The sequence below is a fragment of the Zhihengliuella flava genome (assembly GCF_015751895.1).
GTDB lineage: Bacteria > Actinomycetota > Actinomycetes > Actinomycetales > Micrococcaceae > Zhihengliuella > Zhihengliuella flava.
In genome coordinates, this window is record NZ_JADOTZ010000001.1 from 1 (window position 1) to 113,875 (window position 113,875).

Consider the following 113,875-nt stretch of genomic DNA (forward strand, 5'->3'; position numbering starts at 1 on the left):
GTCGAGAACCATTCCCATGCCGGTCCGGCCTGCGACGGCATTCCAGCCGATCTTGCGTACAACGCCGTTGAGCATGGCCCGGACCATGGTGCCGACAGGAACAGCAAAATCGATGCCTGCGTGCGGGTACCGGCCTCGGGAAGCTCCGAAACCGGAGGTGATGACACCACCAGCCGGACGTGCAAAGGAACCCAGCGGCCCGTCGTACGTCATCGGCCCGCCGTCGGCCTGCTCGTCCTTACCGCGAATCCAGTCAAGAGCCTTCTCGATGGCCCCTGACGTCGCACGCTTGGCAAGGTCACCAATTCCTGAATCCGGCAGCATTGCCGCCAGCCCGTCTTTCAATGGGTTCAGGATCAGGCCGGCAGCCTTCGCGAGACCTCCACGGATCCACGAGACAGCACTGGAGAACGCCTTGGACACGCCGCCTGTGAAGTCCGACCAGAACCCGCCGACGCCTGCATGGGACTGCATGCCACCAGCGAGGGCATCTTTCGGCATCTGCTGTTTCCCAGCCAGCATGGCCTCGGTTTGCGTTGCCGTGTACACGCGGCCTGGACGGCCAAAGTCCACGAGCTCAGGCCCTTCCTCACCGACGAGTGCCCAGCCGCCCTTGTGCAGACCACCCTTCGCGAACTTGGGGATGGTGGCTAGCTCGGGGAGTGGATCGCCTCCGACGATGGAACGCACTTTGTTCAGAGCCTTGCGTAGCCCGTCGTTGTAGACAGTCCCGATGACGAAGTTGATTGGCGCTGCCGCGATGTTGCGGATGGTGTTCCAGATTTCTTTGATGCCCTCGACGCCGCGTTCGAACGCCGGCTTCACCTTGTCCTCAATGAATCCACCAAGAGCCGTGAAGACCGGCTGAATATGGTTCTCCCACACGTCCTTGATCGTCGACGAGATTCCGTCCCAGACCGGCTTGATGATGTTCTTCCACAGCCACGTGAAGATCGGTGCCACCACGTTCTGGATGACCCACTTGATGGTGTGGAAGATGGTCGAGATGATGCCCCAAGCGATCTGAATGGCTCCGGAGATCGCAATCCAGACTGGTCGGAGTACGTTCTCCCATAGCCACTGGAAAGCAGGGGCTAGGACGTTGTTGACGAAGCCGACGAGTGCGTCGAACGTGGGTTTGATGATGCTTTCCCACGCGAACTTCACCGCGTTCTGGATCGCTTCCCAGGCCGCGTTCATGATGTTGCGGGCAGTTTCGTTGTTGTTGTACAGCCAGACCAGTGCGCCCACCAGAGCGCCAATGACGGTGATGATGAGCCCGATCGGGTTAGCGGCAACTGCGGCGTTGAAGAGCAGCATCGCTGCACGGGCGGCGTGAATCCATCCGGTTACCGTGGTGATGATCTTCATTGCGATGAGCCCTACAACGAGGCCAGCCACCACGGACGCAACGAGCTGAACGGCTTCCTTGTTCTGCTGGAACCAATCGAAAGCGCTCTTCAACGCCGGGATCAGGGTGTCGCGCAGGAACGAGCCAACCGCTTCACCGACTACTTTGGCCTTCTCCTCCAGAGGACCGAGCCACTCGATGGCCTTCGAAAAGAAATCGCGTACCAGCGGGTACACATCGGACATCAGGTTCGCGCCAACACGGCCCAGGGCGGCCATCGTGTTTTTGAACGCGCCCGTCATCGTTTCGCCGGACTTTTGCGCGGCGCCGCCCATTCCGCCTTCCATGGCGTTCTGGAATGTCGCGAAATCGATCTCGCCCCGGGATGCAAGCTCCCGGACCTCCTCGGCCGAGGCACCCAGCTCCTCACCGAGGAGTTGCAGGATGGGAATGCCACGCTCGCCCAGCTGGGCGAGCTCCTCGCCCTGAATCTTCCCCTGGGCAGAGATCTTGTTGAAGATGGCGCCCATCTCGTCAAAACCGATTCCAGCGATCGTCGCCGAGTCACCGATAAGGGTGAGGGTCCGCTCGAGTTCTTGACCGGGCTTCACACCGGATGCGACAGCGCCAGCTGCGGCCGTCGCTGCTTCACCCAGACCGAAGCTCGTGCCCTTCACGGACTCGTTGGCGTTCTGCATGATGGTCTCGACGGTCTCGATGTCGTGTCCGAGGCCCGTCAACTTCGCCCGAGCGTCCTCGATGGCCTTGAGGCGGCCGAACCCCTTGGTAAGCGCTGCGGCAAGGCCCGCCCCGATTCCGGCGATGCCCACCGCTGCACCAGCCTTAAGCGCACCCCCAATGCGGCCGCCTGCTTTTTCAGCAGGGCCGGTTGGAAGCTTGTCGGTTTCTTTGCCCACCTCACGCTGGAAGTCTTTGAAGGAGGGGCGGATGAGCACTTCTGCGACGCCAATTGTGGGCATTCCGAGCCTCCCTAGGTACGCGAAAGGGCCGCCTCTGTTGCGTGAGAGGCGGCCCTTCTTGTGGGGTGCGATTTAGATGTCAGTTGCGTCGAATCCGAACTGTTGAATGAAGTCCTGTGTCCAGGTGCGCTCGGCACGCTCAATCGCCTTGTCGATCTCGGTGCGTGGAGCGGGGAACGGGGATTCTGCCGGAGGTTTTCCGCCGGCGGCCGCGATGGTGGCCTGCCTGTTCTGCTTCAGCTCGTGGACGATCTCGCGGAGAATCTTCGCGTGGAGATCGAACTCGGACGTGCGCGGCGCCCACTCTTCTTCCAACTGTGGCATGGCCGCGATAGCTTCCGCGGCTTCAGGGTCATTGGCTATAGCCTCGTTGAGCCGGCAAGCGGCGGGCAGCATGTCGATTAGGTCGAGCAGGCCAACCCACCGCCCTGCCGCATACCACTCCGCGAGGTCCACACCGTACTCGGAGAGTAGGTCGGCGCGAACCTCGCGGCGGTAGCGGGTGATTAGCTCTCGGAGGCGTTGCCGTTTCCCTCGTCACCGTACGATTCCTCGTAGTAGGCAATCGCCGCCTGAACGACGGCGGAGAGCTCGCGCACGGACAGCTTTTCCGCCTTCAGCTTGTCGGCGTCGGCCGTGGAGAGCCACTTGCTCAGGACGCCCCAGCTCGTGGAGTTCCGGTTGAGACCGGAGAAGATTTCCTCAGCCTCGACCGATTCCATCGCGTACACGTCAGGGAACGTGACGATCTTGGAACCTGACAGAGAGACCCGGAACGGGTCAATCTTCTTGATTTCCTTGCGGAGCTTGGACAGGGACAGGTTGACTGCTGGACGCGTGGTCATTGGGAAAACCTCCGGGTGTGAGGGTTGGCTACTTGGCTGGCTTGGGCTTGGGCGTCTGCTCCGGTGCCGGGTTCAGCGGCTTGTCGTCGGCGGACTTCTTGTCGGTCTCTACTTCGACAAACCCTTCGGCGCGGAGCTGTGCGGCCTCGCGCGGCAGGTCGGTTTCGATGGTGAGATCACCCTTCTTGAAACGGGCCATGATGTGCTCCTAAAAGATTCGGGCGTGAACGTAAAGCTGGGCGCACCGCACACCCGGAGACGGTGCGCCCAGCAGTCTGTGGGTGGGGTTAGGCGGCGGCCTGAGTGAACCCGAGCACGTCAGTGGAGGCCGCGGCACCGGTGCCGCCGAGGTAGTGGCGAACCGGGACGCCGACCTCGTCGTCGGTGAAGACGTTGAGGGTCAGCTGTCGCGATGCTGCGCCTTCGCGGCCCCAGACTTCTTCGCCTGTGGCGTTGAGCTTCACGGCGCCGTATCCCTTGCCGAGGATCCACTGATTCGCGGCGGGACCGTCAGCACCGATGATTAGCAACCGCCATTCGGCGTCGACGGGCAGGTCTGGTTCGTCGATGACGATTTCACCGTTGGTGGCCTGCTCCACGGCGGAGAGGTCCGTGCCGTAGATCAGTTCGTACATGTGGCGGCGGCCGGTTTCCAGGGCCGTGAACGACACGGACCGGGGGACACGCGTCACGTCGGAACGCACAGGGGAGGCGTACCCGAGTGCGTCGATGTCTTCGGACTCGATCTCGCGCGAGAAGTTGTATCCGTCCGGGGTGACAAGTCCAATCGGAAGGAATCCGAGAGCCTTGATGTCGATGGGCTGGGAATCCGGGCCAGTGATGGCGGCCGGCAATTCTACGGTCTTGGGTGCGATGAAGGCCACGGCCTTCTTGATCTTGCGGACAAGCTTCCGCTCGTCTGCTTCATCCTGAATGGTCGAGAACGTGGGCATAACAGTTTTCCCCTTCCAAGGGCGTCAGTCAGGTTGGTGTGGTTCCCCGGCGTGTTTGTGGGGTCTAAGTGATCGGCCTTGAGGTGACGAGGAAGCGTGCCTCGGCCTTGTTGAGCTTGTCCGAGATGTAGGGCACCTCGGTTGGTACTGACTCGACGGCGATTTCGTCGAGGTACCCGGACGGGGTTTCGATGGAGTCACCGACGATGGACGCCCGGATTGACTCCAGCGTGTTGACGGCCTGCTCGCCCGGGGCATAGACCTCAATCGTCACCCGGTCGACTCGGTCGACGTACCCTTCAGTGCCGCCCATCGTGTAGATCAGAGCGATCGGGAAGGGCTCCTCGAGCGCGCCGCGCGAGTCGGTGGGGAGACGATAGACAGCGCGCACTGGATTACCGAGGTGCTCGGCCTCATCGATTAGGTCGAAAAGGCAGGCGCGAGTGTCGGGGAAGACAAGCGCTTCGATCATCCGCGCACCTCCATGGATCGTGCGACACGGAGCAACACCCCGTCGCGCCAGTCCCGCCAATGCTTCGTCGTCTCACGGACTGCGGCGCCCGCGCGCCTATCGTTCGCCCAACCGCCCGTGACGATCGCGGGAGCGGACGCGTAGGTGCTGTCGCCGACGGAGTTTGCGTTACCGGCCAGATCCATCGCGGCGTCATTGCACGCCCGGCCCGCGACCTTCGGGTCCGCAGCCAGCTGCTTGATGCCGCCAGGCAGCGCCCGATAGTGACGCGACCCAGGGACTCGCTTCATCGCCACCATCAGCCCATCACCAACCCCACCTCAGATCCGGCCGGCCACTCACCAGGCCGCCCGTCGACCTGCCACGTCCCTGCCATCCGGTTGGGCGCGTCGATGCGGATTCGGTCCGTCGAGTAGTACCGGAACGTCGTGTCCTCGTCGTACAGAACCGCCGTCACGTCGGCCACGTCGGAACGGTCCACGGGGTCATTCGTTGCTCGCGGCGCGACCAAGAGCCGGCCGCGCGGGATTTCCTGATCCTCTAACGGGTTGCCCTTGTCGTCACGGCCGCCAGAGCGCAGCACGGTCACCGGGCTCTTCCACGCGTCGGGGAGTCGTCCAGCGGGAGAGAACATGGCCAATCACCAGCCCAAGTATTCGCGTTCGGACATGACCGCCGGCCCAGGGCGACGTGCGGGCGCCGGGTGCGTCGTGAACGCTTTCCGATTCCGTGCGGAGCCGCCGAGGATTCGCCGGTCATTCTTAGTCAGGTACAGGACCGCGTCGGCGTCCCGGTACTGGAACGTCTGACTGAATGGGCCCGTCGTGTCGGTCCGTTGAGTGACGCCCGGGTCCCGGTCGTCGGGCCGCTCGAGGGCACGGCGAACCATCCCGCAGACGATGATCTTCACCGCCTCGTCGTCGAGCGTCCCGGCCGCGATCCGCGCGTCGACGTCCGGGTACCAGGCCCGGAGCAGCGTGGAGGCATCCTCGAGGAACAGCGTCACCGTGTCCTGGTCGAGGTCGGCGGGCATGCTCGACCACCGCTTCTGCAGGTCTTGGTAGGTTGCGTATGCCGCCATCGGTGCCTCCTAGCGGTCAGCGGCGCCGGGTGCGCGCCGTGCGGGTCTTCGGCGCGGCCTTGACCGAGGACGTCAGCGGGGCTTCATCAGTCTGCTCTTCGGCCTCGTCCGCCTCTTCAGCAGCGCCGTGGGCCTCAGCCTCGCCGTTCTCGGAAGCGTCGTCTTCGGTCGACTCGTTGTCGGCCGTCGATTCTTCCTCCTCCGGGGCTGGCGTCTGCTCTTCGGCCTCGTCCGTGCGGAGCACGTGCGCACCTACTTTGGCCCAAGACGGGACGGCGTCGCCGGGCGCGAAGTGATGCACGCGCCGATGCTTATCAGTCACCACCGTGTGGGCTGCGAAAACCTTCTTGCTCATGGGTGTTTCCTTCCTGGGAAAGCAGTGGCGGCCGGCCCGAACGGAGACCGACCGCCACTAGCGGGGTTCCCTGTCGCAGGGTCGCTCTACTAGGAGAGGACCGTGCCCTGCAGGGTCAGGTTCGGGTTGACGAGCACCGGCAGCGAGATCGCGTCGGCAACCGCCGTCGCAATGTGTGGAGGCAGGTCTCCCTTGTGCACGGACGCAACGATGCCGGGAAGCTCAGCTTCCTCGATCTCGTAGTCCGCGTCCGTCGCAGCCAACGTCAGACCCCACAGGGTGGCGCCGAGATCCGTAGGCTCTTCAGCCTCCGTGGACAGGAACGGATCCGGCAGGAAGAGAAGGCCGGTGTCCGGGATGATGCGCCCCTGCGAGGTGCGGGCGTCGTTGACGACGAGGCGCGGCAGGTTGTGCGCGGCGAGAATTGCGTTGATCTCGTCGATCGGTGCCGGGCGGGTCGCACCGTTGGCACCGGTCACCGCGAACGTGTCGTGGTTGGCGATGACGCGCAGCACGCGAGAGGACACGAGGATGACACCAGCGGACTGGCCGTTGGTCTCACCGTAGATGTCGTTCCAGGCGGTCATGTCGGACAGGGGGTTCGCCCCGGCACCGTCCCACAGGTTCGCGGCGGTCTGCGAGTGGTTCGCTGCACGACCAAAGTCGTCGTCCGACTTGAAGTTCGGCTGGTTGATCGTGGCCTTACCCGTGTAGAGGGTCTGGCCGCGCAGCCGGTTCGCACGGTCGATGGTCGCCTTGACGGCCTTGCGGACCTCACGCTCGACGGCGCGGCGGACCGCGTCATCGGAGGCGTTGCGGATGCGCAGCTGCTTGTACTCCGACACGGGCCGGATCTGGCCAAGAGCAGGGAGTTCGACGAGGAACGACTCCGCGGTTTCGCCGCCGTCGAATTCGAGCTCTGCGTCGTACGCGCGGTACTTCGCCTCGCTAACCTGCAGCGAACCCTCACCCTTGGTGATGCGGACGCTGATGTCGTCGTGCGGGACGTTCGGGAGCCAAGCCGCCAGCGAGTTCGCGTCGGCGTCGATGTCTGCCGCAGCAGCGCGGGCGAACCCGGTCAGCTCGGCAGGGGAAATGAGATCGGTCCAAAGAGCCATTTTGTGTAGCCCCCCTTTCTTAGACGAAGACGATCGTGGTTGCGGACGACTTCTCGGCTGCTGCCGGGGCCGTGAAGTCGCCCGGGACATTGGCCGTCACGACGCGACCGTGGTCGTACAGGGCGGCCGGCACGTCGGTGGTGCCGGAGACCGGAGTGTCCGTGAGGACGAAGCCAGCGAGGATGCCAGCACCGGTGACCGTGGCCTCCGCCGAGTCGTAGGGGACGAGCACTCCGGACACCTTGGCCACCGGGGTGCCAGACGGGATGTAGCCGTCGGGGTAGTGGGTGGACTCCGTGAACGCGGAGACATCGATCATTTCGGTGCGAGCGTTACGCAGCGCGTGGGCAGCGCCCACCCACGAGTAATCGCCGCCACCGTAGGTCTCAGTCGTGAGACGAGGCATGGCTTAGTTCCCTTCTGTTAGTCAGCCTGTTTTTTGTTGCGCGAGTAGCGCGAGGTGTAGCGGTCACGGCCGCTGTCCATCAGCGAGCCGCTGCCTGGCTTGTCGCCGTTGCGGCGAGTTCCCGAACCCGGTACCGGGTCCGAGCCACCCTTCTGCGTCTTGACCAGCTTCGAGATCCGCTCAGCCGATGACAGGAAGGACTCCGCGTCCTGACCAACCACGAGGTCTTGGTAGTCCTCCGGGACTGGGTGCTTCGCCAGGGCGGCTAGGCGCCAGTTCTCGCGCTCGAGCTGTTCCGCGCGCTCGGACGCTTCCTTCGCGCGCTTCTCAGCCTTCTCTTTCTCGGAGAGGTCCTTCTCGGTGAGCTGGTCGTACCTGTCCTGCAGTGCCTTGAGGTCGGCCTCGGCCTTCTTCTTCGCCGCACGTTCGGCCTTGAGCGCCTTCTGCCCGGCCTCGCCGAGCTTCTCGTTGCCGTCCCCGTCGCCCTCGTTCGGCTTCGGCTCTCCCTCACCCTTCGATGCGGGATCATCACCGTTTCCGCCCTCATTGGACTTTGGGGCCGGATCGGGTGCGCCGCCCGGGTTGCCCTCGACGAATCGGGCGCCCTGCATGCCAATCGCTGACATGTAGTAGGGGACCGGCTCGCAGAGAGGGTGCGTGCGCGCGGGGGTGCTGTGGCTGGTCATAGTGTGCTCCTTCGGGTGGTTGCCCCGTCGCGGGGCGACAAAACCCAAGCCCGTCGCAGGCAAGGGAAAACTAGGGGACCGGCGCTCACAGGAGGAGCGGGTCGTAGACGCCGTCGCGTAGCAGGTCCGGGTGCTGGCGGCGCATCACCGCGGCAATCGTCTTGATGTCAGAACGGGTACCTGCTTCGTTCGCGGCCTCGTTGTAGATCTCGTACATGCCCTCCGGGTCGTAGCCCTCGGGGTAGTCATCCCACGAATCCAGTGGGGTCGGGACGCAGTCACATTCGCCGTGGTACTTCTCGCCGTCGGACCCGTACTTCGCGGACTTTTCTGACAGGTAGACGGCGTCACGGGAGGCAAGGACCATGCAGAACGCACAGGTCTTCTTACCGGTCGGCACGCGCGCCCACATCCGGCCGTCACGGTCCGCATTCCAGGCGACCGTGTCGCGGCCCGGCTGCTTCACCCACTTGTCCGTGGCCACACGCAGCAGCCCGAGGGTCGCCGACGGGTTCTCATGGAACAGGCCGTCGGCGGCGTACCGGATACCAGCCTGCACACGCTCGGCGGTTACCGAAGCCGCGAGCGTCGTACCGCGTGCGGTGCCCGTGGTCTTCTCGTACCAGTCCGCGGCGATCGCCGCCGACGACTGCCCGTACACCTCCACCAGCAACGGCAGGAACTCGAGCAGCGCATTGCGGGCCGCTTCCGGCCGCGCCACGTCGAGGGTCGCAAAGAATCCCTCGAGCTCGCGGACCACGAGCGTGGACAAGTCCTGGTTAGACGTCCGGTACTGCTCGAGGTCCGCGCGCTGCACCATGGCTAGTCACCTGTCCTGATCGTGATCGGATCGCCCTCAATGAACTCGACGCCTTCAAGACCGGCGAGGCGCGCCGCGGAGTCCGCGGTGACGCCGGCGCGGCGAAGAACGCCGAGCGCGTCAGCCCGGTCACGCAAGCTCGTCTGCTCGCCCTGACCGGCACTAGTGTCGGTACCGCGCGCGGCCGCAGAGAGCAGCTCGAGCCGCTGGGCCCCGAGCACGCGCTGACGCTCCTGCTTCAACCGGTCGATCTGGTCGATATCGAGGCCGAACATCTCCAACGCCGTATCCGACTCGGCAGCCCAGGGGAACGCGGCCACGAACTTCTGGGCCGTGTCCGCCTGCACCGACTTCGTCAACGTGGCCGGCGACAGGAAGTCCGGGCGCAAACTCTTCAATGTCGACCGCGCCGTGTCCGAGAACTCGCCGTAGGTCAGCCGAATCACGGCCTCGGCGAGCATGCGCCGGGCCGCACCGATCGGCTTCAACTGGTCCTCGACCCGGGAGACGAGCTCGGCCTCAGCGGCGCGGATCGCATCGGCCGAAGCCGGATTGTCTTGGATGATGCCGAAGTAGGAGACCGGGATGCCAGTGTCCGCAGCGATCATCATGCTGATCGCGCGCAGCTGATCGTTGTGGGGTTGCTGGGACGCCTGCGGCAGGAACTTCAGATCGGCCCGCTGCAGCTCGCCGACCTCCTCGTCGTACGTGTCGGGGACGCCCCACACGCCGCCGATCATCGCATCCAGCGGCGAGACCCGGTTACCCTTCGCATCCTGGAAGTGTGCTTCATCGGCGCCCATCAGGGCCGCACGCGGCGCTGAGTAGAACTCTGCGTTGACCTCGCCGCGCAGCAAGGTGCGTGTCGCCGCGTCGGTGTGACCCATGACCGCATTCGTCATCAGCGACGTCCCGAACGGCTTCTCCAACGAGAATCCCCACCGGTACGGCACGCACGGAACGAAGCCAGCCTCGCCCTTGTACTCGTGCGTCACTTGCCATGCGTCCCGGCCGGAGCCGACCCGCTCAAGCTGCAACGTCCAGCCCGGAAGGAACAGGTACATCTCCGACTTCGATACGATTTCAAGCGCAGCCGTCACACGGCCCGTGCGCATGTCTGTCTCCGCCGTCGCCTCAATGGCCGAACGGGCCGCGAAGACCAGCTCCGGCTCGTCCTGCGACTGGTCGCCCTTGGTGACGAACATAAACGCGCACGAATGTAGGCCCGCTGACTCAATCGCCGCGCGCTCCAGCATCTGAACGTACGGATCCTGCAGGGTCTCATTGATCTTGTCCAGCAGCTCCGACCGCGTCTTCAGGCGGTACCCGTCAGGGCGGACACGCTGCACCGGCACCCGGACCGCCTTAGCCGGCCACCCAATCGCCGTCTGAAAGCTCTGCATGTGCGGCGGGATGGAGAACCCAAGCTTGTCGAGCTTGCGCTCCATCTCCATATAGTCCGTGCGCAGCTGGTTCCGGCGCCGCTTGGACCGGATCGTCCGGAGCATCCGGTTGAAGATGGTGCGCTCATCATCGGTCAAGACACGGGCCACAACCGCACCTCCTCACTGCTAAGCGGCTATCGCGCCGCGCGTCTTCTTCCGTGCCGCCGGGCGGCGGCCAAACTTCTTCGCACCAAACAAGGCGCACGTCGTCGCCATCGTCGGGGTCAAATCCACGCTGAAATCGGTTCGGTTGAACTTGAAAGCGCCAGCCTTGCCGAACTTCTCTTTCGTCGTGCCCTCGATCGAATCGTCCAGTTGCTCCTGGCCAAAGTGACTGATCGACCTGAACCGGTGCACACTGTCGTCGAGCATTCCGCAGGCCTGCGAAAACTCCGCCGCGCCGAGCACGTAGACCCGCATGCCCTTACGCTTCAACGACGCCTCGAGCGACCGGATCGGCGAGAACGCGTCCATCACAATCGGGACGCGCTTCTTACACCGTCTCCACAGCCAGTCCGCGATCTGCCTCTCAGACATCGTCGACAGGTCAACCGGCTGATCATCCGTGGACACGTCATCAATCAGCTCAAGGTGGAAGCAGTCGTCCGGGGCGAACACAGCCGCGGCCATCGTCACGCGGGTGCGTTCCGGGTTCATGTCCAAACCGATCGCAGCGAGCGGCCAGTCGACCGGCACCTCCTCCAGGAGGAGCTCGTTCCACGACTCCATGGAGAATGCCTTCGACCCGTCGCGGGACTGCGGCCACATGTTCAACCGCTCACGAAGGAACGACGCCGCCGAGAAACTCGTCAGCTCATCATCGATCGTGTCCTCGAACATGCGGATGCCCAGGGCTGGGTTTGCTTCCGCCCAGTTCGCCTTGTCCGCGGCGAACCGGGCCATCTCGTCCGGCTTCATCTTGTCGATGTCACCCGCCGGAGACCACTCAAGGTACGCAGTGCGCTTACTCTTCCCCTTCAGCGCGCTACTGCGGATACGGACGAACGGCTCGCCCTTCTCCTCCAACCCCTCCGGAGGGGTACCCATGTAGATCGTCACCGGCTGGCCTGACGGCGCGGACGAAATCGCAGGCTTCAGCGCCTGAAGCTCTGCCTCCTGCAGATCCTGGGCCTCGTCGAGGACCAGAACGTCCGAGGTGTAGCCACGCCCGGACCCTTTAGACCGGGCCACGAACTCCACGAGTCCGCCGTTGTGCAGCTCGATCGCTTCCTGCCCGTTGGTGTTCCGGATTTCCTTCACCAAGGCGTTCAGCTCAGGGTAAGTCGCGTTCTTGTCGTTTTTCGTCTCGCCGAAGAACTGCTTCAGCCGGCGGAAAGCCTTACGCGCGGTCTTGACCTCGTGCGCCGTGTGAAGGATCTTCAACCCGAGGATTGCCATCGCGAACAGCTCGAATACCTCGAGTGCGCCGTTCTTGCCGTTCTGGCGAGGAACTGAGAGTCCCCAGATGGTGGCCGCCCACTTGTCATGGCAGGTGCGACGCATCCACGACTTCAGGACCGTCTGCTGCCACGGATCAGCTTCCAACCCATAGCCAGCGGCAAGCTCGATCGCATCAACAGCATCCGAGAGAGACGACTTCGCAGGCCTCGGGGCGATGCACACGCGCGGGATCTGGCTTCCCTTGAGCACGAGTCATCACCACCTCAACGGTTACCTACGCTGCTTCACCCTTTCGAACGGAGTCACGTTCTCCGGCAGTTCAGTTTCCGGGCGCGTATTCACCTCGGCTGCCTTTGAATCAAGGCCAAGGGACTTGAGTAGCTGAGCGAACGCAAGCGACTGCTGCCGGGCCTCGCCAAGGACGCTCTGAAACTTCACCTCGACCGTGAGACGGTCATCGCCGAGGTCGTCCTCCTTGGGCACGACGGACCGGAACTGCATCAGCTCTAGAACACCCTTGCCGCGGATGACTGAGTCGAGCTCATCCAGACGGTCAGCCGTCCGGGCCGCCTCCAGCACCACGGAATTTCTAACGGGGTCCTCGGTGGCCAACTCCTGCCAAATCTTCGCCCCACGCTTACCCAGACCGGGTGGCCGGCGCAGCTCGCCGGACTTCGTAGGCCGTGGCCGCTTCGACGTCGTCGTGGTCTTCTTCGTGGCCACGAGGCACCTCCTCAGTAGACGAGGAGCATGGACTCCCGCCTGGTAGCGAAGTTCGGGGCAAACAGCCGGGACGTGTCAGGGCGCCACCGTGTCGACGGCAAGTACACCCGATCAAGGATCAGCCCTTGTAGCGCCTTGTGTCTCATGTTCGCCAGGACGCGTATCTGGCCAGCGCCCTGCGCTTTGATGATCGCGAAAGCTCCGTCGCCTTCACCGCCGTCACGTGCAATCGTTACGGGCGCGTCATGGGTTTCATCGAGAGCCTGCGCCAAGGCACGGGATGCCGTGCGCAGCTGCTGATCATTACCCACGATCACTACGACGTCGCGGCCGCGCCGGCAATCGAGAATCGCCATGACCGCACGCCCCAACAGCGGGTGCGCCATCTCCAAAGCCGTCGGCATGTCAGCCTCCTACCGGGGGAGGCTGAACGGCTCCCCAGTGACTGCGATGTATCGATCCTTGCTGTAGAACTCGATGTTCCGGCCGTCTCGGATCTTCGCGCCGGGACCCTCTGGGGCCTCTACGAAGACGTGCACGCCGGTCCCAGACTGGGAGACTTCGGCGAAGAGGATCGGCTGCTGGATCTCGGCGAGGACATCGGCGGCCCATGGTTCGAGCCGACCGTCGGTGAGGCAGTGGTCGAGGTCGAAGCAGCCAATTCCGTCGCCGAGGACGAAGCCGAGGCCGACGCCGGCCGTGGAGGCTGCAGCGTCGTCGAAGGTCGCCCAGGTGGCGGCGTTTGTCGATGAGGCCGACCGGCCAGACGTTGTGACGGGGCGCTTGTTCGTTTCGCGCCGGACCCAGCGGCGGCGGCTGGTCATGGCCGCGGGAAACCGCGGTGCGCGCTTGGCTGCACGGTGCGCGGCGACTCGGCAGCGCACGGAGCAGAAGCGCGCGTGCTGGTTCTTGAATCCCAGCCCCGCGCCGCAGCGTTCACACGTCCGATTGGCCATGTCTCAAGTCTACCGGAAGCGCGACCACGTGTAACGCTTTTTACCCCGGAATCGTAAGGAACTTTGACGCCCGGGCAGCACGCCGCAACCCGGTTGAAAATAAGCCAAATCAGTGGCCCGAAAAACGCCTAGTCAAGCCGCCCTGCGCCGGAATTACGACCTCGGGGGGATATTGGCCCTATACCTTGTGGCGGGCCTGCCCGTGGGAGGGGGAGGGGTGGGTCCCCGGGTCACTTTCGACCCGGAGTAACTAAATCGACGGGGCTTATTACCATCGGCGTGATGTGCGCAGCCGCCGCGACGCCGCTGGCGCCCGTTGCCGTACCGCGTCAGGATCCTTGTTGCCGCGACGCTGATTGCAGATGCGATGCGCCAGGCGAACGTTGTCTCGCTCGAGCGGTGAGCCACCCTTGCTGACCGGAACGATCTCATCGACCTCTGGCGAGCCGGGAAGGCCGTGTGGCAGGGACTTGTCTACGGGCTTGCCGCAGAGCCAGCAGATGGACTCTTCGCGGATGACGCGTTTGCGGAGTTTAGTGCGGGCTGATCCGTTGGCGCGCCTGATGTTCGGGCCGCTCATGTGCCGCTCATGACCTGACCGGAGACATACTCCGGCGTCACTTTTGAGGGTATCACTTTTGACCTTCTCGTGGGGGTGTTTTCTAGGCGGCTTTGCTGAGGCGGGGGTGGCGCTTTTCGAAGTAGGCCCGGTAGACGTCTCCGGGGTAGTACAGCCGGAGGGTCTTCTTGGTGGTGGTGACGCGTTCGAGGACGTAGGGGAGCGCCCCGCGGATGGCCCAGTTCTCGATGTCTTTACCGGTGACGTGGGCGCCGGTGAGGTTGTGGACTTCTTGGCGGACTTCGCGCATGGGCATGGGGTTGCCGCGGGTGCGTTCGCGGGTGCGTTGGTTGAGGTCGCGGGTGGCGTGAAGGGCTTGGCAGCCTCGGCAGATGATGGCGGGTGCGTGGGTGTCGCCGGTGAGGAGCCATTGGCAGTGTTCGCCGGTGTGGAGTGGTTGATCGCAGGTGCCGTAGATGCGGGTGTCTGCTGGGTTGTCGACGAGTCGCCAGGCGCGGGCGAGGAGGTCTTTGAGCATGTGTTCGAAGTTGCCGGCGTGCTGGTCGCGTGCGAGCTCGTTGGCGTCGCGATGCTCCCAGATGGCGAGCGCGCGGCGCATGCTCATGGCCTCGTCGTCGAGCGGCATGGGTGAGCCTGTGGTTCTGCTGCCCTTGGTGGGCTGGTTGGCGGGGGAGGTTTGGTCTTGCCGGCACATGGTGGTGTAGAGCGTCTGCCGGGTTTCGGTGACTTGGTCGAGGAGCTGTTGGAGGTGGGTGGTGCAGTCTCGGCAGAGGTAGGTGCCGGTGGTGGGGTTTTCGCAGTCTGGGTGGGTGCAGGGCTGGGTGGTCATGGTGTGGTCAGTCTCCGATCTGGTGGACGGTGACGGTGGCGCCGGGTTTGTCGGCTGCCCATTCTTTGCGGGCGCTCCACCGGATGATTCGGGCGTCGTCGGTGATTGCTCCGGCTTGGGTGAGGCCGTCGCCGAGGGCGCGGAGGAGTTTGTCGAGGTCGGGTAGGCCGGCGGGGTGTGTTCCGAACCGGGATTTCTTGGGTTCGGGTAGGTGGAAGGTGGCGATGACGTGGAGGGGCCCGTCGTAGGGGTCCCAGTCGGGGCCGAGGGTGGTTTTGGTTTGGGCGATGATGGCTTGCCGCCAGGCGGGGAGCTTTTTGCTCATTTCGATGAGGCGGCCGTGGCCGACATGTCGTTTGCTGCCTTGTGGTGCGGGGGTGCCGTTGATGGTGAGGGTGAAGGTCATGGCGGGAGTTTCTCTTATCAGAAGGGTGGGGTGGCGTTGGGGTCGTGGTTTGTCGGCAGGTGGGGTGGTTTGAGGAAGCCGGGGAAGCGGGCGCCGCATTTGTGGGTGGGTAGGACGAGGTGTTTGTCGCTGGGTGGGGTGGTCATGCGTAGGTGGTCGCGGTAGTGGAGGTGCCAGCGGTTGTTGCCTTCGTGGGTGGCGTGGATGGTGGGGCGGTTGGTGAGGGTGCAGGCGTATTCGTCGGTGGGTGTGAGTGGGGTGGGGTCGGCGGTGATGGTTTGTGCGAGTTGGTCGGCGTTGAGGCCGGTGAGGGTGATGGCGCCGCATTGTGGGCAGCGGCTGAATTTGGCGGTGCGGAAGCCTCCGGTTTTGGTTTCGAGGGCGGCGCGGAGCCATTCGGGGAGTGGTTCTTTGGTGGCGGGTTTTTTCGTGGGTTGGGTGGTGTTGGGGGTGGTGAAGAGGGCGGGTTGGTTGGTCATGGTTTGTGGGTTAGGGGCACAAGGGGCACGTGTTTTGTTTGTTGTTCTTGCGCGGGTGTGTGTGCGGGTGGTATCGCGCGCGGGTGCGCACCTGCGCAAGGGTGTTTAACAGATGTTGTGCCCCTTGTGTCCCTGCTTGACCTCTCCCGTTTCTGTTTGCGTCTGGGAGCGTCTGCCTGATGTTGTGCCCCTGATCTGCCTGCATCTGGGAGCGTCTGCCCGATGTTGTGTCCCTGTGTGCCCCTGCGTGTTGGTGGTGGCTCATGTGACTGGTCCGTCTGGTTCGTGGTGTTCGCGGCCGTCGAGGCTGTAGTGCACCAGGACGCCTTCTTTGAGGATGGGGCCGCAGGCGCATTCGAATCCGAACTCGTGGGGGACGACGTCGTTGATGGGGATGACTTCGGGGTGTGGGTACTCGCCGTTGGGGTGGTAGCACGCCCAGGCGGCGCCGTCGGATGGAGTGGTCATATCCGGCAGTCGAGCTCGTCGCTGATCGCGCTGACGGTCGGGCAGGGGTAGGGCTCTTCGTCGATAACGCACCAGTCGTCGTTCGGGTCGACGCCGGCCGGCTTGTGCAGCTCCAGCACGGCCCGGATGGCGTTGGCCATCTTTTCCCCGGCGTCGACGTCGTCGTAGGTGTTCAGCCAGTCGCGGATGACCTTACTCATCGCTGTGCACCTCCAAGTTGATGTAGACGCCGCACTCCCGGAGGCGCTGTTCTGCGACGGGGAAGTTCTCGCGTCGCAGGGCGTCGATTGCTTGGTCTACGCGCCCGTGGCCTTCGTCGGAGGTCATGTCGCTTCGGAGCGGACCATCGACGTAGGGGATCATTTCGGTCAGTGTCGGGACGGAGAATTCGAAGGGGGCGCCGTTCTCGTCGCGGTTGTCGAGGTCTCGGAGCCGGTATAGTTCAGTGCTCATCGCGCACCTCCAGCTTTTCGGTGATCGTGCGGCGGATGCGGCGCGCGGCGTCGTCGTGGACTTGTGCGGCTTTCTCCATGGCTGCCGGGGCATCCGCGCCGGGGTAGAGCCGCGCTTTCTCGGCTTTGGTCTCGTGCCACTCAGCGAGGTCGAGCATGGCCCGGAGCGCGGCGGTCATGCGCGGCACGTCGGCGCGTGAGTGGGCGATGAACTCGGCGTTGCGCCGCATCTGGTCGTCTTGGGCGTCTTCGCCTTCGTCCCACGACTCGACCTCGTACTCAAGGATTCGGTCATCTACGCGCCAAGAGCTGGCACTCCTGCCTACACCGTTCTTCCACTCAGTGCGGGCGGTCCCAGCATTGACCTGAATATCCCCTTCGCAGTCCTCGCAGTCCCACGGCCCGTCGGTTGCGGCGTCGGCGCGTGCCTCGACCTCGGTCAGGTAGTCGTGGGCGTCATTCATGGTCGGCCTCCAGCTTGTCGGCGCGCTCTCGGAGCACGCGGGCCATAGTGTCCATGCGCTGCGCAATGAGCTGAGCACCGGGGAGTGGGACGGCACCCGCATCCTGCCGCCATTGCTCGGCGGCTTCGGATTCGATCACCTTCGCCGCTTCCCGCAAGGCGTCGGCCTTGACCTTGGCAAGCCAGTGGTCGAACATTTCGCGGGCCTCGCCTATGCTCGGCGCGTCCAGGTTTGCCAGCGCCCATACCTCCGGGTTGGCCTCATTCGCAGCCCACCCCTCGCGCACATCGTCTGTAGTCAGCGCGTACTTCTCAGGCATCGTCGGCTCCCAGGTGCTGGACGGTCGCGGGGAGGGGGCGGGGTATGGGGTGGTTGTGTCGGGTAGTGCTTGCTCGGTTTGTTGGGCGTGGAGCTTTTCGACGCCGGCCCAGAGTTCGTCGCCGTGGGTGGTGGGTGGTGTCCAGCCGGCTGCGGTCATGGCGGGGACGGCGTCGTTGAGGAATGCGAGGACGATTTTCTGGAGCCCGTGTTTGGTGGCGTCGGGGATGACGTCCCAGGGCACGCTTGCTTTGCCGGTGTCGTACGGTCGGCGGGCGATTGTTTCGACGAGTTCGGGAGTGATGTGTCGGTGGGTCATGGTTTTCTCCGGAGGTCGGCGGTTTCGATGAGGTCTGCTATCCAGCGGGGCAGGTGGCGGAGTTGGTAGAGCAGGAAGAGCAGGAAGAGCGGCCAGAAGGGCGCGAGGAGGATGGCTCTGGCGCCTCCTGTGCGTGTGTCGTCGTAGACCTCGCTGAGCCAGTAGAAGAGGAATCCTCCGAGCAGTATGTAAGTGGCGACAACGCCGTAGACGATGAGCGCGACGATGATCCATTCAGGCACGGTGCTCCTCCTTGCGGGGGTCGGGTTGGTTGTTGAGGAGTCGGTGGGCGATGAGGAGGCCGGTGGCTGCGGTGCGGAGGAGGTCGTGGATTTCGAGCAGCTGCTCGGTGTGGCCGTTGGTGCGGGTGGCGTGGATGATTTGTTGTTCGGATTCTTTGACGGTGAGGAGGGTGGCTTCGAGGCATCCGGTGACGGCGGCTTCGAGCTCGCGGCCGGGTGGTAGCCGTGCCGGCTTAGGTGTTGTGCGGGCGGGGTGGCCTTGTTTGGGTTTGCGGTGGCGGTTGTTAGGCATGGTTGCCGGTCCTGTGGTCGTGTCCGGTGATGTTGATTTGGGTTTGTGGGTAGAGGTTGATGGGTGAGTAGGTGCGGTCTTCGACGATGAGGACGGTGGTGGAGCGGCCGTGGAGGATTTCTTCGATGACTTGGTTGCGGGCTTCGCGGGCGGTGATGTCGTCGGTGCAGGTGATGGTGCGGCCGATGTCGCGTCCGGTGAGGTCTCGGGCTTGACGGGTGATCACTGCTGTTCGCCACCCTTCAGCGATTGGAAGGCTTCGCGAGCGGAGTGCCATTCGGATGCGAGGATTTCCGTCCACCCGAATTCGGCCGCGCTGGCCTGCTCCTTGTCGGTCATTGGGTCGAGGCCGAAATTGATGTGTGAGTAGACGACTTCGTTGTGGAGGAAGATCTGACCGGTTCCCATGTAGCCGTCGCCCATGAATACGTTTCCGCGGCCTGGGATTTCCTTGGCCTTGTACTGGATTGCGGCCATTCGCTCGGCGATGGGGTTGTTCTTGAAGGGCTTCAGGACGCCACGGGTGGGCTTCTTCCACTGTCCGGGGAGAGCGTGACCCTCTGCTGCTTGGGTGCTGATCCCGGTCATTCGGCAATCGGCGAAGTACCAGCCGTGGTAGTAGCCGGCTGACGGGTCGCTGACGAGCTCCTCGCACAGCTGTCGGGCTTTATCGAGGAAAGTTTTGTGCCGGTGGTAGGTCTCTTCCACTGCTTCGACGACGTCGGGGTGGGCGGATTTGGCGTAGGCGGGGAACGGCTGGTTAGTCATGACGGGGTCCTTTCGGGTGGGTTTAGACGAGTGTTTGTTGGGGTTCGGTGCGGGCGTCGGGGTCGTCTTCGAGGGAGCGGAGTCCGACGTGCCCGTAGTAGCGTTGCCCGTTGATTTTTGGGGCGTTGCGGCCGACTTGGACGCCGTGGTGGGCGAGTTTGGTGGTGAACGCGCGGCCTTCGACGGCGTGCTCGCCGTTGCCCTGACACCAGGCTTGGTAGGCCTTGAGGAGGGCGGTGGTGCGGGTTTTCAGGTGGGGGTTGTCGGTGATGCATTCTTCGTCGAGGAACCGGCCGACGGTGTCGACGTCTTCGGCGTAGTTCTGGGTGGCTTCTTTGACTTGTGCGGGCTCGTTGAGGCCGTCGCGGTGGTATTCGGCGGCGCCTTGGGCGGCCCAGGCGAGGACTGCTGGCCCGTAGGTGGTGGAGAGGATCGTTTGGAGGTCCTCGACGCGGTCTTCGTCGTCGACCTTGTGGGTGAACGGGATGAGGCGTAGGCGCCGCCAGAAGCTGTCCCCGCCGGACTCAACGGAGGGCTGGTGGTTGCCCATGATCCAGAGGTGGTGGGACGGCTTGAACGTGAAGAAGTCTTGGCGCATGCGTCGGGCTTTGATGGTGTCGCCGCCGGTGAGCTGCTTGACTTTTGCTTCGTCCCAGCGGTCGCCTTCGTTGAGCTCTGACGAGACGACGAAGCGCATGCCTTTGAGGTCGGCGACGTCGGTGGGGACGGATGCTTGGAACCTGTTGGCCATGAGGAATCCGGCGGGGACGACGTCGGCGTAGTCGCCGAGGATCGCGACGAGGGTCTCGAGGAAGACGCCTTTGCCGTTGCCGCCGTGCCCGTACGCGAACGGGAGGAGGTGCTCGCGGACTTCGCCGACCATGCTGTACCCGACGAGGCGCTGCATGTAGGAGATCAGCTCCGGGTTGCTGGGGAACGTGGTGGTGAGGAAGGTGTCCCACACGCTGGTGTCGGCGTCCGGGTCGGGTGTGGTGGCGGTCATTTTGGTGTGGAGGTGTTCGGGGTTGGCGGGGCCGAGATGCCCGGTGGTGAGGTCGAGGATCCCGCCGGGGGTGTTGAGTTCCCATGGCCGGTTGTCGAGGTCGTCGATGCTGACGGTGATGGTCGGGTCGGTGTGGGCGAGGGTGAGCATGTTGGTGATGCCGACGGCGGACTGGGAGTACTTCTTGTGCTTGATGTCGTCCTTGTCGGTGTCCGGCATTTGCCGGGCGATGTGTTTGGCGAATTCGCGGACTCGGCCGCCGCCGCGGGGTTCGGTGATCCAACGGTGTCCGTCCCACGTAAGCCAGCGGCCCCATTCGATGGCGTACCGGATGCGGTGCCCGTAGACCTGTACGAGTCGTTGGGCGTTGGCGTCGTCGGAGTGCAGCAGTGACTTGTCTTCGCCGGCGCGCGCCTGGTCGAGGCTGACGACGGGTGCGAGGGCCGGCCCGTCGGTCCCGGTGCCTTTTGCCGTGTCTGTGCTCGTGGGTGCGGTCGGCGTGGTTGGGGTGCTGGCCTGGTCGGGGGTGAAGGGGCTGATGCCTTCGACGACGGTGACGCCGGGCGGGGTGGTGGCGAGTCGTTTGGGTTCGCCGAAGTTGCGGCCGCCGAAATGTTTGCCGTCGGCGAGCGCTCGGGCGCATTTTTGGTGGTCTCCGCCGTGGTGGATGAGGGCGAGGGCCCCGAACTTGGTGTAAGGGGTTTCGGGTTCGAAGTCGGTGCTGGTGGTGAACACGAAGAGGCGGTCGCGGTCGTCGGCGTGGCCGGTGGTCGCGGAGAATCCGGGGTCGGTTTTGCCGGGGCGCCGCCAGTAGCGGGTGTTGCCGCGGGTGAAGACGTGTTCCCATCCTTCGGGGGTGAGGATGTCTGACCAGTCGATTTTGGTTTCGAAGTCGTCGCCGGGGCGGAGCCCGTCTTCGGGCTTCCAAGCGGGTGTGTTGGTGGGTTGGGTTGGGGTGGCTGGTTCGTGTTGGTTGAGTGATTGGAAGAGCGCTTCGACGGCTTCGCGCTCACTGCTGGTGAGGGTGGGTGCGTTGGTGGGGCCGCCGAGGGCGCGGACCCATGGGCGGCCGGTGGGGTGGACGTTCCCGGCTGAGGGGGCGAGGACGACGAAGCCGCCTTCGCCGCGGGATTCGGCGAGGACTACGCCTTGTTTGTCTTTGGCGTATTTGGTGTTGGGTGGGACGTCGTGGTCGAGGTAGACGAGCCAGTGGAGTCCGCCGGAGGGGCTGATTTCGAGCCACCCGTTGTTGATGAGCTGCCAGAGGTCGCCGAGTCCGGAGGCGTGGGCTAGGTCGCGGAGTTCGGGGACGTGGTGGGCTGCGCGGCCTTCGATTTCGAAGAGGTGGAGGCGGTTGGAGACGTTCCCGGTGATGACGCCGACGCCGGCGGCGGGTTGCTGTTGCCACCAGATGTCGATCTGGGTGCGGGTGGCCGGGGCGGACGTGTATTGCTTCCAGGCGACGGCTGGCCTTTTGGTTCCGTCGGTGGCGACGGGGACGACGGACAACCCTGCGGCGGCGAGCTCGTGTGCCGTCTCAAGCGCTGATGCTGCTGCTGGGGTTGTCATGTGTTGGTGCTCTCCTTGATGGGGGTGAGGTTGTTGGGGGCGGCGTGCATGGTGGTGTAGATGTTCACTGGTCGTCCGACTTTGTGGATGCGGTAGGAGCCGCCGGGGACTGGGGTGAGGATTTCCCATACCTGTTTGGTTCGGGTCGGCCGTGGATCGCCTTTGAGGTGGACGCGGTCGCCTGGCGTGAAGGTCGGTTGTCGGCTCATGCTGCGATCCCTTGGGCGTGGCTGTTAGCCGCGAGCCGCTGGTAAATGTCGACTCGGCCATGACGGGTCAACTGGGTGTACAGGTAACCCGCCTTCTTGAGGCCGAGGCGTTCTGCGGCGCCGTTAGCGGTTTCGCCGTGGATTGCGAGGAACTCGGCATCTTCAATGAGTGCGGCGACCTTGTAGTCGCGGTGGTTGTTAAACCCGGCCTGGTAGATCTCGAAGTACAGGTCAGCTTCGGCTTGCACAATCTCCTCGGTGACAGGTTGGCCGCGCTTGACGAGTTTTTGGCGTGCGGACGTGCAGGCCCGGCAGTTCGGGATTGGCCCGTTGGGACGTGCATTGCGGCCAGTGATTTCGTGGCCTCGTTTGCAGGTGCTCATCGGTTCACTGGTCCGTTCTTCTTGGTGAGGCGGGCGCGCCGGGCGGCGAGGAATGCTTCGAGGCCGCGGACGTTGTACTTGTGCTGCTCTTCGGGGTTGGGCCGGTACACGGCACCGGTGTCTTTCTTCTTGACCGGGTAGTAAACGGTCATGTAGCAGCGGCTGCAGAGCCCGTGCCCGCCGACCCGGCGGAACCCTTCTCGGAGCGGGTGCTTCTGCGGCAGCATGGGGATCCCGCATTCTTTGCAGGGACGGTGCTGGTCCTTGGTCATCGTGTGCTCCTTCAGCGGAGGTCCAACTTGTTTTGTGGCCGGTCGCGGATTCGAACCGCGCGCCGCCGTCAGGGGCTCGTTGGGGGACAGGGTTCTGACGGTTGTGACTTGCCTATGCCGGCCCGGGGCGGCCCCACCCAAGTGTTTTCGGGTGTCGTGGGTGGGGCCGCGGTCGAAGGGTTGGGGTTACTTGCGGAGGAAGAGGAGCACGTTCTCGTCGGCGAACTCTTCGACCTGCTCGGCGATATCGTTGAACGCCGCCTCGATGACCTTGTCGATCCGGTCGAGCTTGAAACCGAGCAGGAGCCGGGACTCACGGAGGCGGTACCGGAACCGGGCCGTCACCTTGTACGGTTCGCCACCCTCGTACGGGGTGATCGCGAGCTGCAGCTCAGACGGGATTTCGAGGTTCCCCGACTGGCCGGCCCGAGCCGCCTGCGTCTCCACGTACTGGAACGTCGTGTTCCCGTCGGCGAGCCGAGACCCGGATTTGAAATCGACGCTCTTGGCGACCTGCAGGGACTGTGCGAGCTCGAGCATGTCTGCGCTGGACGGGTTGATGATCGTCGCCGCCTGGTCCTCGATGAACTCGGCGAACTCTTCCTGCCCGTTCAGCCGCCCGTCGAAGGTCTTCCACGCACGCAGTTCCTTCGTCTGCTTTAGATCGAGGATGACGCCGTGGGCGCCGCGGCCCGGAGCGATCTTGTCGTCGGTGCGGCCGTCGCGGGTGTGGCCAGCGTCGATGATCGCTTCAATGGTGCCGTCAGCGGGGCGAGCGAAGATCTCCGTCTCACCGCGGCGACCCCACTTTTCTAGGTAGGCGATGAAAGAGACCACGTTGGAGACCCTGTGGTTCGTCTCCTGCCGGCGTGGCCGGGCACTGTACTGGTCGGTGTCCACGGTGAAGATGCCCCGCTCGTGGTCCGAGAACGCGTAGATCTTCCCGGCTTCGAGTTCCTTCGGGAACACGGCCGCCTGGGCGAGGTCGGCGTATGCCCCGGTCTCAGTGCTGCTGTTGGTGTTGGTCATGGTTACTTGGCCTCTCGTAGCTGGCTGGGTTCGGCGGGCGAATCGACGACGCGGAGGCCGTCGAGCTCCTCCTGATCGGGGTTGTTGCGAGTCAGGTTGCCGGTCTTGTCGGCGTAGTAGATGCGCGACGGGGCATCGTGGACGGGCGCCTTGACGGCGACCTTGTTCGTGATCCGGTAGATCCCGTCAGCGGCCTTCTTGTCGGGTTCGACCTTCACGGTGAGGGTGACGGTGCCGGACTTTCCGGTGTCAGCGACGGCTGCGAGCAGGTCGTGAAGGCCGTCGGACAGGTCGCGGTGGGTGGCCTGCTCGCCGGTGAGGAACTCGTTGAACGGGCGGACGTGCCGGTCCTGGCCCTTCTCGTTGCGGGTCATGATTGGTTCTCCTTGGGTGTCGGGTGTTGCTGAGGTGTGCGGGGGAGTCTTCCGCGGGTTGGGGTGGCGGTGTACCGGGTGAGCTCACCGCCCGGATGCAGGCGGGCGAGCTCGCTCTCTCGGAAGGCGGTGCGCTTGTGCACGAATGCGAAGGCTTGCCCGAACTGCCGGAAAGCGGCCTCGTACGCTTCCTGGATGGAGTCGGCGATGATGGTGATGTACACGTCCGGGCTGATGCGGGAGTCCGCCGGGTGGGTGAGTCGCCGGTACTTCTGCCCGAAGGTGACGATGTATTCGCGGTCCATCAGGCGAGGTTGCGGATCGCCTGGATCGTCTCCGGGGTTGCCCCGGTCGTCGCGGAGATCTGCTGGTCTGTCATCCCAGCGGACAGGAGCGCTTTCACCTGTGCGGCGGTATCAACCTGCCCCGCCTGCGGAGCCGCGGCCGGCGCTTGCTGCTGCGGGGCCTGCTGGCCGCCACCGAACCCGCCACCTGTGATCTCGCCTGTCTGCTGGTTCACCTGCTGCGGAGCCGGTGCCTGCTGACCAGTCGGCGCCGCGGCCTGCTGGGATTGCTGCTGCGGCCAGCCGCCCTGCATCGGCGCAGCCTGCTGGGCCGGGGTCTGCTGCTGCGCGGACTGGAAGCCCTGCGGCGCTGCGCCTTGCGCCTTCTGCTGTTGCGGGGCCGCCTGCTGCTCGCCAAACACGCCGCCACCGGACGCCGGCGGCTGATAGCGCGCCTCGTACAACTTCTTCGGGTTCTGCGGGTTCTGCGAGTTCGGGTCGTGCTTTGTGAACATGACCGCGAGATACCCGCCAACCGCGAGGTCCTTCAGACCCTGGGCCCGCAACGCCTGGCGGATAGCCCACAACTGCCCGCCCTCAGTACCGGAGACGACCACCCACAAGTTGCGCACGCCCTCGTCATCAGGCTCTTGAGGATCCCGCTCGTTCGTCTGCAGCTTGATTGCGACCTGCATCTTCGGGTCACCCGACGGCCAGAAATCCGGCTCCTCCGAGTTGAACTTCCGGGCATGCACCGGCTCACCGATAGACACGATTTCGCCCTGGACAACGGCGCCCGGTTGCGGGAACTTCGCCGAAAGGACCTTGGTGGGGGAGAAAATACTCAATGCTCTTCCTAACTACTTGATGGGGTGGATTGGGGTTAGCTGTGGAACGGGGACCGGCCCGTGCGGGCGACCTCGTAGGCGTGATCGTCGCGGCACCAGGTGCACCACTTCGCGTCCTTGTTGTAGGGCCGGCCTGTCTGCTGCGACACCCGCTCCTGATCAGTGCAGGCCGCGAACACGGGCAGTTGCAGTGCTGCGTCGAGGCCGACCGTCTGCAGCACCGTCCAGTACGTCTCCGCACGCTGCAGGGCGGTGAGGGCGATGTGCTCGTCGTACTCCATGAAGTGGAAGTAGATGTCGCGAATCTGCCCGCCGCGGGGGATGAACGCGATCGCGGAACCTTTGACCGCGTACCCGTCCATCGCCCACCCGCGGGCGTACAACATCGCTTGGGCCGTGTACTGGGGCCCTGCCCCTTTGGCGCGGTACTGCTTCAACCGCTGCGGGCTGACGACCTTATGGTCGATGACGATGCCGTTCGACGTGTCGAAGAGGTCCGTGCTGCCGGTGATTGGCTGCCCACCGATGCTGCCGACTTCGACACGCTCCTCGACCAACCACCGCTCACCCGGAGCGAACCGGTGATTGTCGGCACCGAACCACTCCTCGAGCTGCGCGTGGAAAGCCGTCCCCAGGGGGGCCTCAAGCCGGACGTCCATGTCGGGGTCCGGTGGCTCGGGCACCTGCGCCAGCTTGTACAGCAGCGCCCGGTTGCAGGGGACACCGACCTCGCTGGGCCCGATCATCCGCTGCTGGGAACGAGGGTGGTTCTTGATCCCGTCAACGATGATTCGCCCGTACGCGTGCTCAGCGGCCGCGGCGAGCTCCATCGGTGGATCCTTGGTCAGATCAATCACGAGACGCGCCTACTTGATCTTCACGGTGCCGCTGGCTGCCCCGACCTCGGAGAAGTCCTTCTTGAGCTTCGGCGGGATCGCGGACGTGTCGAGGACCTGCTTGTACATGTGCGGGTTCACTTCGGCGGGGTAGTTCGCCTCGAACGCGGCCGCGTTGAACCGTGCCGGCGGCTTCGTCACGGTCACCGTGAGGTTGCCGATCTGGTGGGAGCCAAGCTCGAGGAGTTCGTAGAGGCGCGCCTTGGCCTCCTTCGCCTGGGCGGCGTATTCCTTGGACTGGGTCTCGGCGTCAGCGGCTTTCACGGCGAGCTGGTGGAGTTCGTCGGCGCGAGCCTGCTCCTCGTCGATCTCTTCGACGTCGTTGGTCCCGGCAGTGCTCTGGTTCGTGGCGAGAACCTCGTCGACTTCCTCGAGGATGTCCGTGCTCTGGCCGGTGGTGCTGGTGTGCTTCTGCATGATGGTGGGTCTTCTTTCCGGGCTTAGGGGTGGCCGGCGAGCGCGTTGGCGAGCCCGTCGGCGAGGAACATGGGGGAGTAGAGGAGGACGATGACGGCGAGGCCGCGGGCCGCCCATTGGACGGGTGCCGGCGCCGTGCGCGGTTCGTGGGGACGCTGGGTCATGACGGGGTGATCCCGTAGGCGTCGAGCAGGTCGGCGTGGTGCTGCTGGACGATGAGCGAGTACCGGCTGGCGGTCTGCTCGGCGTCTCGGATGACCTGGTGCAGTGGTTCCGGGTTGGGGAGTGCGAACCGGAGCCGGTCCTGCAGCCAGCGAGCCGTCTTGGTTGCATGGGCACGGGCTTCGAGGACTTGCCCGAGGGTGACTTCCAGTTCGGTCTGCTCGATCTTCGTTAGTTCGTCGAGTTGTGCGGTGCGGTTCGAGTAGCCGCCCTTGCCGAGCGCGGACAGGTTCACCATGTGTTCGCCTTGGAAGCTGATGACTTCCCAGAGGGTCTTGCCCTTGCCGAGGTGGCAGGTCATCCCCACCTCGAGCAGTGGCGTCTGCGTGATCATGTCCGCGCTCACCTGCCCGTCACCTCCGCCCGTGCAGCAGGGACAAGGGCGTAGTCCGACTTCCGACCGAGCTTCGGTGGGTTCGTGGCGAGCAGGTCAGCCCACTCGCGGAGCATGCCGCCCAGGGCCTCGAAAATGTCGCAGACAGCCTCAGCGAACTTTTCGAAGGCGCGTGCCTGGCGCTGCCGGCGCTCCTCGGTGATCTGGTCGCTTGCGGCCTGCATGTACGTCATCGCCAGTTGCGGTTGCCCGGTGCGCAACGCGTGCTCTGCGCGTTCGATGCGGCCGCGGACCGTCGTCAGCGCAGGCAACGGCTTCGGCGTGTGGGTGTTGGTGGTCATGCGAGGTTCCCGCTTTCACGTTCCTGGGTGTGGTCATCGATCCAGCTGAGGAGGTCGTCTCGACGGACCCGCCACTTCGGGCGGCCCCTGGTACCGATGTCGACGATTCGGAGGTCTCCGTCGTGGACGAGCTGGTAGATGATTTCCTTGTTGCAGCCGAGCAGCTTCCCTGCCTCCGTCAGGCTGTACAGCAGGCGAGCTTCAAGGACGTTCGCCCGATCGCGTGCTTCCTCAAGGCCCGTCGGGTCTACTTCTCCGAGGGGCTTGCCCCGGCCGTTGAGGCTGACGACTTCTGTGAGGTGTGGCCCCGGTTCAGTTTTCGCGCTCATGAGGTGCCTACCTTCCCTGGCGCTTGATGTATGCGAGGAGGTCCTGGACTGTGGCCGGAGAGCTGAAGATCCCGAGCCGGACGTTTCGGCGGGCTTTGGCCAGAAGTGCATCGTCGGCGTCGCCGATGGCCTCGCTATTGGCGGGTGAGCTGATCTTGAGTCGCAAGCTCGGCGCGACAGGACTGTCGGCGGCGTGGACGACGCTGACGGGCGCCTTGGCGGTCGGGTGTTGTAAAGTAGTCATCGTCTAGATGCCTTTCTTCTGAATGGCAGCCCTCACCTGTTGGCGCAGGTGGGGGCATTTTTTATGCGGCTGGTCGATGTTCCAGCTGGACCTCTGTCCGGTGTCGCTCGAAGGCTGGCGGCGTGAATGTCGACGGTTCGACGTTCAGTGCTTCGGCCAGAAGGAGCAGCTCGCGGAACGAAAATTCGGTCTTCGCGGCAAGCTTTCGGTTCAGGGTCGGATAAGGGATTCCGGTTTCATCCGAGACCGCGACCTTGGTCATGCCGGACCGATCGATCTCGGCCTGAACTGCATGGGCGGTCCACTCGGTGATCGCAGCGATCAGTTCGTCTCGATTGCTCATATGAACAATTTAGGTGTCGCGATGAGCAACTGTCAACCGGGGCTGGTTATCAATATGGGCATTGCAATTGTTCAATCTGATCATTAGGCTGTTCTTATGAACACACGCGAGAGATCTGAGGCATTCACTCGATACGTCGGGTTGGAGCTCAAGGGGCGCATCACGGCACACGGATTCACGGCAAAGACCGTCGCGGAATCCATGGGGCGTTCCGTGGCGGCGTTCAACCGCTGGCTCAACGGGAAAGTAGAGATTCCGCTCTCAGTTGTTTGCGAGGCCTGCGAGCTCATCGACATAGACCCGCGCGAAATCGTCGAGCGCGCTTACGACCGGATGGCGATGACTCTCGGGGAACGTGACGGGCGCACTTACGAAGAGGAGGACGTAAGTATCGCGCTGGCCGAAGCACGTGCCCTGGAGAAGCAGGATGCGAATGATCCGACGCCCGATTACTCAAAGTTTGATTCCAAGCAGGCAGAAGACTATGGCCTGGCCGCGTATCGAGGGGACGCAAATATTGGACCTGACGAACTACCGCACGAGCCCTGAGCACATCGCCGACTACCTCGGCATCAAAGTCATCACAGCCGACGTCCCGACAGGATGGTGGGGTCTCTACGACCACCCGCGACGAACCGTCGTCATCGCGCCAGGGCTGGCACCAGTGCAACGAAGGTGCACGCTCATGCATGAGCTCGGACACGCCTACTTCGAACACCAGGGGGTCACCGGCAAATACGAGCTCCAGGCCAACCGGTGGGCAGCCCGCCAGCTGCTCAGCGTCGACGACGTCGTCCACGCCGCCCGAGCAGAGCCTCGCCACAATGCCCTAGCCTGCAGCCTCGGGGTCCTACCCGACTTCCTGACACACTTCGTTGGAAGCCTTAGCCACCACGAGTACCGGCGCCTCTCGATGGCGCTCCATCCAGCAGGCGACACGGTCTGCGCCTAGCCCAAACACAACGCTCACAAAACAACATTCATGAAGGGGAAACCATGAGCACCAACAATCAGACGCCGGGAACGGGAGAATCGAAGTCGAAGGGGAAAAAGCTGCTGCTGTGGATTGGCGGTGGCATCGTCGGCCTCTTCGCGGTGATCATGATCATTGGGGCGATCGGCCTTTCGAACGAGCCGGGTGGCTTCGATGCTGCCGTCGAATCCATGCAAGCCGAAGAGTCCGCCCAAGCTGAAGAAGAAGCCGAAGCGGCCGAGGCCACACCATCCAGCGACAATGCATCCACGGAACCCACTGCCGCGCCCACAACCCCGGCCGACGAGACCGAAGGATCCGCGCCCGCTGACACAAACAGCAGCGAATCGAAGGAAGAGTTCGCCGACCGCATCTCCGAGGCATACCTAGACGGTGCAGGAGAGGCAAGCTACGCCGCCATCCTCAACCGCGACTCCACACTCATCCTCGGCTACACCAACGGCGTCGAATCACCTAGCGCCGGGACAGTTATCCTGACCGTCCAGCTCACCGAAACGGAGGTAGTCGAAGAAGAGCTCGACAAGGCAGCCACAGCTTTCATGAACATAGCTGGCTACGCCGAGGACGACCTCGACCGCGTCGAAATCGTCACATCCGACAGCTCCGTCCGAGGCGTCGCCAACCGCCACGACAACGCCCTGCTCAACCAGTAACCCGAACAGGGGCACAAGGGGCACAAGATTCGTTTACCGCCCTTGCGCGGGTGCGCGCGCGTATACACGCGCATGCGGGCGCACGCAAGGCAACGTAAGCAGCAACGTGACCCTATGTGCCCCGTGAATCGACCCAACCCAGATTTCTTGGCCAACCTTGGAGGCCGACCATGAGCAATCAAAAGTCCCGGCGCCCTAACGGGCTCGGCAGCGCACCGCGCCAACTCAAAGATGGCCGATGGCGTGCCGAGCTCATGGTCGGCAGCGAAGCCACCGGCGCACGTGTCCGCAAGTACGTGTACGGGCGTACCCGCCAAGAATGCGCCAACAAGCTCAAGCAGACCCTCGCTGACCAGCAAGCAGGCACGCTGACCACAGGGCGTGCACCACGTTTCATCGACTGGGTCGACTACTGGCTGAAGAACACTCCAGATTCACGGATCCGTCCTCGCACACGCCGCGAGTACGCCTCCAAGATCGACAACCACGTCCGGCACACCAGCGTCGCCCGTGTGCGCCTGGACAAGCTTGGGCCACAGCACCTGGAGAAGATCTACCAGGGCATGCGCGACAAGGGGCTTTCCGAGTCGACGGTGACCGGCTGCCACAGGATCCTCGCCCGGGCGCTCAAGGTCGCCGTCCAGCGCAAGCTCATCGGTGTGTCGCCGGCGACCCAGATGGACGCCCCACAGCAGGCCCCCTATAGGCCGCAGACCATCAGTGTCGCTGACGCGAAGCGGCTCATCGCTGCAGCCCAGGCGGACGAGGAGTATGGGGCGAGCTGGCTGGTCGCCCTCGTGGTGGGCCTCAGGCAGGGCGAACGCCTCGGCTTGGACGAGGATGACTTCGATCCAACGACTGGGCGTCTCGAGGTGAATCGGGCGCTCTTCACGATGCCGTGGCAGCACGGATGCGAGCTGGGGGAGGATGGTGGGCCTTCGTGTGGCCGGAAGAAGGGGGACCGGTGCCCTGAGCGGCGTGATGGCGGGACGTTCACGGGGCCACCGAAGTCTGAGGCCGGCCGGCGCGCCAACTTCCTACCCAGCCCCGTCGCCAAGGCGCTCTCAGCGCACATTGAACGGCAGCGGGCGGCGCGGGAGGCCGCGGGCGCGAAGTGGAAGGGATACACGGACCAGAGCGGCCGGAAGTACAACCTGATCTTCTCGCGCGCCAATGGCGCCCCGCTGAGCGGCAAACAGGACTGGGTGCTCTGGCGCGCATTCTTGGACAAGGCAGGTGTCCCCGCGGTGCGAGTGCACGACGCCAGGCACACTGCCGCGACCACGCTGCTCGCGCTCGGCGTGGACCCGCGGATCGTCATGGAAATGATGGGCTGGTCCCAGCAAGCCATGCTGCAGCGATACCAGCACGTCCTGGACGAGATGAAGCAAGACGTCGCGACACGTATTGAGGGCGCGCTTTTCGCGCCCGAGGAGCCGGCCCCGGACCCCGAGCCTTCAGTCGTGAGTTTGGATGCATTTAGAGCAAGGAAGCAAGCATGATGGATGCGACCCTGTGGCAGGTGGTCGTAGCGGCTCTAGGTGTCGTGGTCTCGGTCTTGGTCGCTGCCTGGGTGGCTAGCTATCAGTATCGGACGACCGTTCTGCATCAGGTGAGGCGCGACGTAGCGGATGCGCTGCAGCAGATTGCCGCGTTCCAGCTCACGGCATTCAAGCTGATTCATGAGCCCGACAAAAGAACTCTACAGATGACGCTGGACGAGCTCGCGGAAGTTGATTCCGACATAGTGGGACTGCTCGAGCGTCTACGGTTTGAGGCCGAAGCGGTAGGGCGGTCGCTTACCACCATCGAATTGTCTGCACCAGCAATCGTCGTTGCGCAGGCTGCTGCCATGAGGTCAACTGTCAACGTAATTGAGGGGCGCATAGCAGACTGGTTGAGGCTTTATCGTGACGGACTCTATTCATACAAGCTTGTAGAAGTCGATGGCAGTCTGACGCGCGAAGTTTTGGAAATGGGAGACGCTCGAACCCGACTCTTTGTGTCAGCTCTCGAAGCGAAGCCGCGGGGGATCGGATGGAGTCAGAACCGTCGCCGTAAGGCGTCCTCTCCGGAACAGTAATTCCGGTCAAACTCCGGTCAGAATTGAGAAGCCGCCCCAGTCGGGTCCACGAATTAGTGGTCTGACTGGGGCTTTCTTGTGCCCCCGGCGCGACTCGAACGCGCGACCGGCAGATTAGAAGGCTGCTGCTCTATCCAACTGAGCTACGGAGGCCAGCGCTTGTGGCAAGCGCGAGCAACAGTCTAGCGATCCGAGCACGGCAGAAGCGAAACGTCGACTATCCGTGCACAGCTGGGTAACCCGCGGCCGTTCTCCACAGCGTGGGCCGAGCGGTCAGCGGCTCAGTCAGACATCTCGCAGACTGAGGGCACAGGCCGGCCGCGCGAGACGAGTGCGGCGGGCGCAGCATCCACCGAAAGGAAACGCCTCATGACTGACTACGTCACGATCCGCGGAAACCTCGGCGCCTCGCCGCGATACGTGAGCTCCGGCAGCGTCGCTGTGGTCCGGTTCAACGTTGGATCTACCGAGCGTCGCTTTAACCGCCAGTCCAATGAGTGGGAGGACGGGCATACGAATTGGCACCGTGTCGTCGTCTTTCGCGAGCAGGCTCACAACGTGATGGTGTCATTGCACAAGGGCATGTCCGTGGTGATCCATGGTCGGATTCGCAATCGCCGCTACAACGCCGGAAGCGAGGAGGCCCCTGAATGGAGGTACACGTCTGAAATCGAGGCTGACCACGTTGGAGTGGATCTCGTCCGCGGCCACGTGAAGTTCTTTCCTTTCACGGCCCATTCTCCGGCCGTCGACGGCGACGACGACGCACCGGGGGGAGAGGGCACTGTGGCGCCGGGCGGGCTCGAGGAAGTGGGTATCGCGGGGGAGGGGAACAGTGCCGAATCGCCAGCAGACGCAGCCACCGCAGCGGCAGACTGGGGGACCGCGTTCCACGGAGAGGACGCAGCGGTCAGCAGTCCGCTAGCGGCGTCACGTTCCGCGGAGGCGGAACAGGACGACGCCCCGCGCGCAGCGTGAAGCACGGCCACGACCGACTCGGTGCGCGGGCATTGTGAACTCTGCTCGCGCACCGACTAGCCTTAGACGCATGGCGGAATTCATTTACACCATGTCCAAGGCCCGAAAGGCCGTTGGCGACAAAGTCATTCTTGACGACGTCAGTATGTCCTTCTTCCCCGGAGCCAAGATTGGCGTCGTGGGACCAAACGGCGCTGGAAAGTCAACGATCCTGAAGATCATGGCTGGCCTGGACACGCCGTCCAATGGCGAAGCGCGGCTGTCACCCGGCTATTCGGTGGGGATTCTCCTGCAGGAACCGCCGCTGAACGAGGAGAAGACAGTTCTGGGCAACGTCCAGGAGGGCGTCGGCGAGATCTATGAGAAGATCCAGCGCTACAACAAGATCTCCGAGGAGATGGCCGACCCTGACGCGGACTTTGATGCGCTGATGGAAGAAATGGGCAAGCTGCAGGAAGAGATCGACGCGGCGGACGCGTGGGATCTCGATAACCAGCTGGAGCAGGCGATGGACGCCCTGCGTTGCCCCCCGGGTGACGCGGAGGTGACCCACCTCTCGGGCGGTGAGCGGCGTCGTGTGGCGCTCTGCAAGCTGCTGCTGTCCAAGCCGGATCTGTTGCTGCTCGACGAGCCGACCAACCACCTTGATGCCGAGTCGGTCCTGTGGCTCGAGCAGCACCTCGCCTCGTACCCGGGTGCCGTGCTGGCTGTGACTCACGATCGGTACTTCCTCGATCACGTGGCCGAGTGGATCTGCGAGGTCGACCGAGGCCGACTGCATCCATACGAGGGCAACTACTCCACCTACTTGGAGAAGAAGAAAGAACGCATGGCCGTCCAAGGCAAGAAGGACGCCAAACTGGCCAAGCGGTTGGCCGAGGAACTCGAGTGGGTTCGTTCTAACTCCAAGGGGCGCCAGACGAAGTCCAAGGCCCGCCTGAACCGGTATGAGGAGATGGCAGCCGAGGCGGAGCGCACCCGGAAGCTGGACTTCGAAGAGATCCAGATCCCGCCGGGTCCGCGGCTCGGCAACATTGTTATCGAGGCTGACGAGATTAAGAAGGGCTTCGGCGACCGCGTGCTCATCGAAGACCTGTCCTTCACTCTGCCGCGCAACGGAATCGTCGGTGTCATCGGGCCCAACGGCGTTGGTAAATCAACGCTCTTTAAGACCATCGTGGGGATGGAAGATCTCGACGGGGGAGATCTGAAGGTTGGCGACACCGTCAAGATCTCCTACGTTGACCAGAACCGCACGGGCATTGATCCCGACAAGTCCCTCTGGGAGGTCGTGTCCGACGGCCTCGACTACATCAAGGTGGGCAACGTTGAAATGCCGTCTCGGGCCTACGTTTCGGCCTTTGGTTTCAAGGGCCCTGATCAGCAGAAGCGTGCGGGGATCCTCTCCGGAGGCGAGCGCAACCGCCTCAACCTGGCCTTGACGCTCAAGCAGGGCGGAAACCTCCTGCTTCTCGATGAGCCGACGAACGACCTCGACGTCGAGACCTTGGGCTCGCTCGAGAATGCGCTGCTCGACTTCCCGGGTTGCGCGGTCGTGGTGTCACACGACCGGTGGTTCCTTGACCGCGTCGCAACGCACATCTTGGCCTACGAGGGCACGGAAGAAAACCCGGCCAACTGGTACTGGTTCGAGGGCAACTTCGAGTCATACGAACAGAACAAGGTCGAGCGGCTTGGCCCGGAGGCGGCGAAGCCGCATCGCGTCACGCACCGCCGTCTGACGCGCGACTAAGCGCACAGACCGAACCTGCCTCCAGGGGTGGCCTCACCGTCCGCGGTGGGGCCACCCCTGAGCATTGTCCCGAGGTCGCTGGTGGAGCGCCGGGGTTAGATCTCGGGCAGACGCAGCATGCCTTCCTGCGCCACGGAAGCGACCAGAATCCCGTCGCGGGCAAAGATCTTCCCGACCCCCAAGCCACGGGCACCAGAGGCGCTCGGGCTTTCTTGCACGTAGAGAAGCCAATCGTCGGTCCGGACGTCACGATGCCACCACATCGCGTGATCCAAGCTGGCCACGCTCATCCCGCGCCTCGTCCAGGCCACCCCGTGCCGCCGCAGCACTGGCTCAAGAATGGTGTAATCCGACGCATAGGCCAGCGCAGCCCGGTGGGTGGCTTGATCCTGAGGCATCTCACCGAACGTTTTGAACCAGACGGCATTGCTCGGCGTGCGTTCACTCGCGTCAGGGGCCCGCAAGTACAGCGGCGCCGTGACATGGCGGACGTCAAAGGGGCGATTGAACGCCCAATCTTGAGCGGCCGGATGCTCGACCTTTCCGAGCAGGTCAGCCGTCGTCGGCAAGGATTCCGGCTCGGGTACGTCGTCGAGGGCAATCTCGGCTTGGTGTTCCAGACCTTGCGAGGGCACTTGAAATGAAGCAACCATCGACAGGATGGGCACTCCGTTTTGGTACGCGTGAACTCGACGCGCTGAGAAAGAGCGGCCGTCCCGCAGGCGTTGGACCCCGAACGTAATGGGTTGATGCGCATCGCCCGGCCGCAAGAAGTACGCGTGCATCGAGTGAATTCCGCGATCCGGCTCGACAGTCCGTGAGGCCCCGACGACGGCTTGGGCGAGTACTTGACCGCCAAAAACCCGTGCGTGCGGTGACTCCGGGGTCGCGCCGAGGAAAATGTCCTCGTCGGTCCGTGCGCCCTCGCCTTCGAGATCCAGGAGTCGAAGCAGGCCATCGGAGTCTGAGATTCGCACGTCAATTCTCCTCGTTGGTTGCGGCGCCATCGCCGAGGCGCCGGGACAGTCTCTTGTCTGAGATTAGTCCCGGACGGGTACGTGCTCAAACGTTCACCCAGAACAATGGTGCGTTGCCCCGGTGACGCCCGGCGTCGGTGACGAACCGTGGCACGATGGATGCATGAGCGATGCCGAGAACTTCACCCTGACATTGGCTGATGCCGACACGATGGCCGACCTGCGCACGTTTCTCGCCCGGGCGCGCAGCATTCTTGACGGAGACATTGCCCTCGTGGCTCGGGGAGCGGCGATCGCGGTGTATGTCCCCGTTCTTCAACCGCAGGGTCTGGGCGAGGGAACACCGACCGTGCTGGGGATGCGTGCCTTTGGCCTCGGCCAGTCAGCCGAGCTGACGGGCGTGTTTGGACTCGGCGCTCTCACGGATCGGCTCGCGCGAATGAATCCGGTGGATACTGCCCTCCAGCTACCGCCAGCCGAGTCGCGTGCGGCCTGGGCGGGGGTTCTCCCGCCGGTCGCCGGCTGGGAACCCGTGGGCGAGTACGACGGCGCCACCCTCGTGGCCATCGCTGATGCGGGGACGCGCGCGGTCGTCGAGGCCCTGCCGCCGAACGCTGGCCAGCCAGTCTTAGCGACGGTCCGATCGCGAATCTGGGCGGAACCGCTGGCGGACGGGCCCGCTCCGGACGTTCCACAAGCCGTGGCGTTTGGCGCCCAAGCGCTGGGATTCTTACCGGACTCCGGCAGTGTGCGAGTGCTCGGCAACGGAACCTGGCGGCGCTTCTCGACCCCCGCCGGCCATATCGTGACTCGTCCTGGAGCTCGGCTCTAGCCGGCAGCGAGCTGGGGGCGGAGCCCCGTCGGTTAGAGCAACCTCAGGCCGGCGGAGTGGGGCTGGTCCGGCGTGTTGACTAACGAGTGCGCTGCCCGCTCCAGATAGTCCCACAGCACCTCGTGTTGCAGCGGGGGCAAGTCGAGCGAGTCGACAGCCACCTTCATGTGCTTGAGCCACGTGTCTCGGGCGTGGGAGTTGATGCGATACGGCATGTGTCGCATGCGCAGACGCGGGTGACCGCGCTGTTCGGAATACGTGGTGGGACCACCCCAATACTGCTCAAGAAACATCATCAAGCGCTCGGTTGCCGGTCCGAGATCTTGCTCCGGGTACATGGCGCGGAACTCGTCGTCGGCAGCGACCTGCTCGTAGAACTTCTCCGCGAGCTTGCGGAAGGTCTCGTGCCCACCGACCTGCTCGTAAAACGTCTTCTGATCATCACTCATGGGTCAGTCCTTCGCTGGGGTCGGCTGCGGCCGGATGACGCGGTTCGTGGTGGACATCGAATGCCACGCTCCGCGCGATGAAGCACACCTTGTGCGCGTTGGTATGCAGCGCGTTGGCGAGCTCTCGCTGTGACTCGTCCGCCAGGCTGACCCGCGGGCGCACCGTGGCGGAGGTGAATTCGCCGCTCCCATCTCGGTTAAGGCGCAACTGCCCCACGGCGTCGTCCTCATATGCAGTGACGACGACGCCGTGCTTCACCGCCAGGTGAAGATAGGACAGCATGTGGCATTGGCTGAGCGCAGCGAGCAGCAATTGCTCCGGATTCCAGCGATCACGGTCGCCATGAAACGTTGGGTCCGCCGTGCCGGGGAGGTCCGGTAGCCCGGCGGCTCGGATGACATGATCACGTCCGTAATCGCGGTAGCCGGTCGTGCCGCCGGTGCGGGCCCCCGTCCACTCGAGGGACACGGCGTACTGGTGTTCGCTCAGGTTCATGCCATCTACGCTACGCCCGATCGGCCTCGCGAGCTGCCAGCGCTCGGACCACGGCGTCACGGTTCTCCAACATGAGCCTGCGCAGCGCCGGGGCCTGCTCGCCCAAGTCGGCCAAGAAAGCATCCGTCTGCTGCAGGGTCCTCTCGCTGACCTGCGCGGCAGGGTAAAGGCCCACGACGATCTGCTGGGCGATCTCGTGACTCCGTTCTTCCCAGACGGAGCGCACCTCGGCGAAGTAGTCGTCCGCAAACTCCGTCAGGAGTGTGGCATCATGCACGCGGTTGAAGCCCGCAATGGCCTGGCGCTGGTGGGTATTCGACAGGGAGTTTTCGCGAACGACGGCGTCGAAGACCGTGCGCTTGGCCGCCACCGTGGGTTCGGCCGCCCGAGCCAGCTCGGCAGCCAGCGCGCCGTTGGCGGTGTTGTCGGCTTCGAGCTCGGCGTCGATGTCGGCGTGGCCAGCGCGACCGCCAGCGACGAGGGCCGTCAACAGCTCCCACCGGAGGTCCGTGTCTACCGTGAGCCCCTCGAGGCGGCGCGAGCCATTGAGGAGGGTCGCGATCGTGTCAAGCTGTGCGCTCGTGCGGCTGCGCGCAGCAAACGCCTTGACGAACTGCAACTGGTGGTCAGAATTCGGTGCGGCCGCCTCGGCAAGCTTCCACAGCGCCTCTGCCGTTGACACCGCGAGGTCCGCTGCGGCGTCGTCCGCCACGTAAAAGTCCAGCGTCGTGCTGAGTTGACGCAAGAGCACCATGATGACCGAAGAATCCGATTCGTGGGCGATGTTATTGAGGATGAGCTCGACGTAGTCGCGACCGCGCGTTTCGCCATCGCGTGCCGCGTCCCACGCTGACCCCCACACGAGCGTGCGAGGGAGCGATGAGTCGAAGTCTTTGAGGTGCTTGATCGCGGTGGCGAGCGAGAACTCGTCGAGCCGGATTTTGGCGTACGCAAGGTCGTCGTCGTTCACGAGGATCAGATCCGGTCGTGGTCGGCCGATGAGGCCTTCTACCTCGGTACGTTCCCCCGCGACATCGAGCTCTTCGCGGTGCGTGCGGACCAGAGCGCCGTCGTGCAGGTCGTAGCAGCCGACAGCGAGGCGGTGGGGGCGGAGCGTCGGGTGCTCGGCGATGGCCGACTGGCGAATCGCGAAAGCGGTGATGTTTCCGGCGTGATCCGTCTCGATTTCCGGCGTCAGCTTGTTGACGCCCGCGGTCTCTAGCCACAGCTGGCCCCATTGACTGAGGTCGCGGCCGGAGGACGCTTCGAGCTCCACCATGAGGTCTTTGAGCTCGGTGTTGGAGAAGGCATGCCGGGAGAAGTAGCTGCGCACGCCAGTCATAAATTCCTCTTGCCCCACCCACGCGACGAGCTGGCGCAGCACGGAGGCCCCCTTGGCGTAGGTGATGCCGTCGAAGTTCACCTGCACGTCCTCGAGGTCCTTAATTTCGGCGACGATCGGGTGAGTGCTCGGCAGCTGATCCTGCCGGTAAGCCCAGGCCTTTTCCATGGAGGCGAACGTGGTCCACGACTGCGTGAACTCCGTGTTTTCGGCGGCGGCCAGGGTGGACATAAACTCGGCGAACGACTCGTTGAGCCACAGGTCGTTCCACCAACGCATGGTCACCAGATCGCCGAACCACATGTGGGCCAGCTCATGCAGCACCGTGATGGCACGGCGTTCAACGACCGCGTCCGTGGGGCGGGAGCGGAAAACGTAGTTCTCGAGGTAGGTGACGGCACCAGCGTTCTCCATGGCACCCGCATTGAACTCGGGCACGAACAACTGATCGTATTTCTCAAACGGGTAGGGCGTGCCGAACTGCTCTTCAAAAAACTCGAATCCCCGGCGCGTCAGCTCGAAAATGTTCTCGGCGTCCACGTGCTCCATGATCGATGCGCGGGCGAATACGCCGAGGGGAATGGTGCGGCCGTCGGTGCTGGTGAGCTCGCTGCGCACCGACTGATACGGCCCGGCAATGAGCGCGGTGATGTATGAGGACATGCGCAGGGTGGGCTGGAAGGCCCACGTCGTGGTGCCTTCCCCGTGGGGCGTCGGTTCCGGGGTTGGTGCGTTGGACACGACGTCCCAGTGTGACGGCGCTGTGACCGTGAATTGGAAGGTCGCCTTGAGGTCTGGTTGCTCGAAGACGGCGTACATGCGGCGCGAATCCGGCACCTCGAATTGCGTGTAGAGGTAGACCTCGTGGTCAACGGGATCGACGAAGCGGTGCAGGCCTTCACCCGTGTTCGTGTACAGCGCGTCGGCGACAATCGTGAGCTCGTTGTCCGCGGCGAGTTGCGGCAAGTGGATTCGTTCGCCGTCGGCCACCTGGGCCGGGTCGAGGTCGACTCCGTTGAGCGTCACCCGGTGAACGGTGTCCGTGACGGCGTCGATGAAGGTTGCGGCTCCGGGGGTGCCCTTGAAAGCAACATGCGTCGTGGAACCGAAAACCCGTTCCCCGCGCGTGAGATCCAGCTCGACGCGATACGAATCAACGGTGACGAGCTGCGCTCGTTCCTGCGCTTCAGCACGGGTGAGATTAAGTCCTGGCACGGTTCCTCCTGGGGTTTTGCGCTTGCGCGGTGAACGCGGGGTCCTCAGCGAGGCCGCGATCACGGTGCCGTTCTAGGGTAGGCGGCGCGCAACTGGTCAGTTCTGAAAGACTTACTAAGTATTTCCCTAGTTTGTCACTTTGGGTCGGTCAGCACCAGAGGGATCGCACGGTGGTGCCGAGTGTTCATGACGTTTGCTCTCGAGGAGATCGCGGACGGGGACCCTTCGCACGTAGGATCGCTCTCGGTGGAGCCCCGGATGCCCGGTTCCACCACGAGTACCACCGAGCACCTCTGGAGATACCATGCCTCAGCCCACCACCGTCGACCTCTATATCGCCTGCGCCGGAGCTGATCGCATTGATCGATTGCGGCTGGATACCGCGACGGGTGGGTTGGAAGCGACGGGACAGAGTTGGCCGGCACCGGGGATTCGTACCTCAGCCTACGACGGCGACCGCAGCCTGTACTACGCGGGCCAGTCGACGTCGCCCGGGTCGATCCAGGTGTTGCAGCGCGATGATGCCGGCGCGCTCACGACCGTGGCCACCGCAGAAGTGCCGGACAAATGCGTCAATGTTTCGTTGGCGCCCCATGGGTCGGCCATCTTCTCGGCCTCATACCACGGGCATAGCGTCTTCGGCTTACCGCTCGACGCCGATGGCATCCCCAACCCGCCGGCTGTCGCGGGCGACGCTCCGGGGGAGAAAGCCCACTCGGTGGTCGTGGCACCCGACGGCCAGCACGCGTACGTTGCCTCCTTGGGCGACGACGTCGTGGTGGCCTACGCCGTAGAGGGCGCCCGGTTGGTGGAGGTGAGTCGGCACCGCAGCCCAGAGGGGGCCGGCCCGCGTCACCTGCGCTTTTCCTCCGGTGGAGACGTCCTGTATGTGCTGCACGAAATGACGGGACTCGTCTTGGTATATCGCCGGGACCTAGCCTCCGGAGCGCTGCGGCAGATGCAGGCCATCGATTCCGTGCCGGAGTCCTTGGAACTCAAGCCCGGGTGGGCGCGCGACGCGCAGAGTCCGTGGCCGGGGCTGGACCGGGTGTGGTGTGCCGATCTGCACTTAACCGGCGAGGGGCGGTTCCTCTACACGACGGAGCGGTCCACCTCCACGATCAACGGTTTCGCGGTCGATGACCAGGGCACGCTGTCGCTCCTGGGCACTTGGGAGACGGAAAAGCAGCCCCGCGGCGCCGCCATCGTGGCTGGCGTGGATGCCGAGTACTTCCTCGTCGCCGGTGAAGCGTCCGACAGCGTGACCGCGCACCAACTCGACCGAACGACTGGCGAGTTGAGCGTGACGGGCCGAGCGCCGACGGGTGCCGGCCCCCTCTGGATCGAGCCTGCGACCCGCTAAAATGGTCAGGGCCCCCGCGGCCACGTCAGAACCCACTAAAGGACACACATTGCGCGTACACATTGCGACCGATCACGCAGGGATGGAGCTGAGCGCTCACCTCGTAGAACACCTCAAGCAGCAGGGCCACGACGTGGTCGACCACGGGCCCACCGAGTATGACGCTGAGGATGACTACCCCGCTTTCTGTATCGATGCAGCTGAGGCGGTGGTCGCGGACCAGAAGAGCGGCGTCGAGGCTCTGGGTATTGTTCTGGGTGGGTCAGGCAACGGAGAGCAAATTGCGGCCAATAAGGTGCGGGGCATCCGCGCCGCGCTCGCGTGGAACCTCTCCACGGCGCAACTGGCTCGCGAACACAACGATGCCAACGTGATCGCCGTCGGCGGCCGTCAGCACAGTCTGGCGGAAGCGACCGAGCTGATCGATGCCTTCCTGGCCGAACCATTTTCCGGGGCCGAGCGGCACGCGCGCCGCATCGGCAAGATCGCGGCCTACGAGTCCACCGGCGACATCCAACGCTAAGTGCCGGAAGGTCACTCGATTCACCGGCTGGCACGCCAGCTGACCGATGTTTTTGCTGGTCAACGGGTCATCGCCACGAGCCCGCAAGGACGGTTCGCCGCGGGGGCGGAGCTCTTGACCGGCCGGAGCATCCGGCAGGCTCAAGCGCACGGAAAGCAGTTGTTCGTGGAGTTTGCGCCGGATGCGACTGATGCGGTGGATCCGCTCATTTTGCGCGTGCACCTCGGGCTCTACGGCGCCTTCAGTTTTGGCGGCGACGAGCATTTCCGGGGTGCGTCGAGTATCGGTGCCCCGCGCCGGATCGGCGAGGCTGAGAGTGCTGGTGCGGAAAGCGGGCCCTACGCGGGTCCACCTGCCCCCGTCGGAGCGGTGCGCCTGCGTCTTGAATCCGAGCACGGTTGGGCTGATCTACGCGGTGCCTCGGCGTGTGAGGTGCTCACCGCACCGGAGGCCGCATCCGTTCGTGACCGCCTGGGCCCCGACCCTCTCGCCAAGCCGTCAGACCAGCAGCCGGGTGCGGCTGAGGAGGAGTTCGTTCGGAGACTTGGCGCGACCCGCACGATGATCGGCGTGGCCCTGATGGACCAGTCCCGCGTGGCGGGCGTTGGCAATATCCACCGCGCGGAGTCGCTCTTTCGATGTGGAGTTGATCCGTGGGTCGCCGCTGGTGCTGTCGACACGGACCAACTGCGCGTGTTGTGGGCCGACCTCGTGGACATCATGCACGACGGCGTGCGGGATGGGCGCATCGTGACGACCGAGCCCGGTGACCGCGATCCGGACGGAGAGCTGTGGCCCAGCCAGGCGCATTATGTGTATCAGCGTCAGGGGCAGGAGTGCCGGAGGTGTGGGGCGACGATCAGGATGGCGGAGGTCTCCGGGCGCAAGCTCTATTGGTGCCCGCAGTGCCAAAGATAAAGCACATCAAGCCGCGTTCCGTTGCTGATTTGGAGGACGGCTTGAGCCCTGTTAGTCTCTTGCAGTCGGAACTGGTCACGGCCGGTTATTGCGGGGATGTAGCTTAATGGTAAAGCCTCAGTCTTCCAAACTGATGACGCGGGTTCGATTCCCGTCATCCCCTCGCATTGAAGAGGGCGGCTCTGGTAGGGCCGCCTTTTCACTGCCCCTGCCGGCGCGGAGAGCGAACCGCGCGGAGGGTGAGTGAGCAGGTAATTCGCGGAACGGTTCAACGTCTGCGTAAACTTACCTGTGCACTGATCGGGGTGTAGCTCAGCTTGGTAGAGCGCGCGCTTTGGGAGCGTGAGGTCGCAGGTTCAACTCCTGTCACCCCGACTCTGACGGTCGGCGATCCCCCTGGGACGCCGACCGTGTCGCAGAGACCCCATCACCGATTCCATTTCAGGAGTACAACGCTGTGAAGAGCGCCGTCGAAAATCTCAACCCGACTCGGGTCAAGCTCAACGTCGAGGTTCCGCTCGCCGAACTCCAGCCGGGCATCGACGCCGCGTACAAGTCGATTTCCGAGCAGATTCAGGTGCCGGGTTTCCGCAAGGGCAAGGTCCCGAACCAGCTCATCGATCAGCGTGTGGGCCGCGGCTACGTGATCGAAACGGCCGTTAACGAGTCCCTGAATGGCTTCTACCAGCAGGCGATGACCGAGAACGAGCTGACCCCCATCTCGCGTCCTGAGGTCGAGATCAACGAGCTGCCCGGACTCGAAAAGAATGCTGAGGGTGAGCTGAAGTTCACCATCGAGGTCGACATTCGTCCCGAGGTTGATCTGCCGGACTACGCCGGTATCGAGGTGACCGTCGACGCTGCTGAGGCCTCCGACGAGGACGTTGCCGCGTCGTTGGACGAATTGCGCGGACGCTTCGGCACGTTGAAGTCCGTCGATCGCCCGGCGGCTACTGATGATTTCTTGACCATTGACATGGCAGCCACCGTGGACGGCGAGGAAGTTGACTCCGCCGCCGATCTTTCGTACCAGATCGGCTCTGGCACCATGCTCGAGGGGCTCGACGAGGCCGTGACCGGCCTGTCCGCTGATGAGGATGCCATTTTCGAGACCACGCTTGCCGGTGGCGAGCACTCGGGCCAGGAGGCTCAGGTCAAGGTCGTCGTCAAGGCCGTGAAGGAGCGCGAGCTACCGGAGGCTAACGACGAGTTCGCCCAGCTCGCCTCGGAGTTTGACACGATCGACGAACTGAAGGCTGATTTGGCCAAGCAGGCCGCGGAAGCCAAGGTCACCGAGCAGGGTGTCCAGGCGCGCGATCTGGTCTTGGACAAGCTGGTAGAGATGATTGAGGTTCCGGTTCCGGATTCGATCGTCGACGAGCAGGTGGAGCAGCACTTCTCTCAGGGGCAGCACTCGGAGGGTGATGAGCACGACACCGAAGAGCACCGCGCCGAGGTGCGTGCCAACGCTAGCCGTGCCTTCCAGAACGAGATCATTCTCGATGCGATCGCCGAGAAGGAAGAAGTCGGCGTCGAGCAGTCTGAACTGATCGACTACATCGTGCAGACGGCGTCGCAGTACGGCATGGACCCGAACCAGTTCGCCCAGATGCTCGACGGCGCCGGCCAGGTGCCCATGATCGTCGGCGAGGTCCGCCGTCGCAAGGCGCTGGCCAAGGTCCTCGAGGTCGCCGCCGTCACCGATTCCGAGGGCGAAAAGGTTGACTTGTCCTCCTTCGTGAAGCCGCAGGGTGAAGAGGAGGCCGGAGCCGAGTCCTCGGCCTCATCCGCGTCGTCTGCCTCGTCCGCGTCGTCGGCCTCCGCCGACAGCGCCGAGTAAGACTCACGCCCCCCGACGCCGGGGCCGGCCACAGTGTGTGGCCGGCCCCGGCGTCGTTGTCTCTACGCGGCGTCGTGATGCGCCCACAGCGAACTCGCGTGGCGCAAGCTCTACGTGGCCCCATTGAGCAAGTAATCTCGAAACAAGTCCACAACCGTACGGAGAGGTATTCGAGCATGACTGAGGAATCCCAGACCCCAGCGATGTCATCGGTCGACCCGGCCAGCCGCGATGACTACATTTACAACCGGCTCCTCAAGGAGCGGATCATCTGGCTTGGCTCGGAGGTTCGCGATGAGAACGCCAATGCCATTTGCTCGCAGCTGCTTCTCCTGTCGGCGGAGGATCCCGAAAAGGACATCTACCTCTACATCAACTCGCCGGGTGGTTCCATCACCGCCGGAATGGCCATCTATGACACGATGCAGTTCATCCCGAACGACGTCGTCACGGTCGCGACGGGCCTGGCCGCCTCGATGGGTCAGTTCCTGCTGTCATCAGGCACGAAGGGCAAGCGCTACGCGACGCCGAATGCTCGCATTCTGATGCACCAGCCCTCCGGCGGCATCGGTGGCACGGCGTCGGACATTCGCATTCAGGCCGAGCTCATCTTGCACATGAAGAAGATCATGAGTGAGCTGACTGCCGAGCAGACGGGCCAGACGGTGGAAACCATCCTGAAGGACAACGAGCGTGACAAGTGGTTCACGGCGTCGGAGGGTTTGGAGTACGGCTTCTTCGATCACATCGCTGAACACTCGGCAGCGGTCGCCGGCGGCGGCGGAATGACTCCGTAGCGAGAGCGCGCACTGAGCCCGATACCCACCCCCAAGACTTTTCAGGAGCAATCATGAACTTCAACGGTTACGGCGCCGCAGGAGAGCTTCCGTCGGCTCGCTACATCCTCCCGCAATTCGAGGAGCGCACTCCGTACGGCTTCAAGCGTCAGGACCCGTACGCGAAACTCTTCGAGGACCGCATCGTGTTTCTCGGGTCGCAGGTCGATGATGCTTCGGCCGATGACATCATGGCCCAGTTGCTGGTCCTTGAGTCGATGGATTCTGAACGAGACATCACGCTCTACATCAATTCGCCCGGTGGCTCGTTCACGGCCATGACGGCCATCTACGACACGATGCAGTTCATTCGCCCCGAGGTGCAGACCGTCTGCCTCGGACAGGCAGCCAGCGCTGCGGCTGTCCTGCTGGCCGCCGGAGCACCGGGGAAGCGCTTGGCGCTGCCCAACGCGCGTGCGCTGATCCATCAGCCGGCGATGGGCGGCGGCGAACGCGGCACGGCTTCGGACCTGCAAATTCAGGCAGAAGAGGTCATGCGCATGCGTTCGTGGATGGAGGAGACCCTCGCCTCGCACACCAAGAAGACCGCCGAGGAGATCAGCAACGACATTGAGCGTGACCTCTTTATGACCGCAGCCGGGGCGAAGGAATATGGTTTGGTCGATGAGGTCTTGACCTCGCGCAAGATCAAGCCGCAGAGCGCGATCAACTAGGCGTTACCCGGCTCGGGGGCGGATGGTGGTGCGCCATGAATTTTGCACCACGATCCGCCCCTTCGCCCAATCTGTGGCACAGCTGACTTAGAGTTAAAGGAAGCGTTGGTGCGGACAGTGCACTCGCGCGTGACCGAGAACAAAGGGAGTACGGCTCGATGGCACGAATGGGCGAGAGTTCTGAACTGCTGAAGTGTAACTTCTGCGGTAAGAGCCAAAAGCAGGTCCGCAAGCTCATTGCTGGACCTGGCGTCTACATTTGCACCGAGTGCATTGAGCTCTGCAACGAAATCATCGAGGAAGAGCTGGTGGAGGTCGATGATTCGGCTGATTTCGAGCTCCCGCGTCCGCGCGAGATTTTCGAGCACCTCAACGAATACGTGATCGGTCAGGAAGCAGCGAAGCGTTCGCTGTCCGTGGCCGTCTACAACCATTACAAGCGGATCCGCGACGGCGGGAAGCCGCGTTCGTCCACGACCCTCAATGAGGTGGGTCACGATCTCGACGACGTCGAGGTGTCCAAATCCAACATCATGCTTGTGGGCCCTACCGGATGTGGCAAGACGTACTTGGCCCAGACGCTTGCACGCCGGCTCAACGTCCCCTTCGCGGTGGCTGATGCCACGAGCCTGACTGAAGCTGGATACGTGGGCGAGGACGTGGAAAACATCCTCCTCAAGCTCATTCAGGCCGCTGACTACGATGTGAAGAAGGCCGAGCAGGGCATCATTTACATCGACGAGATCGACAAGATCTCCCGCAAGAGTGAGAACCCGTCCATCACTCGTGATGTCTCCGGTGAAGGCGTGCAGCAGGCCCTGCTGAAGATTCTCGAAGGCACCGTGGCGCAGGTTCCTCCTCAGGGCGGTCGCAAGCACCCCAACCAAGAATTCCTGCAGATCGACACCACAAATGTTCTCTTTATTGTGGCTGGCGCCTTCGCCGGGCTCGAGGAGATCATCGGGTCTCGCGCAGGCCGGAAGGGGATTGGGTTCGGTGCCCCGCTCACGGCGTTGCGCAGCGAGGAAGCCTCCTACGCCGACGTCCGCCCCGAAGACTTGCTCAAGTTTGGGCTCATCCCGGAGTTCATTGGCCGCCTGCCCGTCACGGCCACGGTTGAGGAGCTCGACCAGGAAGCCCTCGTGAGAATCTTGACCGAGCCAAAAAACGCTCTGGTCAAGCAGTACCAGAAGATGTTCCACTTGGACGGCGTCGAATTGCGCTTCGAGCAGGATGCGCTGGAAGCGATCGCCGACTTGGCGATCGAACGCGAGACGGGGGCACGTGGACTTCGCGCGATCCTCGAATCTGTGCTCGGCAACATCATGTTCGACTTGCCCGGCCGCGATGACATCGCCGAGTGCGTCATCTCCGCCGACGTTGTCGCCGGGATCGGCGAGCCGACGCTCATTTCTCAGGACGTTGCGAGGAACCGTCGCAACAAGTCCGCTTAGTTTCCACCACTCGTCTAACCTGCGGTGATTGTCCGCCGCTCATCACATCCTAGGAGGCGCATTGAGCGAGAACACGACCGTCGATTTTTGGTTCGATCCGATTTGCCCGTTTGCGTGGGCTACCAGCCGGTGGATCCTCGAGGTGGAAAAGGTACGCAATATTCAGGTGTCGTGGCGCGTCATGAGCCTGTCCGTCCTCAACGAGGGCCGAGACCTTCCCGAGGACTATCAGAAGTCCATGGACACCGGATGGGGTCCGGTACGCGTGATCATCGCTGCCGCGCAACAGCATGGTGACGCTGTGGTTCCTCAGCTCTACACGGCTATGGGCGAGCTGTTCCACTATGAGAAGGTCAAGGACCGTTCGGAGGTCATTGAACGGGCCCTGGCCAAGGTCGGCCTGCCGGCCGATCTCGCCGCCGCAGCCACCACCGACGCCTACGATGACGCCCTGCGGGCCAGCCACCGAGAGGGCATCGAGCAAGTCGGACAGGATGTGGGGACGCCGATCTTGGCCCTCAATGGGACGGCGTTCTTTGGCCCCGTCATCACGAGGGTCCCTGCCGGTGAACAAGCCGGGGAGCTCTTCGACGCCTCAGTGTCCCTCGCCAGCTACCCGTACTTCTTCGAGATTAAACGGACACGGACGGAAAGCCCGACGTTCGACGTGTAATGCTGTTGGAGTAGCCCGCCACCGCTCGTGCACTGCGAGCACAGCGCGAGGGCCGCACCCGGTGGGTGCGGCCCTCGCGCTGTATCAACAGTGATTAGGATTCGGCCGAGACCTCGGGATCTGCCAGTTTCACAGCGGACACTGTCAGGTCACCGTCAACGGTGGCGAGTGTCAGTTCACGGGCATTCGCCGCGGACTTGAGGTCCTCGAGACCCTGGCGCAAACGTTCGCGCTGAACCTCGGAGGCGCTGATCGTGGCGGCGAGCACCTCGGTCCGTTGCTTGACCTTGGCCTCGGACTTTGCCTTGCGGATGCCTCCCAGCGCCAACCCGACGGTGGGCAGCACCTCAGCGTCCGCGTCGGCCGTCACTTCAGCCAAGTGCGCCGCCGTCGGCCACGGCGCGCGGTGGACCGAGCCTTGACGCCACCAGCCCCAGACCTCCTCGGTGGCAAAGGGCAGGAACGGTGCGAACAAGCGCAGGGCCGCGTCCAAGGTGGTGGCCAGCGCGGCGAGGACGGAGTCCTGCTCAGCCTGCCCCCGTCCGCCATAGGCGCGATCCTTGACGAGCTCGACGAAGTCGTCGGTGAAGGACCAGAAGAAGGACTCCGTGATGTCGAGCGCGCGCGCGTAGTCGTACGCCTCGAACGCGCGGGTCGCGTCCTCGATGACCTTCTTCAGGCGAGCCAGCAGCGACCTGTCCAGACCGTTGGTAATCACGGACGCGTCACGCACGATCACGTTGTCTTCGGTGGCGCCGAGGTTCAGGACGAACTTCGACGCGTTGAGGATCTTGATCGCCAGGCGGCGGCCGATTTTCATCTGCGCTACCTCGTAGGCGGTGTCGGCGCCGAGCTTGGCCGAGGCGGCCCAGTAACGCACGGCATCGGCACCAAACTGATCCAAGACCTCGGTTGGAACGACGACGTTGCCCTTGGACTTGGACATCTTCTTGCGGTCCGGATCGAGAATCCAGCCGGAGATCGCCGCGTTCTTCCACGGGGCGCTTTCATGGAGTGCATCACCGCGCACGGCTGTCGAGAACAGCCACGTTCGGATGATGTCGTGCCCCTGTGGGCGCAGGTCGAACGGGTAGACCTTGGAGAAGAAGTCGTCGTCGCGGCTCCACCGACCAATGATTTGCGGGGTCAGCGAGCTCGTGGCCCACGTGTCAAGTACGTCAGCGTCTCCGGTGAAGCCCCCGGCCTGATCGCGCTGGGACTCGTCAAAGCCTGGCGGGGTCTCGGCCGCCGGATCGACGGGTAGCGCGTCGTCGCTCGGCACGATGGGGTTCTCGTAGTCCGGCTCACCGGACTCATCGAGGCGGTACCAAATAGGGATCGGCACGCCGAAGAACCGCTGACGGGAGACCAACCAGTCGCCGTTAAGCCCGGAGATCCAGTTCTCGTAGCGCGAGCGCATGAAGTCGGGATGGAAATTGATCTCTCGCCCGCGGGAGATCAGCCGCTCGCGGCGATCTTCATCGCGGCCACCATTGCGGATGTACCACTGCCGGGACGAGACGATCTCGAGCGGCTTGTCGCCCTTCTCGTAAAAATTCACGGGGTGCTGAATTTTCTTCGGCTCTCCGTCGATCAGATCCGCCTCGCTCAGCATCTTGACGATGGTTTCCTTGGTGGAAAACACCGTCTTACCAGCGAGCTCGGCGTACGCCTGCCGGCCATCCGCCGTCGTGATCCACTCGGGAGTCTCGGCCAGAACACGGCCGTCGCGGCCGATGACGGTGCGCGTGGGCAGCTGCAGCTCGCGCCACCAGGCGACATCGGTGAGATCGCCGAAGGTGCAAACCATGGCAATGCCGGCGCCCTTGTCCGGCTTAGCCAGCTCGTGTGCCTTCACCTCAACCTCGACACCAAAGAGCGGCGAGGTAACCGTCTGGCCGAAGAGCGGCTGATAACGCTCGTCATCCGGGTGGGCCACAAGCGCGGCGCAGGCTGGCAGCAATTCGGGACGGGTGGTCTCGATATAGATCTTGGTGCCGTCGGCGGCAAAGAACGGGATGCGGTAGTAGGCTCCCGGCATTTCCCGGTCCTCGAGCTCGGCCTGGGCGACGGCCGTGCGGAACGTCACGTCCCACAGCGTCGGGGCTTCCGCCAGGTAGGCGTCACCGGCGGACAGGTTGTGCAGAAAGGCCCGCTGCGAAACGGCACGAGAGACGTCGTCGATGGTGCGGTACGTCAGGTTCCAATCGACGGACAGGCCGAGCGTCGTGAAGAGGTGCTCGAAGACCTTCTCATCCTCAACCGCCAGCTCCTCGCACAGCTCAATGAAGTTCCGGCGGGAGACGACATCCCAATCGCGCTGGTTTTTGGCCGGCTTCTCGGGGGGCTGGTAGTTCGGATCGTAGGCGATCTTCGGGTCGCACCGGACACCGTAGTAGTTCTGTACACGGCGCTCAGTCGGCAAACCGTTGTCGTCCCACCCCATCGGGTAGAAGACGTTCTTGCCGTTCATGCGCTGGTAGCGTGCCAGCACATCGGTCTGTGTGTAGGAAAACATGTGGCCGACGTGGAGGGAGCCAGACGCCGTCGGCGGGGGAGTGTCGATCGAGTAGACGGAGGCACGCGTGGTGTCCGGGTCGAAGGTGAAGGTGCCCTGTTCACGCCAACGCTCGCTGAGCTTGGCTTCAAGCCCTTCGAGTGCGGGCTTGTCGGGGACGGAAACGGTTGAGGGCGTGTCTGTGCCCAAGTTCTCATCAGCCATGGACCCATTCTTTCACGACCGGCGGAGGCCGCAGTGCTCCACGGACGGCAGGCGCCGCCTAGCCTCGTGACCGGCAACACGGCCGATGTAGATCCGGCCGGTGCAGGCTGTCACGATGACGTCACAGAGGGGCGAGAATACGACCTCCCGTGACGCGCGATGACGCGGCTCGAGCGCTGGAGTTAACGCGGCTACATGCGCCGCAGTCTTCTTTCGGTCAGGCCCGTGACGGGTCTTAGCGTCGAGGTCATGACGCAGCTGACCGAACGCACCGCACCCCGTGGACCGAAGAGAAGCGCTCGCCCGAATGGCCAGTGGAAGATCGACGGAACCGAACCGCTCAACGGCAACGAGCAGATGAAGGCCGACGACAACGGCCTCAACGTTCGTGAGCGGATCGAGCAGGTCTATTCTCGGGACGGCTTCGCCTCGATCGACCCTGAGGACCTGCACGGACGCTTCCGTTGGTGGGGCTTGTATACCCAGCGCCGGCCGGGGATCCCGGGTGGCAAAACTGCGACTCTGGAGCCGCACGAGCTCGAGGACGAGTACTTCATGATGCGCGTGCGGATCGACGGCGGGGCCCTCAGCACGGAGCAACTACGAGTGATTGGCGAGCTGTCCCAAGAGTTCGCCCGGGACACCGCAGACGTGACGGACCGGCAGAACATTCAGTTGCATTGGATCGACGTCGTCGACGTGCCGACGATCTGGCGGCGGCTCGAGGCTGTCGGCCTCAGCACCACGGAGGCGTGTGGCGACGTCCCGCGCGTGATCCTCGGATCCCCCGTTGCGGGGATTTCCGCCGACGAACTGATCGACCCCACCCCGGTGATCGACGAGATCAAGCGCCGCTATGTCGGCAACCCCGAGTTCTCTAATCTGCCCCGCAAATACAAGTCCGCGGTGACAGGGCATCCCAGTCAGGATGTGGTCCACGAAATCAACGACTTTGCTCTTGTGGCCGTTGAGCACCCGGAACTGGGCATCGGGTACGACCTGTGGGTTGGGGGTGGACTTTCCACGGCGCCTCGGCTGGGAGAACGTTTGGGAGTCTTTGTCACGGAGGCCGAAGCCGCTGACGTCTGGGAGGGCGTCACCTCGATTTTCCGTGACTACGGGTACCGGCGACTGCGCAACCGTGCCCGGCTGAAGTTCCTTCTCGCTGACTGGGGGGTGGAAAAGTTTCGGCAGGTTCTCCAGGACGAATATCTGGGACGTGAGCTTCCGGACGGCCCGCCCGCGCCGGTGCCGAGCGAGCCGGGTGACCACTCAGGAGTCCACCGACAGAAGGATGGCCGGTTCTACGTCGGCCTGACGCCCTTGGTCGGTCGTGTCAGTGGCACCGTTCTGGTTCGCCTTGCCGATCTACTGGAGCGGCATGGATCCCAGCGGTTGCGGACGACACCGCACCAAAAGCTGGTGGCGCTGGACCTGCCAGAGCCCGAGGTGGAGGCGTTCGTATCGGCCGCGGAGGAGCTCGGGTTGCAAGCCCGCCCCTCGTTGCTGGCGCGTTCGGCGATTGCCTGCACAGGGATTGAATTTTGCAAGCTCGCGATCGTCGAAACCAAGGAGGCCGCGGCCCAAGCGGTGCGGGCCGTCGAGGAGCGCCTCGACGCGGAGGCCCATCGCTTGCCTCGACGCTTGAGCCTGCATGTCAATGGCTGCCCCAACTCGTGCGCGCGCATCCAGACCGCGGACATCGGCCTCAAGGGCCAGCTGCTGCCCGGTACGGACGGGGAGAAGGTCCCTGGATTCCAGGTGCACTTGGGCGGCACCTTGGCGACGGACGTCGACGGCGAGGCCGGGCTCGGCCGCACCGTCCGCGGATTGAAGGTCACGGCCGAGGATCTTCCCGACTACATCACCACCCTGCTGGACCGCTACGCGGACACAGCACACGACGGCGAATCGTTTGCCGCCTGGAGCCACCGAGTCGAAGAGGAGCAGCTGCAATGAGCGCTACCAACGTAGCCGCGGGGCGACGCACCAGCGACGAGTTGCGGGCCATCGCCCGGGCCGGTCAAGAGGAACTGGGCTTCCACGCTGCGGCGGACGAGGTGCTCGCGTTCGCGGCGCGGCACTTCGGCGTGCGTGATGTCGCGGTCGCCGGTTCCATGTCGGATGGGGTGCTGTCCCACTTCGTGTCCCAGACCTTTCCGGGGATCGACGTCCTGTTCATCGACACGGGATACCACTTCGAGGAGACCCTGCGCACTCGGGACCGGGTGGCCGCGGAACTGGACGTCCGAGTGATCGACGTCCGGCCCGAGCTCACCGTCGCCGAACAAGACGACCGCTTCGGCCGCGATCTCTTCGCCCGCGACCCGGCCGAATGCTGCCGCATGCGCAAGGTCGAGCCCCTGAAGAAGGCCCTCGTCGGGTACGGTGCCTGGTTCTCCGGGGTGCGTCGCGACGAGTCGCCAACGCGCGCCAATGCCCCGCTCGTGGCGTTTGACGAGGCCCGAGGGCTCGTGAAGTTCAACCCGATCGCCGGCTGGAGCAGCGAAGAAGCGGCCGGCTACTCGGCGCGGCACGGCGTGCCGATCAACCTGTTGCTCACGCAGGGGTACCCCTCGATCGGCTGCGCCCCGTGCACTAGCCCCGTAGCGGAAGGCGAAGACCCGCGCGCCGGTCGGTGGGCCGGTCTCCTAAAGACCGAATGCGGCATCCACCTCTGATCCTTCCCGGCCACTCTCCCCACAGCTCACTGCGGCCCCGCCGCCCAACCTTGATAAGGCACACCATGACTGACCAAAACACTGACAGCCCGGCCCGACGACTGCGCGTGGCCATCGTTGGAGCCGGCCCGGCCGGCGTCTATGCGGCCGATCTCCTCGGCAAGTCCCCGCAGGTGAGCGGGGGCGAGGTCGGCCTTGCGGTGGACCTTTTCGATGAACTGCCCACCCCGTTCGGCCTCATCCGGTACGGCGTCTCGCCGGACCACCCTCGGATCAAGGGGATCATCACCGCGCTGCACAAGGTGATGGAAAAGGACTGGATCCGTTTCTTCGGGAACGTGGGCCTCGGCCGGGACGTGAGCCTCGCTGAGCTGCGGGAACGGTACGACGCCGTCATCCTTGCCACGGGTGCCCAGAAGGACGCGGATCTCAATATCCCGGGCGTCGACCTGGCCGGCTCTCATGGTGCCGCCGACTTCGTTTCCTGGTACGACGCGCACCCGGACGTGCCGCGCGAGTGGGACCTCAGCGCCCGCGAAGTCGCGGTGATCGGCAACGGCAACGTGGCGCTCGACGTCGCGCGGATCCTGTCCAAGCATGCCGACCAGCTGCTCTCCACCGAAATCCCCGAGCACCTCTACGAGCAGCTGGGCGGTTCGGCGGTCACGGATGTGCACGTGTTCGGGCGCCGAGGCCCGGCTCAAGTGAAGTTCACCCCGCTGGAACTGCGCGAACTCTCCCATTCCAAGGATGTGGACCTCGTCCTCTACCCGGAGGATTTCGAGTTCGACGCCGCCTCCGACGAGGCGATCAAGACCAACAACCAGGTCAAGACGATGGTCTCCACGCTGACCAATTGGCTCGTTGAACAGGAAGAGCGGGACGCAAACCCCGACCACCGGCCGTCCTCCCGGCGCCTGCACCTGCACTTCCTGCACTCCCCGGTCGAAATCACGGGGGAGAACGGAGCCGTCACGGGCATGACGTTCGAGCGCCAAGAGCTCGACGGCACCGGCAATGTCCGTGGCACCGGCGAAATCATCAACTACCCGCTGCAGGCGGTGTACCGGGCCGTGGGCTACTTCGGTTCCGCGGTGGACGGGGTGGACTACGACGGCGCCCGGGGCGTCATCCCCAACGCTGAGGGGCGCGTCCTGGACGCCGAGGGCACTCCGGTGGCCGGCGTGTACGCCACGGGGTGGATCAAACGTGGCCCCGTCGGCCTCATCGGCCACACGAAGGGCGACGCGCAGGAGACCATCACCCATCTGCTCGAGGACCTGCCGCAGCTGGCCGAGCCCACCGCCTCCGAATCCGTGGAGACGCTCCTAACCGAACGGGGTGTCGATTACACCGATTGGGCGGGTTGGCTGGAGCTCGACGCGTACGAGCGCGCCCTCGGCCGGCAGGAGGGCGAGATCGAGACCCGATTCGGCTCGATCACCCGCGAACGCGTCAAGGTGAGGGACCGTGATGAGCTCCTGCGCCACGCCGCGACGCGCGCTACGCTGGCACTGTGAGTGACCACGATGTGAGCGGACCATTTGATAACGAGAAACCACGGCCAGCGGGCGCGGACCATACTGGCGCACACGCCGCCGTCGTCACCGGTGCCAGCACCGGCATCGGCGCGGCTGCCGTACGCCACCTGAGCCAGCAGGGGTGGCGCGTCTTCGCGGTCGCCCGCCGGGCCGACCGGCTGGAACAGCTCGCTCACGAGACGGGCGCCGTGCCGGTCGCCGCGGATATCACGGAAGACGACGACGTCGTTCACCTTCTGTCGACCGTCACCGAGGCCGGGGGAGTCGACACCCTCATCAATATCGCCGGCGGCGCCCGCGGCGTCGACCAGCTGGCCGAGGCGAAGACCGAGGACTGGGAGTGGATGTATCGGGTCAATGTGCTCGGCACCATGAAGGTCACCCGCGCGTTCCTGCCGATGCTGCGGGCGCACGGCGAGGGAACGGTGCTCAACCTCACCTCGACCGCGGGCATCGTCAGCTACGAGGGTGGCTCCGGCTACAACGCGGCGAAGTTTGCCGAGCGGGGCATGACGCAGGCGCTGCGGCTCGAGGAGGCCGAGCACAACGTCCGCGTGATCGAGGTCCTGCCCGGCATGGTCCACACCGAAGAGTTTTCCCTCAACCGGCTGGGCGATGCGCAGGCCGCCGACGACGTCTATGCCGGGGTGGAAAAGCCGCTCACCGCCGCGGATGTCGCGGACATCGTTGGGTACGCCGTCTCCGCACCGCACCATGTGAACCTGGACGAGATCGTGGTCCGCCCCGTAGCGCAGGCGGCCGCCCACAAGGTGATTCGCACGCCGCGGTCCTAGCGCAGTAGACTAGGCAGCAATACACGCTGTGACCCGGCCATCACCGGTGAGCGTCTGGAAGAACAGCCAACTCTCGCGCTCTCGGTGCGAGCCGACGGCCTAGTAGAACCGGACGGGTAAGCCCGTTATAGCTACGACGAGCGGCCGCGCCGCCACGCCTGAGCTGCGGCTCAGCACGGCAAGCGCGCGCAAGCGGGGTGGTACCGCGGGCTCAGCGAGACGCTGAGCCTCGTCCCCGCATCGAGGAGAGCAGCGAGCCCACGAGCGGGTTCGCTCACCGATGCCAGGACTGCAGGAGAGCCGCCCATGAGCTTCTACCCCAAGGCTTCCACCCATCCCCAGGGAGCTACGCCCGCCAGCCCCCGATTCCCCGAGATCGAGGAACGGATTCTGTCCTACTGGGGTCAAGACTCCACGTTTGACGCGTCCATTCAGCAGCGGGCGGCTGGCGCGAACGGCGAAGGCGAGTTCGTGTTCTATGACGGCCCCCCCTTTGCCAATGGCTTGCCGCACTACGGCCACCTGCTCACGGGATACGTCAAGGATCTCGTTGCCCGGTACCAGACTCAGCGCGGATCGCGGGTGGAGCGCCGCTTCGGTTGGGACACGCACGGTTTGCCCGCCGAGCTCGAAGCGATGAAGCAGCTGGGTATGACCGACAAGCAGCAGATCGAGTCCATGGGCATCGACAAGTTCAATGACGCTTGCCGCAGCTCCGTCATGAAGTACGCGGACGAGTGGAAGGCGTACGTTACCCGCCAAGCGCGCTGGGTCGATTTCGAGAACGACTACAAGACGCTCAATGTCGAGTACATGGAGTCCGTCATCTGGGCGTTCAAGCGCCTGCATGACAAGGGCCTGACCTACCAAGGTTTCCGCGTTCTCCCGTACTGCTGGAAGGACGAGACCCCGCTGTCCAACCACGAGCTCCGCATGGACGATGACGTCTATCAGGACCGCCAGGACCAGACCGTCACCGTGTCCTTCCCGCTCACGGGAGCGAAGGCCGAACAGCTAGGACTCGCGGGCGTTGAAGCTCTTGCGTGGACCACGACCCCGTGGACCCTGCCGACCAACGCGGCGCTGGCCGTAGGCCCGGAGATCAGCTACGTCGTCGTGCCCGCCGGCCCGGCCGGGGTGAAGGCATCCGCCGCCGCGGGGCCCTTCCTCATCGCCTCCGACTTGCTCGGGAACTACGCCAAGGATCTGGGGTACGACGACGCCGCGGCCGCCGCGGAGGCGGTCACCGCCACGTTCGCCGGCGCGGAGCTTGCCGACATCGCCTACGAGCCACTGTGGGATACCTTTGTCGACACCGAGCAGTGGGGGACGGAGAACGCGTGGCGCATCCTCGTGGCGGACTACGTCACCACTACCGACGGCACGGGCCTGGTTCATCAGGCTCCCGCGTACGGCGAGGATGATCAGTCGATCTGCGAGGCCGCGGGCATCCCCGTAGTCCTCTCCGTCGACTCTGGCGCGCGCTTTCTTGACGTCTTTGCCGACGGACCGCTGTCGGAGATCGTGGGCGAGCAGGCGTTCGACGCGAATAAGACGATCACGCGTGTCGTCAAGGATGCCGGACGCCTCGTGAAACAGGCGAGCTACGTCCACTCTTACCCGCACTGCTGGCGCTGCCGCACCCCGCTGATCTACCGCGCGATCTCCTCCTGGTACGTCGAGGTCACCAAGTTTAAGGACCGGATGCTCGAGCTCAACGAGCAGATCAACTGGATCCCAGGCAACGTCAAGCACGGTCAGTTCGGCAAGTGGCTGGAGAACGCCCGTGACTGGTCGATCAGCCGCAACCGTTACTGGGGTTCGCCCATTCCGGTCTGGGAGTGCGACGCCGCGAACTGCACGCACCGTGAGGTCCACGGATCACTCGAGGACCTCGAGACCGCGTTCGGCCGCCTGCCGCTGAACCACGATGGCGAGGTGGACCTGCACCGTCCGTTCATCGACGACCTGACGCGCGTCCACGAGGGCTGCGCCGAGGGCGGTACGCTGCGCCGCGTCGAGGATGTCCTCGATGTGTGGTTCGATTCCGGATCGATGCCGTATGCGCAGGTGCACTACCCGATGGAGAACAAGGACTGGTTCGACTCGCACCACCCGGCGGACTTCATCGTGGAGTACATCGGCCAAACGCGTGGCTGGTTTTACACGATGCACATCCTCTCCACCGCGCTCTTCGATCGTCCCGCGTATAAGAACGTCATCAGCCACGGAATTGTGCTCGGCTCCGACGGCCAGAAGATGTCCAAGTCACTGCGCAACTACCCGGATGTCAACGAGGTGTTGGACCGCGACGGATCGGACGCGATGCGCTGGTTCCTCATGGCTAGCCCCATCTTGCGGGGCGGAAACCTGATCGTGACCGAACAGGGCATCCGCGACGGCGTTCGGCAGGTCCTGTTGCCGCTGTGGAACGCCTGGCATTTCTTCAGCCTCTACACCAACGCGGCCAACGGCGGCGCGGGCTACGAGGCCACGTTGCGCCACAGTTCGGACGACCCGTTGGACGAGTACATGCTGGCCGCTACCGGGCACCTCGTTAACGAGGCACAGGCCGCGCTGGACGCGTACGAGATCTCCGAGGCGTGCGAGGCCGTTCGCCGATACATGGATACGCTCACCAACTGGTACATACGGCGCTCCCGCCAGCGCTTCTTCGACGAGGACGAGCGCGCCTTTGACGTGCTCTTTACCTGCCTCGAGACGCTGACTCGCGTCGCGGCCCCGCTGCTGCCGCTCGCGAGCGACGAGATCTGGCGCGGACTGACCGGTGGCCGCTCGGTGCACCTGACGGACTGGCCGGACGCCAGTCAGTTCCCGGCGCGCGAGGACCTCGTGGCACGCATGGACCTGACCCGCCGGATTTGCTCGGTGGGATCGTCCCTGCGCAAGGGCGCCAACTTGCGCGTTCGTTTACCGCTGCAGCAGCTGACCGTCGCCGTCGACAACGCGGCCGCGCTGGACGGCACGTACGCTTCGATCATCGCCGACGAGCTGAACCTCCGGCGGGTCGAACTGGTTGAGGCCGAGCAGACCGCGGCGAGCGACTACGGGATCAGTCAACGGCTCGTTGTCAACGCGCGGGCCGCCGGCCCGCGACTCGGCAAGGGCGTGCAGCAGGCCATTAAGGGCGCCAAGAGTGGCGACTGGCACGTGGGGAACGACGGCGTCGTGACCGCGGGCGGCCTTCAGCTGGAAGCGCACGAGTATTCGCTGGAAACGGTCGTCGATGCCGACGGTAACGCGGAGATCGCCGCGGCCGTGCTAGACGGGGTCGGCTTCGTGGTGCTGGACACCGCGGTGACGGCAGAGCTGGCGGCCGAGGGCATCGCGCGCGACGTGATCCGCGTGATTCAGCAGGCGCGCAAGAGTGCTGATCTGGACGTGCGGGACCGCGTGAACACCGTCGTCACCGCCACTGCCGAAACGATCGCGGCGCTCGAGGCCAATGCCGACCTCGTCAAGGCAGAGACCCTGTCCGCGACCCTCGAGACGGTAGTCGACGACGCCGCCCAAACTGCGGTCGCGAGCGTGACCGCTATTGCCACCGAAGGAGTCGACGCGTGAGTCGAACACCTGAGAACCACGACGCGTTTTCCGTCGAAAGCGTTTACGCGGACCTGCTGTCGCGCGCGCCCGAGAACAAGATGGAACCGCGGATGGAACCGATGTTCCGCGCCATGGAAATTCTCGGCGAGCCCAACAAGGCCGCTCCCGTGATTCACCTGACCGGCACCAATGGAAAAACGTCGACGGCCCGCATCCTCGAATCGCTCCTCATGGCACACGACCTCCGGGTGGGGCGCTATACGAGCCCGCATTTGGCCAAAGTCACCGAGCGGATCGCCCTGAACGGCGAACCGGTCAGTGACGAGACATTCGTGCGCATTTGGGATGAGATCCGCCCCTACCTGCTCATGGTGGATGCCGAGTTGGAGGAGCGCGGAGAGAACCGGCTGACCTACTTTGAGGCCCTGACGATCCTCGGATTCGCGATCTTTGCGGACGAACCAGTGGACGTCGTCGTTCTCGAGGTCGGCCTCGGGGGCGTGACGGACGCGACGAACGTCGCTGACGGGCAGGTCGCCGTCGTCACTCCCATTTCGCTTGATCACACCGACCTCCTCGGAGACCGCGTCGAAGATATCGCCCAAGAGAAGGCGGGCATCATCAAACCCGGGGCGTTCCTGGTGTCGGCGGCTCAGGAGCCGTCTGCCGCCCAGGTCTTGCTTGATTCGGCTCGCGAGCAGGGTGCGGAGTTTCGATTTGAGGGCGTCGAGTTCGGCGTCGAGTCGCGCCGGCTTGGCGTCGGCGGTCAACAAATCACGGTGCGTTCACTCGCTGGTCGGTACGAGGACCTGTTGTTGCCGCTGCATGGCGCCCATCAGGCGCAGAATGCCGCCGTCGCTATCGCCGCCCTCGAGGCGTTCATTGGTGGTGGCGACAAGGAGCTGGACGTGGAAATTCTCAAAGCGGGCCTTGAGAAGGTCACCAGCCCGGGGCGTCTGGAGGTCGTCCGAACGTCCCCGACGATCGTGCTCGACGCCGCCCACAACCCGGGCGGTATGCGAGCCTCTGCCGAGGCCGTGAAGGAAGTCTTCGGGTTCTCTCGGCTGGTCCTCGTCGTCGGCGTCTTGGCGGAGAAGGATGCTGAGGCGATCCTGACTGAACTGCGCGAAGCCTACGGCGATCTCGTCGAGGACGTGTGCCTGACTCAGTCCACGTCCCCGCGCGCAATTCCGGCGGGTGAGCTGGGCCAGCTGGCGCTGGGGGCGGGGTTCGCCGACGAGGACCTGTACGCAACGGAGAAGCTCGACGACGCCCTGGAGTGGGCCGTAGGACGGGCCGATGCCACCGAGGACTTTGGCGGCGGGGTCCTCGTGACCGGTTCCGTCACCGTGGTGGCTGAGGCACGCACGCTGCTCGGCGCGCAGGAGGGCGGACGCTGATGGCACGTTTGACCAAGGCGCAGCGCGAGTGGCGTCCGGGCATGAAAAAGAAGCGGCGTTCGATCAAGGTGATGTTCGCCTCGACCGTGCTGACGCTGGAGGCGTTCGTCTTCCTGTTTGCCACGCTGTCCGTGGCGGGCCTCTACGGAGACGAGCTCGGAGACGCACTGGTGTGGGGGATTGGACTGGGCCTGAGCGCCGTCAGTATCGCCACGTGCGCGCTCTTGCAGCGGCCCGCCGGGTACTGGATTGGCTGGGCGTTGCAGGTGGTGCTCATTGCCTCCGGCTTCATTGACTATTACTTCTTCCTCATCGGGGCGCTCTTCGCCGCGGCCTGGTGGTATGCGGTCACCAAGGGGGCTCAGCTGGATGCGGAGAACAAGGCGCGGGATCAGGCCCAAAGTGACTGGGAAGCCCGGAACTCCGCGCCGGAACATGATGCCTGAGGCGCCAGTCGGCTCTGAGCGCACTTCCGCTTTAGACTGATCAACAGCACATTCTCAACCCTGAAGGGGACAACTATGTCTACCGAACGCACTCTGGTTCTCATCAAGCCTGACGGCGTCGAGCGCCAGCTCACCGGCACCATCTTGGCCCGCATCGAAGCCAAGGGATACCGGATTGTCGAGCTTCAGCAGGTGCGCGCCACCCGCGAGTTGCTCGAGCAGCACTATGAGGAGCACGTGGGCAAGCCGTTCTACGAGCCGCTCGTGGACTTCATGCTCTCCGGCCCCACGGTCGCCGTCGTCCTCGAGGGCCACCGCGTGATCGAGGGATTCCGCTCGTTGGCTGGCACCACCGACCCGACCTCGGCCGCGCCCGGTACCATCCGCGGCGATCTAGGCCGTGACTGGGGCGAGAAGGTCCAGAAGAACTTGGTGCACGGCTCGGACTCGGTTGAATCCGCTGAGCGTGAGATCTCCATCTGGTTCTAGCCCGCACGCCGGGCTGCCAGCGCAGTCCGGCCGGCCCACGTGAAGAAAAGGGGTACGACGCCGCCATGCGCCGGCGTCGTACCCCTTTCGTCTGGTGGGGGATTAGCCGCCGAAGAAGACCCCGGCGAACTCCATCACGACGGTCGCGGCAACGAGGACGATGAGCCCGAGAGCGATGACCCAAGCCCACTCCCGAGCGAACCGCTGGAGCTTCTCGCCCCCGCCGATGAAACCGTGGCTGATGTTCCGGGCTGTGGTCAGCACAAACAGTGGGATCGTCATGGCCCACACCACCATGCAGTAGAGGCACAGGATGCGAATCTCATAGACGGCCTGGCTCCATAGCCAGACGATGAAAGCGAAGGCGAGCGTGATGCCAATCTGCAGGCCGATCCAGAACCAGCGCGGTAGCGAAGCGCCGGCCACGAGGCACATGCCAATCGTCATCACCACGGCGAATCCGACGATGCCGATGAGTGGATTGGGAAACCCGAAGAGCGCGGCCTGCCACTGATTCATGACGGCCCCACAGGAAACCCATGGATTGATGTCGCAGCTCGTGACATGGTTGGGGTTGGCGTAGAGCTCAAGCCGCTCCAGGACCAGAATCACGGAGGCCAGCCACGCGATGGTGGAGGCGATGGTCAGGAACCACCCGAAGCCGCGGGCGGAGTCAGTGGGGCGCTCGGTGCGTGCCAACAGAGTCTCGGACATGATGTCAGTCTAGGGACTGTGCGTGATTTCTGCCTGCGCGAAACCTGTGAGCCGCACGGCAGTGTGAGACAATGACCGTGGTCGGGGACGGATCCACAGTTCGTTGCCGACCCAGTGACAGCCTTCCCGGCCCACGGGCGATGTTTCGATACGGTGGCAGTGTGAGACGCCAGCGAGACGAATTCCGCCCTCGGTCGCCGCAACAGAAAGCGGTATGCCAGGGAGCGCGCCGCTGGTTCGCAGCGTTTGTTAGCGCCCACCGATGACGGGCGCTCAGGCTGCGAATAGCTACTGACTTCCGGTCACCGGCTGCCCCACAGGGCCGCCGTTCCGACCGACCGATCGCCCGGGGCGTCGCTGTGGACGGACCGCCGGCAAGGAGATATTGAGTCCAATGGACGAAACGAAGGACACAAGCAACACGACGACGGATCAGGCGCCGGAGGCTCCAGCCGAGATCGCAGAGCCTCGTGAGCCAGTGACGGAGCCAGCGGAGGAGCCCTCGGCACCGAAAAAGGCCGTGAAGCGCGCCCCGCGCAAGCCCCGCGCCAAGAAGACTGCCGCTGCTGAGCCCACGGCCGGAGAGAAGGACGCCGCCGACGACGGTCAGGACGCCTCCGCGGAGTCGGCTGCACCTGAAACCACGGCCGAGGCGGTAACGACCGACGTCGACGCATCGGAAGAAGCGTCCCAGCAGACACCGGCAAGCGGGCCGAGCGGCCAAGCCGAGGAAGCGGCAGCGCCGGCCACATCGGTCTTGTTCCAAGCTCCCGATTTCAGCACGTTGCCGCCGGCCGAGCCGAGCGGTCGCTCCGGGGAGGACCGCGACGAGTCTGACGACGAGGAACAGGGCGGCACCAATCGCCGGTCCCGCCGCCGTCGTCGGCGTGGGGGCACCGAGCAATCTTCAACCGGGGAGCAGGCAGCGGAGGCAGACGCCACCGACACCGAGCAGGAGCCGGAGGAGGCTACGAGCCGTCGTCGCCGTCGTCGCCGTCGTGGCGACGCCGACCTCGAGGTGACCGACGACGCGACCGGGACCGTCACGCGCGTCCGTGCACCGCGCGGCGGCGAGCAGGGATCTCAGAAGGTTGCCAGCGTTAAGGGCTCTACCCGGCTCGAAGCCAAGCGCCAGCGCCGTCGGGAGTCGCGCGATTCCGGACGGCGTCGCCAAGTCATTACCGAGGCCGAGTTCCTGGCTCGCAGGGAGTCGGTCGATCGCCAGATGGTGGTGCGCCAAGCGGACGATCGCATCCAGATTGGCGTGTTGGAGGACGGGGTGCTGGCCGAGCATTTCGTTTCTCGAACCCAGCAGGACTCGCTGATCGGCAATGTCTACGTGGGCAAGGTTCAGAACGTGTTGCCGTCCATGGAAGCCGCATTCATCGACATCGGGCGTGGCCGTAACGCCGTGCTGTACGCCGGTGAGGTCAATTGGGACGCCGCAAAGCTGGATGGACAGCCGCGCCGCATCGAAAACGCGCTGAAGTCCGGCGATTCCGTCTTGGTGCAGGTGACGAAGGATCCAGTCGGGCACAAGGGCGCCCGCCTGACGAGTCAAGTGTCCCTGCCCGGCCGGTACTTGGTGTACGTTCCGGGCGGGTCCATGACCGGAATTTCTCGCAAGCTCCCCGACGTGGAGCGGAATCGTCTGAAGAAGATCCTTAAAGACCACCTGCCGGAGAATGCGGGGGTCATTGTTCGCACCGCAGCCGAAGGCGCGAGCGAGGAGGAGTTGATGAATGACATCAACCGCCTGCGCGCACAGTGGGAGGACATCCAGGGCAAGTCCACCTCGAAGAAGACGACGCCGCCCGAACTGCTGTACTCCGAACCGGACCTGACGATCAAGGTGGTCCGTGACGTCTTCAATGAGGACTTCACCAAACTCGTCGTCGCGGGCGAGGAAGCCTGGGACACCATCGAGGCTTACGTGACCTATGTGGCGCCCGATCTGCTCGAGCGGCTGGAGAAGTGGGAGGCTGACGAGGATATCTTCGCGGCCAAGCGGATCGATGAACAGATCTTTAAGGCGTTGGACCGGAAGGTCTTCCTTCCGTCAGGTGGCTCGCTGGTGATTGATCGCACCGAAGCGATGACCGTCATTGACGTCAACACCGGTAAGTTCACCGGCTCGGGCGGTAATCTCGAGGAAACCGTCACCAAGAATAATTTGGAGGCCGCGGAGGAGATTGTCCGGCAACTGCGCTTGCGGGACATCGGTGGCATCATCGTGATCGACTTCATCGACATGGTCTTGGAGTCCAATCGGGACTTGGTGCTGCGTCGCCTGGTGGAGTGCTTGGGACGTGACCGCACCAAGCACCAAGTGGCGGAAGTGACCTCCCTTGGATTGGTTCAAATGACGCGTAAGCGCATGGGTACCGGCCTCCTCGAGGTCTTCAGCGAAAACTGCGAGGCGTGTGCGGGACGTGGCGTCATTACGCATGACGAACCGGTTGAACACCGTCGCAGTCACAACTCGCAGGGCGAACCGCAGCAGGAGAAGTCGTCCCGCCGGCGTCGTAAGGGTGAGAAGTCTCAGGAATCCAAGCCCAAGTCGGCCCAGCAGAATCCGAGTCCCGACGAGGAGGCGAAGGCGAACGCCACCCGCGCAGCGGTGGCCAACATCGCCGCCGCGGCCCATGCGGCGCACTCGCACGACGAGAAGGCTGACGAGCCGGCAGGCGCTCGAGCCGAGCGCGATGGCAACCGCCAGCATGACCAAGGAGCTGCACCAACACAGCCAGGGCGCGCAGCAGAACCGGCACCCACCCCGGAAACCGAACCAGAAGCCGTCGTCGAAATCGCGGGGGAGAAGGTCAAGCTGCCGCGGTCACGCCGTGGTCGGCGTAAGGCGACGGCTCCGACGCAGAGTCCGGAGCTGACGCTGGAGAGCCTGACGGCTGCCTTTGGGGTGACGCCCGGGGGCGAGTCCTCCGAGCAGGGCCGCACCGAGCAGGGCCGCACCGAGCAGGGCGCGAAGGCAGCGGCACCGGAGCCCAAGGCCCCGACGGCCAGCATGGCGCCTGAGGCGAGTGGTGCAGGAACCGCCATCGCCTCCGCGGCCACCCCCGCGCCAGCTCGCAAACGCGGGCGTGGTACCCGGGCGGCCACCAGCGCCCAGGGGTCGGGGCAGACGCCAATCGAGCGGCGCGCCAGCCTTGAGGCTGAAGGGACCGCGCACACGGTCAGCGCGACGGCGGTGCCGAAGAGTCAGGACGTGGAACAGCCCACCATGTTTGGCGTGGGCGTGCCCGCCTCCGAACTCTAAAATCGATCCGGTGGCTCGGCGGGGACGAGCCACCGGGCGTGCCGCAAGGCGAGCGGGTCGCGGGGGAGCGCCCCCGGGCTCACTCAGGGTCTTGACGGCGCGCCGGGGACCGTTGTATTTGCTCCACGGGGGCGCACTAGCGTAGTCTAGTTCTTCGGTGCGAACGCCGCTCATCGGAACTTTTCCAATCGGCGTGACTGCACAGCGCAATTCTCCGGAGCACGTCCCTTGGATCATCACGATCACCGAGCGGATCGCTGGGGATCATCATGCGCAGTAATGAGATTTAAGAACGTCGAGAGAAGTGAGTACCAAAGTGGTGTACGCAATTGTCCGCGCTGGCGGCCACCAGGAGAAGGTCTCGGTTGGAGACTTCATCACCCTTGACCGCGTTCCCGTAGCTGCTGGCGGCACCATTGAGCTCCCCGCCCTGCTGCTGGTCGACGGTGACAAGGTGACTTCTGATAGCAACGAACTGTCCAAGGTCAAGGTGACGGCCGAGGTCGTCGAGAACTACCGCGGCGGTAAGATCGTGATCCAGAAGTACAAGAACAAGACCGGTTACAAGAAGCGCCAGGGCTTCCGCGCTGCTCTGACCAAGGTCAAGGTCACGTCGATCGCCTAAGCGGCACGACGCGACAGAAACCCCTGAACCGAAGGTAGGCATATTCAATGGCACATAAGAAGGGCGCGAGCTCCACTCGTAACGGCCGCGATTCCAACCCCCAGTACTTGGGCGTGAAGCGTTTCGGTGGCCAGACCGTCTCGGCCGGCGAGATCATCGTCCGCCAGCGCGGCACGCACTTCCACCCGGGCGCCAACGTTGGCCGTGGCGGCGACGACACCCTGTTTGCTCTGGCTGCAGGCTCCGTCGAGTTCGGCACCCGCCGTGGTCGCCGCGTCGTGAACATCGTTTCCGGCGAGTAATTTTCACAAGTCTTCGCTGACGGGTTCGTCAACGTAGCTCTTGCACCTGGAGGGTGGGCCCGCGGGCCCACCCTCCAGTCGTTTTTTCAGTGTTATTTTCCCCGCCGGTGGTCTACCGTCGGTACGGGGACGACGGCGCCGTGCCGTCACCCGCCGCCGGCCCACCTCGGGGTGCGCCGCACCAGATGTTAGGAGCCCGAATCGTGGCAGCGTTCATCGACCGCGTCGTCCTGCACCTCTCCGGAGGCACCGGAGGGCATGGCTGTGTGTCCGTGCACCGTGAGAAGTTCAAGCCCCTCGGCGGTCCCGACGGGGGCAATGGCGGTGACGGTGGTGCCGTGATCTTCCGTGTTGATAGCCAGGTCAGCACCTTGCTGGACTACCACCATGTGCCGCACCGCAAGGCGGAGAACGGTGAGGGTGGCAAGGGCGGCAATCGTCCGGGCAAGCATGGAGAGTCGCTGGTCCTGCCCGTCCCGGAGGGCACCATCGTGAAAGACCGAGCCGGCAATATCTTGGCCGATCTCATTGGCGATGGGGCCGAGTATGTTGCCGCGGCCGGCGGCCAGGGCGGTCTAGGCAACGCTGCGTTGGCTTCCAAGAAACGTAAGGCTCCCGGCTTTGCGCTGCTGGGCATTCCCGGCGATGAGCGTGACGTCGTCCTAGAACTCAAGACCGTCGCCGATATCGCCTTGGTGGGCTATCCCTCGGCCGGCAAATCGAGCCTGATCGCGGCCCTGTCTGCTGCCCGTCCCAAGATTGCCGATTACCCCTTTACGACGTTGGTTCCGAATCTCGGCGTGGTTGAGGCGGGCGAAACCCGCTATACCGTGGCCGATGTGCCCGGTCTGATTCCGGGCGCTAGCCAGGGTAAGGGGCTGGGACACGAGTTTCTGCGACACGTGGAGCGGTGTGCCGCACTGGTTCACGTGCTCGACTGCGGGGCGCTAGAGACGGACCGGGACCCGATCTCGGACCTCGATGTCATTGAGGCAGAGCTGGCTCAATACGCGGTGGACTCTTCGTTCGCGGGCGCCGACGGTCAGCTCGTGCCTCTGAACGAGCGCCCGAAGCTCATTGCCCTCAATAAGGTGGACCTGCCCGACGGTGCAGACATGGCTGAGTTTGTTCGCCCTGAGCTGGAAAAGCGAGGGTATCGAGTCTTCGAGATCTCCGCTGTTGCACGTCAAGGCTTGCGGGAGCTGTCCTTCGCGATGGCCGAGCTAGTCGCGGAAGCACGGGCAAAGATCGACGCAGCCCCCGCCGTCGTTGAGGCACCTGTTATCAAACCGCGCGCCGTGAATCAACGAGCGTTCACAATCCGGCGTGAAGAGCGAAACCTGGAGCCGCTCTTCCGTATTATCGGAGAGAAGCCGGTTCGCTGGGTCAAGCAAACGGATTTCCGCAATGATGAGGCTGTTGGTTATTTGGCCGACCGCCTCGCCAAGCTTGGCGTCGAGGACGAGTTGTTCAAGGTGGGTGCCCAGCCGGGCGACGCCGTCGTGATCGGAGACGAGGACGACAGCGTGGTCTTCGACTGGGAGCCGACCATGAGCGCCGGCGCGGAACTCTTGGGTTCGCGCCGTGGTCACGACGTGCGCTTGGAGGAGATGCACCGCCCGACGCGCCAGCAAAAGCGTGAGGAACATCAGGCTCGCAAGGAAGCCAAGCAGGCGGCCCGAGACGAGTTGGAAGCCGAACGCCGCGCTGGGATCTGGACGGAATCGGCGAACTACAAAATGCCCGCCCCTGAAGGAGACAGCGACAAGGCATGAAGCAACGCCTGAGGATGAAGGAAACTCGAAAACCGTCGGCAGTGCGCGAGCGCTCTGACATCACCCGAGCAGGACGAATCGTCGTCAAAGTCGGCTCATCCTCTCTGACCACCGTCGACGGCGGCGTCAGTAGCGATGCACTCAAGGCGTTGGTCGATACCTTGGGCCGCGCACGTGCCGCGGGGACCGAGATCATCCTGATCTCTTCCGGCGCTGTCGCGGCCGGCCTCGCCCCCATGGGGGTCACTCGTCGGCCGCGCGACCTGGCCACGCAGCAGGCGTCAGCCGCTGTGGGACAGGGCCAGCTCGTCGCTCAGTACGTGGATGAATTCGCCAAGCACGATGTGATCGTGGGGCAGGTGCTGCTGACGGCGGAAGATTTGAATCGCCGTGAGCAGTACGGAAACGCGTTCGACACGCTCAACCGATTGCTGGATCTCGGCGTACTGCCGATCATTAACGAGCACGACACGGTGGCGACCCACGAGATCCGTTTTGGCGACAACGACCGTCTGGCTGCCCTCGTGGCCGACCTCGTCAAGGCTGAGACGCTCGTGCTACTTTCCGACGTCGATGCTGTCTATGACGGTCCTCCGCAGAAGGGCGCCAAGCGCATCAGCCGTGTCGATTCACCGGCGGATCTTGAAGGCGTCGAGATCGGCGGCACGGGGTCGGGCATCGGCACCGGCGGTATGGCCACCAAAGTCCGCGCCGCGACGATGGCAGCGGAGTCGGGGATTCCAGCCTTGGTGACCTCTGCCGCCAATGTGGGCCGTGTGCTCTCCGGTGAGGACGTTGGAACGTGGTTCTCCGCCCGCGGTGTGCGCCGTTCGGCACGCATGCTGTGGCTCGAGCACCTCGCTGATGCCGGTGGCCAGCTGGTCCTCGACGCGGGCGCAGTCAAGGCCATCGCCTCAGGCCGTAAGTCCTTGTTGCCGGCGGGCATTACCGCCGTCCAGGGTGCCTTTGATGCAGGTGACGTCGTTGAACTCACCGATAAGAAGGGCAAGGTCATTGCCCGCGGCGTCGTGAACTTCGATAACGACGAGCTGCCCGCCATGATCGGCAAGTCCACGCGTGAGCTCGCCAAGAAACAGGGCAAGCGCTATGGCCGATCGGTCGTGCACATTGATGACATGGTGGTGGTTGACCGCCGCCGCTAGAGATCACGTTCGAAGCCACTTCTACCCCTAGGGGGAATCATGACTGACACTCTTAACGAAACGAACGCTACCGATGTCGATGCGGCGATTGCTGCGAAGGCTGACCGGGCCCGCTTCGCGTCGCGTATCTTGGCTCAGGCCAACCGCGACCACAAGGATCGCGCGCTGCACACCATCGGCGAAACGCTCGATCAGAACCGTGCAGCCATTTTGGCCGGAAACGAAAAGGACCTGGCGCGGGGAGAGGCGAACGGCACCTCGCAGGCGTTGTTGGATCGTTTGCGGCTCGACGACGCGCGCATTGATGGCCTGATCTCTGCGCTGCAAGATCTCAGCGGCCTGCCCGATCCCGTTGGTGAGGTGATGCGCGGTCAGACCCTGCCCAACGGTCTGCGCCTACGCCAGATTCACGTGCCTCTCGGCGTCGTTGGCGCCATCTATGAGGCGCGTCCCAACGTGACCGTGGATATCGCGGGAATTGCCCTCAAGAGTGGAAATACCGTCTTGCTGCGCGGCGGGTCTGCAGCCGAGGAGAGCAATAAGGTTCTCATCGGCCTGATTCGCGAGGCTCTGGAGAAGGTGGGCCTGCCAGCGGACGCCGTTCAGGGCATCGACGAGCTCGGTCGCCCGGGCGCGACGGCACTCATGGGCGCGCGCGGCAAGGTCGACGTCTTGGTTCCGCGCGGCGGGCACAACCTCATCCAGGCCGTCGTGCAGAACGCCACGGTGCCGGTCATCGAAACCGGTGAGGGCAATGTGCACGTGTTCGTCGATGAGAGTGCGCCCGAGGAATTGGCGGTTCCGATTGTTTTGAATGCCAAGACGCACCGGACCTCGGTGTGTAATGCGGCGGAGACGCTTCTGATCCACCAGAACGCGGCGGTGGCGCCGAAGGTGCTCAAGGAACTTTCCGATGCGGGTGTGCGTCTGCACGTTGACGAGCGCGCGGCGAAGCTGGCCGAAGGGCTCAACACCGTGGCGGCGACCGCGGAAGACTGGGACACCGAATACCTCGACATGGACATCGCAGTTGCGGTAGTGGATTCTCTCGATGACGCCATGGATCACATCCGTGCCCATTCCAGTGGCCACACCGAAGCGATCGTGACCAACGATCTTTCGCAGTCGGAGCGCTTCGTGCGGGAGATCGATTCGGCCGCGGTGATCGTCAACGCGTCGACCCGGTTCACGGATGGCGGCCAGCTCGGCCTCGGGGCAGAAGTGGGGATTTCCACTCAGAAGATGCACGCGCGCGGGCCAATGGGTTTGCGCGAGCTGACCACCACCAAGTGGGTCATTCAGGGCGACGGGCAGATTCGCCCGTAGGGCACGCGCGTCGTTCGGCAGTGGTGCGCAGTACTGGGTACCATAGAGGGCAGACTGAGGGCCGGCCCGGCCGATCACGGCTGGGCCGGTCATACCAAGAGAGCAAGGGAGACACATGTTCAATCAGGTCATCGCCTCGGGTGTAGTGACAGCTGCCGAGGAGGCGGAGAGTGCCATGGGCACCGCCCTGCTGATCGGCGGCGGCATCATGGCTGTGTTCTTGTTGCTGCTCCTCATTACCGTGTCCTTCGCCAACCGTGGCTTGGGCCATGAGCCGCATGCCGAAGTTCAGGATCCGCACCGCCAGCACCCGAATAACCACGGTGGAGCGCATCACTAAATCGACCACGGCGGGCCAGCGCGCCCGGGTCGGGGTGATGGGTGGTACTTTCGACCCGATCCACCATGGCCACCTAGTTGCTGCGAGTGAGGTCGCCGCCACGTTTGGCCTCGACGAAGTGATCTTCGTCCCAACCGGCCAGCCGTGGCAAAAACAACACAAAAAGGTGTCCCACTCGGAGCATCGCTACCTCATGACTGTGGTGGCAACGGCCTCGAACCCGCGGTTCACGGTCAGCCGGGTCGACATTGATCGGCCCGGCGTCACGTACACCATAGATACGCTCCGTGACCTGCGGCGCCAGCGCCCCCAGGCGGAACTTTTCTTCATTACTGGGGCCGACGCGCTGGCACAGATCATGTCGTGGAAAGACGTCGATGAGCTGTGGGGGCTCGCGCACTTCGTGGGAGTGACACGGCCGGGACACGAGCTTCCGGACTTGGGCCGGCAGGACGTCAGCCTGCTGGAGGTCCCGGCGCTTGCGATTTCCTCGACGGGGTGTCGGGAGCGTGTCGCAGAGCATCAGCCCGTTTGGTACCTCGTACCTGACGGAGTCGTGCAGTACATCGCCAAACATCAGTTGTATCTGGAATCATCAGAAGCTGAGAATGCATAATCGGGATTGGACAGCATGAGCAACGATTCGGAGCCCGTCCTCACCCGGCGTGCTCTGCGGGAGCGGCAGCGCGCCAAAGAAGCTGCCGAGCGCGCAGCGGCCTCCGCGGGCGAGGCTGACGCGCCTGCGCCCTCCGAGGCGCCTGCGGCAACGGATGCCACTGCCGATCAGCCGGTGCCGGCGTCTGAGGCACCTGCTGCCCAGGGGGCCCCTGATGCCGTGCCGGAGGATGACTCGACTGAGCAGGTCACGTCACAGCGTGTGAGGCGTGCCAATCGAAGTCGGCGTGCTGCAGAAGTTCCCGTTGACGCTATCCCGGCCCGCACTGAGCGCAGTTCTTTGCAGCGCCAACGTGATCGCGAAGCGTTGCGCCGTCGTCGAGCAGAAGAGCAGGCAGCCGAGCAGCAGCCGGCGGAAGAAGCGGCACCCTTGACGCGACGGCAGCTGCGTCTCCAAGCGAAGCAGCGCGAAGCTGCTCTCGCGGCGGAGGCCACAGCCGAGCAGCAAACGGAGGGGCAGGCAGCGAACGATCCGGCCCCTGATGCCAATTCCGCGCCGCAGCAGCGTGTTGAGCCCGCTGCCGAGGCGGATTTGGATACCGCGCCGACGCCGCGAGTGCGCCCTCTGCCCGAGGCCGAGACGGGTCAGCAGGCCAGCCCCGGTGATCATCTGAGCGTCGAAGAGGCTCTGCGGCAGAAGGAAGAGGCGCAGCCGGAAGCGGCTCCCACAGCGGGGTCTGTGGGGACGGATGATACCGGACTCATCGACTTGGAACAGTTGGCTGCCCAGCGCGAACATGCCGCTCGAGCGGCCGTGATTAATCGCCGCATCGCCGAGCGGCGTCGTCTCGAGGCGGAGAATGCTCAGCGTCTGAACCATGTCAGTTCGGATCCGTTTACCGGAGCGATGAATCAGTTTGTCAACGCCGATAGCGCGTTGACGAACACGGGCGTGACAGGGCCACCGACGAGCGGTGTGGATCTGGATTTCTCCCGGGTCAACGAGCCACAGCAGGTCCAGCGACGCACGGGACGTCCCGTGCCCCAGCAGGAGGCGTCCTCTGCATCACCCGCGGAGAGTCCAGCTCATCACGCGCCGGTTGAGGGGCCGCCCATGGCCGCCGTTGAGGCCCAGGGATTGGATCCCTTGGACTCCGTCACGGCCGGGATCCGCCGAGCCAACACGTGGCTCTACGTGTCCTTCGGTGCCCTGGCCGTGGGCGTAGGCACGTTCGTCGCCGGGCTGACGATGATCATCAATAGCAATTAGCACCTTCTAGGTAGGAGAGCCGTGGCGCTCAACGAACACACTCGCACCATCATCAATATTGCCGCTCGCGCCGCTGACGCTAAGCACGCAGAGAATCTCGCTGCGGTCGACGTCGGGGAGCGGCTAGGCATTACGGACGCGTTCTTTTTTGCCTCCGCAGAAACGGAGCGTCAGGTCAATGCCGTAGTCGACGCGATCGAAGAGGCCTTGCTCGAACAGCTTGATCTCAAGCCCGCACGTCGTGAGGGTCGTAGCGAGGGCCGCTGGGTCTTGCTGGACTATCTCGACGTGGTGATTCATGTTCAGCATCAGGAAGACCGGGTCTTTTATGCTTTGGATCGTCTCTGGAGCGACTGCCCGGCGATCGAGCTTCCACATCTCGGTGCGCCAGGCGCCACAGCCGAATAACTGGCACGCTGGATGGCGCCCCCGATTTGGTGGGCCGCCGCCGGTCAACTAAGATAAACGAGTTGCTCGAGGAGCAGCTTGCGGGGGTATGGCGCAGTTGGTAGCGCGTCTGCATGGCATGCAGAAGGTCAGGGGTTCGAATCCCCTTACCTCCACCCAGATGACACTAGGCTCGGACTTCGGTCCGGGCCTAGTGCCGTTAAGGCCTCGGTGGCACAGCGGCGAGCGCGCTACGATGGCCGCATGTGTGGGCGATATGTGATGGCGCGGGCCACAGGGGACTTGTTGGCCGAGGCGGATGCGGTGCTGGGGGAGCAGGTAGAAGCTGAAGATCTCAGCCCCTCATGGAATGTTGCTCCAACTACCAACGTGCCGATCGTCGTGGAACGGCTGCAGGGTACCGCGGTTCATCGCGAAGTTTACGGCGCCCACTGGGGCCTGGTGCCCCGCTGGGCGAAAGACCGTCAGATCGGCGTTCGCGCCTTCAATGCACGGAGCGAAACCGTGACGGAGAAGCCGATGTTTCGATCCGCCGTCGTCACCCGGCGCTGCGCGGTTCCCATGGATGGTTACTACGAATGGAAGCGCCAAGACACGGGAGCGAAAGCGCAGAAGCAGCCGTACTTTGTACATCCGGCCGATGGGTCGTTGGCCTTTTTTGCGGGACTCTATGAATGGTGGCGCGACCCGAGCGTTCCCGAGGACTCCGCTGGGGGGTGGATGCTTTCGACCAGTATTGTCACGAGGGACTCTCCCGATCCAGCCGCCGCCGGAGTCTTGGGGGAACTGGGGCAACTCCACGATCGGTTACCCGTCCCGCTCTCCGAGGCCTCGATGCAGGCGTGGATTGACTGTCGGGACCGCAATGCCGCAGTGCTCGTCGAGCGGGTGAGGCAGGACGCGTATGCGGTGGCGAAGACGTGGCAGCTTGATCCGGTGAGTGCCGCCGTCGGCAATGTGAGGAACAACGCTGCGGACTTGATCTCCCCAGTCAAGGCCTTGTTCTAAACAGCAATCTCGCTCGAGGTGAATCGCCCACTCTATTTTGTGGGGTGCCGCCAGCTAACCTCTCTGTACTCGAACATATTTTCGAATACAATGGAGGTTCACTCCTCGCTTCCCGGGGTGGCTCTTCCCGTTTCACTGACGCCGTGGCAGCTCACACCGCGGGCCTTGAGATGGAGGTTTACACACCAATGGGCTTGTTCACACAGGGCATAGAAGTTATCTGCTCATCGTCTGGAGCCCCCGAACTCCTGCAATGGCAGGAGCAGGATTTTCGGGTGACGGTTCCACCGGTGCGCTGGTTTGAGCGGCGGAACTGGTGGACCGAAGAGCCGCGCGTACAGCGCGGTAACGGTGCCGGCGTCGTGGATCACGAGATGTGGCGCGTCCAAGCTGTGGGTGCCCGTGACGGATCGCTGCGTACCTTCGAGGTTTCTCGTCACCAACGCTCGGGCCGATGGCGCATGATTCGTGTCCACGATGCCGTACGGGAAGCTGCATGAGCGGCTTTGTGCATCTCAGTGCAGCTAGTTCTTTCAGCGCACATTATGGCGTCTCCACCCCAGCAGAGCTGGCCGCTGCGGCAGCCGCGGATGGACAGCCTGCGCTGGCTTGCACTGACCGGGATGGTCTCTATGGGGCCGTCAAACACTTCTCTGCCTGCCGGGAGTCCGGCATTGGCGCGATTCTGGGGGTGAACCTGACACTGCTTGCACCAACGGGCGCGGCCCGGCATGGAGTCAGAGCGGGGGAGGCAACCCGCATGGAACCGGCCGGCCGGGTGACCATTTTGGCGCGAGGGAACGACGGCGGCATTGGTTATGGTGCCCTGTGCCGCTTGATTTCCGTAGCTCATGCACGTGCGGACCTGATCGGTGTTGAACTGACTGAAATTGCCCATGCGGCCGGGTCCGACGGGCGTCTGATCGTCCTATTGGGCCCGGAATCGGATGTTGGGCGCGCAGCGTTGCGGCGTGATGAAACGCGTCAACGTGCCCTTCTGCGCCGGTGGGCGGCCCACCTGCCCCGAGGAAGCGTGGCCGTTGAGGCGGTGACGCACCTGAACGCCCCGGGCGCCTATCTCAGCACCGCGCACGCGGCGCGCATGGTGCGCGTTGCGCGGCAGCTCGGCGTATCCTCCGTGATAGCTAACGCGGTACGGTATGCCACTGCCGACGGTGCGGCGACGGCCGATGTTCTCGACGCGGTGCGCGCGTTGAGGCCACTGCATCGCTTAGGGAGCGATTCGACGCCGGGCGGGTGGCAGCCCAATGGTCAAGGATGGCTAAAAACCGGCGCGGAAATGGAGCGGGCAGCTCATGAGGTCGCGGCGGCCATGGGGCAGGGAGCTGCCCTTGCTCAGAAATTGCTGCACAACACCAGCACCATCGCCCAGCGGTGCCAACTGGATCTTTCCGGTGACGTGGGATGGGGAAAGCCGGTGGTGCCAGAGGCTGGCGTTATTGGCATTGCTGGCTCCCCAGATCGTGAATTGGCCAGGCGCTGTGCGGCGGGGGTGGATCGGTTATACCCAGACGCGCGGGCGGGAAGCGCTGCCGAGCGGGACTTGAGTCGACGGCTCGATCTTGAACTCGACGTGATCGCCGACTTGGGATACTCGTCCTATTTCCTGACCGTTGCTGAGGTTTCAGACATGATCACCCGGCTCGGCGTGCGTAACGCGGCCCGTGGTTCGGGGGCGTCGAGCTTGGTGAACTATCTGTTAGGCATCAGCCACGTCGACCCCCTGCAGCACAACTTGATTTTCGAGCGCTTCCTTTCCCGCAATCGCACTACTCTGCCGGACATTGATATTGATGTCGAAAGTGCCGAACGGCACCGGGTGTACCGGGAGATCTTTTCCCGGTTCGGGCCCGAACGCGTCACGCTGATGAGCATGCAAAATGCGTACCGCGCCCGCGGGGCGGTACGCGATGTCGGGCTAGCGCTCGGGGTTGAGGAAAGCAGGGTGGACGATCTCGCTAAACAGCTGTGGCGGTTCTCCGCATCAAACTTTCGGGAAGCCTTAGAAGAAAAACCAGAACTGGCTGCACTCAGCGAAAAAGTCAGTTCACACCGACAACTCGATTTGCTGGTTGACCTGACTGAACGACTGGACCGGCTTCCGCGGCATATTTCGATGCACCCCTGCGGTGTGATTCTCTCCGACGCATCGCTGCTCGGCCGTACCCCGGTACAGCCGAGCGGAATGGGCCTACCCATGAGCCAGTTTGATAAACACGACATGGACCCTATGGGGTTGCTCAAGCTTGACGTTCTGGGTGTACGGATGCAGAGCGCTATGGCCCATGCCGTGGCAGAAATCCGTCGCGTTCACCAGAAACCCGAAGATGTTGCCAAAGCTGGTGGCTACCTGACATCAGAGGGTGCACCGGAGTATGTCGGAGCTGACGGCACGCTCGATCTCGAAGGCCTCCCCTTAGATGATGAACCCACCTTCGAATTAATCCGCAGCACGCACACGCTCGGCTGTTTCCAGATTGAATCGCCCGGGCAGCGCGAACTGGTGGGCAAACTTGCACCGCGCACGGTCAATGACCTGATCATTGATATTTCCCTTTTCCGCCCGGGGCCTATGCAATCGAACATGGTGAAGCCATACCTCGAGAACAGGCACGGGTTCGCGCAAGAGAAGTACCCGCACCCCGATCTGATTCCGGCACTGGCGGAAACGCACGGAGTGACGGTATTTCACGAGCAGATCCTGCGCATTCTGAAAGTGATGACTGGCTGTGACTATGCGAAGGCGGATGTTCTACGCCGCTTGCTGGGCAGTTCCACACATGAAGCGCGGGTGGAAGAGTACTTTCGCCACCATGCCGCAGAGCGCGGGTATCGCCGCGCCGTCGTGGATGAGGTCTGGCATATTCTGGCCGCCTTCGGGAGCTTTGGATTCTGCAAAGCGCACGGTGCAGCCTTTGCCGTCCCCACCTATCAGAGCGCGTGGCTCAAAGCTCATCACCCCGAAGCCTTTCTGGCTGGGTTATGGGAGCACGATCCCGGGATGTACCCCAAGCGCCTTTTGGTCGCCGAAGCGCGTCGGCTCGGCATTCCGATCTTGCCCTTGGATGTCAACGCCTCGGATCTTTCGTATCGGGTTGAGCGGTGCGACGACGGCCAGTTGGGGATTCGGTTGGCGCTCACCGGAGTCTTCGGGGTCTCTCAGCGCGAAGTTGAGCGTCTAGCAGCCGGGCAGCCCTACAGGACGCTGACTGAGGTGAGGGAGCGTTCAGGACTCAAACGTGCCTCACTGGAACGATTCGCCGCCCTAGGGGCTTTTGACTGCCTCCAAAAGGGGCGAGGTAACCGGGTTGATTTGCTGCGGCATTGGGGTGCGCAGCCGAAAGCGCTTCCGAGAGGGCGCCGCCCTCTGCCAGGGCAACTGGCGTTACCCCTGCCGGACCTTGAACGGGAGCAACTCGAGGTCGGGGAAGAGATGCCGACCCGCGGCGAGCAGATCCGAACCGAACTCAATTTGCTTTCGCTCGACGTCACGGGACACCTGATGGAAAGCTACGCGCCGCTGCTGCAACGGCTCGGCGTGACGCCGGCGAAGAATCTGCTGGGTCTGCGCAACGGAACCGAGGTCTTGGTGGCGGGCGTCCGCATCGCGACCCAGACACCGCCCATGCGCGGTGGTCAGAGAGTGGTCTTCATCAGTGTCGATGACGGAACCGGGTGCGTGGACTGCACGTTGTTCGACGACGCCCAGCAGCGTTCGGGGGCCCACCTCTTCGGCACCACCATGTTGCTGTTTCATGGGCTGACCCGGCGCACCGGTCCACGGGGCATCAGTGTTCAGGCGTTGCAAGCCTGGGACCTGTCAGATGCGCAAGCGCTGCCGCAGCCCGGGTACCTCAGCAGCCCGGAACGGCCACGAGAGGTTCGGCGGCGAAGCTCGGAGTCGAAGCAGGTGGAGCGCCTTGACGTGATGTCCGAAGCCGAGGGGCTCGATCAACGTGTCGCCGTCCACCATGGCGACGTGAGTCCTCTCACGTTCGCCTCCTCAGTGCCGCCGTCTGCTCATGCCGCGGAGACGTCGATGGTAAATTAGCTCACAGCAGTCACCCTTTAAGTCCGTCCTGTGAGGCGGGGAAGGAGGCGGCACGATGAATCCTGCGGATTCTGACAACCGCAGTACCAGTGTGTCCGCGACGTCGCGTACGGTCCTGACCGGTAGCGACATCGAGCGCGTTCTGACGCGCATTGCCCACGAGATCATTGAAGCCAATAAAGGGACCAAGGACCTCGTTCTTTTGGGCATCCCCACCCGTGGATATCCTCTAGCGCAGCGGCTGGGACAGCGAATCGCCGCGGCCGATCCAACCGTTGATCTGGAGTCCCTCGTGGGTCAACTCGACGTCACGATGTACCGCGACGACCTCCGTCACGGCACCTCCCGCACTCCGTCACCGACGCGCATTCCGGCCCAAGGACTCGACGATCAGGTCGTCGTGCTGGTGGACGACGTCCTCTTTTCCGGCCGCACCATCCGCGCTGCGCTGGACGCGCTGGCCGATATCGGACGCCCGCGCACAGTCCGCCTCGCCGTCCTCGTCGACCGCGGACACCGCCAGTTGCCGATCCGGGCGGACCACGTCGGAAAGAATCTGCCAACGGCGCTGAGTGAAAAGGTGCAAGTTCGACTCGCCGAAACGGACCAGTCGGACGGAACGCCCATTACTGACGTGGTGATTGAAGGTGGCGCGTGAAACACCTGCTCTCCACCTACGACCTAAGTCGCGCTGATGCTCTGCGGATCCTCGACGTCACCGAAGAAATGGCTGCGGTCGGGACTCGCGAAGTCAAGAAACTTCCCGCATTGCGCGGACGTACCGTTGCCACGCTCTTCTTCGAGGATTCCACCCGCACCCGCATCTCTTTCGAGGCTGCTGCCAAGCGCCTGAGCGCTGACGTCATCAATTTCGCTGCCAAAGGATCTTCTGTCTCTAAGGGAGAATCGCTGAAGGACACCGCGCAAACCTTGGAGGCGATCGGTGCTGAAGCCGTCGTGATCCGCCACGGTGCCTCCGGTGCCGCTGATCGGCTGGCGCAAACGGACTGGATCTCGGCTGCAGTCGTCAACGCTGGCGATGGAACGCATGAACATCCCACTCAGGCGCTCTTGGATGCATTCACCCTCCGCCAGCACTGGGCACGGGTCCACGGGGTTGACCCCACAGGGACAGACTTAAGCGGCATGAACGTGGTGATTGTGGGCGATGTCCTGCATTCACGCGTGGCCCGTTCAAACTTGTGGCTGCTTAACACTCTCGGCGCTCACGTGACGTTCGTCGCGCCCCCGACGCTCTTGCCTGTTGGCATCGGCAACTGGCCATGCACGATTAGCTATGACCTGGACGAGGCGCTAGCGACGGGCCCTGATGCCGTCATGATGCTGCGCGTCCAAGCCGAGCGGATGAATGCCGCCTATTTTCCCAGCACGGCCGAATACTCCCGGCGCTGGGGATTCGACGATGCTCGCCTCTCCGCACTGGACGAACGCGGCTTGGAGGACACGATCATCTTGCATCCGGGTCCGATGAATCGTGGGCTGGAGATTTCCGCAGGGGCAGCCGATTCGCCGCGGGCTGTCGTCCTGCAACAGGTGAGCAACGGCGTCGCTGTGCGCATGGCCGTGCTGTACCTCCTTCTTTCCGGTGACCACTAGCGCGCGGCGTAACACCTCTCCCGGACGGCCCGCGCACACTAGACTTTGGAGCAATCATGACCAGCACCGCAGCTAACGAAACGTACTTCATCAGCGGGGCGCGCCTCTTGGGCGATGCCCCTGCCGACCTCCTCATCGCCGACGGGGTTGTCGCGGCGATCGGCGCTGACGCAGCAGCCGATCCTCGCGCCACTGAGGCCGTGAAAATCGAGGCCAACGATCAGATCCTGCTCCCTGGCATGGTCGACCTTCACACTCACCTCCGCGAACCCGGCCGTGAAGATGCTGAGACGGTGGAAACCGGCACTCAAGCCGCGGCACTGGGTGGCTTCACGGCCGTGCACGCCATGGCCAATTCGAATCCGGTGGCGGACACTGCGGGCGTCGTCGAGCAGGTCTGGAGCCTGGGACGCCGTAGCGGGTGGGTCGATGTTCGGCCCGTCGGCGCCGTCACGATTGGTCTTGCCGGCGAGCGACTCTCCGAACTCGGCGCCATGGCCGAGTCCCGCGCGGGCGTTCGGGTGTTTTCCGACGACGGGATCTGCGTCTCTGATCCCGTCCTGATGCGGCGTGCGCTGGAGTACGTGAAAGCGTTCGACGGCGTCGTCGCTCAGCACGCGCAGGAGCCGCGGCTCACGGAAGGCGCCCAAATGAATGAGGGCGATGTTTCCGCAGTCCTCGGCCTGCCCGGGTGGCCGGCCGTTGCCGAGGAGTCCATCATTGCCCGCGATGTGCTGCTGGCCGAGCACGTCGGATCGCGACTGCACGTCTGCCACGTGTCCACCGCGGGCAGTGTTGACATCATCCGCTGGGCCAAGTCGCGGGGCATCGATGTCACCGCAGAGGTCACCCCGCACCACCTGTTGCTGACTGACGAAAAGGTGCGGACGTACAACCCGGTGTACAAGGTCAACCCGCCCTTGCGCCGCGAACAGGATGTTATGGCTCTGCGTGAGGCACTCGCAGACGGGACGATCGACATCATCGGCACCGATCATGCGCCGCATCCTACCGAGGCCAAGGAATGCGAATGGGCCCAGGCGGCGATGGGTATGACGGGCCTAGAAACCGCCCTGTCTGTCGTCCAGCACACCATGATCGAGACCGGCTTGATGGGATGGAAAGACTTCGCCCGCGTCACGTCGACGACGCCCGCTCGCATCGGCCGCGTCGTAGATCAAGGCCGCCCGATCGCTGTGGGCGAGCCCGCCAACGTGACCCTTGTTGACCCCTCAGCCCGCTGGATCGTTGAGCCCACGGAGATGGCCACCATGGGCCGGAACTCGCCGTTCTCCGGTCTCGAGTTGCCCGGAAAAGTCACCGCCACGTTCTTCCACGGCACCGCCACCGTGCTCGACGGCGCTCTGCACCACCGCCGCATCGCCCAGGACAACGCATGAACCAGTATCTTCCCGCCATTCTCGCGACCCTCGGCACGTGTGCCGTGTTGGCCTTGCTCATCCTCTTGGGGTGGCGGCATCGGCTGCGTCGGCAAGGCGACGTTGCCTCTCCCGTGGCTCCACCCACCGAGCTCTCCGCGCCGTGGGTCACCGTGCCCGGCCAGTACGTCAGCACGACGACGGCCGGCGACTGGCTGGACCGTATCGCTGTTCACGGTCTCGGCTACAAGGCCAACGCAACCCTCACGGTCCACCCCGAAGGGCTCCTTTACGCCCGCGATGGCGCTCCTGACGTCTATGTTCCCGCCGCAGCCCTCGTCGGCGCCCGGCGGGAGTCAGGCATGGCCGGCAAGTTCGTGGAACGTGACGGCCTCATCGTTATCGAATGGACGCTGGGCGACCACGCCGTCGACACCGGCTTCCGCCCGCGCTTTTCCGACGACTCGACGGCTGCCATCGCCGCCGTCGACATGATTCTTGCCGCGCGCACCTCAAGCTCGCCCGGCACTGACGACATCCACCCCGCTCAGAAGAAGGACACCAAGTGACTGCACAGACCACCACCGGTGCACCCACCGCGCCGGCCACCGGCACGGAGCCGGCCCTGCTCGTGCTCGAGGATGGACGCATCTTCCGCGGCAGGGCGTACGGAGCCCTCGGTTCCACGCTCGGCGAGACCGTGTTCGCCACGGGGATGACGGGGTATCAGGAAACCATCACCGACCCCTCTTACGCCCGTCAGCTCGTGGTCCAGACGGCTCCGCACATCGGCAACACGGGCGTCAACAGTGAAGACGCCGAATCTCGACGGATTTGGGTGGCCGGCTACGTGGTGCGTGATGCGGCCCGACGCCCCTCCAACTGGCGGAGCGAAATGACGCTCGATGAGGACCTCGCGGCCCAGTCGGTTGTGGGCATCCGCGGAATCGACACGCGAGCGGTGACACGGCATCTGCGGGAGGCCGGCTCGATGAAGGGCGGCATCTTCTCCGGAGCGGCGGCTGAGCGGCCGGACGCCGAGCTGGTGGCCGAGGTTCAGGCGCAGCCGTCGATGAAGGGCGCCCGGCTCGCCGAGGAAGTGACGGCCGCCGAGGCCTACGTCGTCGAACCGGCGGACTGTGGCTGGGACGGTGCTCCGCGCTTCACGCTCGCGGCGATCGACTTGGGCATCAAGGGGATGACACCCTTCCGGTTCGCCGAGCGCGGGGTGAGGGTGCATGTCCTGCCCGCGACCTCGACGTACGCGGATATTCAGGCAGTCAATCCCGATGGTGTCTTCATGTCCAATGGCCCGGGAGATCCCGCGACCGCCGAAGCCCAGGTCGGGCTCTTGAGGCAGGTCCTCGACGCCAAGACTCCGTTCTTTGGTATCTGCTTCGGCAACCAGATCCTGGGCCGCGCGCTGGGATTCAGCACCTACAAGCTGCGCTTCGGCCACCGCGGTATCAACCAGCCGGTGCTGGACAAGACCACCGGCCGGGTCGAGATCACGAGCCAGAATCACGGCTTCGCCGTCGACGCCCCGCTTGAGGGCGAGGTCACTGCTCCCCACGAGCGCTACGGCCGGGTCGAGGTCAGCCACTTCTCGCTGAACGACAAGGTCGTGGAGGGGCTGCGCTGCCTAGACCTGCCGGCCTCCTCGGTGCAGTATCACCCCGAAGCGGCGGCTGGTCCGCACGACTCCGCCTACCTGTTTGACCGTTTCATCGACGTCATGGCCGCACACGCTGGCTCGACCAAGGAAGAGAACTAATGCCGAAGCGCGAAGATCTGAAATCCGTCCTCGTCATCGGCTCCGGACCGATCGTCATCGGTCAGGCCGCCGAGTTCGATTACTCCGGCACGCAGGCCCTCCGCGTGCTCAAAGAAGAGGGCCTGCGCGTGGTCCTGGTCAATTCCAACCCGGCGACGATCATGACGGATCCGGAGTTTGCTGACGCGACCTACGTCGAACCCATCACGCCTGAGGTGGTTGAGAAGATCATCGAGAAGGAGCGGCCTGATGCGGTCCTGCCGACTCTGGGCGGTCAGACGGCGCTGAATACGGCGATCGCACTGGACAAGAACGGTGTGTTGGAGAAGTACGACGTCGAGCTGATCGGTGCCAACATTGCCGCTATCGAGCTGGGCGAGGATCGCGAGAAGTTCAAGGGCGTCGTCGAGCGCTCCGGAGCCGAATCCGCGCGTTCGGTGATCGTGCACTCCATGGAGGAAGCGTTCGCCGCCGTCGATTACCTCGGATATCCCATGGTGGTTCGCCCGTCCTTCACGATGGGCGGGCTGGGTTCCGGTATGGCCTACAACGAAGAGGACTTGCGTCGGATTGCCGGTGCCGGTCTGCAGTACTCGCCCACCACAGAGGTCCTCCTCGAGGAGTCCATCTTGGGGTGGAAAGAGTACGAGCTCGAAATGATGCGGGACAAAAACGACAACGTCGTGGTGGTCTGCTCCATCGAGAACTTTGATCCGGTGGGCGTGCACACGGGCGATTCCATCACCGTGGCTCCGGCGATGACCTTGACCGACCGTGAGTACCAGAAGCTGCGTGACATCGCCATCAACGTGATCCGCGAGGTCGGCGTGGATACCGGCGGCTGCAACATCCAGTTCGCCGTCGATCCGGCCACCGGACGTGTCGTCGTGATCGAGATGAACCCGCGGGTCTCTCGTTCCTCCGCGCTCGCCTCGAAGGCGACGGGCTTTGCCATTGCCAAGATCGCGACCAAGCTGTCGCTCGGCTATACGCTCGACGAGATCCCGAACGACATCACGCAGAAGACCCCGGCGAGCTTTGAACCCACCCTCGACTACGTCGTCGTCAAGGTTCCGCGCTTCGCCTTCGAGAAGTTCCCGGCGGCCGACAAGACGCTGACGACCACCATGAAATCGGTCGGCGAGGCGATGGCGATCGGCCGCAACTTCACTGAAGCCCTGCAGAAGGCGCTGCGCTCCCTCGAGCAGAAGGGAGCGGAACTGGCTTTTGATGTGCCGACCCCAGCGGAGGCCACGGAGCTGATCGCCGCGTCCGAGAAGGGCAGCACGGAGCGGTTGTCGAACGTCCAGCGCGCGCTGCTCGGCGGTGCCACCATCGACGAGGTCTTCGAGGGCACCAAGATCGATCCGTGGTATCTAGATCAGCTCGTCTTGATCAATGAGGTGGCCACGCGCGTGCGCGAGGCCGGATCCCTGAGCGCTGAACTGCTGCAGGAAGCGAAGCGGCACGGCTTCTCCGACGCGCAGATTGGCCAGCTGGCGAATCTGGACGAGGCCGTCGTGCGCGGTGTTCGCCACGCCCTAGGTGTTCGTCCCGTGTACAAGACCGTCGACACCTGCGCCGCGGAATTCGAGGCCTTCACCCCGTACCACTACTCGTCCTACGACGAGGAGAACGAGGTGGCAGACCACGCGAAGCCGAGCATCATCATCTTGGGCTCGGGCCCGAACCGCATTGGACAGGGAATCGAGTTCGATTACTCCTGCGTGCACGCCACGATGGCCTTGCGCGATGCTGGGCACGAGACGGTCATGGTCAATTGCAATCCGGAGACGGTCTCCACTGACTACGACACGGCGGACCGACTGTACTTCGAGCCGTTAACACTCGAAGACGTGCTGGAAGTCATTCACGCCGAGCAGCAGAGCGGGGGCGTCTTGGGCGTCTACGTGCAGCTCGGTGGGCAAACGCCGCTCAAGTTGGCGGCGGATCTCAAGGCTGCGGGAGTGCCGATTCTGGGTACCAGCCCAGAGGCCATCGACTTGGCTGAGCACCGCGGGGCCTTCCAGCGGGTGCTCGATTCGGCTGGCTTGATTGCCCCGAAGAACGGCACGGCCGTCTCCTTCGAAGAGGCCAAGCGCATCGCGGATGAGATCGGCTACCCCGTCTTGGTTCGTCCGTCCTACGTCCTGGGCGGACGCGGCATGGAGATCGTCTACGACGAACCCAGCCTGGCTCGGTACATCGAGAACGCCACGGAAATTACTGAAGACCACCCGGTTTTGGTGGACCGTTTCCTCGAGGACGCCATCGAGATCGATGTCGACGCGCTGTTTGACGGCCAAGAGCTCTACATGGGCGGCGTCATGGAGCACATCGAGGAAGCGGGCATTCACTCCGGTGACTCGGCGTGTGTCTTGCCACCGATCACTCTCGCCGCCGATGTCGTGGACCGCGTCCGCGAGGCCACGGCGCACATTGCGGCAGGGGTTGGTGTACGGGGACTGATCAACATTCAGTTCGCGCTGGCCTCCGACGTTTTGTACGTCATTGAAGCGAACCCGCGGGCCTCGCGCACGGTGCCGTTTACGTCCAAGGCCACCGGCGTCCAGTTGGCCAAGGCCGCTGCCCTGATCGGCATGGGCCGCAGCATCGCTCAGCTGCGCGAACAGGGCCTGCTCAACGCCGAGGGCGATGGATCGCGCCTGCCGGAGGGATCGCCGATTTCCGTCAAGGAGGCAGTGCTCCCGTTCGCTCGCTTCCGGACGCCGGCCGGCACCGTCGTCGACTCCTTGCTCGGCCCGGAAATGCGCTCCACGGGCGAGGTCATGGGCATCGATAAGCACTTCGACACCGCCTTTGCCAAAGCCCAGTCGGCGGCCAGCAATCCGTTGCCGACGAGCGGCCGCGTGTTTGTGTCGGTCGCCAACCGAGACAAGCGTTCAATCGTCATCCCGGTCAAGCACCTCGCCGATCTCGGTTTCGAGATTGTCTCCACGGGCGGCACCGCGGACGTGCTTCGCCGGAATGGGATCGACGCGACGGTGGTTCGCAAGGTGCGGGAGGGCTCAGGCGACGGTGAGGGAAACATCGTCGACCTCATCACTGAGGGCCGCATTGATCTCATTCTCAATACCCCGTCCGGGGGAGCGGCGCGTGGGGACGGCTATGAAATCCGAGCCGCTGCGACAAGTGTTGGCACGCCTGTCATTACGACGGTGGCCGAACTCGGCGCGGCGATTCAAGCGATCGACGCCATGCGCCACTTCCAGTGGAATGTCTCCAGTTTGCAGGAACACGCGCGCACCATCGCGGCGGGTCTGCAGGTCGCCACGGAGTCCAGCCGTGCCTGAGCGCGCTCAGGCACCGGCCGCGTTTGGCTCACGGCTCACCGCAGCGATCGCCGAACGCGGCCGGCTGTGTGCCGGCATCGACCCTCACCCCGCCCTGTTGGAGGCGTGGGGATTGAACGACGACGTTGCCGGGCTGGAGTACTTCGCGCTCACCGCGCTCGAGGCGTTCGCCCCCGTAGCGGCCGCGCTGAAGCCGCAGGTTGCGTTGTTTGAGCGGCACGGCTCACGAGGGTTGGCCGTGTTGGAGTCGCTTCTTGCTCACGCTCGGCAGGCTGATGTGTTGACGATCGCCGACGCCAAGCGCGGGGATATCGGTTCCACCATGGCGGCTTACGCGGACGCTTGGCTGGGGGAGCAGTCCCCGTTGGCGGCCGATGCCGTGACGCTGAGCCCGTATCTCGGGTACGAGTCCCTGCGCCCGGCGCTTGATCTGGCCGCGCAGACAGGCCGCGGCATCTTCGTTCTGGGGCTGACTTCCAATCCGGAGGGCGCCAGTGTTCAGCACGTCGGAGACGATCGCTCCGTCGCGCGACGCATTATCGAGGCCGCCGGGGCGGACAACCGCCACGAGGCCCCGGAAGGCCTCGGCCACGTCGGCCTAGTCATCGGGGCGACGGTCGGGAACGCGTTGGAGCGCCTGGACATCGATCTCGCTGCGGCCCAAGCTCCGATTTTGGCTCCAGGCTTCGGAGCCCAGGGTGCCACGGCAGCCGACCTGCGCAGCACGTTCGGTAGCGCGTGGTCTCAGTTGCTTCCGACGAGTAGCCGTGGGCTCCTGTCCGCTGGTCCTCACCTCGGGGCCCTGCGCGCGGCCGCAGAAAAATCGCGAGACGAACTGGCCTAGGTCCAGTTGGGCGCCGGTGCGGGGTGAGGTTGCTCACCCCGCGGCGGCGCCGAATCTTGAGCAAAATCCTCCGCGCTACCCATTGCGCACCGCACAGGCGTTCGCTAGGTTCAAGCCACAGAGTCTTGATAGTGGGACGGCCTAGTCAAACGAGGGGTAAGAGCGTCATGGTCTTAAAATCGTTGTCGGACGAGGATCGCGCACAGGCACGGGCCAAGGCCTTGCGGTCGCGCACGCGGCGTGCGGAAATCAAAGAGTCATTCCGAACGGGTAACATCTCCATCGGCGAGGTGCTGGATTTGGCTGCGACAGACGAAGCGGTCGGTCGATTGCGCGTTGCCGACCTGCTCGAAGCCGTTCCCGGCGTGGGCCATGTTCGGGCCGCGGCGTTGATGGAACGACTCGGAATCTCCGCCAATCGCCGGGTCCGTGGCCTTGGACGCAAGCAGCAGGCAGCATTGAAGGACCACTTCAGCTAGTCAGACCTAACGAAAGGCACCATGACAGACTCTCGCCAGCCACAGGTGACTGTTCTGGCCGGGCCCACCGCCGTTGGCAAGGGCACCGTCTCGACGTATATTCGCGACAACTACCCCGAGGTGTGGCTCTCCGTGTCAGCCACGACCCGATCCCCGCGTGCGGGGGAGCAGGACGGGGTGCACTACTACTTCATTGATCGCGAAGAATTCGATCATCGTGTACAAACCGGGCAAATGCTGGAGTGGGCCGTGGTGCACGGCAAGAATAGCTATGGAACTCTGCGCAGCACGGTTCAGGACGCCGTCGCAGCGGGACGTCGCGTGCTCTTGGAGATCGATCTCCAGGGCGCCCGGCAGGTGAAAGAGTCGATGCCGGAGGCTCAGTTTGTGTTTCTCGCCCCGCCGTCGTGGGAAGAACTCGTGCGTCGCCTCGTGGGCCGCGGCACGGAATCGGCCGAAGAACAGCAGCGCCGGCTGGAAACCGCTAAACTGGAACTTGCTGCCGAGTCGGAGTTCGACGTCACGATCGTCAACGACGACGTCCAGCGCGCCGCTGGTGAGCTGGTCGCCCTCATGGGACTGACCCCGCATTCGCGCTGACTCTGGCCCTACCGAACGATTTTCTACCACTAATGGAGGCTTCGTGACCACGAACCTTGAGGGTGTCATCAACCCGCCGATCGACGAACTTTTGAAGACGACCGACTCGAAGTACGCGCTGGTGATCAACGCGGCTAAGCGCGCTCGCCAGATCAATGCCTACTACGCACAGCTGCACGAGGGCCTCTTCGAATACGTTGGTCCGCTTGTTGATACCAAGCTGAACGAGAAACCGCTGTCGATCTCCTTGCGCGAGATCAACGAGGGGTTGCTTCAGGTGACCGACGCATCTGATCAGTCGGCTGCAGAGTAAGCACGGCACGTTCACTCATGACGCAGCAGCGAATCGTCCTTGGTGTTTGCGGTGGAATTGCCGCCTACAAGGTCGCTTCGCTGCTGCGCTTGTTTAAGGAAGCTGGTCATCACGTTGACGTGGTGCCCACGGCACACGCCTTGGAATTCGTTGGTCGAGCGACGTGGGAGGCGCTCAGCGGGCAACCGGTGACTGACTCCGTCTTCGAGGCTGTTGATACGGTCAACCACGTCAGGCTGGGACAACAGGCTGACCTCGTCGTGATCGCCCCCGCCACGGCGGATTTCCTCGGTCGCGCTGCGGCCGGCTTGGCAAACGATTTGTTGACCAATACGTTGTTGGCCACGCGCGCGCCAGTGCTCATGGCTCCCGCCATGCACACGGAAATGTGGGAGCACGCCGCTACCCAGGCCAACGTGGCCACGCTGCGCGGACGCGGGGTACGCATCGTCGAGCCAGCTGTCGGCCGACTCACGGGCGCCGACTCCGGCCCGGGGCGATTGCCGGACCCCGAGGATCTCTACGCAGCAGCTACAGCCTTGTTGCCGGGCGCGCCTGTGCGTGAGCAGTCGTTAGATGCTCCGGCCCCGCCCTCCCTGGCAGGGCGCACCGTCGTCGTGTCCGCGGGCGGGACGCGGGAGCCGCTGGATCCCGTTCGTTACCTGGGAAATCGCTCGTCAGGTAAGCAAGGTGTTGCCTTGGCCCGCGCGCTACTGGACGCTGGAGCACACGTGCGATTCGTCTCCGCCCATGTCGAGACGCCTCTTCCCGAGGGTGTTGAACTCACGACGGCGTCCACGGCGGCTGAACTGCGCGAAGCAGTCCGGGCCGCCGCGCGTGGGGCCGATGCGGTGGTCATGGCGGCCGCTGTCGCCGACTTCCGCCCGGCGTCGCTGGCCGAGACCAAGATCAAGAAGTCGCCGGACGGCGGGGCTCCCACGATCGAGCTCGTGAGGAACCCCGACATTCTGGCCGAACTCGTCGCCGACCGCGCGCGCGGCGAGCAGTTTCCGCCGGTCATCGTTGGCTTCGCGGCAGAGACCGGAGATGCACGGGCCAGCGTTGACGAATATGGCCGGGCCAAACTGGCCGCCAAGGGCTGCGAACTGCTGGTGGTCAACGAGGTCGGTGTCGACAAGGGGTTCGGGCGCGAGGACACGTCAGCCACTCTTTTGTGGCGCAATGATGACGAACCGGGTCGTCACGTTGCGGGAACCAAGGACGACCTCGCCCGGGCGCTCGTTGAGGTCCTTTCTGAGACACTCAACCGGTAGAGTAGCTCAGGTGATTGAAGCCAACTCCCTTCGCCTTTTCAGCTCCGAGTCGGTGACCGAAGGTCACCCCGATAAGATCTGCGATCAGATTAGTGACGCGATCCTCGATGCCATGCTCGAGCAGGATCCCAACAGCCGAGTTGCCGTCGAAACGATGACAACGACGGGCCTGGTGCACGTCGCCGGTGAGGTCACGACTGAGGGCTATGTCGAAATTCCCCGACTGGTGCGGGACACCATTTTGGATATTGGCTACGACTCCTCAGCCAACGGTTTCGACGGCGAGCGGTGTGGTGTTTCCATCTCCATCGGTCAGCAGTCCCCGGAAATCTCGGCCGGCGTTGAGACCTCACTTGAGGTACGTTCCGGCCGCTCGACGGATCCGCGCGATGCCCAGGGGGCCGGGGACCAAGGCATCATGTTTGGGTACGCGACAGATGAGACGGATGTGCTCATGCCAACACCGATCTATCTGGCGCACAGACTCTCCGAACGCCTGACGGAGGTCCGCAAATCGGGCGCGCAGCCGCTGCTGCGCCCGGACGGTAAGACGCAGGTCACGATCGGCTACGACGGCGACCGGCCGGTCGCCGTGGACACAGTCGTCATCTCTGCCCAGCACGCCCGAGAGCTGGAACTGGGCGACCTGCAGGAGATCCTGGCGCGGGACGTCCTCTCTCCCGTGCTGGAGGAACTGAACCTCGATTTGGACACGTCCACGGTCACCCAGATCCTCAATCCAGCGGGTAAGTTCATCGTTGGCGGACCCGTGGGTGATGCGGGCCTGACGGGACGGAAGATCATCGTCGATACCTACGGCGGCTTCGCCCGCCACGGAGGTGGAGCCTTTTCCGGCAAGGACCCCTCCAAGGTGGACCGTTCGGCCGCCTACGCGATGCGATGGGTCGCAAAGAACATCGTCGCTGCGGGCCTGGCACGCCGAGCCGAGGTCCAGGTGGCTTACGCTATTGGACAGGCTCATCCGGTGGGGCTCTATGTGGAAACTTTTGGCACCGAAACCGTGGATCCAGCGCGGTTGCCTGACGCGATCCGCGCCATCTTTGATTTGCGTCCGTTGGGCATCATCGACGAACTTGATTTGTTGCGGCCGATCTACCAGCGCACGGCTGCGCATGGCCACTTCGGGAGGACCGATGACGGGTTCCCGTGGGAGGCGACGAATCGAGTGGAGGAGCTGCGTCGTTTCTTCAGTGCGTCATAGGGGGCTGTAGGTGCAAGGAGCTGACGGCGTGGACGCACATCAGCCGTCCCTACTGCAGGGTTTCGCCGCTAGCCCACAGCCACCAGGCAGTCCTGAGGTGGCCCCGGAAAATCCCGTCGCTCGGGTGATCCTCGAAACACCGGTCCCACACCTCGACCAACCCTATGACTACGCGGTCCCCGCCGACATGGCGGAGACCGCAGCGGCGGGGTGTCGTGTTCGCGTGCGCTTCGGCGGTCGCGAACTGAACGGATTCATCACGGAACGTCGGCAGACCACCGAGGCGGGAGTGCGTCTGCAGCCGCTGCGCAAAGTCATTTCGGCGGAACCGGTGTTGCACCCGGAAGTCCTTCGGCTCTGCCGGGCGGTCGCTGAGCGTTCCGCGGGCGTCGTCGCGGATGTTCTTCGGGCGGCCATACCGCCCCGGATCGCGCGGGTCGAGAAAGAACCCCGGGCCGACGCCGAAGCAGCCCGTCAGGCTCTGGTGGAACCAACGCTGAACGCCTACGACGGCGGCGAAGCGTTCTGTGCTGAGCTGGCTGGCGGCCAGTCACCCAAGGCGGTGATCACCATCGCGCCCAACGCGATGCGTGGATCAGAACCACACGCCACGCCGAACAACTGGCTTAACGTGATGGCGGAGGCTGTGGCCGCCACAGTCGCGTCTGGGCGTGGCGCCGTGGTGGTGGTGCCGGACCAGCGCGATGTCGACCGCGTCTGCACGTTCTTCGACGAGATCTTCGGTTCGTCGGCCTATGCGCGCCTGACAGCGGAGGACGGGGCCACGCCACGCTACCGCAATTTCTTGGCGGTCAGCAGGGGCGAGGTCAAGATCGTCGTCGGCACTCGATCGGCGGCATTCGCGCCCGTGCGCAACCTCGGTTTGGTCCTCGTGTGGGAGGATCACGATTCCTCGCACGCTGAGCCACGGGCGCCCTACCACCACGTGCGCGAAACCCTCCTCTTACGCAGCGAATTGGAGGACTGTGGCCTGCTCGTCGCGGGATGGTCTCGGTCTCCGGAGGCTCAACGCCTCGTCCTCACTGGCTGGGCCCGCGAGCTGACGTTGCCCCGGCCTGCTTTGAGGAGCCGCGCACCACGCGTCACGGCAACGTCAGCTTCATATGAGGTGGAACGAGACCCGACACTTCACGCCGCCCGTTTACCGGCGGCCGCGTGGAAAGCTGCTCACGACGGGCTTGAGCGCGGGCCCGTCCTCGTGCAAGTGGCGCGCACCGGATTCATTCCTGCCCTGCGCTGCGAACGATGCCGTGAATCGGCGCGGTGCCTCGAGTGTCAGGGGCCGCTGGCTCTCGACGCCAGCCGCAGAGATCCTCAGTGTCGTTGGTGCGGCACCGTGGCCCACGGCTGGGCTTGCTTGGCGTGTGGTGGTCAACGCCTGCGCGCGGCCTCCATCGGTGCGGATCGAACCGCAGAGGAGCTGGGGCGGGCGTTCCCTCGGGCGCGCATCGTGTCAGCAACCGGCGCTCGGCCGTCGTCGGACGTCTCGGGTACCGGCACTCTTGTCGTCGCAACGCCCGGCGCGGAACCCGTAGCGGACGGCGGGTATGCCGCCGTCGTGCTCCTCGATGGAGATCGGATGCTGGCGCGTGATTCGCTTCGGACAGCGGAAGAAGTCCTGCATCGGTGGTTCGCCGCCGCTGCGTTGGCCAGGCCACAGGCCGAGGGGGGAGTCGTGGTCGTCACGGCGGCCGACTCTCCGGTGGTGCAAGCCTTGGTCCGCTGGGACGCGGCAGGCTTCGCCGAGCGAGAGCTGGTTGACCGCCGAGAAATCGGGCTGCCGCCGGCCGTGCGCAGCGCGGCGCTCACGGGGCCGGTGGAGGCTGTGGACGCGTTCATCGGGCGGCTCGAGCTGCCCCCGACTGTCCAGCGCGTCGGGCCGGTCATCCTGGAGCAGGAGGAGGCCCGGCACCACCGTTGGCTGTTGTTCTTTCGGCACAGCGACGGCCCGGCCGTGACGGCGGCCTTACGCCATCGACGCGCGGTCGGCTCGGCCAACCGGGAACCCGTCGTCAATATTCGGGTCGACGGCGACACCCAGCTCTAGCAGATCGCCGCCCGCAGCTGACTCAGATGCACTGCTGAGGACGACGACGCACGCGGCATTCAGGTCGACGTGAAGGCGCGAATCGCGTCGGCAGCGCGCGCCGGCGATTCATAGTGAATGAGGTGTCCCACGTCGTTGTACACCTCGAGGCGCGCACCGGTGATGCGCGCGGCCAGAGCGCGTTGACTGGCCGGGCTCCCCAACTCGTCGAGGGCGCCGGCCAGCAAGAGCGTGGGCAGCTTCAGCCGATCCGCGTCATCTAAGACGGTGCGAGTGATCGACGCATTGAAGGCCTCGACCAAAGCTGTGCGCGAGGTGAAGCCACCAAAGTAGCGCCGGTGTTCCGAGCGCACGAAGTCGCGCAGGGCCGGATCCGGTGACTTGGTCATCGTGGCGGACATGAGGTCGGTGATCAATCGGGCCCGCAGCAGCGGAACGCCAAACCGCTCCGGTAGGACCGCTGAGACCCGGTAGAAAAGGAGCGCGGCTCGGGACAGCAGCGCCTCGGAGCCTTCGAGCGCCGGCTCGCTGATGGGGTTGATCAAGACGAGGCGAGCCCAAGCCTCAGGCCGAGCCGCGGCGTCGTGAGCGGCGACGAGTGAACCGAAGGAGTGCCCCAGGAGCGTGGCGGTGCTCGGCACGTCCAAGTCGCGGGTGATGTGAGCGATGACCCGGGCATACCCGGGAACGTCGTGGTGGGTTGGTGTTGGGGCCGCGGTACCAAAAGCACTCGAGGCGCCAAACCCCGGTAGATCCGGAATCACGATCGTGCGGTCAGGGAGCGCGGCGACGATACGCTCCAGGCCATGATGATCGCCTCGGAACCCGTGCACACCGACGACGACGGGCGGAGGTGAGCTGGTGCGCGTCACGGCCGGGTAGGTCCAGCAGCGTACGGTGGCGCCGTCGACGACGTGCGTGCTAACAAGAGCGGAGCGGGACGTCATGACCATCAATCTACCGTTCCTGCTGGTGGCGCTCGTGGTACCGCACGAGGTGCCGCGCGGCGCCCTCATCCACCACGAGGTCAGTGATATAGCCCGCGTGGAGGGCGGCGGCGAGGGCCGGAACCTTGGACCTGCCAGCGACGGCGCAGAGGCGTCGGGGCACGGCCTTGAACTGGTCCAAGGGCGGTCCGGTGGACCGGGCATTGATGTCAATGCCGCTCGTCTGACCATCGGCACGGAAGAAGACGGTGGCGATATCGCCGACCACACCCTGTTCGCGTAAGGCGGTGATCTCAGCGGGGGTCAGGTAGCCACCGCGATAGACGTGACTGGGGACCTCCGCGCCGATGGTGCCGAGGCCAAAGATGGCAAGCCCCATGTGCTCGTGGAGGTTCAGCACACGTTGAACGGAGCGCTCCTGCCACATCAAGGCCCGCGTCTGGGCATGGTCGAAGAACGTCGGTACGGGGAATTGCTCCACTCTGGCACCGAAGGCTGTTCCGAAACGATGGAGGATTTCTGTGGCGTAGCCGATTCCGGACGATTGCGTGTTGCCGGAGCCGTTGAGCTGGACGATCACGGAGTCGTGGGTGGGCTTGTGTTTGAGGTGGCGGCTGATGGCGCTCATGGTCGAACCCCATGCCACGCCCAGCGTCATCTCTGAATCGACCAGTCCGCTGACCACGTGTGCAGCTTGGAGCGCTACTCGATCCAGCACTTGGGCCTCGCTCAGTCCACCGTCGGTCGGGACCACATGGACGCGGACACCGAAAATGCGCGCGATCGATGCCGCCGTCTGCGGGGCTTGGCGGTCGAGCTCCGTGATGGAGATCGTGACCATGCCGGCGTCCCGTGCGTAGGTCAGGAGGCGAGAAACCGTCGACCGTGACGTACCCAAGTCGCGGGCGATCCGGTCCATGGTGAGGTGCTGTACGTAGTACAGATGGGAGGCCCGTAACGCTTGAGCGTCGCGGCGTTGGGACGCCTCCGTCCGGTGATGCTGCTCACGTTTTCTCACGCTGGCCTCCGAGTCCTCATGGTGAAGTAGCCGTCTGCGCTCCATAATTGCACGTTTGTGCAATGACGTTGACCGACTGTGCGGTGTTTCCAAGACTGAACCTGTGACCGGGTGTTAGTGGTCACAGGACAAGAACTTTTTTGAGGAGCTACCAGCACCGTGCACACCGACCAGACACGTCAGATTGTTCGCCATCTCCACCAGCGTCCCCGGGCCCGGGTGCTCGTGGTGGGCGGGGGGATCAATGGCGTTGCGACCTTCCGCGACCTCGCGCTTCAGGGGGTGGACGTGACGCTCGTCGAGCGGGGGGACTACTGCCAAGGTGCCTCCGGCGCCTCGAGCCATATGATCCATGGCGGTATTCGGTATCTGGAAAATGGCGAGTTCCGGCTCGTCCATGAGTCGGTCCAGGAGCGCAACAATCTTTTGGAAGTGGCTGCGCATCACGTCAAGCCGCTGCGCACCACGATCCCGATCTTTTCGACGTTCTCGGGGATCCTTTCGGCACCGCTGCGTTTTCTGACGCACCGTTCCGGCAAACCGACCGAGCGAGGTGCCGTCCTCATCAAGCTCGGGCTGATGATGTATGACGCGTTCGCGGGCATCAAGCGCAATACGCCGTGGCACACGTTCGTCGGCCGCCGAGGAAGCCTGGCAGCACTCCCGCACTTGCGCGACGACGTAAAGTACACCGCCACCTACTTCGATGCCTCGGTGCACAACCCGGAGCGCCTCACGCTGGACGTCTTGCGCGATGGCCTCGCTGCCAATCCGCAGGCACGCGCCGTGAATTACGTTTCGCTGGTGGGCAACGACGGCGGCGCCGCGACGCTACGCGACGAGCTGACGGGTGAAACGTTTGAGTTTGCCGCGGACGTGATCGTCAATGCGACCGGCGCGTGGACTGACCAGACCAATACCGACATGGGCGCCCCAACCCGCTATATGGGCGGCACCAAGGGGTCCCACATCGTCTTGGATCATCCTGAATTGCACGCCGCCTGCGCCGGACGCGAGATCTTCTTCGAGCACACGGATGGACGGATCGTTCTCATCTACCCCCTGGGCGATCGCGTCCTCGTGGGTACCACGGACATCGATGCCGACATGAGTGTCGACGCCGTCTGCACGGAGGAGGAAGTGGACTACTTCTTCGACCTCGTGAGCCACGTGTTTCCTGCGATCCGCCTCGAGAGATCACAGATCGTCTACCGCTTCTCCGGGGTTCGTCCACTCCCGCGCCACGACGACACTGCTCCGGGGTTTGTTTCTCGCGACTACCGCATTGAGCGGCGTGAGGCGGGCAATGTTGTCTTGTCCTTGGTCGGAGGCAAATGGACCACGTTCCGCGCCGTAGCGGAGGAGTTGACGGACCACGTGTTGGGGGAGGTGGGCCTGTCCCGTTCTGTTCAGACCACCCGCTTGCCGATCGGCGGCGGCCGCAACTACCCGACCACGGACGACGGCCGCCGCGCCTGGGTGGCGGCGCGCACTGAGTACGCCAGCACAGAACGTCTCCACGTTCTTCTGGAGCGCTACGGCACCCGCGCCGATGACGTTTTGCCCTACCTCCAGCACGACGACGCGCCCGTGTCCGGACTAGGCGACCCCAACGAGCTCAGCACAGCGGAGCTGGCGTACATGGTCGACCACGAGCAGATCGGCCACCTGATTGACGTGTTGGTGCGCCGGACGGCCCTCGCCTTCCGCGGGCTCGTGAACCGTGAGCTTGTTGCTGCCATCGCTGACGAGCTCGCCAGGCGCCTCGGCTGGGACGCCGATCGCCGGGCGGAGGAGATCCGCGGGTGCGAGAAGGTCCTGCTCGACCTGCACCAGGTGGAGCTGGTCTAGAGCCACCCCTGAGAGTTTGAACCCAACCCATCAGTAACTGACAAAGGAGTCATCGCATGACCGTTCACATATTCATCGCCGAGATGCTCGGCACCATGACCCTCTTGGCCCTCGGTTGTGGCGTCGTCGCCAACGTCGTCCTCGCTAAGACAAAGGGCAACAGCGGCGGGTGGCTGCTCATCAACTTTGGTTGGGGTCTCGGCGTGTTCTCCGGTGTGTTCGTGGCCGCGAGCTCAGGCGCCCACCTGAACCCGGCCGTGACCGTCGGGCTGCTGTCGAACCCTGACATTTCTGAATTCGCCGACGGCGTCCCGGCGACGTTCGCGAATGCGTTGCTCTATTTTGTTGCGCAGATGATCGGTGCCTTCCTGGGTGCCGTCCTCGCTTGGCTGACCTATAAGAATCATTTCGATTCGCCGGAGACCGATGCCGCAGGGAAACTGGCGGTGTTCTCCACGGGTCCGGAGATTCGCAACAAGCCGTGGAACGTAGTGACGGAAATTGTGGGCACGTTCTTCCTCGTCTTCGTGCTGGGCGCCTTCGGCGGAACGCCACACGGGTTGGGACCGCTGGCGGCCGGCCTGTTGGTGCTGGCGATTGGTGCCTCCCTGGGTGGCCCGACCGGATACGCCATCAACCCGGCCCGTGACTTGGGTCCACGTATTGCCCACGCCCTCTTGCCGATCAAGGGCAAGGGCGGTAGTGATTGGAGCTATTCGTGGGTCCCGATCGTGGGTCCCCTCGTGGGCGGCATCATCGGCGGCCTGGCCGCTGGGGCCGTCTTCTAATTCCGCTCCCGCAGTCTGATAGATCAACCAGTACGTCAAAGGAGACCCAACATGAGCTACATCATTGCGATCGATCAAGGAACCACGTCGAGCCGGGCGATCGTCTTCGACCACGAAGGCAACATCGTGTCGGTCGGCCAGAAGGAACATGAACAGATCCTGCCCAAGGCCGGATGGGTGGAGCACGACGCCGCGGAAATTTGGACGAACGTTCGTGAGGTGGTCGGCCAAGCGCTGTCTCGGGCGAACCTGACCCGCCACGACATCGACTCGGTCGGCATCACGAACCAGCGCGAAACGGCGGTGGTCTGGGACCGCACCACAGGTGAGCCTGTCTATAACGCCATCGTGTGGCAAGACACGCGGACCCAGAGCATCGTTGATGAGCTCGCCTCCGATGGCGGGACTGACCGGTACAAGGACCGCGTCGGCTTGCCGCTGGCGACCTATTTTTCAGGCACCAAGATCAAGTGGATCCTCGACAACGTCGACGGAGCGCGGGAGCGCGCCGAGGCCGGCGATCTGATGTTTGGCACCACCGATTCGTGGGTGCTGTGGAATCTGACCGGCGGAACCGACGGCGGCGTCCACGCTACCGACGTGACGAACGCGTCGCGCACCCTCTTTATGGATCTGGACACGTTGACGTGGAACACGGACATCCTGGCGGACTTTGGGGTGCCGGAATCGATGATGCCCGAGATCCGCTCCTCGTCCGAGATCTACGGGCACGTCGCGGGGTCACAATTGCTGCGCGAAGTGCCGGTGGCCGGCATCCTCGGTGACCAGCAGGCGGCCACGTTTGGGCAGGCGGCCTTCGGCAAGGGCGCGGCCAAGAACACGTACGGCACCGGCTGCTTCTTGATCTTCAACACGGGCGAGGAGATCGTCCACTCCGAGAACGGCCTGCTGACCACGATCGCTTACAAGCTCGGCGAAGAAAAGACGGTGTACGCGCTCGAGGGATCCATCGCGGTGGCCGGTTCGCTCGTCCAATGGTTCCGGGATCAGCTGGGGATCATTTCCAGCGCTCCGGAGATCGAGGAGTTGGCGGACCAAGTCGAGGATAACGGCGGTGTGTACATTGTCCCGGCCTTCTCGGGTCTGTTCGCGCCCCATTGGCGCCCCGAGGCTCGCGGAGCCATCGTCGGCTTGACCCGATTCGCCAACAAGAATCACCTGGCGCGCGCGGCACTGGAGGCCACAGCCTTCCAGACCCGCGAGGTGCTGGACGCGGTGAATTCGGACGCGGGAGTGCCGCTGAACGAACTGCGCGTTGATGGCGGCATGGTTGCCAATGACGCGCTCATGCAATTCCAGTCGGACATCCTCGGGGTGCCGGTGGTTCGTCCGAAGATCATCGAGACAACAGCCCTCGGTGCCGCGTACGCGGCGGGTCTGGCCACCGGGTTCTGGAATGACTTGGGTGAACTGACGGCCAAGTGGGCCGAGGATCAGCGGTGGGAGCCGAGCATGGACTCCGAAGAACGCGATCGTCAGATGCGCCTGTGGAAGAAGGCCGTGGACCGCACGCTGGACTGGGTCGACGAGGATGTGAAGTAGGTCCTCGGAGGGCCTCCGGCGACCCCAGCCCCACGGAGGACGACGACGGCGGTGCCGCGCCGTCGTCGTCCGCTCGGGGTGCTGTAAACTGGCGGGCATGGTATTGCGCCTAGCCCTACGTTGACCGCGTGGAGACGCTCCCGAGGGGACGTCGACGCGCGGTTCGCCCCTTGCCTGCAAGGGGCTTTTGCATGTATTGGCCATGCCTGGCCGGTCCCGAGAGTGGGACGAGCCGACGCACCACGTACCGACAGTGAAGGTGAAACAACACGTGAGCACGCAGCCCAGCGAAGCGACCCCCAGCGGCACCGCGTACGACTTCCGCGACATCGAATCTCAGTGGGCACCGGTCTGGGAGGACCTCGGTGTCTTCACGCCGGCCGACGACGGAAGCCGTGAGCGTCGCTACGTGTTGGATATGTTCCCGTACCCCTCCGGCGACCTCCACATGGGCCACGCCGAAGCCTTTGCCATGGGTGATGTGGTGGCCCGCTACTGGAACCAGTGCGGATATGACGTGCTGCATCCCATTGGGTGGGACTCCTTCGGTTTGCCGGCCGAAAACGCGGCGATCAAACGGGACGCCCACCCCGCCGAGTGGACCTACAAGAACATCGATACCCAGGCGGCGTCGTTCAAGCGCTATGCCATCAGCGCCGACTGGTCCCGGCGGCTCCACACCTCGGATCCCGAGTACTACCAATGGACGCAGTGGTTGTTTAACCGCTTTTACGAGAAGGGGCTGGCGTACCGCAAGAACCACCCCGTGAATTGGTGCCCGAAGGACCAGACCGTGCTCGCCAATGAGCAGGTGGTTGACGGTGCGTGTGAGCGGTGCGGCACGGCCGTGACCAAGAAGAGCCTGAACCAGTGGTACTTCAAAATTACCGACTACGCTGACCGCCTGCTGGAAGACATGGAGCAGTTGAAGGGCCACTGGCCCGAACGCGTCCTCACCATGCAGAAGAACTGGATCGGACGCTCGGCCGGCGCGCACGTCACCTTCCGGGTCGAGGCCGCCGCAGGCCGCGACGAGGAATCAGTGACCGTCTTCACCACGCGTCCCGACACGCTCTACGGAGCGACGTTCTTCGTGGTCGCGGCGGACGCGGAACTCGCCGATCGGCTCGTCACCGACGAACAGGCCGGAGCGCTGGCCGACTACCAAGAGCGGGTGAAGGCCCTCAGCGAGATCGAGCGCCAATCCACGGAGCGAGAAAAGACGGGCGTCTTTACCGGCCGCTACGCCATCAACCCGCTCTCCGGTGAGCGGCTCCCCGTGTGGGCCGCTGACTACGTCCTGGCCGATTATGGAACCGGCGCTATCATGGCGGTACCGGCTCACGACCAGCGTGACTTGGACTTCGCCAAAACCTTCGACCTGCCCGTGCGCGTCGTCGTGGATACGGGCGAAGAGGACCCGGCCCAGACGGGCGTTGCCACAGCCGGCGACGGTCAGCTGATCAATTCTGGCGAGCTCGACGGACTCGACAAGGCGGCGGGCATCGAGCGGGCCATTGCCCTCGTCAGCGAGGCCGGAACCGGCGAGAAGACCATCAACTATCGACTGCGCGACTGGCTGCTCTCCCGCCAGCGCTTTTGGGGGACGCCGATCCCGATCATTCACTGCGGTGACTGCGGCGAGGTGCCCGTTCCGGATGAGCAGCTGCCGGTGCGCTTGCCGGATAATCTCCGCGGTGAGGCGCTCGCCCCGAAGGGCACGAGCCCGCTGGCGGCGGCCGAAGACTGGGTCAACGTGGACTGCCCGTCGTGTGGTGGGGCCGCCACGCGTGATACCGACACGATGGACACCTTCGTCGATTCGTCCTGGTACTTCCTGCGCTTCGTGTCGCCGCAGTACACGGATGGCCCGTTTGATCCGGAGGCAGTCCGCCAGTGGATGCCCGTCGGCCAATACGTCGGCGGCGTTGAGCACGCCATTTTGCATCTGCTCTATGCGCGATTCTTTACCAAGGTGATCTACGACCTCGGGCTCATCGACGCTACGGAGCCCTTCGCCGCGCTGCTGAATCAGGGTCAGGTGCTCAACGGGGGCAAGGCGATGAGCAAGTCGCTCGGCAACGGTGTCGACCTCGGCGAGCAACTGGATCGGTACGGTGTCGACGCCGTGCGCTTGACCATGGTCTTTGCTTCGCCGCCGGAAGACGATGTGGACTGGGCCGACGTTTCGCCGTCGGGCTCCGCGAAGTTCCTCGCGCGGGCGTGGCGACTCGCGGGCGACGTCACCAGTGAGCCGGGGTGCGACGCCTCTGCGGGGGACACCGCTCTGCGCTCGGTGACCCACAAGGCCGTTGCCGAGGCCACGGAACTCATCGAAAACGGCAAATTCAATGTGGTGGTCGCCAAGGTGATGGAACTGGTCAACGCCACCCGTAAGGCCATCGACTCCGGGGCGGGAGGCGCCGATCCGGCGACCCGTGAGGCGGTTGAGGCCATCGCGATTGTCTTGAGTCTCTTCGCGCCCTACACCGCGGAAGACATGTGGGCACGCTTAGGGCACGAACCGTCCGTCGCGCGCGCCGGGTGGCCCTCGGTCGACGAGGCGTTGCTGGTGGATGAGACGGTCACCGCCGTTGTTCAGATTAAGGGGAAAGTCCGGGACCGGCTGGAGGTCTCGCCCGAGATCAGCGAATCCGAGCTGGAGGCCGCCGCGATGGCGTCGCCCGTCGTACAGCGAGTGCTGGGCGGAGAACCGCCGCGCAAGGTGATTGTCCGCGCACCGAAGCTCGTCAACATCGTCCCGGCGTAGGGGGTCCACCATGGCGACGCGCGGCCGGCCCGGGCGAGGCTGGCTGGACCGGATCCGTCGGCGGGCCTCCAGCGAGACCGCCGACGGACCGCAGCCGCCGATCCGTCCGCGCGTCGCTGTGGTGACCGATAGCGCCGCTTCACTGCGGGCGAGCGATATTGAGCGGTGGGCATCGGTGGTGCGAGTCGTCCCCATGCCCGTCATGATCGATGGGCAGATTTTTACCGAGGGGCACGACGACGCCGCGGCGGCCTTGGCCCACGGTCTCGCCGCTGCGGTACGTATTTCGACCTCACGCCCGGCCCCGGGTGTGTTTGCTCGCTGCTATCGCGATCTGCTGGCCGAGGGATTTGAAGCCGTCGTATCGATCCACCTCTCGGGCGAACTGTCGGGAACCGCTGAGGCAGCCCGTGCCGCGGCGCGCGAGGTCGACGGCGAGGTACGTGTGGTCGACACACGAACTGTCGGTATGGCTGAGGGGTTCGCGGTGCTGGATGCTGCGGAGGCAGCCAGCTCCGGGTTAGCTGCTGAGGAAGTAGAGGCCGCAGCGCGCCGGGGTGAGGCTGGCATGATCAATTTCGTCCTGCCCACTTTGGAACAACTCCGTCGTGGAGGCCGCATCACCCTCGCGGCCTCTGTCCTCGGAACACTGCTCTCGGTTAAGCCCATTCTGACGCTCAATCACGGGCGCATTGAGATCCGCGAGAAGGCGAGGTCGACCAGCCGCGCGGTGGATCGCCTAGTGGAACTGAGCCGCCAACGCGCCCTGGAGTGTGAGCGGGAAACGGGCCGTAAGCCGCGCGTGGCCATTCATAGTTACGGCAGCGGCGAGGTGGGGCAGGAACTGGCCCATGAGCTCGCCGCGTTCGCTCGCGAAGAGGTGGTGCTGGTGGATCTACCCGCCGTCTTGGCGGCGCATACGGGCGCTGGCGTCGTCGCCGTCGTCGTGCGTTGACTCTTTGTCCCCAACGGAGCGACACGAACGAGATACCCACAGGCGCTGGTGCTAGCCGGTGTGCTCGCGGCATGTGAGCGTACGTTCGTGGCATGGTTCGGCATCGATGGCAGACGCAGCCAAGGACAGAGCGTTCATTACCGCGGTCTCGCGTGCGCTGGTCCATCGGCCGTGGAGCACTTCTCTGCCTCGGAATCTGTGTGCTCGTCTGGACCCTCGTGAGTTTATTGGTGCGGCCCTGGGCCGGCGAGGGAGAGGTCATCGGAGCGGTCGATCTCGAACGGTCGGACCCGTCGGCCGCCGCCTCGAGTGCTCCGCCGCAACCGGAAATCGAGGAAGGCACCCTCACCGCTGACGAACCGTCGACTGGAAGCGGGGTGGGGGAGCAACCATCGGCTGATGCAGACCTAATCCTCGTGCATGTAGCGGGCGCCGTGCACCATCCGGACGTGTATAAGCTGCCGCCGGGCGCGCGCGTTCACGAAGCCCTGACCGCAGCGGGCGGAGCCACCGAGGAGGCCTCGCCCGCAAGTCTCAACTTGGCGGCTGAGGTCCACGATGGGGAGCAGCTCTACGTGCCAACTCTCGATGAGGCGGCCGGGGCGCGGCCGCCGACAGGGCCGGGCAGCGGGTCAGAAGCCGACGCGGCGGAAGAGACGGTGAACGTGAACCTCGCGGATGCCGGTGCACTCGAAGAACTGCCGGGGATTGGGCCGGCCTTGGCGGAACGAATCGTCGAGTTTCGCGAACGCAATGGCCCGTTTGGCGCGCTCGCTGACCTCGACGCCGTGTCGGGGATTGGTCCCGTGCTCGTGGAGGAGCTGGCGGATGCGGTGACATTTTGAGCCCAGAAGCGCTCACAGCACGCCGGGTGAGCTCTCCGCCGTTGGACCTGCGGCCCGTCTGGGCTGTTGCCGGCGCGTGGCCAGCCGCGCTCCTCGAACCCGCCAGTGACGTTGCCTCCATCGCGGCAGCGACGGGTCTCGTGCTCACCGCTGGCGCTCTGTACGTCCTTCTGCGCGGGGTCGGGATCATCGCATGGTCACATCACCTGTGGGGACCGGTGTTTGCCGCCGTCGGCGCGGCCACGCTCGTCGCCACGACCCTTGCCCTGTCCCCGCCAGACGCGGCCGGCGCCCAACGGGTCGACGATCTGATGGGTGAGGGGGCGGTGGTGCGGGCCGAAGTCGTCCTCAGTGCGGACGCGACGGTGCGTCCCAGCACGGGGCAGTGGCCTGGTGGGTCAGAGGAGGCAAGGCCGGAATCAAACAGTCCGCAGTGGCCATCCTCGGCGCAGAGTGTGCGGACATGGGAGCAACGAGGCCTAGCGGAGTTGACCCGGATTCGGGAGGGTCACCAGTGGAAGGCGGTCAGAGTCCAGGTGTTCATCGCGGTTCCTGTCGAGTCAGCGCCTGGTGTGCGTCCGGACGTCTGGCATCAGGGGACCCGGGTCATCGGATTCGTTCGTCTCGACCCGGCAGACCCGTCAATGAAACACGGGTACTGGGGGCGGTCGACGGGCACGCCGGCGGTGATCGAACCCCGTCGAGCGGCGTGGACCGAGCGTCTGCGGGATCAATTCACGCAGGCCGCAGCGGTGCTTCCAGAACAAGGCAGAGCACTGCTGCCGGGAATGGTGATGGGGGATCGGAGCGGCCAGACGGAACAGCTCGATGAGGCTATGAAAGTGACGGGTTTGGCACACCTGACCGCCGTCAGCGGTGCGAATTGCGCTCTCATTATGGGGTTCGTCCTGTGGATCCTGCGTTTGGTTGATGTCCCGAGGGCTTTAGCCGCGCTTGTGGCTCTTGGCGCTCTGGGTGGGTTCGTTGTCTTGGTGGGGCCGGAGGCGAGTATTGTTCGCGCGGCAGTCATGGGCGCGATTTCTGCGGTTGCCGTCTTTGCAGGACGCGGACGTCAGGCCTTCGCTGCGCTCTGCCTGTGCATCGTCGTTCTCTTAGCGTGGATTCCGGACTTCGCGACGGACGTCGCATTTCAACTCTCGGTCTTGGCAACCGCCGGGATCGTCCTGCTGGGTCGTCCGTTGGCAGATGTGCTCAGCCGGGTGATGCCGTCATGGCTCGCGCAAGGAGTCGCCATCAGCGTGGCTGCACAGTTATTCTGCCAGCCGGTGCTGGTTCTGATCGAGCCGCGTTTGGCGACTTATGCGGTGATCGCCAACCTCGTGGTGGCTCCCGCAGTCCCGGTGGTGACGATCGCCGGAACACTGGGGCTCGTCCTCTCGAGCATGCCAGCTGTCTTCGTGATGCCGTTGGTCTGGGTGGCAGGGGTGCCCGCGCACGCCGTGGGACTGCTGGCCCTAGAGATCAGCCACTGGCCGAGTGCTGCGGTGGCCTGGCCCGAGGGAGCGCTGGGAGTGATCCTGGCTGCGGCTCTGGCTGCACTCTGCGCACTCGGTACGGGGGCTGCGAGCTATGGGATGGGTGCAGGTCGAGGTTTTGCCGAGCGACAACTAGGCGTCAAGGCGCCGGGGCTCGCCATCGGAGCATTTCTTGCTGCCGGCGCGCTGGTAGCAGGCACCGTGGCCCCGGTGACGGCGCATATCGAGCCACGCGTATCCGCTGTGGTGGCGATGTGTGATGTCGGCCAAGGGGACGCCCTCATCATGAGGACTGGCACCCACAGCGCGGTCGGGGTCGACGTCGGGCCGGATGCGGATGCCTATCTTGGGTGCCTCCACCGACTGGGAATTGACGAGTTGGAGGTTCTGTTCATTAGTCATTTGCACGCTGACCACGTCGGTGCCTTGGACGGAATCGCTGCTGAGATCCGAATCAGAAGGGTCTACTATTCGACTTCCCGACCAGTCGATCAATCGCCGCAGGACCTGCCGCCTGCGTTGAGTGGGTCGGGCGTCGGCTCGCTCGAGATTCGTCGCGCCATCGCGGGAGATGTGGGACACGTTGACGTGCAGGCAGGGCCTCGGCACGGGCCAGGCCAGCTCGCGTGGAGTGTGCTGTGGCCCGAACCGAAGCGGATACCGGAGCAAGAGAACGACGCCTCGTTAGTCCTTCGCTTTCACCTCTCCGTGCCGCAGGGCAACCTGAGTGTCCTTGCAACGGGCGATATTGAACAAGAGGCGATGCGTGAATTTCTGAGGCACCACCCCGATCTGTCGGCGGACGTCCTCAAAGTGGCACACCACGGGGCGCGAAATGGCGGTTTGGAAACGGCCGACGCGGTCCGGCCACGCCTGGCGCTGATCGGAGTGGGCGCGGGGAACAGCTACGGTCACCCGGCGACAGTGATTGTCGAGGGATTGGACGAGCGTGGGGTCGCCGTCGGACGAACAGATCGTCACGGCCTCGTGACCATCACGTTCCCCACTGAAGGTCGCGCACAACTGCGAGGGCATCCGCAACCGTGAGGGATGCCCCACCAGCACCCTCGGTCAGGGGAGAGGTGAGGCCAAGCGGGCGCGATAAGATCTGGTGTCAGCAGCCAACAGGAAGAGGAAGCTCATGGCCGCAACGCGCTCACGTCAGGGTTCGACGCGCGGAGCGAATGACCCGCACGCGTGGCGTCAGCTCGAGCTCGCCCCGCTTATTCTCCTCAGTGGTCCAGAGAGCTATCTCGCTGCTCGCAGTTTCGAGATTGTTCGGCGCCAGGTTCTCGAGCGGGAGCCGGATACCGAAGTGACTCGTCTCGACGCGATGGCTTATGAAGCCGGGCAGCTGCTCATGGCGGCCAGCCCATCCCTTTTCGGTGAATCCAAGCACTTGGAGATTCGCTCCCTCGAGGGGATGAATGATGACTTTCTCCACGATGCTCTGCAGTTTGCCGCCGAAGCGCCCGCCGATGTCACGGTCGTGATGCATCATGGCGGCGGCAACCGCGGCAAAAAGCTTCTCGATGCGCTGAAGAAGGCTGGGGCTGTCACCGTCCAGTGCCAACCGTTGAAGAAGGATGCCGACAAATTGGACTTCGTCATGGCGGAGTTTCGGTCCCGGCGCCGTAAGATCCAGCCCGAAGCCGCGCGGGCCCTCGTGGCCGCCGTCGGGTCAGACGTTGCCGAGCTGGGTGCGGCGTGCTCACAACTGGTACAGGACGTCTCCGGCGAGGTGACGCATCAGGTTGTCGATGAGTACTTTGGCGGACGGGTTGAAGCGACCGGCTTCAAAGTTGCCGATGCCGCCCTCACAGGCAGGTCGGAAGCGGCACTGTCGACTCTGCGTCACGCGATCGCCACGGGAACCGATCCGGTGCCCGTTGTTGCCGCTCTCGCCGTGAAGCTGCGCCAAGTCGCCAAGGTGATCGGAGAACCCAAGTCTTCCGGTCAGCTGGCTCAAGAGCTCGGGCTACCGCCGTGGCAGGTCCAGCAGGCGCAAGAACAAGCGAGGTACTGGTCGCAACCAGACCTCGCGGCGTGCCTTGAACTTTTGGCGGAGACGGATCACATGGTCAAGGGTGCCGCGCGAGATCCCGAGTACGCGGTCGAGCGGGCCGTGGCTCGCATCGCCGCGGCGGCTCACCGGTAGACAGCAAAAATCAGGGCGGCTCCCGCAACGGGGAGCCGCCCTGATTGAAAACGCGTGAGGCTTAGAGGGAGCCGACGCGCTGTGCGATACCGGACTTGCGGTTAGCAGCCTGGTTCTTGTGCAGAACTCCCTTGCTGACGGCCTTGTCCAGCTTGCGGCTAGCCGAGGCCAGGGCGGCCGTAGCGGCCTCCTTGTTGCCGGCAGCCACAGCCTCGTGAACCTTGCGGATCAGGGTCTTCAGCTCGGAACGGTACGCGGCATTGCGCGCACGCGCCTTCTCGTTAGTGAGGATGCGCTTCTTTTGGGACTTGATGTTTGCCACTTAGGTAAACTCTCTTGATATCGCGGATAAGGTCTGAGGGTGCTCTAGGAGGGCCATTGACTGAGTGGCGTGGGGATGCCTTTGGCGACCCTCTAGACGTGCCCGTCGACCTGCACGGGCACAGTGCCACTCAGTCTACCCTTCGGCGAGCCTGGGAGCAATGCGCGGTGCCGCTAGCGCACGTGGGACAACCGATCCGCCACCACCTGAAACTCTTTGCGCCCCAAGATGGCCCCCTCGCGCCGTACTCCTTCTGGCAGCAGACGAATCACGCGGTCTAGTTTAACTTCACTGTCCCGGCCTTGTTGATCCCAGGCTCCGCTGCCAATATCGACATAGCGAGGATCCGAGGCGTGGGCGTTATTGCGGTCGCGACTCGTGAGCATAAGCCCCAAGAGGTAACCCCTGTCCCTGCCGACGAGGAGGACGGGGCGGTCTTTACCTTGCCCGAAGTCCTCCTCGAAGGGCACCCATGCCCAGACAATTTCTCCGGGATCGGGGCGACGGTCAGCGCGGGGTGAGTATTCGGGTCGTACCCGTCCCGTGAAATCTCCAGGGTAGCCGCCCTCTTCCCAGCTACCGCGGCCGAGTCCGCCGCGAACACTATCCGGCCGGTGCCGCCGTCGGGAGTCACTTCTCTGACCGGCCTTGTTGGCCTCGCGCATAATGCGCGAGAGCAGGCGCATGGCTCGCCGGACGTAGCTCACGTTGAATCGCATAACGGCAAAATATCAGGAGGAGCGTCAACACGCTCTTCAGGCTGACAACGACGACGGCCCCAGCCCGTGGCCCACCGCGGAGGGACGTCACGGCGGCGAATTCATGGGACAATGGGCCTTTGCGGCCGAGATCGGCCGGCTACGTCCCCGTGTCCGCATTACCAACGAGGTCTACAACGTGTCTCCATTGGCCCGCACCGCGCCGGTGCCCGCCGCCACTGATCCGGCGATTATCAGGAACTTCTGCATCATCGCGCATATCGACCACGGCAAATCGACCCTGGCTGATCGCATGCTGCAGGCCACGGGCGTCGTTCAACCGCGGGAAATGAAGGCCCAGTACCTTGATCGCATGGACATCGAGCGTGAGCGCGGAATCACCATCAAGTCACAAGCCGTGCGCATGCCGTGGGAAGTGGACGGTCAAGCGTACGCCCTCAACATGATCGATACGCCAGGCCATGTGGATTTCACCTATGAGGTGTCGCGGTCCCTCGCCGCCTGTGAAGGGGCCATCCTGCTCGTGGATGCGGCCCAAGGGATCGAAGCTCAGACGCTGGCCAATCTCTACATGGCCATGGAGAACGACCTCACGATCATTCCGGTCTTGAACAAGATCGACCTGCCGGCCGCGCAGCCAGACAAGTATGCCGAGGAACTCGCGAGCCTGATTGGCGGGGAGCCCGAGGACGTCTTGCGGGTGTCCGGGAAGACGGGCGAAGGCGTCGAGGCGCTGCTGGACCAGATCGTTCGCGAACTGCCGCGTCCGGTCGGCGAGGCCAACGCGCCGGCCCGTGCCATGATTTTCGATTCGGTGTATGACAGCTACCGCGGCGTGGTGACTTATGTCCGCGTGGTTGACGGCAAGCTCGAACCGCGCGAGCGGATTCAAATGATGTCCACTTTGGCTAGTCACGAACTGCTGGAGATCGGCGTTAGCTCGCCGGAGCCGACGCCCACGAAGGGCCTCGGCGTGGGGGAGGTGGGCTACCTCATCACGGGCGTCAAGGACGTGCGGCAGTCAAAAGTCGGCGACACCGTCACCAACTTGAAGAAGCCGGCCGAGCAGCAGCTAGCCGGTTACGAGGAACCGAAGCCCATGGTGTTTTCGGGCCTCTATCCCATCGATGGGTCTGATTATCCGACCTTGCGCGACGCCCTCGACAAACTGCAGTTGAACGACGCCGCCCTCGTGTATGAGCCGGAGACTTCTGTGGCGTTGGGCTTTGGGTTCCGTGTGGGCTTCCTCGGGCTCCTGCATCTCGAGATTATTCGTGAGCGCCTCGAACGTGAGTTTGGCTTGGATTTGATCTCTACGGCACCCAACGTGATCTACGAGGTGATGACCGAAGACAAGCAGATCGTCCAGGTGACGAACCCGAGTGAGTTCCCGGAGGGCAAGATTCTTGAGGTCCGGGAACCCATGGTCTCTGCGACCATTTTGGCGCCCAGCGAATATGTGGGAGCCATTATGGAACTGTGTCAAAATCGGCGCGGTCAAATGGGAGGAATGGATTATCTATCCGAAGATCGCGTGGAAATGCGCTACCGCCTTCCGCTGGCCGAGATTGTCTTCGACTTTTTCGACCAGCTGAAATCTCGCACACGCGGCTACGCTTCGCTGGACTGGAAAGCTGATGGCGAGCAGGTCGCTGACTTGGTTAAGGTTGACGTGCTCCTCCAAGGCGACCAAGTGGATGCATTTAGCGCGATTACGCATAAGGATAAGGCCTACTCCTACGGCGTGATGATGACGCAAAAGCTTCGAGAACTGATTCCTCGGCAACAGTTCGAGGTGCCGATTCAGGCCGCCATCGGTTCGCGCATCATCGCCCGCGAGAACATTCGGGCCATCCGCAAGGACGTGCTGGCGAAGTGCTACGGCGGTGACATCAGCCGCAAGCGCAAGCTGATCGAGAAGCAGAAGGAAGGCAAGAAGCGGATGAAGACGGTCGGCCGCGTCGAGGTGCCGCAAGAGGCCTTTATCGCGGCGCTGTCCAGCACGGGCGGCGACGACAAGAAGAAGTAGGCATGCCCGGACCCCTTCCGCTGGGCGATCCCGCCCCTGCTGACGGACTGTTGCCTGAAAGTGCGGCGACCGGATCGGCTGAGCGTGACTTCTCTGTCTACGTCCACATTCCCTTTTGTGCGGTGCGGTGTGGCTACTGCGACTTCAACACGTATACCGCCACTGAACTTGGTTCGGGGGCCTCTCAAGCAACGTACGCTGGGGCGGCCTCGGCGGAAGTGCGGTTCGGCGCGGCCGCCCTCGAGCGCTCTGGTGTGGTCCCTCGTCCCGCCGGCACGGTGTTTTTTGGCGGCGGTACGCCGACGTTGCTGCCCGCGGAGGACCTTGTCAGCATCCTCGAGACCATTCGGCAGTCCTGGGGGCTGGCTGAGGATGCTGAAATTACGACTGAGGCGAACCCGGAATCTGTGACGCCGCAGACGTTTAGAACCCTCGCAGCGGGTGGGTTTACGCGCGTGTCCTTGGGCATGCAGTCTGCGGTGCCGCACGTGCTGCGTGTATTGGACCGGACGCATCGGCCGTCACGAGTCCCCTTAGCCGTGCAGTGGGCGCGTGAGGCTGGACTGAGCGTGAGCGTGGACCTCATTTACGGCACGCCGGGCGAGAGCCTCGAGGACTGGCGCACCAGCCTGAGCGAGGCCATCTCTTACGCTCCGGACCATGTCTCGGCGTATGCCCTCATCATTGAAGAGGGGACCAAGCTCGCCGCACAGATCCGCCGCGGCGAGGTGCCCGACGTCGATGACGACGACCACGCGGATAAGTATGAATTGGCCGAAGAGATGCTCTCGAGCGCCGGTTACCGGTGGTACGAGGTATCGAATTGGGCGCTGCAGGCGGAAGCAGAATGCCGGCACAACTTGGCGTATTGGCGCGACGCCGACTGGTGGGGCGTCGGGCCCGGTGCCCACTCGCACGTTGGCGGAGTGCGCTGGTGGAACGTCAAGCACCCTGCCGCGTACCAACAGCGTGTCGCTGCTGGAGAATCTCCGGCCGCGGGTCGCGAGCAACCAGATGCAGAGGCGCGCCTGCTCGAACGCGTCATGCTCGGTACTCGCCTGCGTGAGGGACTGCCACTCGACGTGCTCCCGGATGCAGCGCGACCGCGTGTCGGAGCCCTGATTGCGGACGGGCTCATTGACGGGCGTCAGGCCCTTAGCGGGGTGTTGCAGCTGACCCTGCGGGGACGTCTGTTGGCCGACGCCGTCGTTCGTCAAGTGCTGGGTTTCTAGAACCGCAGCCCAGTTTTCTGCCTGAGATGGCTTGGCTACTGAATCAGGCGCAGGTTGAAGCGGTAGCGGTACGGGCGCCCCCGATTGGCCTCGAGGCCGGCGACGACACCAGAGACTGAGACGAAAACCCACGTGGCCACCGCGAGCAGGGCGAAGAAGCCGCCGACGACAGGGATCAAGGTCAAAATATTGAACACCACCGCGGCGATGGTGAGAGGCAATGTGAAATTCAGGGCTTCCTTGGATTCCTGAGCCGTGAAGGCGCCGCGCTCGCGATAGACGTAGTAGATGACCGCTGCGGGAACACAACCGAGGATCGCACCAAAGTGGGCCATCGTTGCCCACTGCCGGTCTTGGCTTGGGGTCAGCGGCGCTGCCGCGGATGAGGAACCCTCGAATTGGGCGCCCGACGGGCCAGCATGGGAATCCCCGGGGGAACCAGGCCTCTGTTCGTTCACCTGTACTCCTTCACGATGTCTTGACGACGACGGCTCGCAGGAGCGCGAGTCCGCTCGACAGGGTCAACTCTAACGCTGCGAATGGCTCGAAGTGTGCAGCAGAGGATGTGAGAGGCACATCACTCGCGCGGGGCGGTCAAGAAATCGATGACCTCTTCCACGCGGCCGAGGAGCGACGGCTCGAGGTCTGCGTACGAGTTGACGGAACCCAGCAATCGCTTCCAGCCCAGCGCTACGTCGGCCGCCGACTCATGGGGCCATCCAAGCCCACGTAGGATCCCGGTCTTCCAATCTGTGCCGCGCGGCACGGTGGGCCACGTGGTGATTCCGAGGGTACTGGGCTTGATGGCTTGCCAGACGTCGACGTAGGGGTGGCCGACGATGAGGACGTGGGAGGAGGCGCCAGGAACCCGGAGGGCCTCGGCGGCGATGCGCGATTCCTTCGAGCCTTCCACCAGGTGATCGACCAGAATGCCGAGCCGCCGCCCGGGTCCTGGCGCAAAGTCGCTGATCATCCCCGCGAGGTCGTCGACCCCGTGCAGGGGCTCGACGACGATGCCTTCTACGCGGAGGTCGTCACCCCAGACCTTCTCAACGAGTTCGGCGTCGTGCTTGCCCTCGACCCAGATGCGGCTGGCTCGTGCGGTGCGTGCGCGGGCACTCTCTACCCGAACCGATCCAGAGGCTGTGCGTCTCTGGGCTGCGGTCGAGGCGGCGGGACGGGGCGGGACGATCTCGACCGGTTGTCCGTCCAGGAGAAACCCAAACCCGACGGGGAATGACTTGGTGCGCCCGCGGCGATCTTCGAGGGCCATCACCATCATTCCCCCAGCCTTCTCGAGGCCAACGACGGCGCCGACCCAACCCGACTCAGCGTCCTCGAGGACCATCCCACGTTCGACGGGCACTTGAGTGAGCTGCTGTGGCTTCGGTTTCGTGAGCTCTTGAG

At 64.2% G+C, this 113,875-nt stretch carries 120 protein-coding genes and 4 tRNA genes (1 of these 124 cut by a window edge); 64 read left to right on the plus strand and 60 right to left on the minus strand.

Going from position 1 to position 113,875, the window contains the following annotated elements; genetic code table 11:
- The 29 genes from IW252_RS00005 to IW252_RS00145 form a co-directional block, all read right to left on the minus strand.
- Positions 1–2,331: tape measure protein (locus IW252_RS00005; protein WP_196834693.1), on the minus strand; the 2,331-nt coding region annotated here is incomplete at its 3' end.
- A gap of 72 nt (positions 2,332–2,403) precedes the next feature.
- Positions 2,404–2,787: a hypothetical protein gene (locus tag IW252_RS00010; protein ID WP_196834694.1), complete on the minus strand. Its 384-nt coding sequence runs from the start codon at positions 2,785–2,787 to the stop codon at positions 2,404–2,406.
- A 50-nt stretch (positions 2,788–2,837) separates the two neighbouring features.
- A complete protein-coding gene (locus IW252_RS00015) occupies positions 2,838–3,176 on the minus strand; it encodes a hypothetical protein (protein WP_196834695.1) in 339 nt (112 codons plus the stop codon).
- A 28-nt stretch (positions 3,177–3,204) separates the two neighbouring features.
- Complete coding sequence (locus tag IW252_RS00020; RefSeq protein ID WP_196834696.1) at positions 3,205–3,375, minus strand: hypothetical protein; 171 nt, start codon at positions 3,373–3,375, stop codon at positions 3,205–3,207.
- An 88-nt stretch (positions 3,376–3,463) separates the two neighbouring features.
- Positions 3,464–4,129 carry a hypothetical protein gene (locus IW252_RS00025; RefSeq protein WP_196834697.1) on the minus strand — a complete coding sequence of 222 codons (666 nt, stop codon included), beginning with the start codon at positions 4,127–4,129 and terminating at the stop codon, positions 3,464–3,466.
- Between the two features lie 64 nt (positions 4,130–4,193).
- Positions 4,194–4,601, minus strand: a complete 408-nt coding sequence (locus IW252_RS00030; RefSeq protein WP_196834698.1) for a hypothetical protein — start codon at positions 4,599–4,601, stop codon at positions 4,194–4,196.
- Complete coding sequence (locus IW252_RS00035) at positions 4,598–4,891, minus strand: hypothetical protein (protein ID WP_196834699.1); 294 nt, start codon at positions 4,889–4,891, stop codon at positions 4,598–4,600. The genes IW252_RS00030 and IW252_RS00035 overlap by 4 nt, the downstream gene beginning before the upstream one ends.
- 8 nt (positions 4,892–4,899) lie before the next feature.
- Complete coding sequence (locus tag IW252_RS00040; RefSeq protein WP_196834700.1) at positions 4,900–5,235, minus strand: hypothetical protein; 336 nt, start codon at positions 5,233–5,235, stop codon at positions 4,900–4,902.
- Positions 5,236–5,241: 6 nt separating this feature from the next.
- The gene (locus IW252_RS00045; RefSeq protein WP_196834701.1) at positions 5,242–5,682 is read right to left on the minus strand and encodes a Gp19/Gp15/Gp42 family protein; all 441 of its coding nucleotides are present in this window, start codon (positions 5,680–5,682) and stop codon (positions 5,242–5,244) included.
- Between the two features lie 16 nt (positions 5,683–5,698).
- Entirely contained in the window at positions 5,699–6,037 is a 339-nt protein-coding gene (locus tag IW252_RS00050) for a hypothetical protein (RefSeq protein WP_196834702.1), read from the minus strand.
- 89 nt (positions 6,038–6,126) lie between these two features.
- On the minus strand, positions 6,127–7,155 hold the full coding sequence (locus tag IW252_RS00055) for a major capsid protein (RefSeq protein ID WP_196834703.1): 1,029 nt from the start codon (positions 7,153–7,155) through the stop codon (positions 6,127–6,129).
- A gap of 19 nt (positions 7,156–7,174) precedes the next feature.
- A complete protein-coding gene (locus IW252_RS00060; RefSeq protein WP_196834704.1) occupies positions 7,175–7,561 on the minus strand; it encodes a hypothetical protein in 387 nt (128 codons plus the stop codon).
- A 17-nt stretch (positions 7,562–7,578) separates the two neighbouring features.
- Positions 7,579–8,247, minus strand: a complete 669-nt coding sequence (locus tag IW252_RS00065; protein WP_196834705.1) for a hypothetical protein — start codon at positions 8,245–8,247, stop codon at positions 7,579–7,581.
- A gap of 85 nt (positions 8,248–8,332) precedes the next feature.
- The gene (locus tag IW252_RS00070; protein ID WP_196834706.1) at positions 8,333–9,067 is read right to left on the minus strand and encodes a VG15 protein; all 735 of its coding nucleotides are present in this window, start codon (positions 9,065–9,067) and stop codon (positions 8,333–8,335) included.
- A 2-nt stretch (positions 9,068–9,069) separates the two neighbouring features.
- Positions 9,070–10,620 (minus strand): phage portal protein, encoded by a 1,551-nt coding sequence (locus IW252_RS00075; protein ID WP_196834707.1) that lies wholly within the window; start codon positions 10,618–10,620, stop codon positions 9,070–9,072.
- A gap of 18 nt (positions 10,621–10,638) precedes the next feature.
- On the minus strand, positions 10,639–12,162 hold the full coding sequence (locus IW252_RS00080) for a terminase large subunit (protein WP_196834708.1): 1,524 nt from the start codon (positions 12,160–12,162) through the stop codon (positions 10,639–10,641).
- Positions 12,163–12,183: 21 nt separating this feature from the next.
- Positions 12,184–12,636: a hypothetical protein gene (locus IW252_RS00085; RefSeq protein ID WP_196834709.1), complete on the minus strand. Its 453-nt coding sequence runs from the start codon at positions 12,634–12,636 to the stop codon at positions 12,184–12,186.
- A gap of 11 nt (positions 12,637–12,647) precedes the next feature.
- On the minus strand, positions 12,648–13,040 hold the full coding sequence (locus IW252_RS00090; protein WP_196834710.1) for a hypothetical protein: 393 nt from the start codon (positions 13,038–13,040) through the stop codon (positions 12,648–12,650).
- A gap of 9 nt (positions 13,041–13,049) precedes the next feature.
- Positions 13,050–13,592, minus strand: a complete 543-nt coding sequence (locus IW252_RS00095; RefSeq protein WP_196834711.1) for a bifunctional DNA primase/polymerase — start codon at positions 13,590–13,592, stop codon at positions 13,050–13,052.
- Positions 13,593–13,860: 268 nt separating this feature from the next.
- Entirely contained in the window at positions 13,861–14,172 is a 312-nt protein-coding gene (locus IW252_RS13770; RefSeq protein ID WP_196834712.1) for an HNH endonuclease signature motif containing protein, read from the minus strand.
- An 82-nt stretch (positions 14,173–14,254) separates the two neighbouring features.
- Positions 14,255–15,001, minus strand: a complete 747-nt coding sequence (locus tag IW252_RS00105) for a hypothetical protein (protein WP_196834713.1) — start codon at positions 14,999–15,001, stop codon at positions 14,255–14,257.
- A gap of 7 nt (positions 15,002–15,008) precedes the next feature.
- On the minus strand, positions 15,009–15,407 hold the full coding sequence (locus tag IW252_RS00110) for a RusA family crossover junction endodeoxyribonuclease (RefSeq protein WP_196834714.1): 399 nt from the start codon (positions 15,405–15,407) through the stop codon (positions 15,009–15,011).
- 17 nt (positions 15,408–15,424) lie between these two features.
- Positions 15,425–15,886, minus strand: coding sequence for a hypothetical protein (locus tag IW252_RS00115; protein ID WP_196834715.1), 462 nt, complete (start codon positions 15,884–15,886; stop codon positions 15,425–15,427).
- 261 nt (positions 15,887–16,147) lie between these two features.
- A complete protein-coding gene (locus IW252_RS00120) occupies positions 16,148–16,354 on the minus strand; it encodes a hypothetical protein (RefSeq protein WP_196834716.1) in 207 nt (68 codons plus the stop codon).
- Entirely contained in the window at positions 16,351–16,554 is a 204-nt protein-coding gene (locus IW252_RS00125) for a hypothetical protein (RefSeq protein WP_196834717.1), read from the minus strand. The genes IW252_RS00120 and IW252_RS00125 overlap by 4 nt, the downstream gene beginning before the upstream one ends.
- Positions 16,547–16,807 (minus strand): hypothetical protein, encoded by a 261-nt coding sequence (locus IW252_RS00130; RefSeq protein WP_196834718.1) that lies wholly within the window; start codon positions 16,805–16,807, stop codon positions 16,547–16,549. The genes IW252_RS00125 and IW252_RS00130 overlap by 8 nt, the downstream gene beginning before the upstream one ends.
- Positions 16,797–17,270: a hypothetical protein gene (locus IW252_RS00135; protein WP_196834719.1), complete on the minus strand. Its 474-nt coding sequence runs from the start codon at positions 17,268–17,270 to the stop codon at positions 16,797–16,799. Before IW252_RS00135 ends, IW252_RS00130 begins: the two co-directional genes overlap by 11 nt.
- Positions 17,263–17,907, minus strand: a complete 645-nt coding sequence (locus IW252_RS00140) for a hypothetical protein (protein ID WP_196834720.1) — start codon at positions 17,905–17,907, stop codon at positions 17,263–17,265. Before IW252_RS00140 ends, IW252_RS00135 begins: the two co-directional genes overlap by 8 nt.
- Positions 17,904–18,149, minus strand: a complete 246-nt coding sequence (locus IW252_RS00145; RefSeq protein WP_196834721.1) for a hypothetical protein — start codon at positions 18,147–18,149, stop codon at positions 17,904–17,906. Before IW252_RS00145 ends, IW252_RS00140 begins: the two co-directional genes overlap by 4 nt.
- Between IW252_RS00145 and IW252_RS00150 the strand changes: the two genes are divergently transcribed.
- Positions 18,133–18,372, plus strand: coding sequence for a hypothetical protein (locus IW252_RS00150; RefSeq protein ID WP_196834722.1), 240 nt, complete (start codon positions 18,133–18,135; stop codon positions 18,370–18,372). The genes IW252_RS00145 and IW252_RS00150 overlap by 17 nt on opposite strands.
- 61 nt (positions 18,373–18,433) lie before the next feature.
- Here the strand turns inward: IW252_RS00150 and IW252_RS00155 are convergent, their stop codons facing one another.
- From IW252_RS00155 to IW252_RS00240, 18 genes are all read right to left on the minus strand, one after another.
- Complete coding sequence (locus tag IW252_RS00155; RefSeq protein ID WP_196834723.1) at positions 18,434–18,667, minus strand: hypothetical protein; 234 nt, start codon at positions 18,665–18,667, stop codon at positions 18,434–18,436.
- On the minus strand, positions 18,664–19,209 hold the full coding sequence (locus IW252_RS00160; RefSeq protein ID WP_196834724.1) for a hypothetical protein: 546 nt from the start codon (positions 19,207–19,209) through the stop codon (positions 18,664–18,666). The genes IW252_RS00155 and IW252_RS00160 overlap by 4 nt, the downstream gene beginning before the upstream one ends.
- 22 nt (positions 19,210–19,231) lie before the next feature.
- Positions 19,232–21,781 carry a phage/plasmid primase, P4 family gene (locus IW252_RS00165; protein ID WP_196834725.1) on the minus strand — a complete coding sequence of 850 codons (2,550 nt, stop codon included), beginning with the start codon at positions 21,779–21,781 and terminating at the stop codon, positions 19,232–19,234.
- Positions 21,778–21,990: a hypothetical protein gene (locus IW252_RS00170; RefSeq protein ID WP_196834726.1), complete on the minus strand. Its 213-nt coding sequence runs from the start codon at positions 21,988–21,990 to the stop codon at positions 21,778–21,780. The genes IW252_RS00165 and IW252_RS00170 overlap by 4 nt, the downstream gene beginning before the upstream one ends.
- Positions 21,987–22,373 (minus strand): hypothetical protein, encoded by a 387-nt coding sequence (locus tag IW252_RS00175; protein WP_196834727.1) that lies wholly within the window; start codon positions 22,371–22,373, stop codon positions 21,987–21,989. Before IW252_RS00175 ends, IW252_RS00170 begins: the two co-directional genes overlap by 4 nt.
- Complete coding sequence (locus IW252_RS00180; protein ID WP_196834728.1) at positions 22,370–22,645, minus strand: hypothetical protein; 276 nt, start codon at positions 22,643–22,645, stop codon at positions 22,370–22,372. Before IW252_RS00180 ends, IW252_RS00175 begins: the two co-directional genes overlap by 4 nt.
- Before the next feature lie 186 nt (positions 22,646–22,831).
- The gene (locus IW252_RS00185; RefSeq protein WP_196834729.1) at positions 22,832–23,674 is read right to left on the minus strand and encodes a DUF2303 family protein; all 843 of its coding nucleotides are present in this window, start codon (positions 23,672–23,674) and stop codon (positions 22,832–22,834) included.
- A gap of 2 nt (positions 23,675–23,676) precedes the next feature.
- On the minus strand, positions 23,677–24,048 hold the full coding sequence (locus tag IW252_RS00190; protein WP_196834730.1) for a hypothetical protein: 372 nt from the start codon (positions 24,046–24,048) through the stop codon (positions 23,677–23,679).
- The gene (locus IW252_RS00195) at positions 24,045–24,353 is read right to left on the minus strand and encodes a hypothetical protein (protein ID WP_196834731.1); all 309 of its coding nucleotides are present in this window, start codon (positions 24,351–24,353) and stop codon (positions 24,045–24,047) included. The genes IW252_RS00190 and IW252_RS00195 overlap by 4 nt, the downstream gene beginning before the upstream one ends.
- The gene (locus IW252_RS00200) at positions 24,353–25,180 is read right to left on the minus strand and encodes a hypothetical protein (RefSeq protein ID WP_196834732.1); all 828 of its coding nucleotides are present in this window, start codon (positions 25,178–25,180) and stop codon (positions 24,353–24,355) included. The genes IW252_RS00195 and IW252_RS00200 overlap by 1 nt, the downstream gene beginning before the upstream one ends.
- Before the next feature lie 35 nt (positions 25,181–25,215).
- Positions 25,216–26,037: a hypothetical protein gene (locus IW252_RS00205; RefSeq protein WP_196834733.1), complete on the minus strand. Its 822-nt coding sequence runs from the start codon at positions 26,035–26,037 to the stop codon at positions 25,216–25,218.
- Between the two features lie 9 nt (positions 26,038–26,046).
- Positions 26,047–26,493: a hypothetical protein gene (locus IW252_RS00210; protein ID WP_196834734.1), complete on the minus strand. Its 447-nt coding sequence runs from the start codon at positions 26,491–26,493 to the stop codon at positions 26,047–26,049.
- Positions 26,494–26,516: 23 nt separating this feature from the next.
- Complete coding sequence (locus tag IW252_RS00215; protein ID WP_196834735.1) at positions 26,517–26,657, minus strand: hypothetical protein; 141 nt, start codon at positions 26,655–26,657, stop codon at positions 26,517–26,519.
- Positions 26,654–27,049 carry a hypothetical protein gene (locus tag IW252_RS00220; protein WP_196834736.1) on the minus strand — a complete coding sequence of 132 codons (396 nt, stop codon included), beginning with the start codon at positions 27,047–27,049 and terminating at the stop codon, positions 26,654–26,656. Before IW252_RS00220 ends, IW252_RS00215 begins: the two co-directional genes overlap by 4 nt.
- 8 nt (positions 27,050–27,057) lie before the next feature.
- Positions 27,058–27,390, minus strand: coding sequence for a hypothetical protein (locus tag IW252_RS00225; RefSeq protein WP_196834737.1), 333 nt, complete (start codon positions 27,388–27,390; stop codon positions 27,058–27,060).
- The gene (locus IW252_RS00230; protein ID WP_196834738.1) at positions 27,387–27,719 is read right to left on the minus strand and encodes a helix-turn-helix domain-containing protein; all 333 of its coding nucleotides are present in this window, start codon (positions 27,717–27,719) and stop codon (positions 27,387–27,389) included. Before IW252_RS00230 ends, IW252_RS00225 begins: the two co-directional genes overlap by 4 nt.
- A gap of 7 nt (positions 27,720–27,726) precedes the next feature.
- A complete protein-coding gene (locus IW252_RS00235; protein WP_196834739.1) occupies positions 27,727–27,963 on the minus strand; it encodes a hypothetical protein in 237 nt (78 codons plus the stop codon).
- Positions 27,964–28,024: 61 nt separating this feature from the next.
- A complete protein-coding gene (locus IW252_RS00240; RefSeq protein WP_196834740.1) occupies positions 28,025–28,306 on the minus strand; it encodes a helix-turn-helix domain-containing protein in 282 nt (93 codons plus the stop codon).
- 96 nt (positions 28,307–28,402) lie between these two features.
- On the opposite strand from IW252_RS00240, the gene IW252_RS00245 reads away from it, so the two are divergent.
- From IW252_RS00245 to IW252_RS00265, 5 genes are all read left to right on the plus strand, one after another.
- Positions 28,403–28,855 (plus strand): helix-turn-helix domain-containing protein, encoded by a 453-nt coding sequence (locus IW252_RS00245; protein ID WP_196834741.1) that lies wholly within the window; start codon positions 28,403–28,405, stop codon positions 28,853–28,855.
- A complete protein-coding gene (locus IW252_RS00250; RefSeq protein ID WP_196834742.1) occupies positions 28,791–29,258 on the plus strand; it encodes an ImmA/IrrE family metallo-endopeptidase in 468 nt (155 codons plus the stop codon). The genes IW252_RS00245 and IW252_RS00250 overlap by 65 nt, the downstream gene beginning before the upstream one ends.
- 44 nt (positions 29,259–29,302) lie before the next feature.
- Positions 29,303–29,953: a hypothetical protein gene (locus tag IW252_RS00255; protein WP_196834743.1), complete on the plus strand. Its 651-nt coding sequence runs from the start codon at positions 29,303–29,305 to the stop codon at positions 29,951–29,953.
- A 170-nt stretch (positions 29,954–30,123) separates the two neighbouring features.
- The gene (locus tag IW252_RS00260; RefSeq protein WP_196834744.1) at positions 30,124–31,455 is read left to right on the plus strand and encodes a tyrosine-type recombinase/integrase; all 1,332 of its coding nucleotides are present in this window, start codon (positions 30,124–30,126) and stop codon (positions 31,453–31,455) included.
- Complete coding sequence (locus IW252_RS00265) at positions 31,452–32,036, plus strand: hypothetical protein (protein WP_196834745.1); 585 nt, start codon at positions 31,452–31,454, stop codon at positions 32,034–32,036. The genes IW252_RS00260 and IW252_RS00265 overlap by 4 nt, the downstream gene beginning before the upstream one ends.
- 79 nt (positions 32,037–32,115) lie before the next feature.
- On the opposite strand, the gene IW252_RS00270 is transcribed toward IW252_RS00265, so the two are convergent.
- Positions 32,116–32,189, minus strand: a tRNA-Arg gene (locus IW252_RS00270).
- 216 nt (positions 32,190–32,405) lie between these two features.
- Between IW252_RS00270 and IW252_RS00275 the strand changes: the two genes are divergently transcribed.
- Both IW252_RS00275 and ettA read left to right on the plus strand, forming a co-directional pair.
- A complete protein-coding gene (locus IW252_RS00275; protein ID WP_196834746.1) occupies positions 32,406–33,014 on the plus strand; it encodes a single-stranded DNA-binding protein in 609 nt (202 codons plus the stop codon).
- Positions 33,015–33,084: 70 nt separating this feature from the next.
- On the plus strand, positions 33,085–34,767 hold the full coding sequence (gene ettA, locus IW252_RS00280; RefSeq protein ID WP_196834747.1) for an energy-dependent translational throttle protein EttA: 1,683 nt from the start codon (positions 33,085–33,087) through the stop codon (positions 34,765–34,767).
- Positions 34,768–34,862: 95 nt separating this feature from the next.
- Here ettA and IW252_RS00285 read toward each other — a convergent pair whose 3' ends face one another.
- Complete coding sequence (locus IW252_RS00285) at positions 34,863–35,774, minus strand: acyl-CoA thioesterase (RefSeq protein WP_196834748.1); 912 nt, start codon at positions 35,772–35,774, stop codon at positions 34,863–34,865.
- A 133-nt stretch (positions 35,775–35,907) separates the two neighbouring features.
- Here IW252_RS00285 and IW252_RS00290 point away from each other — a divergent pair, with 133 nt between their 5' ends.
- Entirely contained in the window at positions 35,908–36,576 is a 669-nt protein-coding gene (locus tag IW252_RS00290; protein ID WP_196834749.1) for a hypothetical protein, read from the plus strand.
- 32 nt (positions 36,577–36,608) lie between these two features.
- Here the strand turns inward: IW252_RS00290 and IW252_RS00295 are convergent, their stop codons facing one another.
- Genes IW252_RS00295 through pepN form a run of 3 tightly spaced genes read right to left on the minus strand, consistent with a single transcriptional unit; the run spans position 36,609 to position 40,078 of the window.
- Positions 36,609–37,025, minus strand: a complete 417-nt coding sequence (locus IW252_RS00295; protein ID WP_196834750.1) for a globin — start codon at positions 37,023–37,025, stop codon at positions 36,609–36,611.
- The gene (locus IW252_RS00300) at positions 37,018–37,521 is read right to left on the minus strand and encodes an OsmC family protein (RefSeq protein WP_196834751.1); all 504 of its coding nucleotides are present in this window, start codon (positions 37,519–37,521) and stop codon (positions 37,018–37,020) included. The genes IW252_RS00295 and IW252_RS00300 overlap by 8 nt, the downstream gene beginning before the upstream one ends.
- Positions 37,522–37,531: 10 nt before the next feature.
- Positions 37,532–40,078, minus strand: coding sequence for an aminopeptidase N (gene pepN / locus IW252_RS00305; RefSeq protein WP_196834752.1), 2,547 nt, complete (start codon positions 40,076–40,078; stop codon positions 37,532–37,534).
- 304 nt (positions 40,079–40,382) lie between these two features.
- Here pepN and IW252_RS00310 point away from each other — a divergent pair, with 304 nt between their 5' ends.
- The 10 genes from IW252_RS00310 (at position 40,383) to IW252_RS00355 (ending at position 48,359) form a co-directional block, all read left to right on the plus strand.
- On the plus strand, positions 40,383–41,441 hold the full coding sequence (locus tag IW252_RS00310; RefSeq protein WP_196834753.1) for a lactonase family protein: 1,059 nt from the start codon (positions 40,383–40,385) through the stop codon (positions 41,439–41,441).
- 49 nt (positions 41,442–41,490) lie between these two features.
- Entirely contained in the window at positions 41,491–41,964 is a 474-nt protein-coding gene (locus IW252_RS00315) for a ribose-5-phosphate isomerase (RefSeq protein WP_196834754.1), read from the plus strand.
- Positions 41,965–42,882, plus strand: coding sequence for an Fpg/Nei family DNA glycosylase (locus IW252_RS00320; protein WP_196834755.1), 918 nt, complete (start codon positions 41,965–41,967; stop codon positions 42,880–42,882).
- A 92-nt stretch (positions 42,883–42,974) separates the two neighbouring features.
- A tRNA-Gly gene (locus IW252_RS00325) sits at positions 42,975–43,045 on the plus strand.
- Between the two features lie 138 nt (positions 43,046–43,183).
- Positions 43,184–43,257 (plus strand) — tRNA-Pro (locus tag IW252_RS00330).
- A gap of 82 nt (positions 43,258–43,339) precedes the next feature.
- Complete coding sequence (gene tig / locus IW252_RS00335) at positions 43,340–44,722, plus strand: trigger factor (RefSeq protein ID WP_196834756.1); 1,383 nt, start codon at positions 43,340–43,342, stop codon at positions 44,720–44,722.
- Positions 44,723–44,925: 203 nt separating this feature from the next.
- A complete protein-coding gene (locus IW252_RS00340; RefSeq protein WP_196837007.1) occupies positions 44,926–45,519 on the plus strand; it encodes an ATP-dependent Clp protease proteolytic subunit in 594 nt (197 codons plus the stop codon).
- A 53-nt stretch (positions 45,520–45,572) separates the two neighbouring features.
- Complete coding sequence (locus tag IW252_RS00345) at positions 45,573–46,232, plus strand: ATP-dependent Clp protease proteolytic subunit (protein WP_196834757.1); 660 nt, start codon at positions 45,573–45,575, stop codon at positions 46,230–46,232.
- 158 nt (positions 46,233–46,390) lie between these two features.
- The gene (gene clpX, locus IW252_RS00350) at positions 46,391–47,686 is read left to right on the plus strand and encodes an ATP-dependent Clp protease ATP-binding subunit ClpX (RefSeq protein WP_196834758.1); all 1,296 of its coding nucleotides are present in this window, start codon (positions 46,391–46,393) and stop codon (positions 47,684–47,686) included.
- Positions 47,687–47,747: 61 nt separating this feature from the next.
- Positions 47,748–48,359: a DsbA family protein gene (locus IW252_RS00355; RefSeq protein WP_196834759.1), complete on the plus strand. Its 612-nt coding sequence runs from the start codon at positions 47,748–47,750 to the stop codon at positions 48,357–48,359.
- 94 nt (positions 48,360–48,453) lie between these two features.
- Here IW252_RS00355 and valS read toward each other — a convergent pair whose 3' ends face one another.
- A complete protein-coding gene (valS, locus tag IW252_RS00360; protein ID WP_196834760.1) occupies positions 48,454–51,081 on the minus strand; it encodes a valine--tRNA ligase in 2,628 nt (875 codons plus the stop codon).
- Positions 51,082–51,330: 249 nt separating this feature from the next.
- Between valS and IW252_RS00365 the strand changes: the two genes are divergently transcribed.
- The 8 genes from IW252_RS00365 to ndk all read left to right on the plus strand — a co-directional run bounded on the left by IW252_RS00365 (position 51,331) and on the right by ndk (position 61,999).
- Complete coding sequence (locus tag IW252_RS00365; RefSeq protein ID WP_196834761.1) at positions 51,331–53,040, plus strand: nitrite/sulfite reductase; 1,710 nt, start codon at positions 51,331–51,333, stop codon at positions 53,038–53,040.
- Complete coding sequence (locus IW252_RS00370) at positions 53,037–53,762, plus strand: phosphoadenylyl-sulfate reductase (RefSeq protein WP_196834762.1); 726 nt, start codon at positions 53,037–53,039, stop codon at positions 53,760–53,762. The genes IW252_RS00365 and IW252_RS00370 overlap by 4 nt, the downstream gene beginning before the upstream one ends.
- 65 nt (positions 53,763–53,827) lie before the next feature.
- Entirely contained in the window at positions 53,828–55,282 is a 1,455-nt protein-coding gene (locus IW252_RS00375) for an FAD-dependent oxidoreductase (protein WP_196834763.1), read from the plus strand.
- Positions 55,279–56,097, plus strand: coding sequence for an SDR family oxidoreductase (locus tag IW252_RS00380; protein ID WP_331271371.1), 819 nt, complete (start codon positions 55,279–55,281; stop codon positions 56,095–56,097). Before IW252_RS00375 ends, IW252_RS00380 begins: the two co-directional genes overlap by 4 nt.
- A gap of 306 nt (positions 56,098–56,403) precedes the next feature.
- Positions 56,404–59,682: an isoleucine--tRNA ligase gene (gene ileS / locus IW252_RS00385; RefSeq protein WP_196834764.1), complete on the plus strand. Its 3,279-nt coding sequence runs from the start codon at positions 56,404–56,406 to the stop codon at positions 59,680–59,682.
- Complete coding sequence (locus tag IW252_RS00390) at positions 59,679–61,064, plus strand: bifunctional folylpolyglutamate synthase/dihydrofolate synthase (protein ID WP_331271372.1); 1,386 nt, start codon at positions 59,679–59,681, stop codon at positions 61,062–61,064. The genes ileS and IW252_RS00390 overlap by 4 nt, the downstream gene beginning before the upstream one ends.
- On the plus strand, positions 61,064–61,510 hold the full coding sequence (locus tag IW252_RS00395) for a DUF4233 domain-containing protein (RefSeq protein WP_196834765.1): 447 nt from the start codon (positions 61,064–61,066) through the stop codon (positions 61,508–61,510). Before IW252_RS00390 ends, IW252_RS00395 begins: the two co-directional genes overlap by 1 nt.
- Positions 61,511–61,585: 75 nt before the next feature.
- A complete protein-coding gene (ndk, locus tag IW252_RS00400) occupies positions 61,586–61,999 on the plus strand; it encodes a nucleoside-diphosphate kinase (RefSeq protein WP_196834766.1) in 414 nt (137 codons plus the stop codon).
- 102 nt (positions 62,000–62,101) lie between these two features.
- Here ndk and IW252_RS00405 read toward each other — a convergent pair whose 3' ends face one another.
- Entirely contained in the window at positions 62,102–62,713 is a 612-nt protein-coding gene (locus tag IW252_RS00405) for a vitamin K epoxide reductase family protein (RefSeq protein WP_196834767.1), read from the minus strand.
- A 382-nt stretch (positions 62,714–63,095) separates the two neighbouring features.
- On the opposite strand from IW252_RS00405, the gene IW252_RS00410 reads away from it, so the two are divergent.
- The 27 genes from IW252_RS00410 to IW252_RS00540 all read left to right on the plus strand — a co-directional run bounded on the left by IW252_RS00410 (position 63,096) and on the right by IW252_RS00540 (position 93,775).
- Entirely contained in the window at positions 63,096–65,987 is a 2,892-nt protein-coding gene (locus IW252_RS00410) for an Rne/Rng family ribonuclease (RefSeq protein WP_456243197.1), read from the plus strand.
- Positions 65,988–66,303: 316 nt separating this feature from the next.
- Complete coding sequence (gene rplU, locus IW252_RS00415; RefSeq protein WP_196837010.1) at positions 66,304–66,612, plus strand: 50S ribosomal protein L21; 309 nt, start codon at positions 66,304–66,306, stop codon at positions 66,610–66,612.
- A 47-nt stretch (positions 66,613–66,659) separates the two neighbouring features.
- Positions 66,660–66,914: a 50S ribosomal protein L27 gene (rpmA, locus tag IW252_RS00420; RefSeq protein ID WP_196834769.1), complete on the plus strand. Its 255-nt coding sequence runs from the start codon at positions 66,660–66,662 to the stop codon at positions 66,912–66,914.
- A gap of 203 nt (positions 66,915–67,117) precedes the next feature.
- Positions 67,118–68,689, plus strand: coding sequence for a GTPase ObgE (obgE, locus tag IW252_RS00425; protein WP_196834770.1), 1,572 nt, complete (start codon positions 67,118–67,120; stop codon positions 68,687–68,689).
- Positions 68,686–69,852 carry a glutamate 5-kinase gene (gene proB / locus IW252_RS00430; RefSeq protein WP_231365842.1) on the plus strand — a complete coding sequence of 389 codons (1,167 nt, stop codon included), beginning with the start codon at positions 68,686–68,688 and terminating at the stop codon, positions 69,850–69,852. The genes obgE and proB overlap by 4 nt, the downstream gene beginning before the upstream one ends.
- A 39-nt stretch (positions 69,853–69,891) precedes the next feature.
- Positions 69,892–71,178 (plus strand): glutamate-5-semialdehyde dehydrogenase, encoded by a 1,287-nt coding sequence (locus IW252_RS00435; RefSeq protein ID WP_196834771.1) that lies wholly within the window; start codon positions 69,892–69,894, stop codon positions 71,176–71,178.
- A 115-nt stretch (positions 71,179–71,293) separates the two neighbouring features.
- Positions 71,294–71,518 (plus strand): hypothetical protein, encoded by a 225-nt coding sequence (locus tag IW252_RS00440; RefSeq protein ID WP_196837284.1) that lies wholly within the window; start codon positions 71,294–71,296, stop codon positions 71,516–71,518.
- Positions 71,511–72,134, plus strand: a complete 624-nt coding sequence (nadD, locus tag IW252_RS00445; protein ID WP_331271544.1) for a nicotinate-nucleotide adenylyltransferase — start codon at positions 71,511–71,513, stop codon at positions 72,132–72,134. Before IW252_RS00440 ends, nadD begins: the two co-directional genes overlap by 8 nt.
- A gap of 15 nt (positions 72,135–72,149) precedes the next feature.
- On the plus strand, positions 72,150–73,403 hold the full coding sequence (locus IW252_RS00450; protein WP_196834773.1) for a hypothetical protein: 1,254 nt from the start codon (positions 72,150–72,152) through the stop codon (positions 73,401–73,403).
- Between the two features lie 21 nt (positions 73,404–73,424).
- Positions 73,425–73,811, plus strand: a complete 387-nt coding sequence (rsfS, locus tag IW252_RS00455; protein WP_196834774.1) for a ribosome silencing factor — start codon at positions 73,425–73,427, stop codon at positions 73,809–73,811.
- Between the two features lie 82 nt (positions 73,812–73,893).
- Positions 73,894–73,966, plus strand: a tRNA-Ala gene (locus IW252_RS00460).
- Between the two features lie 88 nt (positions 73,967–74,054).
- Positions 74,055–74,819 carry an SOS response-associated peptidase gene (locus IW252_RS00465; RefSeq protein WP_196834775.1) on the plus strand — a complete coding sequence of 255 codons (765 nt, stop codon included), beginning with the start codon at positions 74,055–74,057 and terminating at the stop codon, positions 74,817–74,819.
- 143 nt (positions 74,820–74,962) lie between these two features.
- Positions 74,963–75,319: a DUF6504 family protein gene (locus IW252_RS00470; protein ID WP_331271373.1), complete on the plus strand. Its 357-nt coding sequence runs from the start codon at positions 74,963–74,965 to the stop codon at positions 75,317–75,319.
- The gene (locus IW252_RS00475; protein ID WP_196834776.1) at positions 75,316–78,891 is read left to right on the plus strand and encodes a DNA polymerase III subunit alpha; all 3,576 of its coding nucleotides are present in this window, start codon (positions 75,316–75,318) and stop codon (positions 78,889–78,891) included. Before IW252_RS00470 ends, IW252_RS00475 begins: the two co-directional genes overlap by 4 nt.
- A gap of 55 nt (positions 78,892–78,946) precedes the next feature.
- A complete protein-coding gene (gene pyrR, locus IW252_RS00480) occupies positions 78,947–79,549 on the plus strand; it encodes a bifunctional pyr operon transcriptional regulator/uracil phosphoribosyltransferase PyrR (RefSeq protein WP_196834777.1) in 603 nt (200 codons plus the stop codon).
- Positions 79,546–80,508 (plus strand): aspartate carbamoyltransferase catalytic subunit, encoded by a 963-nt coding sequence (locus IW252_RS00485; protein WP_196834778.1) that lies wholly within the window; start codon positions 79,546–79,548, stop codon positions 80,506–80,508. The genes pyrR and IW252_RS00485 overlap by 4 nt, the downstream gene beginning before the upstream one ends.
- Before the next feature lie 56 nt (positions 80,509–80,564).
- The gene (locus IW252_RS00490; protein WP_196834779.1) at positions 80,565–81,908 is read left to right on the plus strand and encodes a dihydroorotase; all 1,344 of its coding nucleotides are present in this window, start codon (positions 80,565–80,567) and stop codon (positions 81,906–81,908) included.
- Complete coding sequence (locus IW252_RS00495; protein WP_196834780.1) at positions 81,905–82,456, plus strand: PH-like domain-containing protein; 552 nt, start codon at positions 81,905–81,907, stop codon at positions 82,454–82,456. Before IW252_RS00490 ends, IW252_RS00495 begins: the two co-directional genes overlap by 4 nt.
- Positions 82,453–83,661, plus strand: a complete 1,209-nt coding sequence (gene carA, locus IW252_RS00500; RefSeq protein ID WP_196834781.1) for a glutamine-hydrolyzing carbamoyl-phosphate synthase small subunit — start codon at positions 82,453–82,455, stop codon at positions 83,659–83,661. Before IW252_RS00495 ends, carA begins: the two co-directional genes overlap by 4 nt.
- Positions 83,661–86,975, plus strand: coding sequence for a carbamoyl-phosphate synthase large subunit (gene carB / locus IW252_RS00505; RefSeq protein ID WP_196834782.1), 3,315 nt, complete (start codon positions 83,661–83,663; stop codon positions 86,973–86,975). The genes carA and carB overlap by 1 nt, the downstream gene beginning before the upstream one ends.
- Positions 86,968–87,819, plus strand: coding sequence for an orotidine-5'-phosphate decarboxylase (pyrF, locus tag IW252_RS00510; protein WP_331271374.1), 852 nt, complete (start codon positions 86,968–86,970; stop codon positions 87,817–87,819). The genes carB and pyrF overlap by 8 nt, the downstream gene beginning before the upstream one ends.
- A 182-nt stretch (positions 87,820–88,001) precedes the next feature.
- Positions 88,002–88,298, plus strand: coding sequence for an integration host factor, actinobacterial type (gene mihF, locus IW252_RS00515; protein WP_408065750.1), 297 nt, complete (start codon positions 88,002–88,004; stop codon positions 88,296–88,298).
- A 21-nt stretch (positions 88,299–88,319) separates the two neighbouring features.
- A complete protein-coding gene (gene gmk, locus IW252_RS00520) occupies positions 88,320–88,898 on the plus strand; it encodes a guanylate kinase (RefSeq protein ID WP_196834785.1) in 579 nt (192 codons plus the stop codon).
- Between the two features lie 43 nt (positions 88,899–88,941).
- Complete coding sequence (gene rpoZ / locus IW252_RS00525) at positions 88,942–89,211, plus strand: DNA-directed RNA polymerase subunit omega (protein ID WP_196834786.1); 270 nt, start codon at positions 88,942–88,944, stop codon at positions 89,209–89,211.
- Between the two features lie 17 nt (positions 89,212–89,228).
- Entirely contained in the window at positions 89,229–90,485 is a 1,257-nt protein-coding gene (coaBC, locus tag IW252_RS00530) for a bifunctional phosphopantothenoylcysteine decarboxylase/phosphopantothenate--cysteine ligase CoaBC (RefSeq protein WP_196834787.1), read from the plus strand.
- Between the two features lie 10 nt (positions 90,486–90,495).
- Positions 90,496–91,707, plus strand: a complete 1,212-nt coding sequence (gene metK, locus IW252_RS00535) for a methionine adenosyltransferase (protein WP_331271375.1) — start codon at positions 90,496–90,498, stop codon at positions 91,705–91,707.
- 28 nt (positions 91,708–91,735) lie between these two features.
- Positions 91,736–93,775: a primosomal protein N' gene (locus IW252_RS00540; RefSeq protein ID WP_331271376.1), complete on the plus strand. Its 2,040-nt coding sequence runs from the start codon at positions 91,736–91,738 to the stop codon at positions 93,773–93,775.
- A gap of 59 nt (positions 93,776–93,834) precedes the next feature.
- Here the strand turns inward: IW252_RS00540 and IW252_RS00545 are convergent, their stop codons facing one another.
- Both IW252_RS00545 and IW252_RS00550 read right to left on the minus strand, forming a co-directional pair.
- Positions 93,835–94,722, minus strand: coding sequence for an alpha/beta fold hydrolase (locus IW252_RS00545; protein WP_231365844.1), 888 nt, complete (start codon positions 94,720–94,722; stop codon positions 93,835–93,837).
- Between the two features lie 10 nt (positions 94,723–94,732).
- On the minus strand, positions 94,733–95,740 hold the full coding sequence (locus IW252_RS00550; protein ID WP_331271377.1) for a sugar-binding transcriptional regulator: 1,008 nt from the start codon (positions 95,738–95,740) through the stop codon (positions 94,733–94,735).
- 159 nt (positions 95,741–95,899) lie between these two features.
- On the opposite strand from IW252_RS00550, the gene IW252_RS00555 reads away from it, so the two are divergent.
- The 8 genes from IW252_RS00555 (at position 95,900) to holA (ending at position 108,166) form a co-directional block, all read left to right on the plus strand.
- Positions 95,900–97,591 carry a glycerol-3-phosphate dehydrogenase/oxidase gene (locus IW252_RS00555; RefSeq protein WP_196834791.1) on the plus strand — a complete coding sequence of 564 codons (1,692 nt, stop codon included), beginning with the start codon at positions 95,900–95,902 and terminating at the stop codon, positions 97,589–97,591.
- A gap of 56 nt (positions 97,592–97,647) precedes the next feature.
- Positions 97,648–98,379, plus strand: a complete 732-nt coding sequence (locus IW252_RS00560) for an MIP/aquaporin family protein (protein ID WP_196834792.1) — start codon at positions 97,648–97,650, stop codon at positions 98,377–98,379.
- A gap of 51 nt (positions 98,380–98,430) precedes the next feature.
- A complete protein-coding gene (glpK, locus tag IW252_RS00565) occupies positions 98,431–99,942 on the plus strand; it encodes a glycerol kinase GlpK (protein WP_196834793.1) in 1,512 nt (503 codons plus the stop codon).
- Positions 99,943–100,213: 271 nt separating this feature from the next.
- The gene (gene leuS, locus IW252_RS00570) at positions 100,214–102,712 is read left to right on the plus strand and encodes a leucine--tRNA ligase (RefSeq protein ID WP_408065751.1); all 2,499 of its coding nucleotides are present in this window, start codon (positions 100,214–100,216) and stop codon (positions 102,710–102,712) included.
- Positions 102,713–102,722: 10 nt separating this feature from the next.
- On the plus strand, positions 102,723–103,667 hold the full coding sequence (locus IW252_RS00575; protein WP_196834795.1) for a DegV family protein: 945 nt from the start codon (positions 102,723–102,725) through the stop codon (positions 103,665–103,667).
- A gap of 200 nt (positions 103,668–103,867) precedes the next feature.
- A complete protein-coding gene (locus IW252_RS00580) occupies positions 103,868–104,512 on the plus strand; it encodes a helix-hairpin-helix domain-containing protein (RefSeq protein WP_196834796.1) in 645 nt (214 codons plus the stop codon).
- A 26-nt stretch (positions 104,513–104,538) separates the two neighbouring features.
- Entirely contained in the window at positions 104,539–107,055 is a 2,517-nt protein-coding gene (locus tag IW252_RS00585; RefSeq protein WP_196834797.1) for a ComEC/Rec2 family competence protein, read from the plus strand.
- A gap of 94 nt (positions 107,056–107,149) precedes the next feature.
- Positions 107,150–108,166: a DNA polymerase III subunit delta gene (gene holA / locus IW252_RS00590; protein ID WP_196834798.1), complete on the plus strand. Its 1,017-nt coding sequence runs from the start codon at positions 107,150–107,152 to the stop codon at positions 108,164–108,166.
- A gap of 61 nt (positions 108,167–108,227) precedes the next feature.
- Here the strand turns inward: holA and rpsT are convergent, their stop codons facing one another.
- Together rpsT and IW252_RS00600 are read right to left on the minus strand one after the other, a co-directional pair.
- Positions 108,228–108,488 carry a 30S ribosomal protein S20 gene (gene rpsT, locus IW252_RS00595; protein ID WP_196834799.1) on the minus strand — a complete coding sequence of 87 codons (261 nt, stop codon included), beginning with the start codon at positions 108,486–108,488 and terminating at the stop codon, positions 108,228–108,230.
- A gap of 173 nt (positions 108,489–108,661) precedes the next feature.
- Positions 108,662–109,207 (minus strand): type II toxin-antitoxin system PemK/MazF family toxin, encoded by a 546-nt coding sequence (locus IW252_RS00600; RefSeq protein WP_196834800.1) that lies wholly within the window; start codon positions 109,205–109,207, stop codon positions 108,662–108,664.
- A gap of 178 nt (positions 109,208–109,385) precedes the next feature.
- Here IW252_RS00600 and lepA point away from each other — a divergent pair, with 178 nt between their 5' ends.
- The gene (lepA, locus tag IW252_RS00605) at positions 109,386–111,236 is read left to right on the plus strand and encodes a translation elongation factor 4 (protein ID WP_196837014.1); all 1,851 of its coding nucleotides are present in this window, start codon (positions 109,386–109,388) and stop codon (positions 111,234–111,236) included.
- 2 nt (positions 111,237–111,238) lie between these two features.
- Entirely contained in the window at positions 111,239–112,468 is a 1,230-nt protein-coding gene (gene hemW, locus IW252_RS00610; RefSeq protein ID WP_196834801.1) for a radical SAM family heme chaperone HemW, read from the plus strand.
- A gap of 35 nt (positions 112,469–112,503) precedes the next feature.
- Here hemW and IW252_RS00615 read toward each other — a convergent pair whose 3' ends face one another.
- Positions 112,504–112,926, minus strand: coding sequence for a DUF4870 domain-containing protein (locus IW252_RS00615; protein ID WP_331271378.1), 423 nt, complete (start codon positions 112,924–112,926; stop codon positions 112,504–112,506).
- 119 nt (positions 112,927–113,045) lie between these two features.
- Positions 113,046–113,875: the 3' portion of a DUF3097 domain-containing protein gene (locus IW252_RS00620; RefSeq protein ID WP_408065752.1), read on the minus strand. Its footprint extends 22 nt past the window's final position; only the last 830 of its 852 coding nucleotides appear in the window; its start codon lies beyond the right edge, outside the window — the gene reads right to left on this strand; its stop codon occupies positions 113,046–113,048.

Bases quoted from the DNA above. Each gene is read 5' to 3' on its own strand.
- IW252_RS00495 (WP_196834780.1), top strand. From the start codon at position 81,905: ATGAACCAGTATCTTCCCGCCATTCTCGCGACCCTCGGCACGTGTGCC.
- rpmA (WP_196834769.1), top strand. From the start codon at position 66,660: ATGGCACATAAGAAGGGCGCGAGCTCCACTCGTAACGGCCGCGATTCC.
- IW252_RS00275 (WP_196834746.1), top strand. From the start codon at position 32,406: ATGACTGACTACGTCACGATCCGCGGAAACCTCGGCGCCTCGCCGCGA.
- IW252_RS00260 (WP_196834744.1), top strand. From the start codon at position 30,124: ATGAGCAATCAAAAGTCCCGGCGCCCTAACGGGCTCGGCAGCGCACCG.
- proB (WP_231365842.1), top strand. From the start codon at position 68,686: ATGAAGCAACGCCTGAGGATGAAGGAAACTCGAAAACCGTCGGCAGTG.
- IW252_RS00090 (WP_196834710.1), bottom strand. From the start codon at position 13,040: ATGCCGACGGCTTTGGAGATGGCGCACCCGCTGTTGGGGCGTGCGGTC.
- IW252_RS00265 (WP_196834745.1), top strand. From the start codon at position 31,452: ATGATGGATGCGACCCTGTGGCAGGTGGTCGTAGCGGCTCTAGGTGTC.
- IW252_RS00150 (WP_196834722.1), top strand. From the start codon at position 18,133: ATGATCCATTCAGGCACGGTGCTCCTCCTTGCGGGGGTCGGGTTGGTT.
- IW252_RS00405 (WP_196834767.1), bottom strand. From the start codon at position 62,713: ATGTCCGAGACTCTGTTGGCACGCACCGAGCGCCCCACTGACTCCGCC.
- IW252_RS00165 (WP_196834725.1), bottom strand. From the start codon at position 21,781: ATGACAACCCCAGCAGCAGCATCAGCGCTTGAGACGGCACACGAGCTC.
- IW252_RS00340 (WP_196837007.1), top strand. From the start codon at position 44,926: ATGTCATCGGTCGACCCGGCCAGCCGCGATGACTACATTTACAACCGG.
- IW252_RS00345 (WP_196834757.1), top strand. From the start codon at position 45,573: ATGAACTTCAACGGTTACGGCGCCGCAGGAGAGCTTCCGTCGGCTCGC.
- IW252_RS00070 (WP_196834706.1), bottom strand. From the start codon at position 9,067: ATGGTGCAGCGCGCGGACCTCGAGCAGTACCGGACGTCTAACCAGGAC.
- IW252_RS00135 (WP_196834719.1), bottom strand. From the start codon at position 17,270: ATGAATGACGCCCACGACTACCTGACCGAGGTCGAGGCACGCGCCGAC.
- IW252_RS00170 (WP_196834726.1), bottom strand. From the start codon at position 21,990: ATGAGCCGACAACCGACCTTCACGCCAGGCGACCGCGTCCACCTCAAA.
- IW252_RS00295 (WP_196834750.1), bottom strand. From the start codon at position 37,025: ATGAGTGATGATCAGAAGACGTTTTACGAGCAGGTCGGTGGGCACGAG.
- glpK (WP_196834793.1), top strand. From the start codon at position 98,431: ATGAGCTACATCATTGCGATCGATCAAGGAACCACGTCGAGCCGGGCG.
- holA (WP_196834798.1), top strand. From the start codon at position 107,150: ATGGCCGCAACGCGCTCACGTCAGGGTTCGACGCGCGGAGCGAATGAC.
- IW252_RS00225 (WP_196834737.1), bottom strand. From the start codon at position 27,390: ATGACCACCAACACCCACACGCCGAAGCCGTTGCCTGCGCTGACGACG.
- ndk (WP_196834766.1), top strand. From the start codon at position 61,586: ATGTCTACCGAACGCACTCTGGTTCTCATCAAGCCTGACGGCGTCGAG.
- IW252_RS00465 (WP_196834775.1), top strand. From the start codon at position 74,055: ATGTGTGGGCGATATGTGATGGCGCGGGCCACAGGGGACTTGTTGGCC.
- IW252_RS00560 (WP_196834792.1), top strand. From the start codon at position 97,648: ATGACCGTTCACATATTCATCGCCGAGATGCTCGGCACCATGACCCTC.
- IW252_RS00375 (WP_196834763.1), top strand. From the start codon at position 53,828: ATGACTGACCAAAACACTGACAGCCCGGCCCGACGACTGCGCGTGGCC.
- IW252_RS00015 (WP_196834695.1), bottom strand. From the start codon at position 3,176: ATGACCACGCGTCCAGCAGTCAACCTGTCCCTGTCCAAGCTCCGCAAG.
- IW252_RS00285 (WP_196834748.1), bottom strand. From the start codon at position 35,774: ATGGCGCCGCAACCAACGAGGAGAATTGACGTGCGAATCTCAGACTCC.
- carB (WP_196834782.1), top strand. From the start codon at position 83,661: ATGCCGAAGCGCGAAGATCTGAAATCCGTCCTCGTCATCGGCTCCGGA.
- IW252_RS00025 (WP_196834697.1), bottom strand. From the start codon at position 4,129: ATGCCCACGTTCTCGACCATTCAGGATGAAGCAGACGAGCGGAAGCTT.
- IW252_RS00490 (WP_196834779.1), top strand. From the start codon at position 80,565: ATGACCAGCACCGCAGCTAACGAAACGTACTTCATCAGCGGGGCGCGC.
- IW252_RS00290 (WP_196834749.1), top strand. From the start codon at position 35,908: ATGAGCGATGCCGAGAACTTCACCCTGACATTGGCTGATGCCGACACG.
- IW252_RS00180 (WP_196834728.1), bottom strand. From the start codon at position 22,645: ATGACCAAGGACCAGCACCGTCCCTGCAAAGAATGCGGGATCCCCATG.
- IW252_RS00575 (WP_196834795.1), top strand. From the start codon at position 102,723: ATGGCGACGCGCGGCCGGCCCGGGCGAGGCTGGCTGGACCGGATCCGT.
- IW252_RS00120 (WP_196834716.1), bottom strand. From the start codon at position 16,354: ATGACCACTCCATCCGACGGCGCCGCCTGGGCGTGCTACCACCCCAAC.
- hemW (WP_196834801.1), top strand. From the start codon at position 111,239: ATGCCCGGACCCCTTCCGCTGGGCGATCCCGCCCCTGCTGACGGACTG.
- IW252_RS00065 (WP_196834705.1), bottom strand. From the start codon at position 8,247: ATGACCAGCCACAGCACCCCCGCGCGCACGCACCCTCTCTGCGAGCCG.
- IW252_RS00195 (WP_196834731.1), bottom strand. From the start codon at position 24,353: ATGGACCGCGAATACATCGTCACCTTCGGGCAGAAGTACCGGCGACTC.
- IW252_RS00105 (WP_196834713.1), bottom strand. From the start codon at position 15,001: ATGACCACCCAGCCCTGCACCCACCCAGACTGCGAAAACCCCACCACC.
- IW252_RS00450 (WP_196834773.1), top strand. From the start codon at position 72,150: ATGAGCAACGATTCGGAGCCCGTCCTCACCCGGCGTGCTCTGCGGGAG.
- IW252_RS00250 (WP_196834742.1), top strand. From the start codon at position 28,791: ATGGCCTGGCCGCGTATCGAGGGGACGCAAATATTGGACCTGACGAAC.
- IW252_RS00125 (WP_196834717.1), bottom strand. From the start codon at position 16,554: ATGAGTAAGGTCATCCGCGACTGGCTGAACACCTACGACGACGTCGAC.
- ileS (WP_196834764.1), top strand. From the start codon at position 56,404: ATGAGCTTCTACCCCAAGGCTTCCACCCATCCCCAGGGAGCTACGCCC.
- IW252_RS00050 (WP_196834702.1), bottom strand. From the start codon at position 6,037: ATGAGCAAGAAGGTTTTCGCAGCCCACACGGTGGTGACTGATAAGCAT.
- ettA (WP_196834747.1), top strand. From the start codon at position 33,085: ATGGCGGAATTCATTTACACCATGTCCAAGGCCCGAAAGGCCGTTGGC.
- IW252_RS00030 (WP_196834698.1), bottom strand. From the start codon at position 4,601: ATGATCGAAGCGCTTGTCTTCCCCGACACTCGCGCCTGCCTTTTCGAC.
- IW252_RS00115 (WP_196834715.1), bottom strand. From the start codon at position 15,886: ATGACCAACCAACCCGCCCTCTTCACCACCCCCAACACCACCCAACCC.
- IW252_RS00060 (WP_196834704.1), bottom strand. From the start codon at position 7,561: ATGCCTCGTCTCACGACTGAGACCTACGGTGGCGGCGATTACTCGTGG.
- IW252_RS00545 (WP_231365844.1), bottom strand. From the start codon at position 94,722: ATGACGTCCCGCTCCGCTCTTGTTAGCACGCACGTCGTCGACGGCGCC.
- clpX (WP_196834758.1), top strand. From the start codon at position 46,391: ATGGCACGAATGGGCGAGAGTTCTGAACTGCTGAAGTGTAACTTCTGC.
- IW252_RS00095 (WP_196834711.1), bottom strand. From the start codon at position 13,592: ATGGCCAATCGGACGTGTGAACGCTGCGGCGCGGGGCTGGGATTCAAG.
- IW252_RS00395 (WP_196834765.1), top strand. From the start codon at position 61,064: ATGGCACGTTTGACCAAGGCGCAGCGCGAGTGGCGTCCGGGCATGAAA.
- IW252_RS00160 (WP_196834724.1), bottom strand. From the start codon at position 19,209: ATGACTAACCAGCCGTTCCCCGCCTACGCCAAATCCGCCCACCCCGAC.
- IW252_RS00600 (WP_196834800.1), bottom strand. From the start codon at position 109,207: ATGCGATTCAACGTGAGCTACGTCCGGCGAGCCATGCGCCTGCTCTCG.
- IW252_RS00045 (WP_196834701.1), bottom strand. From the start codon at position 5,682: ATGGCGGCATACGCAACCTACCAAGACCTGCAGAAGCGGTGGTCGAGC.
- IW252_RS00210 (WP_196834734.1), bottom strand. From the start codon at position 26,493: ATGCAGAAGCACACCAGCACCACCGGCCAGAGCACGGACATCCTCGAG.
- IW252_RS00440 (WP_196837284.1), top strand. From the start codon at position 71,294: ATGTTCAATCAGGTCATCGCCTCGGGTGTAGTGACAGCTGCCGAGGAG.
- IW252_RS00175 (WP_196834727.1), bottom strand. From the start codon at position 22,373: ATGAGCACCTGCAAACGAGGCCACGAAATCACTGGCCGCAATGCACGT.
- IW252_RS00255 (WP_196834743.1), top strand. From the start codon at position 29,303: ATGAGCACCAACAATCAGACGCCGGGAACGGGAGAATCGAAGTCGAAG.
- IW252_RS00435 (WP_196834771.1), top strand. From the start codon at position 69,892: ATGACTGACACTCTTAACGAAACGAACGCTACCGATGTCGATGCGGCG.
- IW252_RS00140 (WP_196834720.1), bottom strand. From the start codon at position 17,907: ATGACCCACCGACACATCACTCCCGAACTCGTCGAAACAATCGCCCGC.
- coaBC (WP_196834787.1), top strand. From the start codon at position 89,229: ATGACGCAGCAGCGAATCGTCCTTGGTGTTTGCGGTGGAATTGCCGCC.
- IW252_RS00365 (WP_196834761.1), top strand. From the start codon at position 51,331: ATGACGCAGCTGACCGAACGCACCGCACCCCGTGGACCGAAGAGAAGC.
- IW252_RS13770 (WP_196834712.1), bottom strand. From the start codon at position 14,172: ATGAGCGGCCCGAACATCAGGCGCGCCAACGGATCAGCCCGCACTAAA.
- IW252_RS00235 (WP_196834739.1), bottom strand. From the start codon at position 27,963: ATGACTACTTTACAACACCCGACCGCCAAGGCGCCCGTCAGCGTCGTC.
- IW252_RS00245 (WP_196834741.1), top strand. From the start codon at position 28,403: ATGAACACACGCGAGAGATCTGAGGCATTCACTCGATACGTCGGGTTG.
- IW252_RS00035 (WP_196834699.1), bottom strand. From the start codon at position 4,891: ATGAAGCGAGTCCCTGGGTCGCGTCACTATCGGGCGCTGCCTGGCGGC.
- IW252_RS00240 (WP_196834740.1), bottom strand. From the start codon at position 28,306: ATGAGCAATCGAGACGAACTGATCGCTGCGATCACCGAGTGGACCGCC.
- IW252_RS00215 (WP_196834735.1), bottom strand. From the start codon at position 26,657: ATGACCCAGCGTCCCCACGAACCGCGCACGGCGCCGGCACCCGTCCAA.
- IW252_RS00040 (WP_196834700.1), bottom strand. From the start codon at position 5,235: ATGTTCTCTCCCGCTGGACGACTCCCCGACGCGTGGAAGAGCCCGGTG.
- IW252_RS00300 (WP_196834751.1), bottom strand. From the start codon at position 37,521: ATGAACCTGAGCGAACACCAGTACGCCGTGTCCCTCGAGTGGACGGGG.
- IW252_RS00020 (WP_196834696.1), bottom strand. From the start codon at position 3,375: ATGGCCCGTTTCAAGAAGGGTGATCTCACCATCGAAACCGACCTGCCG.
- IW252_RS00110 (WP_196834714.1), bottom strand. From the start codon at position 15,407: ATGACCTTCACCCTCACCATCAACGGCACCCCCGCACCACAAGGCAGC.
- IW252_RS00220 (WP_196834736.1), bottom strand. From the start codon at position 27,049: ATGATCACGCAGACGCCACTGCTCGAGGTGGGGATGACCTGCCACCTC.
- IW252_RS00185 (WP_196834729.1), bottom strand. From the start codon at position 23,674: ATGACCAACACCAACAGCAGCACTGAGACCGGGGCATACGCCGACCTC.
- IW252_RS00370 (WP_196834762.1), top strand. From the start codon at position 53,037: ATGAGCGCTACCAACGTAGCCGCGGGGCGACGCACCAGCGACGAGTTG.
- IW252_RS00475 (WP_196834776.1), top strand. From the start codon at position 75,316: ATGAGCGGCTTTGTGCATCTCAGTGCAGCTAGTTCTTTCAGCGCACAT.
- gmk (WP_196834785.1), top strand. From the start codon at position 88,320: ATGACAGACTCTCGCCAGCCACAGGTGACTGTTCTGGCCGGGCCCACC.
- IW252_RS00230 (WP_196834738.1), bottom strand. From the start codon at position 27,719: ATGAGCGCGAAAACTGAACCGGGGCCACACCTCACAGAAGTCGTCAGC.
- IW252_RS00130 (WP_196834718.1), bottom strand. From the start codon at position 16,807: ATGAGCACTGAACTATACCGGCTCCGAGACCTCGACAACCGCGACGAG.
- IW252_RS00190 (WP_196834730.1), bottom strand. From the start codon at position 24,048: ATGACCCGCAACGAGAAGGGCCAGGACCGGCACGTCCGCCCGTTCAAC.
- pyrR (WP_196834777.1), top strand. From the start codon at position 78,947: ATGAATCCTGCGGATTCTGACAACCGCAGTACCAGTGTGTCCGCGACG.
- valS (WP_196834760.1), bottom strand. From the start codon at position 51,081: ATGGCTGATGAGAACTTGGGCACAGACACGCCCTCAACCGTTTCCGTC.
- IW252_RS00055 (WP_196834703.1), bottom strand. From the start codon at position 7,155: ATGGCTCTTTGGACCGATCTCATTTCCCCTGCCGAGCTGACCGGGTTC.
- IW252_RS00310 (WP_196834753.1), top strand. From the start codon at position 40,383: ATGCCTCAGCCCACCACCGTCGACCTCTATATCGCCTGCGCCGGAGCT.